Annotated in this window: 128 protein-coding genes, 2 tRNA genes and 1 pseudogene (2 of these 131 cut by a window edge); 67 read left to right on the forward strand and 64 right to left on the reverse strand. The window is 67.5% G+C overall.

Annotated elements, in window-relative coordinates; all coding sequences use genetic code 11:
* A protein-coding gene (locus IEV64_RS06745) for a DUF5781 family protein (RefSeq protein ID WP_188423485.1) crosses the window boundary here: on the reverse strand, positions 1-180 show its beginning. It extends 576 nt beyond the left edge of the window; 180 of the gene's 756 nt are visible here — the first part of the coding sequence; it begins with the start codon at positions 178-180; its stop codon lies beyond the left edge, outside the window.
* A gap of 190 nt (positions 181-370) precedes the next feature.
* Here IEV64_RS06745 and IEV64_RS06750 point away from each other — a divergent pair, with 190 nt between their 5' ends.
* From IEV64_RS06750 to IEV64_RS06790, 8 genes are all read left to right on the forward strand, one after another.
* The gene (locus IEV64_RS06750; RefSeq protein WP_004969064.1) at positions 371-2,554 is read left to right on the forward strand and encodes an elongation factor EF-2; all 2,184 of its coding nucleotides are present in this window, start codon (positions 371-373) and stop codon (positions 2,552-2,554) included.
* A 364-nt stretch (positions 2,555-2,918) separates the two neighbouring features.
* The gene (locus tag IEV64_RS06755) at positions 2,919-3,488 is read left to right on the forward strand and encodes a hypothetical protein (RefSeq protein WP_004969065.1); all 570 of its coding nucleotides are present in this window, start codon (positions 2,919-2,921) and stop codon (positions 3,486-3,488) included.
* Positions 3,485-4,438: a homoserine dehydrogenase gene (locus tag IEV64_RS06760; protein ID WP_188423486.1), complete on the forward strand. Its 954-nt coding sequence runs from the start codon at positions 3,485-3,487 to the stop codon at positions 4,436-4,438. The genes IEV64_RS06755 and IEV64_RS06760 overlap by 4 nt, the downstream gene beginning before the upstream one ends.
* A 191-nt stretch (positions 4,439-4,629) precedes the next feature.
* The gene (tuf, locus tag IEV64_RS06765; RefSeq protein WP_004969067.1) at positions 4,630-5,895 is read left to right on the forward strand and encodes a translation elongation factor EF-1 subunit alpha; all 1,266 of its coding nucleotides are present in this window, start codon (positions 4,630-4,632) and stop codon (positions 5,893-5,895) included.
* Between the two features lie 2 nt (positions 5,896-5,897).
* Positions 5,898-6,206 carry a 30S ribosomal protein S10 gene (gene rpsJ, locus IEV64_RS06770; RefSeq protein WP_004044563.1) on the forward strand — a complete coding sequence of 103 codons (309 nt, stop codon included), beginning with the start codon at positions 5,898-5,900 and terminating at the stop codon, positions 6,204-6,206.
* Between the two features lie 255 nt (positions 6,207-6,461).
* Positions 6,462-6,533, forward strand: a tRNA-Ala gene (locus tag IEV64_RS06775).
* A 277-nt stretch (positions 6,534-6,810) separates the two neighbouring features.
* Positions 6,811-7,266: a hypothetical protein gene (locus IEV64_RS06785; protein WP_188423488.1), complete on the forward strand. Its 456-nt coding sequence runs from the start codon at positions 6,811-6,813 to the stop codon at positions 7,264-7,266.
* 184 nt (positions 7,267-7,450) lie between these two features.
* Positions 7,451-7,900: a helix-turn-helix domain-containing protein gene (locus IEV64_RS06790; protein WP_229722537.1), complete on the forward strand. Its 450-nt coding sequence runs from the start codon at positions 7,451-7,453 to the stop codon at positions 7,898-7,900.
* On the opposite strand, the gene IEV64_RS06795 is transcribed toward IEV64_RS06790, so the two are convergent.
* From IEV64_RS06795 to IEV64_RS06840, 10 genes are all read right to left on the reverse strand, one after another.
* Positions 7,897-8,037, reverse strand: coding sequence for a hypothetical protein (locus IEV64_RS06795; RefSeq protein WP_008612879.1), 141 nt, complete (start codon positions 8,035-8,037; stop codon positions 7,897-7,899). The two genes, IEV64_RS06790 and IEV64_RS06795, sit on opposite strands and share 4 nt — an antisense overlap.
* Positions 8,027-8,281 carry a hypothetical protein gene (locus tag IEV64_RS06800; protein WP_188423489.1) on the reverse strand — a complete coding sequence of 85 codons (255 nt, stop codon included), beginning with the start codon at positions 8,279-8,281 and terminating at the stop codon, positions 8,027-8,029. The genes IEV64_RS06795 and IEV64_RS06800 overlap by 11 nt, the downstream gene beginning before the upstream one ends.
* On the reverse strand, positions 8,274-8,660 hold the full coding sequence (locus IEV64_RS06805) for a hypothetical protein (RefSeq protein WP_188423490.1): 387 nt from the start codon (positions 8,658-8,660) through the stop codon (positions 8,274-8,276). Before IEV64_RS06805 ends, IEV64_RS06800 begins: the two co-directional genes overlap by 8 nt.
* Position 8,661: 1 nt before the next feature.
* Entirely contained in the window at positions 8,662-9,174 is a 513-nt protein-coding gene (locus IEV64_RS06810; protein WP_188423640.1) for a hypothetical protein, read from the reverse strand.
* A complete protein-coding gene (locus tag IEV64_RS06815; RefSeq protein WP_188423491.1) occupies positions 9,171-9,752 on the reverse strand; it encodes a hypothetical protein in 582 nt (193 codons plus the stop codon). The genes IEV64_RS06810 and IEV64_RS06815 overlap by 4 nt, the downstream gene beginning before the upstream one ends.
* A complete protein-coding gene (locus IEV64_RS06820) occupies positions 9,752-9,901 on the reverse strand; it encodes a hypothetical protein (protein WP_188423492.1) in 150 nt (49 codons plus the stop codon). The genes IEV64_RS06815 and IEV64_RS06820 overlap by 1 nt, the downstream gene beginning before the upstream one ends.
* Positions 9,901-10,212: a hypothetical protein gene (locus tag IEV64_RS06825; RefSeq protein WP_188423493.1), complete on the reverse strand. Its 312-nt coding sequence runs from the start codon at positions 10,210-10,212 to the stop codon at positions 9,901-9,903. The genes IEV64_RS06820 and IEV64_RS06825 overlap by 1 nt, the downstream gene beginning before the upstream one ends.
* A gap of 180 nt (positions 10,213-10,392) precedes the next feature.
* Positions 10,393-10,833 carry a hypothetical protein gene (locus IEV64_RS06830; RefSeq protein WP_188423494.1) on the reverse strand — a complete coding sequence of 147 codons (441 nt, stop codon included), beginning with the start codon at positions 10,831-10,833 and terminating at the stop codon, positions 10,393-10,395.
* Positions 10,834-10,843: 10 nt separating this feature from the next.
* Positions 10,844-11,350 carry a hypothetical protein gene (locus IEV64_RS06835; protein WP_188423495.1) on the reverse strand — a complete coding sequence of 169 codons (507 nt, stop codon included), beginning with the start codon at positions 11,348-11,350 and terminating at the stop codon, positions 10,844-10,846.
* 3 nt (positions 11,351-11,353) lie between these two features.
* A complete protein-coding gene (locus IEV64_RS06840) occupies positions 11,354-11,551 on the reverse strand; it encodes a sugar kinase (RefSeq protein ID WP_188423496.1) in 198 nt (65 codons plus the stop codon).
* Positions 11,552-11,680: 129 nt separating this feature from the next.
* Here IEV64_RS06840 and IEV64_RS06845 point away from each other — a divergent pair, with 129 nt between their 5' ends.
* Genes IEV64_RS06845 through IEV64_RS06875 form a run of 7 tightly spaced genes read left to right on the forward strand, consistent with a single transcriptional unit; the run spans position 11,681 to position 14,062 of the window.
* A complete protein-coding gene (locus tag IEV64_RS06845) occupies positions 11,681-11,863 on the forward strand; it encodes a hypothetical protein (protein ID WP_188423497.1) in 183 nt (60 codons plus the stop codon).
* Positions 11,860-12,321 (forward strand): hypothetical protein, encoded by a 462-nt coding sequence (locus IEV64_RS06850; protein WP_229722539.1) that lies wholly within the window; start codon positions 11,860-11,862, stop codon positions 12,319-12,321. Before IEV64_RS06845 ends, IEV64_RS06850 begins: the two co-directional genes overlap by 4 nt.
* Complete coding sequence (locus IEV64_RS06855) at positions 12,314-12,763, forward strand: hypothetical protein (protein ID WP_188423498.1); 450 nt, start codon at positions 12,314-12,316, stop codon at positions 12,761-12,763. The genes IEV64_RS06850 and IEV64_RS06855 overlap by 8 nt, the downstream gene beginning before the upstream one ends.
* A gap of 2 nt (positions 12,764-12,765) precedes the next feature.
* On the forward strand, positions 12,766-13,380 hold the full coding sequence (locus IEV64_RS06860; protein WP_188423499.1) for an ATP-binding protein: 615 nt from the start codon (positions 12,766-12,768) through the stop codon (positions 13,378-13,380).
* Positions 13,377-13,601, forward strand: a complete 225-nt coding sequence (locus IEV64_RS06865) for a hypothetical protein (RefSeq protein WP_188423500.1) — start codon at positions 13,377-13,379, stop codon at positions 13,599-13,601. Before IEV64_RS06860 ends, IEV64_RS06865 begins: the two co-directional genes overlap by 4 nt.
* Positions 13,594-13,926, forward strand: coding sequence for a WDGH domain-containing protein (locus tag IEV64_RS06870; RefSeq protein WP_188423501.1), 333 nt, complete (start codon positions 13,594-13,596; stop codon positions 13,924-13,926). Before IEV64_RS06865 ends, IEV64_RS06870 begins: the two co-directional genes overlap by 8 nt.
* Positions 13,916-14,062: a hypothetical protein gene (locus tag IEV64_RS06875; RefSeq protein WP_188423502.1), complete on the forward strand. Its 147-nt coding sequence runs from the start codon at positions 13,916-13,918 to the stop codon at positions 14,060-14,062. The genes IEV64_RS06870 and IEV64_RS06875 overlap by 11 nt, the downstream gene beginning before the upstream one ends.
* A gap of 333 nt (positions 14,063-14,395) precedes the next feature.
* Here the strand turns inward: IEV64_RS06875 and IEV64_RS06880 are convergent, their stop codons facing one another.
* The 3 genes from IEV64_RS06880 to IEV64_RS06890 all read right to left on the reverse strand — a co-directional run bounded on the left by IEV64_RS06880 (position 14,396) and on the right by IEV64_RS06890 (position 15,869).
* Positions 14,396-15,049: a recombinase family protein gene (locus IEV64_RS06880; RefSeq protein WP_188423503.1), complete on the reverse strand. Its 654-nt coding sequence runs from the start codon at positions 15,047-15,049 to the stop codon at positions 14,396-14,398.
* A gap of 79 nt (positions 15,050-15,128) precedes the next feature.
* Positions 15,129-15,392, reverse strand: coding sequence for a hypothetical protein (locus tag IEV64_RS06885; protein ID WP_008612858.1), 264 nt, complete (start codon positions 15,390-15,392; stop codon positions 15,129-15,131).
* Between the two features lie 216 nt (positions 15,393-15,608).
* Positions 15,609-15,869, reverse strand: coding sequence for a hypothetical protein (locus IEV64_RS06890; protein WP_042666122.1), 261 nt, complete (start codon positions 15,867-15,869; stop codon positions 15,609-15,611).
* A 101-nt stretch (positions 15,870-15,970) separates the two neighbouring features.
* On the opposite strand from IEV64_RS06890, the gene IEV64_RS06895 reads away from it, so the two are divergent.
* From IEV64_RS06895 to IEV64_RS06920, 6 genes are all read left to right on the forward strand, one after another.
* On the forward strand, positions 15,971-16,156 hold the full coding sequence (locus IEV64_RS06895) for a ribbon-helix-helix domain-containing protein (protein WP_042666125.1): 186 nt from the start codon (positions 15,971-15,973) through the stop codon (positions 16,154-16,156).
* Positions 16,157-16,262: 106 nt separating this feature from the next.
* Positions 16,263-16,454 (forward strand): hypothetical protein, encoded by a 192-nt coding sequence (locus tag IEV64_RS06900; RefSeq protein ID WP_115860522.1) that lies wholly within the window; start codon positions 16,263-16,265, stop codon positions 16,452-16,454.
* Positions 16,451-16,684, forward strand: a complete 234-nt coding sequence (locus tag IEV64_RS06905) for a DUF7389 domain-containing protein (protein WP_188423504.1) — start codon at positions 16,451-16,453, stop codon at positions 16,682-16,684. Before IEV64_RS06900 ends, IEV64_RS06905 begins: the two co-directional genes overlap by 4 nt.
* Positions 16,681-17,682 carry a tyrosine-type recombinase/integrase gene (locus IEV64_RS06910; protein WP_188423505.1) on the forward strand — a complete coding sequence of 334 codons (1,002 nt, stop codon included), beginning with the start codon at positions 16,681-16,683 and terminating at the stop codon, positions 17,680-17,682. Before IEV64_RS06905 ends, IEV64_RS06910 begins: the two co-directional genes overlap by 4 nt.
* Positions 17,683-18,496: 814 nt before the next feature.
* Complete coding sequence (locus IEV64_RS06915) at positions 18,497-18,871, forward strand: hypothetical protein (protein ID WP_007274976.1); 375 nt, start codon at positions 18,497-18,499, stop codon at positions 18,869-18,871.
* A 96-nt stretch (positions 18,872-18,967) separates the two neighbouring features.
* Complete coding sequence (locus IEV64_RS06920) at positions 18,968-19,207, forward strand: DUF7385 family protein (protein ID WP_004969070.1); 240 nt, start codon at positions 18,968-18,970, stop codon at positions 19,205-19,207.
* 137 nt (positions 19,208-19,344) lie between these two features.
* Here the strand turns inward: IEV64_RS06920 and IEV64_RS06925 are convergent, their stop codons facing one another.
* A complete protein-coding gene (locus tag IEV64_RS06925) occupies positions 19,345-20,664 on the reverse strand; it encodes an RNB domain-containing ribonuclease (RefSeq protein WP_188423506.1) in 1,320 nt (439 codons plus the stop codon).
* Positions 20,665-20,784: 120 nt separating this feature from the next.
* Positions 20,785-21,087: a DUF7562 family protein gene (locus IEV64_RS06930; protein WP_004969072.1), complete on the reverse strand. Its 303-nt coding sequence runs from the start codon at positions 21,085-21,087 to the stop codon at positions 20,785-20,787.
* Positions 21,088-21,248: 161 nt separating this feature from the next.
* Between IEV64_RS06930 and IEV64_RS06935 the strand changes: the two genes are divergently transcribed.
* A complete protein-coding gene (locus IEV64_RS06935; RefSeq protein ID WP_004969073.1) occupies positions 21,249-21,728 on the forward strand; it encodes an RNA-binding protein in 480 nt (159 codons plus the stop codon).
* Between the two features lie 43 nt (positions 21,729-21,771).
* Here IEV64_RS06935 and IEV64_RS06940 read toward each other — a convergent pair whose 3' ends face one another.
* The gene (locus IEV64_RS06940) at positions 21,772-22,458 is read right to left on the reverse strand and encodes a DUF1028 domain-containing protein (protein WP_007274974.1); all 687 of its coding nucleotides are present in this window, start codon (positions 22,456-22,458) and stop codon (positions 21,772-21,774) included.
* A gap of 219 nt (positions 22,459-22,677) precedes the next feature.
* Here IEV64_RS06940 and IEV64_RS06945 point away from each other — a divergent pair, with 219 nt between their 5' ends.
* From IEV64_RS06945 to IEV64_RS06955, 3 genes are all read left to right on the forward strand, one after another.
* Complete coding sequence (locus IEV64_RS06945; RefSeq protein ID WP_004969075.1) at positions 22,678-23,034, forward strand: cell division protein SepF; 357 nt, start codon at positions 22,678-22,680, stop codon at positions 23,032-23,034.
* A 120-nt stretch (positions 23,035-23,154) separates the two neighbouring features.
* Complete coding sequence (gene uvrA / locus IEV64_RS06950; protein ID WP_188423507.1) at positions 23,155-26,103, forward strand: excinuclease ABC subunit UvrA; 2,949 nt, start codon at positions 23,155-23,157, stop codon at positions 26,101-26,103.
* A gap of 128 nt (positions 26,104-26,231) precedes the next feature.
* Entirely contained in the window at positions 26,232-26,654 is a 423-nt protein-coding gene (locus IEV64_RS06955; RefSeq protein ID WP_007274972.1) for a DUF8059 family membrane protein, read from the forward strand.
* 64 nt (positions 26,655-26,718) lie between these two features.
* On the opposite strand, the gene IEV64_RS06960 is transcribed toward IEV64_RS06955, so the two are convergent.
* A complete protein-coding gene (locus IEV64_RS06960) occupies positions 26,719-28,671 on the reverse strand; it encodes a COG1361 S-layer family protein (protein WP_188423631.1) in 1,953 nt (650 codons plus the stop codon).
* Between the two features lie 132 nt (positions 28,672-28,803).
* Here IEV64_RS06960 and IEV64_RS06965 point away from each other — a divergent pair, with 132 nt between their 5' ends.
* The 4 genes from IEV64_RS06965 to IEV64_RS06980 all read left to right on the forward strand — a co-directional run bounded on the left by IEV64_RS06965 (position 28,804) and on the right by IEV64_RS06980 (position 32,836).
* Positions 28,804-29,808: an ABC transporter ATP-binding protein gene (locus tag IEV64_RS06965; RefSeq protein WP_007274970.1), complete on the forward strand. Its 1,005-nt coding sequence runs from the start codon at positions 28,804-28,806 to the stop codon at positions 29,806-29,808.
* Positions 29,801-30,604, forward strand: a complete 804-nt coding sequence (locus tag IEV64_RS06970) for an ABC transporter permease subunit (protein ID WP_007274969.1) — start codon at positions 29,801-29,803, stop codon at positions 30,602-30,604. Before IEV64_RS06965 ends, IEV64_RS06970 begins: the two co-directional genes overlap by 8 nt.
* A 66-nt stretch (positions 30,605-30,670) precedes the next feature.
* Positions 30,671-31,678, forward strand: a complete 1,008-nt coding sequence (locus IEV64_RS06975; RefSeq protein WP_188423508.1) for a WD40/YVTN/BNR-like repeat-containing protein — start codon at positions 30,671-30,673, stop codon at positions 31,676-31,678.
* A gap of 75 nt (positions 31,679-31,753) precedes the next feature.
* The gene (locus IEV64_RS06980) at positions 31,754-32,836 is read left to right on the forward strand and encodes a geranylgeranyl reductase family protein (RefSeq protein ID WP_188423509.1); all 1,083 of its coding nucleotides are present in this window, start codon (positions 31,754-31,756) and stop codon (positions 32,834-32,836) included.
* Positions 32,837-32,872: 36 nt separating this feature from the next.
* Here IEV64_RS06980 and ygfZ read toward each other — a convergent pair whose 3' ends face one another.
* Both ygfZ and IEV64_RS06990 read right to left on the reverse strand, forming a co-directional pair.
* The gene (ygfZ, locus tag IEV64_RS06985; RefSeq protein ID WP_007274966.1) at positions 32,873-33,970 is read right to left on the reverse strand and encodes a CAF17-like 4Fe-4S cluster assembly/insertion protein YgfZ; all 1,098 of its coding nucleotides are present in this window, start codon (positions 33,968-33,970) and stop codon (positions 32,873-32,875) included.
* Positions 33,971-34,132: 162 nt separating this feature from the next.
* Positions 34,133-34,432, reverse strand: a complete 300-nt coding sequence (locus tag IEV64_RS06990) for a DUF6432 family protein (protein ID WP_004969084.1) — start codon at positions 34,430-34,432, stop codon at positions 34,133-34,135.
* 104 nt (positions 34,433-34,536) lie between these two features.
* On the opposite strand from IEV64_RS06990, the gene IEV64_RS06995 reads away from it, so the two are divergent.
* The 9 genes from IEV64_RS06995 to IEV64_RS07035 all read left to right on the forward strand — a co-directional run bounded on the left by IEV64_RS06995 (position 34,537) and on the right by IEV64_RS07035 (position 42,337).
* Positions 34,537-35,592, forward strand: coding sequence for a DUF7093 family protein (locus IEV64_RS06995; RefSeq protein ID WP_007274964.1), 1,056 nt, complete (start codon positions 34,537-34,539; stop codon positions 35,590-35,592).
* Between the two features lie 70 nt (positions 35,593-35,662).
* Positions 35,663-36,043: a DUF5611 family protein gene (locus tag IEV64_RS07000; protein WP_004973531.1), complete on the forward strand. Its 381-nt coding sequence runs from the start codon at positions 35,663-35,665 to the stop codon at positions 36,041-36,043.
* 192 nt (positions 36,044-36,235) lie between these two features.
* The gene (locus IEV64_RS07005) at positions 36,236-36,694 is read left to right on the forward strand and encodes a universal stress protein (RefSeq protein WP_007274962.1); all 459 of its coding nucleotides are present in this window, start codon (positions 36,236-36,238) and stop codon (positions 36,692-36,694) included.
* 79 nt (positions 36,695-36,773) lie between these two features.
* On the forward strand, positions 36,774-37,451 hold the full coding sequence (locus IEV64_RS07010) for a TIGR00266 family protein (protein WP_004969088.1): 678 nt from the start codon (positions 36,774-36,776) through the stop codon (positions 37,449-37,451).
* A gap of 84 nt (positions 37,452-37,535) precedes the next feature.
* Entirely contained in the window at positions 37,536-38,504 is a 969-nt protein-coding gene (locus IEV64_RS07015; RefSeq protein WP_007274961.1) for an ROK family protein, read from the forward strand.
* A 501-nt stretch (positions 38,505-39,005) separates the two neighbouring features.
* Positions 39,006-40,481, forward strand: coding sequence for an LVIVD repeat-containing protein (locus IEV64_RS07020; protein WP_188423510.1), 1,476 nt, complete (start codon positions 39,006-39,008; stop codon positions 40,479-40,481).
* Between the two features lie 117 nt (positions 40,482-40,598).
* The gene (locus tag IEV64_RS07025) at positions 40,599-40,931 is read left to right on the forward strand and encodes a NifU family protein (protein ID WP_004969091.1); all 333 of its coding nucleotides are present in this window, start codon (positions 40,599-40,601) and stop codon (positions 40,929-40,931) included.
* Between the two features lie 117 nt (positions 40,932-41,048).
* Positions 41,049-41,312, forward strand: a complete 264-nt coding sequence (locus IEV64_RS07030) for a hypothetical protein (protein WP_049920529.1) — start codon at positions 41,049-41,051, stop codon at positions 41,310-41,312.
* A 191-nt stretch (positions 41,313-41,503) separates the two neighbouring features.
* On the forward strand, positions 41,504-42,337 hold the full coding sequence (locus IEV64_RS07035; protein WP_188423511.1) for a S8 family serine peptidase: 834 nt from the start codon (positions 41,504-41,506) through the stop codon (positions 42,335-42,337).
* Between the two features lie 25 nt (positions 42,338-42,362).
* Here IEV64_RS07035 and IEV64_RS07040 read toward each other — a convergent pair whose 3' ends face one another.
* Together IEV64_RS07040 and IEV64_RS07045 are read right to left on the reverse strand one after the other, a co-directional pair.
* Positions 42,363-43,769 (reverse strand): ribonuclease FAU-1 family protein, encoded by a 1,407-nt coding sequence (locus IEV64_RS07040; RefSeq protein WP_188423512.1) that lies wholly within the window; start codon positions 43,767-43,769, stop codon positions 42,363-42,365.
* Positions 43,766-44,140 (reverse strand): DUF7532 family protein, encoded by a 375-nt coding sequence (locus IEV64_RS07045; protein ID WP_188423513.1) that lies wholly within the window; start codon positions 44,138-44,140, stop codon positions 43,766-43,768. The genes IEV64_RS07040 and IEV64_RS07045 overlap by 4 nt, the downstream gene beginning before the upstream one ends.
* Before the next feature lie 211 nt (positions 44,141-44,351).
* On the opposite strand from IEV64_RS07045, the gene IEV64_RS07050 reads away from it, so the two are divergent.
* Positions 44,352-45,389, forward strand: coding sequence for a PrsW family intramembrane metalloprotease (locus IEV64_RS07050; protein ID WP_188423632.1), 1,038 nt, complete (start codon positions 44,352-44,354; stop codon positions 45,387-45,389).
* Positions 45,390-45,442: 53 nt separating this feature from the next.
* Here IEV64_RS07050 and IEV64_RS07055 read toward each other — a convergent pair whose 3' ends face one another.
* The gene (locus tag IEV64_RS07055) at positions 45,443-46,054 is read right to left on the reverse strand and encodes a riboflavin synthase (protein WP_188423514.1); all 612 of its coding nucleotides are present in this window, start codon (positions 46,052-46,054) and stop codon (positions 45,443-45,445) included.
* Positions 46,055-46,382: 328 nt separating this feature from the next.
* Complete coding sequence (locus IEV64_RS07060; protein ID WP_229722541.1) at positions 46,383-46,757, reverse strand: hypothetical protein; 375 nt, start codon at positions 46,755-46,757, stop codon at positions 46,383-46,385.
* A 149-nt stretch (positions 46,758-46,906) separates the two neighbouring features.
* Between IEV64_RS07060 and IEV64_RS07065 the strand changes: the two genes are divergently transcribed.
* Positions 46,907-47,641 (forward strand): DUF502 domain-containing protein, encoded by a 735-nt coding sequence (locus IEV64_RS07065; protein WP_007274952.1) that lies wholly within the window; start codon positions 46,907-46,909, stop codon positions 47,639-47,641.
* Position 47,642: 1 nt separating this feature from the next.
* Here the strand turns inward: IEV64_RS07065 and IEV64_RS07070 are convergent, their stop codons facing one another.
* Positions 47,643-49,469, reverse strand: coding sequence for an SLC13 family permease (locus IEV64_RS07070; protein WP_007274951.1), 1,827 nt, complete (start codon positions 49,467-49,469; stop codon positions 47,643-47,645).
* A 148-nt stretch (positions 49,470-49,617) separates the two neighbouring features.
* Between IEV64_RS07070 and IEV64_RS07075 the strand changes: the two genes are divergently transcribed.
* A complete protein-coding gene (locus IEV64_RS07075; RefSeq protein WP_188423515.1) occupies positions 49,618-49,860 on the forward strand; it encodes a DUF7533 family protein in 243 nt (80 codons plus the stop codon).
* A gap of 20 nt (positions 49,861-49,880) precedes the next feature.
* Here the strand turns inward: IEV64_RS07075 and IEV64_RS07080 are convergent, their stop codons facing one another.
* The 5 genes from IEV64_RS07080 to IEV64_RS07095 form a co-directional block, all read right to left on the reverse strand.
* Positions 49,881-51,059 carry a M24 family metallopeptidase gene (locus IEV64_RS07080; RefSeq protein WP_188423516.1) on the reverse strand — a complete coding sequence of 393 codons (1,179 nt, stop codon included), beginning with the start codon at positions 51,057-51,059 and terminating at the stop codon, positions 49,881-49,883.
* Between the two features lie 6 nt (positions 51,060-51,065).
* Positions 51,066-52,916, reverse strand: coding sequence for a UvrD-helicase domain-containing protein (locus tag IEV64_RS07085; protein ID WP_007274948.1), 1,851 nt, complete (start codon positions 52,914-52,916; stop codon positions 51,066-51,068).
* Positions 52,917-53,072: 156 nt separating this feature from the next.
* Positions 53,073-53,249 carry an HVO_0416 family zinc finger protein gene (locus tag IEV64_RS20045; RefSeq protein ID WP_007274947.1) on the reverse strand — a complete coding sequence of 59 codons (177 nt, stop codon included), beginning with the start codon at positions 53,247-53,249 and terminating at the stop codon, positions 53,073-53,075.
* Between the two features lie 91 nt (positions 53,250-53,340).
* Complete coding sequence (locus IEV64_RS07090; protein WP_188423517.1) at positions 53,341-54,855, reverse strand: carboxypeptidase M32; 1,515 nt, start codon at positions 54,853-54,855, stop codon at positions 53,341-53,343.
* 256 nt (positions 54,856-55,111) lie between these two features.
* Positions 55,112-56,206: a M20 family metallopeptidase gene (locus tag IEV64_RS07095; protein WP_007274945.1), complete on the reverse strand. Its 1,095-nt coding sequence runs from the start codon at positions 56,204-56,206 to the stop codon at positions 55,112-55,114.
* A gap of 163 nt (positions 56,207-56,369) precedes the next feature.
* On the opposite strand from IEV64_RS07095, the gene IEV64_RS07100 reads away from it, so the two are divergent.
* Both IEV64_RS07100 and IEV64_RS07105 read left to right on the forward strand, forming a co-directional pair.
* A complete protein-coding gene (locus IEV64_RS07100) occupies positions 56,370-58,001 on the forward strand; it encodes a methyl-accepting chemotaxis protein (protein WP_188423518.1) in 1,632 nt (543 codons plus the stop codon).
* Between the two features lie 109 nt (positions 58,002-58,110).
* Positions 58,111-59,991: a PINc/VapC family ATPase gene (locus IEV64_RS07105; protein WP_188423519.1), complete on the forward strand. Its 1,881-nt coding sequence runs from the start codon at positions 58,111-58,113 to the stop codon at positions 59,989-59,991.
* Positions 59,992-60,105: 114 nt separating this feature from the next.
* Here IEV64_RS07105 and IEV64_RS07110 read toward each other — a convergent pair whose 3' ends face one another.
* Entirely contained in the window at positions 60,106-60,399 is a 294-nt protein-coding gene (locus IEV64_RS07110) for a MarR family transcriptional regulator (RefSeq protein ID WP_049917911.1), read from the reverse strand.
* A 124-nt stretch (positions 60,400-60,523) separates the two neighbouring features.
* Between IEV64_RS07110 and IEV64_RS07115 the strand changes: the two genes are divergently transcribed.
* The 4 genes from IEV64_RS07115 (at position 60,524) to IEV64_RS07130 (ending at position 64,315) form a co-directional block, all read left to right on the forward strand.
* Positions 60,524-60,838, forward strand: coding sequence for an EMC6-like membrane protein (locus IEV64_RS07115; protein ID WP_004969107.1), 315 nt, complete (start codon positions 60,524-60,526; stop codon positions 60,836-60,838).
* Between the two features lie 2 nt (positions 60,839-60,840).
* Positions 60,841-62,655 carry a ribosome biogenesis/translation initiation ATPase RLI gene (locus IEV64_RS07120; protein WP_007274942.1) on the forward strand — a complete coding sequence of 605 codons (1,815 nt, stop codon included), beginning with the start codon at positions 60,841-60,843 and terminating at the stop codon, positions 62,653-62,655.
* Positions 62,656-62,839: 184 nt separating this feature from the next.
* Positions 62,840-63,778 (forward strand): VOC family protein, encoded by a 939-nt coding sequence (locus IEV64_RS07125; RefSeq protein ID WP_188423520.1) that lies wholly within the window; start codon positions 62,840-62,842, stop codon positions 63,776-63,778.
* Between the two features lie 54 nt (positions 63,779-63,832).
* On the forward strand, positions 63,833-64,315 hold the full coding sequence (locus IEV64_RS07130) for a YbhB/YbcL family Raf kinase inhibitor-like protein (RefSeq protein WP_007274940.1): 483 nt from the start codon (positions 63,833-63,835) through the stop codon (positions 64,313-64,315).
* Between the two features lie 24 nt (positions 64,316-64,339).
* On the opposite strand, the gene rtcA is transcribed toward IEV64_RS07130, so the two are convergent.
* From rtcA to IEV64_RS07145, 3 genes are read right to left on the reverse strand one after another with little or no spacing between them, the layout of a single operon-like run.
* Positions 64,340-65,380 carry an RNA 3'-terminal phosphate cyclase gene (rtcA, locus tag IEV64_RS07135; RefSeq protein ID WP_188423521.1) on the reverse strand — a complete coding sequence of 347 codons (1,041 nt, stop codon included), beginning with the start codon at positions 65,378-65,380 and terminating at the stop codon, positions 64,340-64,342.
* A complete protein-coding gene (locus IEV64_RS07140; RefSeq protein WP_188423522.1) occupies positions 65,381-65,830 on the reverse strand; it encodes a universal stress protein in 450 nt (149 codons plus the stop codon).
* A gap of 58 nt (positions 65,831-65,888) precedes the next feature.
* Complete coding sequence (locus tag IEV64_RS07145; RefSeq protein ID WP_007274937.1) at positions 65,889-66,410, reverse strand: archaemetzincin family Zn-dependent metalloprotease; 522 nt, start codon at positions 66,408-66,410, stop codon at positions 65,889-65,891.
* Positions 66,411-66,449: 39 nt separating this feature from the next.
* Between IEV64_RS07145 and IEV64_RS07150 the strand changes: the two genes are divergently transcribed.
* The 4 genes from IEV64_RS07150 to npdG all read left to right on the forward strand — a co-directional run bounded on the left by IEV64_RS07150 (position 66,450) and on the right by npdG (position 68,797).
* Positions 66,450-66,902: a UPF0146 family protein gene (locus IEV64_RS07150; protein WP_049920528.1), complete on the forward strand. Its 453-nt coding sequence runs from the start codon at positions 66,450-66,452 to the stop codon at positions 66,900-66,902.
* 31 nt (positions 66,903-66,933) lie between these two features.
* Entirely contained in the window at positions 66,934-67,788 is an 855-nt protein-coding gene (locus IEV64_RS07155; protein WP_188423523.1) for a TIGR01548 family HAD-type hydrolase, read from the forward strand.
* Positions 67,789-67,837: 49 nt separating this feature from the next.
* On the forward strand, positions 67,838-68,053 hold the full coding sequence (locus IEV64_RS07160; protein ID WP_007274934.1) for a DUF7534 family protein: 216 nt from the start codon (positions 67,838-67,840) through the stop codon (positions 68,051-68,053).
* A 75-nt stretch (positions 68,054-68,128) separates the two neighbouring features.
* Positions 68,129-68,797: an NADPH-dependent F420 reductase gene (gene npdG, locus IEV64_RS07165; RefSeq protein WP_007274933.1), complete on the forward strand. Its 669-nt coding sequence runs from the start codon at positions 68,129-68,131 to the stop codon at positions 68,795-68,797.
* Positions 68,798-68,827: 30 nt separating this feature from the next.
* Here npdG and IEV64_RS07170 read toward each other — a convergent pair whose 3' ends face one another.
* From IEV64_RS07170 to IEV64_RS07185, 4 genes are all read right to left on the reverse strand, one after another.
* Complete coding sequence (locus IEV64_RS07170) at positions 68,828-70,081, reverse strand: MFS transporter (protein ID WP_188423524.1); 1,254 nt, start codon at positions 70,079-70,081, stop codon at positions 68,828-68,830.
* 166 nt (positions 70,082-70,247) lie between these two features.
* A complete protein-coding gene (gene hisE, locus IEV64_RS07175; protein ID WP_007274931.1) occupies positions 70,248-70,550 on the reverse strand; it encodes a phosphoribosyl-ATP diphosphatase in 303 nt (100 codons plus the stop codon).
* A gap of 78 nt (positions 70,551-70,628) precedes the next feature.
* Entirely contained in the window at positions 70,629-71,237 is a 609-nt protein-coding gene (gene pdxT, locus IEV64_RS07180; protein ID WP_004969120.1) for a pyridoxal 5'-phosphate synthase glutaminase subunit PdxT, read from the reverse strand.
* A gap of 59 nt (positions 71,238-71,296) precedes the next feature.
* Positions 71,297-71,461, reverse strand: coding sequence for a preprotein translocase subunit Sec61beta (locus IEV64_RS07185; RefSeq protein WP_007274930.1), 165 nt, complete (start codon positions 71,459-71,461; stop codon positions 71,297-71,299).
* Positions 71,462-71,701: 240 nt separating this feature from the next.
* On the opposite strand from IEV64_RS07185, the gene trxA reads away from it, so the two are divergent.
* Positions 71,702-71,968, forward strand: a complete 267-nt coding sequence (trxA, locus tag IEV64_RS07190; RefSeq protein WP_049917914.1) for a thioredoxin — start codon at positions 71,702-71,704, stop codon at positions 71,966-71,968.
* 113 nt (positions 71,969-72,081) lie between these two features.
* A complete protein-coding gene (locus tag IEV64_RS07195) occupies positions 72,082-72,228 on the forward strand; it encodes a 50S ribosomal protein L40e (RefSeq protein WP_004044485.1) in 147 nt (48 codons plus the stop codon).
* A gap of 15 nt (positions 72,229-72,243) precedes the next feature.
* Here IEV64_RS07195 and IEV64_RS07200 read toward each other — a convergent pair whose 3' ends face one another.
* Positions 72,244-72,624 carry a hypothetical protein gene (locus IEV64_RS07200; RefSeq protein ID WP_007274929.1) on the reverse strand — a complete coding sequence of 127 codons (381 nt, stop codon included), beginning with the start codon at positions 72,622-72,624 and terminating at the stop codon, positions 72,244-72,246.
* Between the two features lies 1 nt (position 72,625).
* Positions 72,626-73,252: an MBL fold metallo-hydrolase gene (locus IEV64_RS07205; protein ID WP_188423525.1), complete on the reverse strand. Its 627-nt coding sequence runs from the start codon at positions 73,250-73,252 to the stop codon at positions 72,626-72,628.
* A gap of 129 nt (positions 73,253-73,381) precedes the next feature.
* Between IEV64_RS07205 and IEV64_RS07210 the strand changes: the two genes are divergently transcribed.
* The 3 genes from IEV64_RS07210 to IEV64_RS07220 are packed head-to-tail and all read left to right on the forward strand — an operon-like array spanning position 73,382 to position 74,781.
* Positions 73,382-73,552 (forward strand): DUF5786 family protein, encoded by a 171-nt coding sequence (locus IEV64_RS07210; protein WP_004044482.1) that lies wholly within the window; start codon positions 73,382-73,384, stop codon positions 73,550-73,552.
* The gene (locus IEV64_RS07215) at positions 73,549-74,160 is read left to right on the forward strand and encodes an endonuclease dU (RefSeq protein ID WP_188423526.1); all 612 of its coding nucleotides are present in this window, start codon (positions 73,549-73,551) and stop codon (positions 74,158-74,160) included. The genes IEV64_RS07210 and IEV64_RS07215 overlap by 4 nt, the downstream gene beginning before the upstream one ends.
* A gap of 24 nt (positions 74,161-74,184) precedes the next feature.
* The gene (locus IEV64_RS07220) at positions 74,185-74,781 is read left to right on the forward strand and encodes a uracil-DNA glycosylase (protein ID WP_007274927.1); all 597 of its coding nucleotides are present in this window, start codon (positions 74,185-74,187) and stop codon (positions 74,779-74,781) included.
* 27 nt (positions 74,782-74,808) lie between these two features.
* On the opposite strand, the gene IEV64_RS07225 is transcribed toward IEV64_RS07220, so the two are convergent.
* The 5 genes from IEV64_RS07225 to IEV64_RS07245 all read right to left on the reverse strand — a co-directional run bounded on the left by IEV64_RS07225 (position 74,809) and on the right by IEV64_RS07245 (position 79,091).
* A complete protein-coding gene (locus IEV64_RS07225) occupies positions 74,809-75,594 on the reverse strand; it encodes a DUF6498-containing protein (protein ID WP_007274926.1) in 786 nt (261 codons plus the stop codon).
* 155 nt (positions 75,595-75,749) lie between these two features.
* A complete protein-coding gene (locus IEV64_RS07230; protein WP_083874909.1) occupies positions 75,750-76,292 on the reverse strand; it encodes a helix-turn-helix transcriptional regulator in 543 nt (180 codons plus the stop codon).
* 87 nt (positions 76,293-76,379) lie between these two features.
* The gene (gene phnE / locus IEV64_RS07235; protein WP_007274925.1) at positions 76,380-77,345 is read right to left on the reverse strand and encodes a phosphonate ABC transporter, permease protein PhnE; all 966 of its coding nucleotides are present in this window, start codon (positions 77,343-77,345) and stop codon (positions 76,380-76,382) included.
* Positions 77,335-78,138: a phosphonate ABC transporter ATP-binding protein gene (gene phnC, locus IEV64_RS07240; protein ID WP_007274924.1), complete on the reverse strand. Its 804-nt coding sequence runs from the start codon at positions 78,136-78,138 to the stop codon at positions 77,335-77,337. The genes phnE and phnC overlap by 11 nt, the downstream gene beginning before the upstream one ends.
* A gap of 95 nt (positions 78,139-78,233) precedes the next feature.
* Positions 78,234-79,091, reverse strand: a complete 858-nt coding sequence (locus IEV64_RS07245) for a PhnD/SsuA/transferrin family substrate-binding protein (RefSeq protein WP_229722559.1) — start codon at positions 79,089-79,091, stop codon at positions 78,234-78,236.
* Between the two features lie 448 nt (positions 79,092-79,539).
* On the opposite strand from IEV64_RS07245, the gene hisH reads away from it, so the two are divergent.
* The 6 genes from hisH (at position 79,540) to IEV64_RS07275 (ending at position 85,597) form a co-directional block, all read left to right on the forward strand.
* On the forward strand, positions 79,540-80,199 hold the full coding sequence (gene hisH / locus IEV64_RS07250) for an imidazole glycerol phosphate synthase subunit HisH (RefSeq protein WP_007274923.1): 660 nt from the start codon (positions 79,540-79,542) through the stop codon (positions 80,197-80,199).
* Between the two features lie 54 nt (positions 80,200-80,253).
* Positions 80,254-81,060: a prephenate dehydratase gene (gene pheA / locus IEV64_RS07255; protein WP_007274922.1), complete on the forward strand. Its 807-nt coding sequence runs from the start codon at positions 80,254-80,256 to the stop codon at positions 81,058-81,060.
* 124 nt (positions 81,061-81,184) lie between these two features.
* On the forward strand, positions 81,185-81,595 hold the full coding sequence (hsp14, locus tag IEV64_RS07260; RefSeq protein ID WP_007274921.1) for an archaeal heat shock protein Hsp14: 411 nt from the start codon (positions 81,185-81,187) through the stop codon (positions 81,593-81,595).
* A 115-nt stretch (positions 81,596-81,710) separates the two neighbouring features.
* Complete coding sequence (hsp14, locus tag IEV64_RS07265) at positions 81,711-82,154, forward strand: archaeal heat shock protein Hsp14 (RefSeq protein ID WP_188423528.1); 444 nt, start codon at positions 81,711-81,713, stop codon at positions 82,152-82,154.
* A gap of 213 nt (positions 82,155-82,367) precedes the next feature.
* Entirely contained in the window at positions 82,368-85,244 is a 2,877-nt protein-coding gene (gene leuS / locus IEV64_RS07270; RefSeq protein ID WP_188423529.1) for a leucine--tRNA ligase, read from the forward strand.
* A 134-nt stretch (positions 85,245-85,378) separates the two neighbouring features.
* Positions 85,379-85,597, forward strand: coding sequence for a DUF7535 family protein (locus tag IEV64_RS07275; RefSeq protein ID WP_007274919.1), 219 nt, complete (start codon positions 85,379-85,381; stop codon positions 85,595-85,597).
* A gap of 60 nt (positions 85,598-85,657) precedes the next feature.
* Here IEV64_RS07275 and IEV64_RS07280 read toward each other — a convergent pair whose 3' ends face one another.
* The 10 genes from IEV64_RS07280 to IEV64_RS07325 all read right to left on the reverse strand — a co-directional run bounded on the left by IEV64_RS07280 (position 85,658) and on the right by IEV64_RS07325 (position 93,407).
* The gene (locus tag IEV64_RS07280) at positions 85,658-86,653 is read right to left on the reverse strand and encodes an alanine dehydrogenase (protein ID WP_007274918.1); all 996 of its coding nucleotides are present in this window, start codon (positions 86,651-86,653) and stop codon (positions 85,658-85,660) included.
* A gap of 363 nt (positions 86,654-87,016) precedes the next feature.
* Positions 87,017-88,657: a thermosome subunit beta gene (thsB, locus tag IEV64_RS07285; protein ID WP_007274917.1), complete on the reverse strand. Its 1,641-nt coding sequence runs from the start codon at positions 88,655-88,657 to the stop codon at positions 87,017-87,019.
* Between the two features lie 215 nt (positions 88,658-88,872).
* Complete coding sequence (locus IEV64_RS07290; RefSeq protein WP_007274916.1) at positions 88,873-89,265, reverse strand: DUF7383 domain-containing protein; 393 nt, start codon at positions 89,263-89,265, stop codon at positions 88,873-88,875.
* Between the two features lie 63 nt (positions 89,266-89,328).
* Positions 89,329-89,511, reverse strand: a complete 183-nt coding sequence (locus IEV64_RS07295; protein WP_007274915.1) for a hypothetical protein — start codon at positions 89,509-89,511, stop codon at positions 89,329-89,331.
* A gap of 448 nt (positions 89,512-89,959) precedes the next feature.
* Positions 89,960-90,040 (reverse strand) — tRNA-Ser (locus tag IEV64_RS07300).
* A 29-nt stretch (positions 90,041-90,069) separates the two neighbouring features.
* Entirely contained in the window at positions 90,070-90,276 is a 207-nt protein-coding gene (locus tag IEV64_RS07305; RefSeq protein WP_188423530.1) for a DUF7981 family protein, read from the reverse strand.
* Between the two features lies 1 nt (position 90,277).
* Positions 90,278-90,664, reverse strand: coding sequence for a Rid family detoxifying hydrolase (locus IEV64_RS07310; protein WP_148416014.1), 387 nt, complete (start codon positions 90,662-90,664; stop codon positions 90,278-90,280).
* 84 nt (positions 90,665-90,748) lie between these two features.
* Positions 90,749-90,955 carry a hypothetical protein gene (locus tag IEV64_RS07315; protein ID WP_007274912.1) on the reverse strand — a complete coding sequence of 69 codons (207 nt, stop codon included), beginning with the start codon at positions 90,953-90,955 and terminating at the stop codon, positions 90,749-90,751.
* Between the two features lie 36 nt (positions 90,956-90,991).
* Positions 90,992-91,990 (reverse strand): cytochrome d ubiquinol oxidase subunit II, encoded by a 999-nt coding sequence (locus IEV64_RS07320; RefSeq protein WP_007274911.1) that lies wholly within the window; start codon positions 91,988-91,990, stop codon positions 90,992-90,994.
* Complete coding sequence (locus tag IEV64_RS07325; RefSeq protein ID WP_188423531.1) at positions 91,983-93,407, reverse strand: cytochrome ubiquinol oxidase subunit I; 1,425 nt, start codon at positions 93,405-93,407, stop codon at positions 91,983-91,985. The genes IEV64_RS07320 and IEV64_RS07325 overlap by 8 nt, the downstream gene beginning before the upstream one ends.
* A 331-nt stretch (positions 93,408-93,738) precedes the next feature.
* On the opposite strand from IEV64_RS07325, the gene IEV64_RS07330 reads away from it, so the two are divergent.
* Complete coding sequence (locus IEV64_RS07330; RefSeq protein WP_007274909.1) at positions 93,739-93,945, forward strand: hypothetical protein; 207 nt, start codon at positions 93,739-93,741, stop codon at positions 93,943-93,945.
* Positions 93,946-93,993: 48 nt separating this feature from the next.
* On the opposite strand, the gene ilvA is transcribed toward IEV64_RS07330, so the two are convergent.
* Positions 93,994-95,205 carry a threonine ammonia-lyase gene (ilvA, locus tag IEV64_RS07335; protein ID WP_007274908.1) on the reverse strand — a complete coding sequence of 404 codons (1,212 nt, stop codon included), beginning with the start codon at positions 95,203-95,205 and terminating at the stop codon, positions 93,994-93,996.
* 356 nt (positions 95,206-95,561) lie between these two features.
* Between ilvA and IEV64_RS07340 the strand changes: the two are divergent.
* Positions 95,562-96,952, forward strand: a pseudogene (locus IEV64_RS07340) (MATE family efflux transporter).
* A 112-nt stretch (positions 96,953-97,064) separates the two neighbouring features.
* On the opposite strand, the gene citZ reads toward IEV64_RS07340, so the two are convergent.
* Positions 97,065-98,204 carry a citrate synthase gene (gene citZ, locus IEV64_RS07345; protein WP_188423532.1) on the reverse strand — a complete coding sequence of 380 codons (1,140 nt, stop codon included), beginning with the start codon at positions 98,202-98,204 and terminating at the stop codon, positions 97,065-97,067.
* Positions 98,205-98,502: 298 nt separating this feature from the next.
* Between citZ and IEV64_RS07350 the strand changes: the two genes are divergently transcribed.
* Positions 98,503-99,711, forward strand: coding sequence for a potassium channel family protein (locus IEV64_RS07350; protein ID WP_004970493.1), 1,209 nt, complete (start codon positions 98,503-98,505; stop codon positions 99,709-99,711).
* A gap of 61 nt (positions 99,712-99,772) precedes the next feature.
* On the opposite strand, the gene IEV64_RS07355 is transcribed toward IEV64_RS07350, so the two are convergent.
* On the reverse strand, positions 99,773-100,090 hold the full coding sequence (locus IEV64_RS07355) for a DUF7536 family protein (protein WP_188423533.1): 318 nt from the start codon (positions 100,088-100,090) through the stop codon (positions 99,773-99,775).
* Positions 100,091-100,161: 71 nt separating this feature from the next.
* On the opposite strand from IEV64_RS07355, the gene IEV64_RS07360 reads away from it, so the two are divergent.
* Together IEV64_RS07360 and IEV64_RS07365 are read left to right on the forward strand one after the other, a co-directional pair.
* On the forward strand, positions 100,162-101,118 hold the full coding sequence (locus IEV64_RS07360; protein WP_007274904.1) for a succinylglutamate desuccinylase/aspartoacylase family protein: 957 nt from the start codon (positions 100,162-100,164) through the stop codon (positions 101,116-101,118).
* 59 nt (positions 101,119-101,177) lie between these two features.
* Positions 101,178-102,281: a pyridoxal-phosphate dependent enzyme gene (locus IEV64_RS07365; protein ID WP_007274903.1), complete on the forward strand. Its 1,104-nt coding sequence runs from the start codon at positions 101,178-101,180 to the stop codon at positions 102,279-102,281.
* Positions 102,282-102,313: 32 nt separating this feature from the next.
* Here IEV64_RS07365 and IEV64_RS07370 read toward each other — a convergent pair whose 3' ends face one another.
* The 6 genes from IEV64_RS07370 to IEV64_RS07395 all read right to left on the reverse strand — a co-directional run.
* On the reverse strand, positions 102,314-103,642 hold the full coding sequence (locus IEV64_RS07370) for a phage NrS-1 polymerase family protein (RefSeq protein WP_188423534.1): 1,329 nt from the start codon (positions 103,640-103,642) through the stop codon (positions 102,314-102,316).
* A gap of 123 nt (positions 103,643-103,765) precedes the next feature.
* Positions 103,766-104,041 (reverse strand): YgaP family membrane protein, encoded by a 276-nt coding sequence (locus IEV64_RS07375; RefSeq protein ID WP_188423535.1) that lies wholly within the window; start codon positions 104,039-104,041, stop codon positions 103,766-103,768.
* Between the two features lie 117 nt (positions 104,042-104,158).
* Positions 104,159-104,893 (reverse strand): protein-L-isoaspartate O-methyltransferase family protein, encoded by a 735-nt coding sequence (locus tag IEV64_RS07380; RefSeq protein ID WP_188423536.1) that lies wholly within the window; start codon positions 104,891-104,893, stop codon positions 104,159-104,161.
* A gap of 21 nt (positions 104,894-104,914) precedes the next feature.
* Positions 104,915-105,853: a class I SAM-dependent methyltransferase gene (locus IEV64_RS07385; protein ID WP_188423537.1), complete on the reverse strand. Its 939-nt coding sequence runs from the start codon at positions 105,851-105,853 to the stop codon at positions 104,915-104,917.
* 96 nt (positions 105,854-105,949) lie between these two features.
* Positions 105,950-106,606 carry an HVO_0476 family zinc finger protein gene (locus IEV64_RS07390; protein ID WP_007274898.1) on the reverse strand — a complete coding sequence of 219 codons (657 nt, stop codon included), beginning with the start codon at positions 106,604-106,606 and terminating at the stop codon, positions 105,950-105,952.
* A gap of 123 nt (positions 106,607-106,729) precedes the next feature.
* Positions 106,730-106,923, reverse strand: the final stretch of a protein-coding gene (locus IEV64_RS07395) for an aminopeptidase (RefSeq protein ID WP_188423634.1). 766 nt of this gene lie beyond the right edge of the window; 194 of the gene's 960 nt are visible here — the last part of the coding sequence; the start codon falls outside the window, past its right edge — the gene reads right to left on this strand; the stop codon is at positions 106,730-106,732.

Here is a 106,923-nt window from a genome sequence, read left to right on the forward strand (position 1 = left end):
GGCCTGCCGGGAGATGTTGAGGACGTGGCGGTCCTGATAGTGGCCGGCCCACGTGCGGGAATCGGGGTCGTCGCGAACGCGCACGTACACGGGGTACGAGAGCTCGAACTCGGTTTCGAACAGGTCGGCGGCGCTCAAGAACGGGTCTGCCGGTGCGCCCCCGACGACTCGGAGGTCCATTCAACTTGAGAAATGTTATCAACCAACATGACTCTTGCGCCGAGCGCGGCGACGAGATTCGCGTCCGGCGGACAGTCGCGCCTATCGTGACAAAAATGCTCATACCCCGGCGGTAGGACGGCTGAAAATGGGAAATCCGCTCGGCAAAAACACTACTCTTTTGACCCTCCTGCCGGTAGACCCCTGTATAATGGGCCGACGAAAGAAGATCGTCCAGGAATGTGAGAAACTGATGGACAAGCCGGAGCAGATCCGGAACATCGCCATCGCCGCTCACGTCGACCACGGTAAGACGACCCTCTCCGACAACCTCCTCGCGGGTGCGGGCATGATCTCCGACGAGACTGCCGGCCAGCAGCTCGCGATGGACACGAAGGAAGACGAACAGGAACGCGGCATCACCATCGACGCCGCAAACGTCTCGATGACCCACGAATGGGAAGGCGAGAACCACCTCATCAACCTCATCGACACGCCGGGCCACGTCGACTTCGGTGGCGACGTGACGCGCGCGATGCGCGCCGTCGACGGTGCGCTCGTCGTCGTCGACGCCGTCGAGGGTGCCATGCCGCAGACCGAGACGGTCCTGCGTCAGGCGCTCCGCGAGGGCGTCAAGCCGGCGCTTTTCATCAACAAGGTCGACCGCCTCATCAACGAACTGCAGGAAGGTCCCGAGGAGATGCAGAAGCGCCTCGTCGACGTCATCTCCGACGTCAACGAGCTCATCCGCGGGATGACCGAGGAGAAGGACTACGACTGGACGGTCTCCGTCGAAGACGGGACCGTCGCCTTCGGGTCCGCCCTCTACAAGTGGGGCGTCTCCATGCCGTCGATGGAGGAGACCGGCATCTCCTTCGGCGACATCATGGAACTCGAGCGCGGTGGCGACCGCCAGGAACTCCACGAGCGCACGCCGCTTTCGGACGTCGTCCTCGACATGGTCGCGGAGCACTTCCCCGACCCGCTCGACGCCCAGCCCCGTCGTATCCCGACGGTCTGGCGCGGTGACTCCGAGTCCGACCTCGCGCGCCAGATGCGCGAAGTCGACGACGAGGGCGAAGTCGTCTTCATGGCGACCGACATCTCGATGGACCCCCACGCGGGCGAAATCGCCACGGGCCGCCTGTTCTCCGGTACCATCCGCAAGGGTCAGGAGCTCTACGTCTCCGGGACCGCGGGCAAGAACCGCGTCCAGTCCGTCGGTGTCTTCATGGGCGGCGAGCGCGAGGAACTCGACCGCGGCGTCCCCGCGGGGAACATCGCGGCCGTCACGGGTCTCCGTGACGCTATCGCCGGTTCTACCGTCTCCTCCGTCGAGATGACGCCGTTCGAGTCCATCGAGCACATCTCCGAGCCTGTCATCACGAAGTCCGTCGAGGCAGAGCGCATGGACGACCTGCCGAAGCTCATCCAGACGCTCCAGCAGGTCGCGAAGGAAGACCCGACCATCCGCATCGAGATTAACGAGGACACGGGCGAGCACCTCATCTCCGGTCAGGGCGAGCTCCACCTCGAAGTCATCACCCAGCGTATCCGCGACAACCAGGGCATCCCGGTCCGCACCGGTGAGCCGATTGTCGTCTACCGCGAGCAGGTCCAGGGCAAGTCCCACGAGGTCGAGGGCGTCTCCCCGAACCGCCACAACAAGTTCTACATCACGGCGGAACCCCTCTCGCAGGACATCGTCGACTCCATCAAGCTCGGCGAAATCTCGATGGACATGCCCGAACTGGAGCGCCGCGAGGCCCTCCAGGAAGCCGGCATGGACAAGGACACGTCCCAGAACGTCGAACACATCCACGGGACGAACATCCTCATCGACGACACGAAGGGTATCCAGCACCTCAACGAGACGATGGAACTCGTCATCGAGGGCCTCGAAGAGGCGCTCGACGACGGTCCGCTCGCCGCGGAGCCCGTTCAGGGGACGCTCCTGCGCCTCCACGACGCGCGACTCCACGAGGACACCATCCACCGCGGTCCCGCCCAGGTCATCCCTGCGACGCGTGACGCGGTCCACCGCTCGCTCATCGCGGGTCAGGTGAAGCTCCTCGAACCCATCCAGAACGTCCGCATCGACGTCGCCTCCGAATACATGGGCTCGGCCTCCGGCGAGATTCAGGGTCGCCGCGGCCGCGTCGACGACATGTATCAGGAAGGTGACCTCATGGTCATCGAGGGCATCGCGCCCGTCGAAGAGATGATCGGCTTCTCGTCGGACATCCGTTCGGCCACGGAAGGCCGCGCCTCCTGGAACACGGAGAACGCCGGCTTCCGCGTGCTCTCGGACAACCTCCAGCGCGAGAAGATCATGGAGATTCGCGAGCGCAAGGGCATGAAGCTCGAACTCTCGCAGGCTATCGACTACATCTAAGCGCGTCTCTCCGCGCCTTCTTTCGATTTTTCACCCGGACAGCGATAGCCCCGGTTCGTCGGCCCCTCCCCGCGCCGCCGGGTGTCCCTCCGTTTCGCCTCCGCCTCCATTACGGCTCAGTTCGCTTCGGCGGAGCAACCCCGGCGTGCCGCCTCGACTCGCGGGCGTCACCGCCTGTGACATATGCCAGCACGCTCTCGGCGTCGGCAAACCGTGTCGCCTGCGAAGGCTTATACCGCGTGGCCGAATCACGGGTAGATATGCGTAAGGGCACGTCTCTCGACTCCTGGCGCGACGACGCGAAACCACGACAAAGCCGCGCGTCGCGGACAACAGCGTCGGGACGGCCCGCGGGGGTGGGGCGATGAGCGCACAGGACCTCGACGGCGGGAGCGACGCCGAGGCCGACGGGAGCGGCGAGATGCCGAAGCCGCACACGATTCGGCTCGAACTCGCCGACGAGCCCGGACAGTTGCTGGCCGCGCTCGCGCCGATCTCCGACAACGGCGGCAATCTCCTGTCTATCTTCCACGAGCGCGGGAATCTGACCCCGCGCGGACACATCCCCGTGGAGGTCGACCTCGAATGCCCGCCCGACCGCTTCGAGCGAATCGTCGACGCGCTCCGCGACGCCGGCGTCAACGTCATCCGCGCCGGCGCGGAGCACTTCGGCGAGGAGGTGATGGTCATCCTCGTCGGCGACACCGTCGACTCCGACCTCTCGGACACGCTCCATCGCATCGAGTCCTCGGCGGACGCGACGCTTCAGGACCTGTCGCTGTCCGCCCGCGAGGGGACCGACGAGGCGTCGAGCGCCCGGCTCCGACTCGCGGTCCGCTCGGGTCGCGTCGACGAGACGCTCGCGGTCGTTCGCGACCTCGCGGCCGAGAAGGGACTGCACGTCGTCGAGCCGCTCGCGGAGGGCTCCCAATGAGCCTCAGACTCGCCGTGCTCGGCGCGGGCGCGGTCGGCGGCTCCGTCCTCGACCTCGCGGGCGATTACGGCCACGAGGTCGTCGCGTTCGCGGACTCGTCTTCCTCCGCGGTCGACCCCGCCGGACTCGACCCGAGCGCGGTCCACGACCGCAAAGAGCGCGACGGCGTGGTCGGCGACGCGGACCCCGAGTCGGTGTTCGACGCCGACTACGACGTGTTGGTGGAAGCGACGCCGACGACGCTCGGCGACGCCGAACCCGGCTTCTCGCACGTCGAGCGCGCGCTGGCCGACGACCGCCACGTCGTGCTCGCGAACAAGGGTCCGGTCGCGGAACGGTACGCCGACCTGCGCGCGCTCGAAGCCGAAAGCGAGGGGACCGTCCAGTTCGAGGCGGCCGTCGGCGGCGCGATTCCCATCCTCTCGACCATCTCGGACCTCGGCGCGCCGCACGTGACCGCCGCGCGCGGCGTGCTGAACGGGACGGCGAACTTCATCCTCTCGCGGATGGCCGCCGAGGGTCTCGACTACGAGCACGTGCTCGCGGAAGCCCAAGACCTCGGCGTCGCCGAGGCCGACCCGACCTTCGACGTGGACGGCATCGACGCCGCGCTGAAGTTCGTCATCCTCGCCAACGTCCTCTCCGACGGCGAGACGGAGTACGCGCTCGACGACGCCGAGGTCGAGGGCATCCGCAACGTTCCGGGGACGGCGCTCGACCTCGCCGCCGAGGACGGCCGGACGGTCCGCCTCATCGGCGAGGCGACCGCCGACGGCGTCCGCGTGGCTCCGCGGCTGATTCCGCAGGGCTCCGCGCTGTCGGTCACGGGCACGCAGAACATCGTCCAGTTGGAGACCAAACACGCGGGGCAACTGAACATCAGCGGCCGCGGAGCGGGCGGTCCCGAGACGGCGACGGCCGTCCTGTCCGACGTGTCTCGTCTCGAATAGCCACACAGACGGCCCGTACCCCTCGTTTTCTTCGACTGTCGACTTCGACCGAGCGTCCCACTCCCGAGACCGTGGTATGGTTCCGCAAATCGCAGTACGGCGGTTAGACGGCCCGTAGCGCGTATCGAAATCGTTTTAGGGGTTTCAGCAAAAACATTCCCCACAGAGCGCCTTAGCGCGTGAACACACCAATGAGCGACAAACCCCACCAGAACCTGGCCATTATCGGCCACGTCGACCACGGTAAGAGTACGCTCGTCGGCCGACTCCTGTTCGAGACCGGCTCCGTCCCGGAGCACGTCATCGAGCAGCACCGAGAGGAAGCCGAGGAGAAGGGCAAGGGCGGATTCGAATTCGCCTACGTCATGGACAACCTCGCCGAAGAGCGCGAGCGCGGTGTCACCATCGACATCGCCCACCAGGAGTTCGACACGGACGAGTTCTACTTCACCATCGTCGACTGTCCTGGCCACCGCGACTTCGTCAAGAACATGATCACCGGTGCCTCGCAGGCTGACAACGCGGTCCTCGTCGTCGCCGCCGACGACGGTGTCGCACCTCAGACCCGCGAGCACGTCTTCCTCGCCCGCACCCTGGGCATCGGCGAACTCATCATCGCGGTCAACAAGATGGACGTCGTCGACTACAGCGAAGACAAGTACAAGGACGTCAAGGAGCAGGTCAACAAGCTTCTCAAGCAGGTCCGCTTCAACTCCGACGACGCGACCTACGTCCCGATTTCGGCCTTCGAAGGCGACAACATCGCCGAGCGCTCCGACAACACGCCGTGGTACGACGGCGACATTCTCCTCGAAGCGCTCAACAACCTGCCGGCACCGCAGCCGCCGACGGACGCGCCGCTGCGCCTGCCCATCCAGGACGTCTACACCATCTCCGGCATCGGTACGGTCCCGGTCGGCCGTATCGAGACGGGTACCCTCAACCCCGGCGACAACGTGAGCTTCCAGCCCTCTGACGTCGGCGGCGAGGTCAAGACCGTCGAGATGCACCACGAGGAAGTCGACCAGGCCGGACCTGGCGACAACGTTGGTTTCAACGTCCGTGGCGTCGGCAAGGACGACATCCGCCGCGGCGACGTCTGTGGCCCGGCTGACGACCCGCCGAAGGTCGCCGAGACCTTCAAGGCGCAGGTCGTCGTCATGCAGCACCCCTCGGTCATCACCGCTGGCTACACGCCGGTCTTCCACGCCCACACGGCGCAGGTCGCGTGTACCATCGAGTCGATCGACCAGAAGCTCGACCCCGCGTCGGGCGAGGTTGCTGAGGAGAACCCGGACTTCATCAAGTCCGGCGACGCCGCTATCGTGACCGTCCGTCCGCAGAAGCCGCTCAGCATCGAGCCGTCCTCCGAGATTCCGGAGCTCGGCAGCTTCGCTGTCCGTGACATGGGTCAGACCATCGCGGCCGGCAAAGTGCTCGAAGTCAACGAGCGATAACGATGCAACAGGCACGCGTTCGGCTCGCCGGCACGAGTCCGGAAGACCTCGACGATATCTGCGACGACGTCCGCGAGATCGCGAACAAGACGGGCGTCAACCTCAGCGGGCCGATCCCGCTGCCCACGAAGACGCTCGAAGTCCCCGCCCGCAAATCGCCTGACGGCGAGGGGACGGCGACGTGGGAGCACTGGGAGATGCGCGTCCACAAGCGTCTCATCGACCTCGACGCTGACGAACGCGCTCTGCGCCAGCTGATGCGCGTTCAGGTTCCGAACGACGTCAGCATCGAGATCGTCCTCGAAGACTAACGACGGCGCTGTCCGGGCTCTCCCGGACCGCCCGTTCGTGACGGCCCGCCCGTCACACTCGCGGCTGTCGAGGCGCGCGTCCGGAGGACTCTGCCTCCGAGCTGACCTTCAGCGCTAAGGCGCGTGTCATCTCACCTTCCGTTCGACACGCGAGCAGATGCCCGCAGAATCGCCCGACGGAACGGGATGCTATCGCATGCCCGACCGCGGACAAAACATAGGGTATAAGTGTATCCCACGACTCCGTGGGAATGAGGGCTCGTAGATCAGTGGCAGATCGCTTCCTTCGCAAGGAAGAGGCCCGGGGTTCAAATCCCCGCGAGTCCATCAAATTTTAACTCGCTTTCGAAGGTTCTAAAAACCGGAGCGACAGCGTTCGTAGCTCCATTTCTCGCGTTCGGGAAGTCGGAAGAAAGACCCCGCCTATCGAGAGTTCACGAGACTCGGTTAGTCGGGTCTTCGCTGTCTGTCGATGAATCGAGTGATTTCGGGGGTCAGCGATGAGACGGTTCTGCCCGACCTGTGGGTCACGTCTCGCAACGACGACGAGTCGCGGCGGACTCCCTCGTCGTACCTGTCCCGAGTGCAACGGGGGTGGAGCGTAGTGCAGTATCTCGACTTCAAACGCGAGCGTGACGAGGCGACGACCTCGTGGGAGCGAGGCGACCCCGTCGCCGCGCTGGTCGAGCGCACCGGCCCGACGACCTACCTCGTCACCCTGCCGGGCGGCGAGACGCACGCCGTCGAGTACGGCAAAGAGCGCGGTGCTCGCGTCGGCGGGTGCGACTGCAAGGGCTTCGAGTTCCGCGACGACGAGGACTCGCCGTGCGCCCATCTGTGCGTCCTGCGGAAAGCCGAGTGGTCACACAACCACTTCGGAGACGCCGCCGGGCGCGATGTCACCGACGACCCCATCACCGCCCACGACACCGCCGAGCACGTCGCACCGAACGCAACCGAACCCGAGCCCGACCTTGTCGCCGACGGTGGCGACATCGTCGAGGCACCGACCACCGGACACGACGGGCGCGTCTTCGGGCGCTCGGAGGACCAGCTATGACCTGCACCACCTACTCCCGAGCACCAGCACCACGAGCCGGCCAGCCCCGGCGCTCGCGCGGGCGCGCACACCCCCGCGCGAATAGGCCTCCTCGTACGACCACGGGGGGGCGTACTGCCATACTCCGTATCGCCGCCCCGTCTGCGTATTACGACTGTGAAACGGTGCAGTACAGAGGTGCGCTATGAGCCGGATGAAAACCGAGCGGACCGAGAGCACGACGGTGACCGTCCGCGTCGGCGAGGACCTGAAAGAAGACTACACCAGCGCCCTTGATGGGTCGATAAGCGACGACCTGCGGACGCACATGGAAGAGGTCGCGAGAACCGTGCGCGACGAGCCCGACGACGACAACCTCCCAGACGACGAGGCGCTTCGAGACGGCTACATGGCGCTCCGGCGGACCGCCGAGGCGTACGACCCGAGTGGTCGCCGCCTCGACGTTGGGACCGCTATCTCGAAGGTCGCCGAGCGAGCGGGCATCCCGAAAGACGCCGTCCGTCGTCGCGTCCTGAAGCCGCTCGAACAAGAGGGGTACATCGCACCGAAGTGGGGCGACATCATCGTCTACCGGCCTGAGGAAGCAAACGCGAGTGCGAATCGGGGCACCCCGACGAAGAAGAGTACTAGCTAAGAAGAGTCGTCGTCGGTCTTTTTTTGCTGTCCGAACCGCCGCTGTATCTGCGCCTTCAGCACTCCCGAAATCGCCGAGAGTGGGAGCGCCGCGACTGCGAGGAGTTCCATCGGGCTGAGAGTGACACTACCGTCCATCGTCGTCCTCCCCGCCGTCGGTCAAGACCGCACGGACCGCGTCGTCGTCGACGGCGACGTCCAAGTCACGAGCGACTTGGTGCGCGTCGACGCGCGGGACGCCCGAGGCGAGCGCGACGAGGGCGGCGGCGATGCGCCGGTCCCGCCACTCGCGCCGGACGAGCTCGGCGACGACCGCGACGAACGTCGCCACGTCGGTCGCGCTCCCGAGCCAGCCGACGTCGACGAACAGCGCGTCACTCATCGTTGACCACTCCTGCGACGATTTCGAGGAGGGGACGGACGAGATAGAGGACGACGAGCCCGCCGACGAGCAGGACGCCAATCCAGACCGCGTCGGCGAGTCCGGTCCCGCGGGTCGGGTTGCTCGGCTGGCCGTCGACGGGGTCCTCAATCCACGGCGACTGGCCGGGGCCGGCGGTGTTGCCCGCATCATCGTCGAACAGCGAGATGAGGCCACCGACCCCCTCGTCGAAGTTGAGCGCCGCCGCGTCCGCCGCCCCTGCGACCGTGTCGGCCGGGTCGCGGACGGCCTGACCGGGGTCGCTGACGAAGTCGCCGATGCCGCCGAGCCAGTTGTTGCTCCCGTCGCCCCACGTCGAGGTGCCGTTGGTGTCGACCACGTCAGTCACCCCCTCCGAAGACGACCGCGCCGATGGCGACCACCGCGGCCGCCGCGAGCGCGAGCAGGTTGCGACGTGACCCATCGCCGTCGAGGAGCCAGCCGACGAGCGGCGCACTCTCAGCCGCACCCGTCGTCGACGGACTCGACGAGCCGCCCGGCGACTCGGTCGAGGTCGGGGACGACGCGCTTCCGGTCTCGCCCTCTTGGATGACCTCGCCGTTGAGACGGAGAGTCGCCCAGTCGGGCGCATAGATGCCGTCCTCGACGCCATCCTCGATTTCGCCGGTGAACTCGACGGCGTCGCGGTCGCCGCCGATGGAGCCCTGCACGGTGTCGCCGTGGACTTTGTCGTAGCCGCCGCCATCGAGCTCCGCGCCGAGGATGGTCCCGCCGTCGATGCTGAAGTTCCACGGCGACGGTTCGCCGCCGGTGATGTAACTCGGCCCGCCGCCGACGCGCTCGCGCACGGCCTCGGGCGCGCCGATGATTTCGAGGACGTTGGTCGCGCTCACGACTCCTCACCTCCTGCGACGAGTGCGACACCGACGGCGACGACGGCGACGACGCCGGCCGCGCCCATCGCGAGCAGGCCGTCCGACGACCCGTCGCCGTCGTCGACCTGCCCCATGCCTGCCAACTGCTCGCGCAGGTTGCGGACCTGCTCTCCGATGACGGTCGTCTCGTCGACCGACGGCGTCCCGGAGCCGACGACGTTGCGGACCTCGTCGGCCACGTCCTGAACGCTGTCGTAGCCGCCAGAGAGACGGTCGGGGTCGATAGAGACCATTCCGTCGTCTCCGACGGTCACCTCGTCGCCGTCGCTGTTTTCGTTCGGGTCTGGTGAGATGATGTCGACGACCGGGTCACCGCCGCCGGGCATCCCGGATTCGGAGTTCGAGGGGTCCGGCGGGTCCGGAATCGACCCGTAACCCCCCCCGTCGTAGTCGCCGCTGTCGACCACGTTGTCGTCGTCATCATCGTCATCGTCGCTGCTGCTACCGATGCTGTCAGCGAGTTGGTCGGCCGGGTCCTCTCGCGGGTCGACGCGCTCGCCGGCGCTCGGAGAGTCGTCGGGTGCGAAGATAGCCATCAGTTTCCACTCCGTGAGAGTGAGACGATAACTCCCATTTCGTCGTCGACTTGCTTCGATTCGACAGTCACGGTCTGCTCACCGTCGTCAGTCTCTCGGATGTAACTCTTGCCAATCTCTGCATCGAAAGGACCAGGGAACGGGTCCATCAGTAAGTGGCCTCCTCGACCACGAGTTTGATAGACCGGTGGTTGGGCTGTTCGACGTCGAGCAAGTTCTTGTATTCAAACTCCAAGGGAGAGTCCGAGGTCGCAAGCATGGACCGGACAGCTTGCCCCTGCGCGGTCGATTCCGGGGGTTGCCCAACATCCGAGTTAACCCAATAGGAATTCCAGAAGGATAGACGTTCCGTCGAGTGGAACGACGAGCCCTCAAGCGTTGATGCTCTTGAACCGAGTGGGCGGATGATAAGCATATGCTTTCCATCGGATGCATCTGGGGTCTTCGCATCGAACTGCATAGCGCGCACAGTCCAGACTGCTCCGTCTGGAGCGAACACTTGTGTCTCTTCGGTTGCGCCAGAGTCGAGCGTGCTTGTCTGATCGAATTCGACGTTTTTGAGGTTAGGACGGTTCTGAGTGGCAACGGTCTGCCCGCCCCCCTGCGTTCCGGGCTGACTCCACGGTGGTCGACCGGGCATTCAGAACACCCCCCCGATGACGCGACGAAGTCCACCGAGGTAGTCGACGGTCGGCATTGCGCGGAATCGGTAGCTGTAGTCGGTGCTTGCGTTGTCGGCGATGATGACGATTTGGTCTCCTTCTTTCATCTCTGTGTTCACGTGGAACGGTTCACCCGACGGCTCGCCGGTGATGAACTGCTCACCGTCGCCGTAGGTCGGGATGTCGGTGTCTTCGTGCGATTCGGGATTCTCCGGGTCACCACGGAGTCGACGAACGACCGGACGTAGTTTGAGCGCGTCCTCGCTGCCGGGCGTCGACCAGATTCGAAGCTGCTCGACGGTGCAGTCGGCGGGCGCGGTCCATGCCTTCTCGAAGCCGATCGTGTCCGCGGGGACTGGCTTCCCGATATACGGCGTCTCGCGGCGCTCGTCGGTCGTGAGCTTCGATAAAATTCCCATGGTGGGACCTCTACAGCGAACTCCGGTACAGCATCACGTCGGATGCCGCCGGGTCGATTTCCTTGCCGTCACTGTTCGAGTCGGCGTCGACGCGGAACTCGACGTAGCGACCGGGCTTCGCGTACGGCGCGAGGGCGTACATCAGCGGTCGCTCGGTCGGGTTCTGGTCGGCGAACTCTGCGAGGAGCGAGAGGTCTCCGAGCTTGCGGGTGTAGAGGGCGCGACCGTCGGAATCGGTGATGGCCGCGTAGAGCGTGCCGCCGATAACGTCGCCGGCGGTGCCGGTGCCGTTCCCACTCGCGACGAGCTTCGTGTGCATCGGCGAGGCGTCTGCGCTCTCGCGGTTCTTCCCGCCGGCACCGAACCAGAAGTCCTTGTCCTGCGGGACCTTCTCGCGATAGACCGTGACCTCGGCACCCGACTTGAGGGTGTCTTGGTCGATGTCGTCGCTTCGGATGGGTCGCACGTCGCCGTCGAGTTCGGCGAGGTTCTCGTTGTAGCCGAGTGTACCTGGCATCGGTTAGACCCCCGGAATGCTCACGTCGTCGTCGGTGACGCCGGCTTTCTGCCGTATGCTGTTGTACACGTACGCTCCTGCTCCGACGACGCCCATCGTGAGGGCGACGCCAACAACCCCGAGACCGAGGTTCTGTGCGGATTCACCGGGGTCGTCGGTGTCGACCTCGATGCCGAGTAGTTCAAGCGGTACTTTTGCCATTGCGTCTCCGACAACGGGCGATTGTGAAAAAGTTCGAAGTGTAGTGGAATACGCTCAACAATTCAATTATTGAGCGTCGTACAGCACTCGTTATTTTACATTCACGGTCGCCTGACTGTTCGACACAGTATGATTGGCTACCCGACACTAGTTCTCGGCACGCTCGTGGCCTATCTCCGGGCTTCGGACGAGACGAGACCATTCGTGAAAGGAGCGTTCGGAATCGGCATCCTCGGCGAGTGTGGCGCACTCAGCGGTGCAGTACACGTCACTCAGTCGGGCGTCTCGATGCTCGGAGGGCTCATCGCATGAACGGCAGTAAAGAGCCTCAGAACCCCACAGACCAGCAATGCGAGCATTGCGGACTGTACTACGCGGCGCAGGGAATCCACAACCACCAGCCGGGGTGCCCGCTTCGAGACTGGGACACGATGATTCAGCCGCTCGACGGTGCTGGCGAGCCAGCCGGCGAGCGCGGTTCAGCCCCCGATAGTGACCCGGCGAACCCGCCCGAATCGGGGGACATCGAAGTGTCGGACACTCAGAAGGCGATGACCGACGGCGGAAACCCCATCCACGGCGCGCCTGAACCCATCACGGACGGCGGAAAGGACACCGAGGAAGTCGACGGGTGCCCGGACTGCGGGTCCGACGACTACGTCGACGCCGACGCGGTGCTCCGCGCTCGCAACCCGTCCGCGAAGAACACGGCGCTTCTGAGCCAGCACGACCGCGTCTGCATCGAGTGCGGGGAGGCGTACGATGCCTGAGGACGGCGAGACGCCGACCCCGCCGTCGCCGGGTGACACGTTCGTCCGCAACGCCGGCGTCCCGAACGCGGGCGGTGCGGCGAACCACGCGGCCGCTGAGGGCGCGCAGGCCGACGCGGGCGAGAGCGATGGGGACTCCTCGAAAGGAGTCTTCGCGGCGCTCTTCGACGCGGACGCGACGGGTCCGGCGGTCAGCCAGCTCCGGTCGGAGTACCCGGACCTCCCGCGAGGGTCGCACTACCTCCTGCGGATGCTCATCCGCGTGAGTGGTGGCGACGGCACCCCGCCCGTGGTCGACGGAGCCGTCGGAACGACTCTCCTCGGACTCCAGTACCTCCCGTCGGAGACGGCGCAGGACGGTGGCGAGGACGAGAGCGACAGCAGTAGCGACGAGGGCGTCGACGACGACCTCGCGCCGCTCGCGGGTGTGGGAGGTGCGTGACGATGCAGGCGTACCACACGGTCGTCACCGGCGACTCCGGCGGCGGGAAGACGACCCTGCTACGCGAGATGCAAGCCGAGTTCCCCGGCCTGAGCATCTGGGTCAACTTCACCGATACGGACGGCATCTCCGGGCGCGACCTCGACGACGCCGCGACGGTCCGGTCGGTCGGCGAAGCTCGCGCGTCGGACGCGACGCGACTGAACTGGGTGACCGACTCCCCGCTCGAAACGGCGCGGCAGGCGCGGACGGTCGCCCACGAGTACCACGAGGCGACCGGCTTCCCGACGCAGGTCATCATCGACGAGGCGCAGAACGTCCTCCCCGACGGCGAGGTCGAGCCGGACAACCCGGTGAAGCGGATGCTACACGAGGACCGCGACAAGGGGCTGAAGGCCGTCCTCGCTACGCAGGACCCCTCGGACCTCGATTACACGCCCATCAAGCAATGCAAGTTCTGGGTGTGGGTCGGTGAGTGGGCCGTGTTCCACGACGGCTTCCTGCGGTACTTCTCGATTCCGCGCGACGACCTCCCGACCGAGCCGTACCAGTACGTCGTCTTCGACAAGCGGATGAACGTGCTGCACCGCGCGGAGACGCAGGAGGCGTTCGCATGAACACGCACTTCCGATTCGGCGGGACGCGGGTGTATCTCCAGCCCGTCGAGGACGACGAGACCGATGTCGTCGACGCGCTTCGGACGCTCGCCGAGTGGCTATCGGACGACGTCGTCTCGTGGTGGACCTACGACGTGCCGCCAGAGTCGCAGATACAGGACCCCCTGACGACCGACGCGAAGAAGGCACTCGTCATCTCGTGGGGTGAGTCGCGTGAGTAACACTGACTCGGAACCGAAGACCAAGAGCGACGTGTACCGCGACCGGAACCTGCTCGCGCTCGCGTTCATCACGGCCTACACCGAGGTTCGAGCGTGTCCGGAGTTCGGATGGTGGCCTGACACGGACGACGTGAACGGCGAGTCGTGGGCGGTGGTCTGGGTGAACCTCCCGATGGGGCAAGTCGGCTGGCACATCCGTCGCGAGGACGTTCCCGACGCGATGCCGAAGCGGGACCCCGAGTACGACGGCTACACGACCGCGGAGAAGAACGACCGGCTTCAGAGGTACGTCGACGCCGTGATGGAGGTCGTCTATGGCGAGTGACGAACTCATACTCGGATACCCTGAGCCGTCGCCGTCGAGTCGGTTGCTCGCGGTCGTCAGGGAGTTGGCCGGGCTCGCGCTCGCGGTCTACGTCGCGGCGCGCGCGGCTCGTCGAGGATGGAGGGACGGCCGGTGACGCCCTTCGAAATCATCGTGACGGTGGCAATCGCGATGCACTTCTGTGAGAGACTGTTCATCTGGATAGCGGCTCTGCACGCACCATGACGTTTCCCGATGTGACCCGCCGCGAGATGCGGCGAATCGACGAGCGCGCAGGCGACGAGAACGGCGAGTTCGCCGAGCGTCGTCTTCGTCCTGCTCGACGAGAACGGGTCACCGGTCGACCACCGCCGGATGCGGCCGTCAACGGTGTGGTCGTTGGTCCGCGACGAGTTCGGCGGGTGGGACGACTCGGGTCACCAAGAGATGGGGAAGCAACAGAAGGTGCCCGTCGACGCGATTTTCTGAGTCAGAGCCCGTAGAGTTCCGCCCGGTCGAGCGCCCGGCCGATGGTCGAGCGCGCGCAGTCGAGTCGCTGAGCCGCTTTCCGTTTCGAGAGCTCATCCTTCTGCACCATGTCGAGGACTGCGACGACATCGTGGTAGTTGTCCGCCTCGACCAGCTGGCCGTCGTCCTTCGAGAACCCGAGCGGGGCCGGTCCGTGGTGGTAGTCCTCGGACTGCTGTCGGGCGGCGATTCCTTCTCTGACGTTCATCTGCTTCACCCGTGCCTGCCACTCGGCGAACGCACCGAGCATCTGCATCTGTAGGCGGTGCATCGGCTGGTCCTTCCCGTCGCCGAAGGAGAGCCCGTCGCGAACGAAGTGGACTTCCGCGCCGGCGTCGGTCACACGCGAGACGGTGCGCTCCAAGTCCTGAAGCGACCGGGCCATCCGACTGATTTCGTGAACGACGACCGCGTCGACCTCCCCGCTGTCGACGTGGTCCATCAGTCGACGGTAGCCCGACCGGTCCGTGTTGGTCCCGGTCGACTTGTCTCGAAACACTTCGACATCGGCGAGGGTCGCACCGAGGTCGTCCTGCGCGAAGCTCGTCGTCGAGTCAATTTGTCGGTCGAGATTCTGGTCGGCGGTCGACACCCGAACGTAGCAACCTACAGCCATGGTTACGGACATGGGTGGCTACAACTTAAAGAACAGGACTAACGGACAGTCTGTCGAAAGACAATTGTTCTTGGACAGGTCAGCCGATGTTCTCAACCTGCACCGACAGACGCCAAACCGTAATCGAGAGACCGACGACGACGACACCGAGGACGATGACGGTCAGCACGAGGATGACGTAGGACGCCTGCAGTAGCTGAAGTGCCTCGGTGACATCGTACTGAACGAGCCGCAGGTCGTACACTCGCGCGAAGCTCGCGAGCGCGCCGTAGAGCCCGCCCATCGAAATCAGAACAAGAAGCGTCAGTTGCCAGTTCTTCCAGATGTTTCGGATGAAACCCATGCCGAACACGTCAACTGCCCGTGGTTTTAATCCTCGCTCTCGCTATAAACAAACTGACTATGAGCGTTCAAGTACTTCTGACGGTCTCGATGCCGTACGAGAGGATAGAGTGGATTGACGATGCGAAACCCGATGACTGGACTAGAGAGCGGTGGGTGCGTGAAGTGATTCGAGAGAATGCACAACCGAGCCAGCGAAAGTGAGTTTGAAGGCGAGTTAGAGCGGGTCGTTACTCTGGTTGTCGAAGTCGTGCGGGCCGTTCTTTCGGCGGTCGACCTCTTTCTTCACAGCCGCTTCGATTAGCTCCTGTCGCTTGTCGTACTCCCACGGTTCGAACAGTTCGTCCAGCATCTGGTCGACGGCAATCGTCGATTCGGTCGCGTACCGAAACCAGATACTCTTGGACTGGCCGGGGAGTATTCGGCGCTCTATCCGGTCCTCGATGTCGTCCTCGAACCGGAAACTCGCCTGTGCCATGATAATTGAATTATTGAATTACTCTTACTAAGTGGTGACGCTTGCCGGTTGTATACTTGTCCCCAATTGTTAAGTGAATACATGAATACAGACAGGATGTAATGTCCCGGAATGTGACCGTCTCCGTCTCGATGCCAATCGAGATGGTTGACGACATCGAAGAAATAGCGAAAGTGCACAAGATGAGCCGTGCTGGCTACATTCGGCACCTCATCCGTCAGGCACCTGACTCACCGTTTAGAGTTCCAGAGCACAAACTGACCGACGAAGCGCCTGCAGAAGCATGAGGGGACCCGCCAAAGTGCCTGCCAGCAACCCGACGGTCCCCGGTTCGGAGCAGTCGCGCGCGGCACGTAAGTCCAGCGTTGCGTACTGCGTCGAGGTGTTCTGACCGTGACGACTGTTCACTCGACGCCGGTCGCGGTCATCCCTCACGGAGTCGCGTTCTACTTCGAGAGCGGTAGCGACGAGACTGTTCGACACGAGGGCCGAATCGTCCTCTACGACGACTACATCCGTCTCTGCGGCGGTCCACTTCCGTCGTGGGTCCCCTGCGAGAACGTCGAGCAGGTGTTGGAAGGATGAGTGACGATGCGTTCGACGTGAAGCTCGTCGTCACCCGCGGCACCGGGTCGCAGGACAAAGAGAAGATGCAGGTCGAGGTCTCGGCCGACTCGCTCGAAGAACTCGACGAGAAGGTGAACGGTGCCCGCGAGCGACTGCGCGAGTGGGCCGACGACATCCGCACCATCCAGCCCGACGGCCGCCGTCGACACGACGACGCCCAGACGGAACTCGGAGGTGTCAACGCGTGACCGACCTCGAACCGCTCTCCCCCGAGGAGGGCGTCACGCGCTTCCTGCGTCACCGCGAACCGAGCGTCCGCGCGTCGACCCTGCAGAACTCGCGCACCCGACTGAACCACTTCCTCGACTGGTGCGACGAGGTCGGTATCGAGAACCTGAACGACCTGTCCGGCCGCGACCTCGCCGACTTCGTCGCGTGGCGCCGAGGTGACATCGCGCCCATCACGCTCCAGAAGCAACTGAGCACCGTGCGGGCGGCGCTCGGTTTCTGGGCCGACATCGAGGGCGTCGAGGACGGCCTTCGCGAGCGCGTTCACGCGCCGGAGCTTCCCGACGGAGCCGAGTCGCGCGACATCCACCTGTCGGCGGACCGCGCCGAGTCGATTCTCGACTACCTCGACCGCTACCAGTACGCCAGCCGCGAGCACGTCATCATGGCGTTGCTCTGGCGGACCGGAATGCGTCGGGGTGCGCTTCGGGCGCTCGATGTCGGCGACCTGCACGCCGACGACCACGCCGTCGAGTTGGTTCACCGGCCGGAGACCGATACCGCTCTGAAGAACGGCACGAAGGGCGAGCGGTGGGTCTACCTCGGTCCCGAGTGGTTCGAGGTCGTCGACGAGTACGCCGCGACGAATCGGCACGATGTCGTCGACGACCACGGCCGCCGCCCGCTGATAACGTCGAAGTACGGGCGTCCGACCGGCGATACCATCTACAAGTGGGTCGGAAAGCTCACGCGCCCCTGCGAGTACGGCGAGTGTCCGCACGACCGCGAGCGACCGACGTGCGACGCGGTCGGGTCAGACGGCTATCCGAGTCGGTGCCCGTCGTCGCGGTCGCCCCACGCCGTTCGTCGAGGACACATCACGGCCTACCTCAACCGCGAGGTCTCGCCGGAGACGATTTCGGAGCGGTCGGACGTGTCGCTCGACATCCTGTACCAGCACTACGACGCGCGGACCCCGCGCGAGAAGATGAACGTTCGAATCCAGAACCTGCCATGAGTCACAACAGTACCTGCCAGCCGCACAGCCCCGTGCGATTCCCGACCGGGACCTTCCCCGCGAGTCCACTACCATTTTCGCGACGCAACTCAGCGAGTCGTGACTCCGCGAGGAGTCAGACGAGTACCTTCTGCGTCGCGTGATGTAGTGTCTGTTCGAGCGGGGATTTGAATCAGGGAGCGAGAGGTGAGCGAGCGTCGCGAGCGAACGGGAGCGACCGTGGTTCAATATCCCCGCGAGTCCACTACTATTTTGGCGACGCAAGACTATGAGTCGTAACTTTAGGAGTCCGGCGATCACTACTGCGTTGCGGACAGATGCACGTCCAGTTTCTCATTTCTGTCCCATGCCGAGTTGATATGCCACGAAGTACGTACTGAACATTGATATAAGAAGTACGGTGCAGAACGTGCTTAGAAAATAGAAGAGTTCAACGATTGAATTTGGTGAGTTGACACCAAGAAACCGTGATACGACCGCAGAGAATCCAATAGGGGGTAGCGAAACAACCACCAGTACAAATTTACTGGACCATGCGCTGGACCGCCCCAGCATGAAGTCTTTTGGAGGGGTATCCATACTATAATCACACGCAAACAAATGTTTTTAAATCATCAATTTGTCTCACGGCCTGGGCTACTGCTATTTTCGTGACGCCACTCAACGTGGCGACCCCCGAGTTTAGCGCTCGCGGGGGACGCGTCGTCGCCGCGGAGTCGGTTGGCTTGCTGACACGCCTTCACTTCCGCCGAACCCGACACTTTCACTCCGCTCATGGCGGACTCTCTTACCATCTCGCTCCGAGGCCGTCGGTATGGAAACACGACGAGGCGAACCCCCGTCAGATCCGACGGCCCTCTTTCGAGCCATCGTCTCGAAACTCCGCGAGACGCGCGGCGGTGTCCACCAACACCGCATGGCGCAGGCGCTCCTCCAGCGGGACGCCAACGGCTCGCGGCTGGTCGGACTCGACGAAGCCACCGAGCGGGCGGTCTTCTTCAACCCCGCGTCGCGGACGCTCGAACTGATACCGTTCGACCGGGAGGGGACCCACGAGGAGCGCGCGGAGGTGCTGTCGCGTCGGCTGAGCGACCCGTCGTCGTGGGTCGAAGCCAACGCCGCGGGGCTGTCGTGGGTTCACCCGCACTTTCGGTGGGTCTGTGGGTTGGACGACGCCGGGCCACCGTGAGTCGGCAGTCGTGCGCCGACAATCCGTCGTCACGTCCGACCGCGGTCGGTGTCCGACCGTGAAGAATTATACGCACGCCCCGCGCACAACACGTCCATGAACGACGAGGAACTCGACGAACTCCGGTCGTCGCTTACGCCCTACGAGTCCAGCGGGGGCGTCACCACCTACCAGAACACCGTCTCCATCGCCTGTCCGGCGTGCGAGAAACCGTTCGACGACTTGGTCGTCTGCGAGAACGACTACAACAGTCTCGAACTGAGCATGATGCTCGACCTCTGTGTGACCCAGCACGACGGTGACGTGTTGCTGTTCACGCACAAACAGGAGGACTAGGCGGTCGCGGCGGGAGCGCAGTCGGCCGCTTCGCTCTCTCATTCGGTCGACTCCGTAGCTCCGCGGTCGTCTCGCCAGTCGCGGCTGGTGATTTTGTCGGTCGAAAGCGAGTCGGTCGAACGGGAGCGACCGCCCGGTTATTCGCGCGGCGGGAGGCCGTTTTCGTCGATGACCTCGCCGTCGTCGTCGACGGTGACGATGCCGCGGTTGTTGACGGCGTAGGGGTCCAAGCCGACTTCTTGGAGGAACTGCTTGTAGAGTCGCTCGGCCGTCTCGGCGTCCTTCTGGCGGTCGGAGGCGCGGTCACAGAGTTCCACGAGGTCTTCGGGCACGTCGTTTTCGTGGACGATCCAGTGGTTGATGAGGTCCGACAGCCGCCGGATGGGAGAGGTGAAGTGGCCGTAGATGTCGAAGTTGAGCGCGTAGTGGCCGCCGAAGGGGTCGTTCATGTACTTCGCGCGGGGCATGACCTTCAGCACGGCGCGCTGAATCTTGTTGAGCGTGCGGGAGTTCGCGCTCTCCAAGGCGTCGTTGACGGCCTTCCGGGGCTCGTCCCACGACGTGGACTTGATGCTCACGCCGTCGAGTTCGGTGATTTCGCGGAGCGCCTTGTCCCACTGGTCGGGAGTGGGTTGCGGGTGGACGCGGTACATCGCCTCGACGCCGCGGTTCCACATGAGTTCGTGCGTGACGGCCTTGTTCGCCTTCAGCATGCACTCCTCGATGATGGTGTGGGCGCGGTCGCGGCTCGGGTTGAGGACGAGCGAGCCGTCTTCCTTGCGCTGTTCGTGGAGTTGGTCGGCGAGGTCGAAGACCAGCGCGTTCTCCTCGTGGAGGGAGAGGTCGGGGTCTTCCAGCCGGTTTTCACACTGCGTGTAGGTGAGGCGTTCGTCGGAGTGGATGACGGACTTGTAGATGTCGATAGACTCGAACGAGAGCGTGTCCTTCTTGATCTCCATCTCGACGGTGTGGGCGAGGCGGTCTTCCTCGGGGACGAGGGAACACACTGTCTCGGCCAGCGCCGGCGGGAGCATGTGGATAGTGTAGGCGGGGAGGTAGACGGTGTTGCCGCGCTTGACGGCCTCGGCCCACATCTCCGAGCCGGGGTGGACGTAGTGGGTCACGTCGGCGATGTGGACCCACAGCGTGTACGTCTCCTCGTTCTCGCGGATGCTCAGGGCGTCGTCGAAGTCCTGGGCGTCGACGGGGTCGGTCGTCCACGTCGTGAGGTCTCGAAGGTCTTTGCGGTGTTCGAGCTCGTCTTCGATTTCCTCGTGGACGCCGTCGGTGCGCGCACGCGCCTCCGAGAGGACTTCCGGCGGGAACTTGTCTCGAATCTCGAACTCCTCGAACAGGTCCTCGCGCTTGTTCTGGAGGTGTCGCGCGAGTTCGGCGTCTATCTCCACCGGTCCTTGCCCTTCGGCGGTCCCGGCGTACGCCTGCGCGTCGTCTGACATAGCCCCGACTAGACGGGGCAGGGAGAAATGAGTGTCGGGCACGAGCCGCGACGTGCGAGAATCGATATCACTCGTCAGCGCGCGTTTGCGCGGTTCGGTGACGGACTGGTGGAGCCGACCTCAGCGACCGCGCTCGCCGGGCGATTCGTACCGCTCTTTGACCGCGTCGAAGTACCGAAGCAGGAACTCCTCGTTGGAGATGCCGTGTTCTTCGATGTCGACGAGGAGGCCTTCGAGCTCCTCGCGGGGCTGGTGACAGAGTCCCCGGTAACAGGCCTTACAGAGGTGTTCGAACCGCTTGCCGTGTCGTTCCCAGCGGTTCCCCTCTTTGTCGTACTCGCGCGCCGCCGACCGGAGGACTGCGTCACCGCATGCGATGCACACGACACGCTTCCGGTCCCGGTTCGTCCGGGAGCGCCACATATCGTTGGAGTGGACCCAATCGTACTTAGCAGTTTACCCCGATACAGTCTGCCGCGCGTCAGACGCCGGTCGGCCGCCGGTCGTCAGTCGCCGCGGTCGCCACCGTCGACCACTCGACGCGGAGCGGTCGATTTATCGGCCGTGAGCGTCCACGACCCGGTATGAAGGTCAAGTCCCGCCACCACCTCCGAAGCGACGAGATCGACGCGCTGTGCGACTCCATCGAATCGTCTCTCGGCGTCGCCCTCGACGGCGACGCGTTCGAGGCGGTCGAGTTCGCCGACGCCGACTACGAGGTCGTCCTCGTCGACGGCGAGCCGGCGGTCATGTACGTCGACGACCAGCCGTTCCTCACGGTCAAGGGCGCGAACCAGTTCCCGCCGACGACGAACGTCGTCACGGTCGACGCGGGCGCGGTCTCGTTCGTCTCCAGCGGCGCCGACGTGATGCGCCCCGGCATCACCGAGGCCGACGACACCATCGAGGCGGGCGACCTCGTCGTCATCGCCGAAGAGACTCACGGCAAGGTGCTCGCCGTGGGGCGCGCGCTCGAAGACGGGGCCGACCTCGTCGGCGACTCCGGCAAGGTCGTCGAGTCAATCCACCACGTCGGCGACGACCTCTTCGAGTTTTCGGTCTGAGCCCGCGGTCCAAGGCACGGCGCGCGCGGCGCGCTCCGCCCGGCTACTCTTCTGCGTACTTCTCCAGCGCCGCCTCGTACCCCTCCCGCGCCATCGAGAACGTCTCGCGGAGGTCGCGAAGGGGCGTCTCCGTCGCGTCGACGCGGAGGTCGTTGTAGTACGGCTCCGTCTCGCGGTCCTCGGTGGAGGTCACGACGACCGCCGCGCTCTGGATGGCGAGGTCGTCGCGCTTGTCGCCGCCCGCGGCGTGTCCCGCGCCGAGCGCGTCGATGAGCCGTTTCGCGAGCGGTTCGTCGGCGTCGGCGTCGGCGTTCCGCTCGTAGGCGTCGGCGGTGGCCTCGACGACGCCCTCGCCCGCGAGGAGGTTGCCAGCGACGGTGTAGTCGTCGCCCTCGCGGTGGCCCGCCCAGCCGAGGCAGTCGTCGCCGGTGAAGGCGAACGTCGCCTCGGAGCCGACGCCGTGGAGCTGTCGTTCCGCCCGGCCGTCGTCGGCGTTCAACAGCGCCCGCAGGGCGTCGTCGACGGCGAGGCCGTCTTCGAGGTAGTCCATGCCCTTCTCCCCGAGTTCGACGTTCGTCAGCGCCTGTGTCGCCACCGCGCCGTGTTCGCTTGCAAACGGGCAGAGCGCGCCGACGCCCGGCAGGCGGGTCGTCACGGCGACGCCGAAGCGGTGCTGGTCGTCGCCGTCGGCGTCGACGTACGGCTCGCGGACGCAGATGCTGAAGGTCATCGTGTTCGTCTCCCCCCGCGCGCCGCGAGGTAAAAACACCCGGCGAAACGCCGCGGCCGGCGCGCGCGTCGGGTGTCCGCCGGAATCGACGCCTCCCGCGACACCACCCTCGTGTGACGGTACTGCCGCCGATTCGGCGGGCCGCCGGGGGGAGAAATGTCTGAAAACCGATAGTCGTCTGACGTAAGAACTAACCCCGTTGTGGCCTCTCTACGTCCTATGGGTATCATGAGTAAGATTCTCGGTGGTGGTGGTTCCCGAACGACCGAGGACTACGTCGAACTCGACCTCGACGACTTCGACACCGCTCGCGGCGACGCCGGTCTCTCGGTTCACATCGCCGAAATCGGCGGCCAGCAGGACGTTATCGCCATCAAGGACGCCGTCTACGACGGCAATCTGGTCATCGCGGACATCACCCGCCACACGACCTCCGACAACACGATGGAACACATCATCGACGACCTCCGACAGGTCGCGCGCGAGGTCGACGGCGACATCGTCCAGAAGGGCGACGACCAGATCGTCATCACGCCCACGGGCATCTCCATCTCGCGGCAGAAGCTCAACGGCTGACGCCGGCGGACGACACCTCCCTTCCGCTCCGATTTCTCCCCGACTCGCAGACGCGAGCGATGCGGTTCGAACGGCCCGAACCGATGGCTATTCGGTCCTCTCGTTCCTAGAGTCGTCCGAATGAGCAAGGACTACATCGAGGTTCGCGGTGCCGAAGAGCACAACCTCAAGAACCTCGACGTTCGCATCCCCCGCGAGACGTTCACCGTCGTCACCGGCCTGTCGGGGTCAGGCAAGTCCTCCCTCGCGTTCGACACCGTCTACGCGGAGGGCCAGCGGCGGTACATCGAGTCGCTTTCGGCCTACGCGCGGAACTTCCTCGGCCAGATGGACAAGCCGAAAGTCGAGGCCGTCGAGGGCCTCTCGCCCGCCATCTCCATCGACCAGAAGAACGGGGCCAACAACCCCCGGTCGACCGTCGGGACCGTCACCGAACTCCACGACTACCTCCGCCTGTTGTACGCCCGCGTGGGCACCCAGTACGACCCCATCACGGGCGAGGAGGTCGGCGAGCAGTCCGCACAGGACATGGTCGACCAGATTCTCGAACTCCCCGAGGGCACCCGCGCGAAGGTCGTCGCGCCGGTCGTCCGCGACCAGAAAGGCGAGTTCAAAGACCTGTTTTCGGAGCTCGTCTCCGAGGGCTACGCCCGCGTCGAGGTCGACGGCGAGGAGTTCGACCTCTCGTTCGAGACGCCCGAACTCGACAAGAACTACGACCACACCATCGACGTGGTGGTCGACCGCGTGAAGGTCGCCCCAGAGGCGCGCTCGCGCATCGCCGACTCCGTCGAGACCGCCCTCGACGAGGCCGGCGGCGTCCTCAAACTCATCGTCCCCGACCCGCCCGAAGACCTCCCCTTCGCCTCTAACACCCGGTCGACCGGGTCGCTCGCGGGCGAGAGCGACGACCGTCTCGTCGTCGAGTTCTCCGAGGAGCTCGGCAACCCGAACTCGTCGTTCCGCTTTTCGGAAATCGAGACGCGGTCGTTCTCGTTCAACAGCCCCCACGGGGCCTGCCCGGAGTGCGAGGGCCTCGGTAAGGCCAAGGAGGTCGACCCCGACCTCATCGTCACCGAGCCGTCGAAGCCGCTCAAGCACGTCTTCGAGCCGTGGAGCTACAACCGGACGTACTACCGCCGCCAGCTCGACAACGTCGCCGACCACTTCGGCGTCAGCGTGGACACGCCGTTCGAGGAGCTTTCCGACGAGGTGCAGGACGCCTTCCTGTTCGGCACGACCGAGGACGTGGTGTTCGAGTGGACGACGAAGAACGGCACGCGCCACAAGGAACACCCCTTCGAGGGCGTCGTCGGCAACCTCGAACGCCGCCACGTCGAGACCGACTCCGACCGGACGCGCGACCACATCGAGGAGTTCATGGCCGTCACGACCTGTCCCGACTGCGACGGCTCGCGGCTCAAAGAGCAGTCCCGCCACGTCCGCGTCGGCGGCACGACGCTCCCCGAGGTCAACCGCATGACCATCGCGGGCGCGCTCGAACACTTCGAGGGGCTCGAAGCCGACCTCTCGGAGCGCGACCGCACCATCGCACAGGAGATTCTCAAGGAGATTCGCGCCCGCCTCGGCTTCATGACCGAGGTCGGCCTCGAATACCTCACCTTGGACCGCGAGGCCGCAACGCTCTCGGGCGGCGAGTCCCAGCGCATCCGCCTCGCCACGCAGGTCGGCTCCGGCCTCGTGGGCGTCCTCTACGTCCTCGACGAGCCGTCCATCGGCCTCCACCAGCGCGACAACGACAAACTGCTCAACACGCTCGAAGGCCTCCGCGACCTCGGGAACACCCTCATCGTCGTCGAACACGACGAGGAGACGATGCGCCGGGCCGACGAGATTATCGACATGGGCCCCGGCCCGGGCAAGCGCGGCGGCGAGGTCGTCGCGCAGGGCGACTTCGACGACATCGTCGCGGCCGACGACTCCATCACGGCCGACTACCTCTCGGGCCGCAAGGACATCGACGTGCCCGACACGCGGCGCGACGGCGAGGGCGAACTCGTCGTCCGCGGCGCGCGCCAGCACAATCTCGCCGACCTCGACGTGCCGATTCCCCTCGGGACGTTCACGGCCATCACCGGCGTCTCGGGGTCGGGCAAGTCCACCCTGATGCACGAGATTCTCTACAAGGGACTGGCCCGCCGGATGAACGACAACACCTCCGTCGACCCCGGGGAGCACGACGCCATCGAGGGCTACGACGAAATCGAGACGGTGCGGCTCATCGACCAGTCGCCCATCGGCCGCACCCCGCGGTCGAACCCGGCGACGTACACCGGCGTCTTCGACTACGTCCGCGAGCTGTTCGCCGAGACGAAGCTCTCGAAACAGCGCGGCTACGAGAAGGGCCGCTTTTCCTTCAACGTCAAGGGCGGCCGCTGTGAGGCCTGCAAGGGACAGGGCAACGTCAAAATCGAGATGAACTTCCTCTCGGACGTGTACGTCCCCTGCGAGGAGTGTAACGGCGCGCGCTACAACGCCGAGACGCTCGACGTGACGTACAAGGACAAGACCATCGCCGACGTGCTCGACATGGAGGTCGACGAGGCGCTCGACTTCTTCGAGGCGAACTCGCAGATTCGTCGCCGCCTCCAACTGCTCCACGACGTGGGCCTCGGCTACATGCAGCTCGGCCAGCCGTCGACCACCCTCTCCGGCGGCGAGGCCCAGCGCGTCAAACTCGCGGAAGAACTCGGCAAGAAGCAGACCGGTGACACGCTCTACCTGCTCGACGAGCCGACGACGGGTCTCCACAAGGAAGACGAGCGGAAGCTCATCGAGGTGCTCCAGCGCCTCGTCGACAACGGCAACACCGTCCTCGTGGTCGAACACGAACTCGACCTCGTGAAGAACGCCGACCACATCGTCGACCTCGGCCCCGAGGGCGGCGCGGGCGGCGGAACTATCGTCGCCAGCGGCACGCCCGAGGAAGTCGCCGAGAACCCCGACTCCCACACGGGTCGGTACCTCCGCGACTACCTCCCCGACGTGGACGAAGAGGGCCCGCGTTCGGACCGCCGCAAGCCCGCGAAAGTGGCGAACGACGACTGAGACGGCCGCACTGCGGAGTTCTGTTTTTTCGACGCCCGTCTCGCACTAACGGTCGCTCGCAGGCGGCTTGCTTTCGCCAATCAAACTACTCTGGGGAAAGACATTTCTGACCGTTTCACATCAGGACTATGTGTATGTCTCGCATACTCAAAACGTCGGGGTTCCTCGGGCTCGCGACGATGATGGTGGTGGGGCTGTACCAGTACACGCTACTGGAATCGGGAGGCGTGCCGTCGTGGCTGGTGGGCGGCCACGCGCACTTGGGCGTGCTCTCGATTCTCGCGGTCGTGATGGGCTTTGCGGTCGACGCGTTCGCGCTGACGGGGCGACTCCGGGCGGCGGTGAGCGGGCTGTTCGTCGTCGGGCAGTGGCTGTTGCCGCTCACTATCTGGGTCGGCGTCGGCTTCGGACTGCTCTTTTTGATTCCGACGACGTTCCTGTGGGGGCTCTGTCTCATCGTCTCCATGCTCATCATGGCGTGGCAGGCGTGGGTCAGCGAGCCGACGACGCCCGGCGGGATGTCCGGTCCCGCGACGCCGGCCGACGACTGAACGCGCGCTTCGGCTTTTTTCGGCGACGACATCCTCAGCGCCGCCAGAAGCGTCACCGCTGGCCTCAGCGCCTCCGGTACCACCAGTAGCCGACGCCCGCGAGCGCGAGCGCCACGACGAGCGCCGGGAGGACGGGGAACGTCGTCGCCGGTTGGACCACCTCGACGGCGACCTGCTGGGTGCCCGTCGAGAGCCGTCTGCCGGCGTCGTCCTCGTAGCTCACGTTGACGCCGACGACCTGCGTCTTCGGGACGGCGTCGCCGCTCACTTCGAGGTCGAAGACGACGAGCCGCGTCTCGCCGGCGTCGAGCCGGGGGACGAACGCCACGGCGTCCTCGCTCGAAAGCGGCTCCTCGACGACGAGTCTGACCGTCACGTCGGTCTGCGGCGTCGACTCGGTGTTCGTCACCGCGAGGACGAGCCGACCGGTCGAGTCCACCTCGAACGTCGCGTTCCGCGGTTCGACCGCGACGGCGGGGTCGTCGGTGCGCACCGCCGCGAGCACGTCGGTCCGGTCGGCCGCGCGCAGTTCGTCGCCCGGCGGTCGGTACTCGACGACGAACGGGAGTCGGCGCGTCCCCGGCGTCGACCCCTCGGCGATGCCGATGGCGTACTCGAACTCGGCCGACTCGCCGGGCGCGAGCGTGCCGACGGTCACGTCGACGTCCGTCGGCGTCAGCGCCGGGTCCTCGGTTTCGAGGCGGAGCACCACGTCGCGGGCCTCGGTCCCGCCGACGTTCTCGACGGTGCCGACGACCCGACCGACGCCGCCGACTCTGAGCGTGCTCTCGTCGACCGTCACGGCGAACGCCGGGCCGGCACCGGGGTCGAGACCGGCGACGAGCGACTGGGTCTTCCGGTCGCCGCCGGGGTTGCGGAACGAGACGGTCACGTCGAGCGAGTAGGGCCGGGCGAGGGCGTCGTCGGCGACGCGGGTGCGGAAGCTCACGCGCCTCGTCTCGCCGGGTTCCCACGCGCCGACGTAGGCCTCCGCGGCGGGCGCGCCGGCCCCGAAGGTCACCTCGGAGTCGGAAGACGCTACGCCGACGGTCGTCGCCGCGGCGGTCGCGTCGCCGACGTTCACGAGTTCGAGCGTCAGCGTGCCGGTGTCGCCGACGGCGACCGCGGCGTCCACGTCCGCGAGTTCGAAGTCGGCCCCGCGGGTCGGCCGAACCCCGGCGACGAACGCCCGCGAGGTCCGCGTTTGGCCGTCCTCGTCGCGGTAGCTCACGGTCAATTCGACCGAGTAGTCGCGGACGATGGCGTCGTCGGCGACGCGGGTGCGGAACTCGACGCGCTCTGTCGCGCCCGCGTCCCACTCGCCGACGAAGGTCTCCGCGGAGGCGACGCCGCTCCCGAACGTTATCTCCGGGTCCGTCGAGGCGACGGTCACGGTCGCGTCCGCGGCCCCGACGGGGCCGACGTTCTCGATGTCGATTGCGAGGGTCCCGCTGTCGCCGACCGCGAGGGCGGCGTCGACCGTCCGGACCTCGAACGCGGGGCGGCGCTCGACGACGACTTCGAGGTCCCGCGTGACGGTTCGGCTCCGGTGGGTGGCGTCGACGTCGTCGCCGTCCACGAACACCGAGGCGGTGTAGTCGTAGCTGAACGTGACGGGTATGTCGTAGGTTCCGGGGCGAGCGCCCTCGGCGACGCGGAGGCGGAGCGACACCGGCCCGGCGACGCCCTCGGGGACGGTCCCGACGGGAACCTCGCCGCTGAGGACCGTAATCGGCCCGCTCGAATCCGCGCTGATGGTCAGCGCGCGGGCCGTCTGGACGAGCGCCTCGTACTCCTCGGGGCCGTCGTCCGTGACCGTCCCGCTGTTGACGACGAACACCTCGACCGCGGTCTCGGTGCCCGCGACGAGTCGGTTCTCCGGCGCGATAATCGTGAGGTCGGGACTTCCGGCCACCTGACTGACGGCCGCGGCGCTCCCCGTTGCACCGAGGAGGGCGGACAGGACCAGTAGGGTGGCGAGGAGCGCCGCGCTCGCGCGCCGGCCGCGGGGAGTCATGGTGAGGAGACGGGCGGGCGACCCCGCTTCAGTCACCATAGATACGCGGTATGTAATCTTAACAACACGCTCGACTCTCGGCCGGCGGTAACGTCACGCAAGGGATACGTTCGGGGCGCGCCTACGTGTAGTATGTCCGTCCCCGCCATCGACATCGACGGTCTGACGAAGTTCTACGGGGACGTTCGCGGGGTCGAAGAGCTCTCGTTTTCGGTCCCGGAGGGCGAGCTGTTCGGCTTTCTCGGCCCCAACGGCGCGGGGAAGTCCACGACGATTCGTCTGCTTCTCGGCCTGCTCAAACCGACCGACGGCACGGCGCGCATTCTCGGCGTCCCGGTGGACGACCGGGACAGCTTCCTCGACGTGCTCGCGCGCGTCGGCCACATCCCCGGCGACCCGCGGTTTTACGACGACGTGAGCGGCCGCAAGACGCTCGACTACTTCGCCGGGCTCTCCGGCGACGCCCGGCGCGACGAACTCCTCGACCGCTTTCCGGTGCCGCTCGACCGGCCGGTCAGGGCCTACTCGCGCGGGAACCGCCAGAAACTCGCCATCGTGCAGGCGTTCATGCACGACCCGCGGGTGGTCGTGATGGACGAGCCGACCTCGGGGCTGGACCCGCTCGTCCAACAGGAGTTCTACGAGTTCCTCCGCGAGGAGCGCGACCGCGGGGTGACGGTGTTCTTCTCGACGCACATCCTCGGGGAGGTCCGCGAGGTCTGCGACCGGGTCGCCATCATCCGCGGCGGTCGGCTCGTCGCCGTCGAGGACATCGACGACCTGCTCGCCCGAAGCGGGAAGGTCGTCACGGTCCGGTCGCCCGACGCCATCGACCTCGCGGACTTCGAGTTCCCCGAGACCATCGACGCGCGCATCGAACCCGATGGCTCGCTCCGACTCGTCACCTCGGGCAACTACGACGCCCTCGTGGACGCCCTCGACGGCTACCGCGTCGACGACCTCGAAGTCCGCGAGACGGCCATCGAAGACGTGTTCATGCACTTCTACGACGAGAGCGAGGCGGAACGCGAGGACGACGCCGATGCCGACGCCGCCGACGCTGATTCCCGCGACGGCGAGAGCGATGCCGCCGCGGAGCCGTCGCCCGCGGATGCCGAGGAGTCCGCGGATGCGTGAACTCGACATCGCGGCCTTCGAGTTCGCCCGGCGACGGCGCGGCCTCCTCGTCGTCTGCGTGCTCCTCGTGGCGACCGCCGGGCTCACCATCGCCGTCTACCCGTCGTTCGGCGAGTCCGACATCGACTTCGCCGAACTGCTGGAGTCGTATCCCGAGGAGTTGCAGTCGGCGTTCGTCGGGAGCATCACCGACATCTCCTCGCTGGAAGGCTACCTCGTGGTCGAACTCTACCAGCTCGTCTGGCTCCTCATCGTCGGGAGCTACTTCGCCTACGCCGCGGGGTCGCTCGTCGCCGGCGAGGTCGACCGCCAGTCGGTCGAGCTCGTCCTCGTGCGGCCCGTCTCGCGCACCCGGTTCGTCGTCGGCAAGTTCCTCGCGATGCTCCCGGCGGTCGCCGTCGTCGACCTCGCGCTCCTCGCGGCCGTCGTCGTCGGCGCGGGCCTCATCGACGAGGAGATTCACCTCGGCCGCCTCCTCGCGGTCCACGCCGTCGGCGGCCTCTACCTCGTCGCCTGCGTCGCCGTCGGCCTCCTCGCGTCGGCGTTCTTCGGGCGCGTCCGCCGGGCGCAGGGCGCGGCCATCGGCGTCGTCTTCGGGACGTTCCTCCTCGACTCCCTGACGGTCGACACCGACTACGAGTTCCTCGGAGCCCTGTCGCTCACGCGCTATCTCGACCCCGGCGAACTCCTCGTCGCCGGCGACGTGGACTGGGGCGGCGTCGCCGTGCTCGTCGCCGTGACGTGCGCCCTCGTCGTCCTCGCGGCCGAGCTGTTCGAGCGACGCGACCTGTCGTAGTCGTCATCCCGTCGCCCCGGACGCGGCCCGCGCCCGCTTTTTCACCGTGGAACGCCTACGTCCCCCATGCATCTCTACGCCGCCGCCAACGGCGCGGCGCTCGCGGTCTCGGGTTCGCCCGACGACTTCACCGCCCGCCGGCGACTCGACGAGCACCGAATCGAGTGCGTCGCGGCCGACCCGGGCGCGCCGGGCCGGGCGTTCTGCGGAACGTTCGACGCCGGCGTCTTCCGAACGACTGACGGCGGGGCGTCGTGGTCCGCGGTCGGCACCGACGCGCTCCCCGAGTCGGTGACGAGCCTCGCCGTCTCCCCGGCCGACCCCGACGTGGTCTACGCCGGCACCGAGCCCTCGGCGGTCTTCCGCTCGCTCGACGGCGGGGAGACGTGGGCAGAACTCGCGCCGCTTTCGGACCTCGACTCGGCGTCGTCGTGGGCGTTTCCGCCCCGCCCGCACACCCACCACGTCCGCTGGATAGAGCCGGACCCGACCGACCCCGACCGGCTGTTCGTCGCGGTCGAAGCCGGGGCGCTCGTCCGCTCTTTCGACGGCGGCGAGACGTGGCAAGACCGCGTGCCGTCCGGGAAGCGAGACACGCACTCGATGGCGACGCACCCGGACCGACCGGGCCGCGTCTGGGTCGCCGCGGGCGACGGCTACGCCGAGACCGACGACGCGGGCGAGACGTGGACGTCGCCGACCGCGGGGCTCGGACACGGCTACTGCTGGAGCGTCGTCGTCGACCCCGCGGACCCGGAGTCGGTGCTCCTGACGGCCGCCTCCGGCCCGATGCGAGCCCACCGGGTCGAGTCGGCGGAGGCGTATCTCTACCGCCGGGCGTCGCGGGACGGTGGCGGCGATGGTGAGTGGGAACGCCTCGACGAGACCGGCCTGCCGACCGGGCCGGGCGCGACCCGCGCGGTCTTGGCCGCCGGACGAACCGGCGGCGAGTGCTACGCCGCGAACGACCGCGGGCTCTACCGGACGACCGACTTCGGCGACTCGTGGGACCGAATCGTCGTCCCGTGGGACGGGACGCGGCGGACCGCGGCGGGGCTGGCGGTCGTCGCGTAGCCGGGCGGTTTCCGTCGGGGCGGTCCCCTCGTCCGAAGCGAGAAGATTCATTGGTCGGCGCGGCGACGCCCAACCATGTACGATTTCGCCGTCGTCGGCGTCGGTCCCGCCGGCGCGCGGTTCGCCCGCCGCGCGGCCGACGCGGGCTACGACGTGCTCGCGCTGGAGAAAGGCGAGGTCGGGACGCCCCTCGCGTGCTCCGGCCACGTCAGCACCGACATCTGGGAGTACGTCCCCGACGAGGCGCGCGACCGCCTGTTTCAGAACCGCATCTACGGGGCGAACTTCCGCGTCGGCGGGCCGAACTCGAAGGCCTACCCGTTCTACAAGCAAAGCGAGGTCTCGAACGTCATCGACCGCGTCGAACTCGACCGCACCCTCGCCGACTGCGCCCGCGAGGCCGGCGCGGACGTGCGCGAGGGCCACACCGTCACCGCCGTCGAGGAACTCGACGACCGGGTCCGACTGACCGTGAGCGTCGCCGGCGAGGCCGGCACCGTCCAGTTCGAGGCGAAGATGGTCGCCGGCTGTGACGGCCCGACCTCGCGGGTTCGCCGGGCGCTTTCCCTCCCCGAACCGTCGGAGACGCTCCACGGCGTCCTCGCGTTCGACCCCGAGCCGGACGACGGCGACTTCGTGGACGTGCACCTCACGGTCCCGCGGTTCTTCGCGTGGCGCATCCCCCGCGGCGACGCCGGCGTCGAGTACGGTCTCGCGGCCCCGCCGGGCGCGGAGGTCAACGAAATGTTCGACGCGCTCACCGACACCTACGACGTGGAGACGGAGCACTTCTGTTCGGGCGCGATTCCCATCGGCCCGCCGGACCGGACGACGACTCGGCGGGCGTTCCTCGTCGGCGACGCGGCCGCCCAGACCAAGCCGTTCACCGGCGGCGGCATCCTCTACGGGATGACCGCGGCCGACATCGCCGCCGAGACCATCGACCCCGACGACCCCGAGACCTTGTCGGCCTACGAGTCGGCGTGGCGCGACGAGCTCTCCCGGGAGATTCGGTTGGGCCACCTCGTGCGCCGGTGTTACTCCTTTCCCGAGTGGCTCCAGCGGGTCGGCCTCCGGTCGCTGTCGGGCGAAATCGGCGTCCACATGGACAAGCCGAGCTCGTTTTTCTCGCGCGAGCACCTGAAGAAACTGCTCTGAGACGGTCGGGAGCCGCCCAACTCTCCGCTCTCGTTCCTATTCCGCGCCCGGATACGTCGGAATCCGCGCCGAAACCGCGCTCCCCTCGACGAACGGGAGGGACTCGCGGGTCGCGCCGACGCGGTCGCCGTCGACCGCGACTTCGAGGGCGTCGGTATCGAGGCCGTAGTCGACGAGCGCGAAGCCGATGGGCGCGTCGAGCACCGGGCTCTCTACGGCGCGGGTGACGGTGCCGACCGACCCGCCGTCAGCGGAGACCTCGGCACCGGAGTCGGGGAGGGCGTCGGCGCGGAAGCCGACGAGTCGGCGCGAGGGCCGCCCGCGGTTTTCTATCTTCGAGACGAGTTCCTGACCGACGAAACAGCCCTTGTCGAAGTCCAGCGCGTTGCGGACGCCGACGACGTTCGGGACGTTGCCGCGGAGTTCCGACTCGAAAAGCGGCGTACCGGCCTCGGCGGTGAGGCTGTCCCACGTCTGATAGCCGACGGGAACCGAGGGGTTGCCGTAGAACAGGAGCGCGTCGAGCACGTCTTCGGCGTCCTTCGCGCGGCAGATGACGTCGTAGCCCTCCTCGCCGGTCGGGTTGTCGGAGGCGACGACCGTGACGCCGAGTTCGCCGCCGATGGAGCCGCGGACGAACGAGAGTTCCGGTTCCGGCGCGCCCGCTCCCGAGAGGACGCTCGCCACCTTCTCGGTCGACTGCGGGCCGTGGACGCCGAAGACGCCGAACTCGTCGGAGGCGTCGCGTATCTTGACGCGCTGGAGGAACGTCTTCGAGCGCCACTCCTCGACGAGCGGTTCGGCGCGGTCCCGCGGCGTGAAAATCAGCAGTCGCTCGCCCGCGTTGTAGACGTACATCTCCGTCTCGATGCGGCCGTCGGGGTCTAAAAGCAGGGCGTAGACGCCCTCGCCGTCCTCGTCGGGGACGGTGTTGGTCACCGCGTTGTCGACGTAGTCGACTCTGTCTTCGCCCTCGACGACGACCACGCCGTAGCCGTGTTCGATGACGCCGACCCCGTTTCTGACGGCGCGGTGAGTCCGTTCGGGGCGGCCGTAGTGGCTCACGACCTCGATTCCGCCGCGCGTCTCGAACGTCGCACCGTGTGCCTCGTGGATGTCGGCGACGAGTGTCATTGCCCCCCGTTTCGGTTTCAGCGCGTAAAACCCTCCCACTCCCGGACGACTCGCCCGGCTTTTGGTACGGAACCGTTCGGTCTTCGGCGCGGGACCGGCCCGGCGTCTCACGACCCGGCTGACGGGGTAGTCAAAACGAGTCTGTGGTCCGCGTCGCCGCGCTCAGAGTCCGAACCGCTCGCGGAGTCTCTCGAACAGCGACGCGTCTTCTTCGACGGCTTCGCTCGGGTCCGGAACGACGCGCTCGTCGGCGTGGATGAGTACCCGCGTGTCGGCCTCTTCGACCACGATGAGACTCTCGTCTTTGAGCGCTGACAGCGCCTCTTCGATGGTGTCGATGTCGGCGTCCACGGCGGCACGGAGTTCGAACACCGTCATCCCCTCGTCGTGGCGGTCGACGAGCGCGTCGAGCACCGCGACCTCGATGTCGCGGCGGTTCCGAAACTCCCGCCTCGCTCTCATAGCGGGTACATCGTTGGCCTCCTGTTTACTTGTACCGCCCGTCTGACGGGCGTCGGACGGGCAGGGGGTACCTTTTTGTTTCCGAACCCCGGAATCCTCGCGTAATGGGACTTACTTGCCGTCTTCTCGGGCACTCCTACGGAGACCCCGAGACGGAACGGGAGCGCGAGGAACGCGGCGACGAGGTGGTCGTCTCGATTCGGGAGATACAGGTCTGTTCGCGGTGCGGAAACGAACAGGTAATCAGCGAGAACAAGGAGGTCACGGCCATCCGAACGCCCGAAGAGGTCGGGATGACGGAGGGCGAAGTCGAGACCGCGGCCGCGGGCTTCGAACCGGCGAAGCCGCAACCCGGCGTCTCCGAGGCCGAAGACGCCGCCATCGAGACGGCACCGGACGCGGAGACGCGGGCCGACGCCGCCAACGCCGAGGCCAACGCCGCCGCCAGCGACGCTGAGACGGGTGCGGGCGCGGACGCTGACCCCGCGGCGCAACAGCCGAGCGAGGCCGAGACTGCGGACGCGCCCGACGCCCGGCCGGCCGACCAGCCGGACGCGAGCGCCGACGCCGGTGGCGCTGACACCGGGAGCGCCGAACGCGCCGACGCCCCGCCGGTGACCGACGACGGCATCATCCTCGGCGACGACGAATCGCAGTCGGAACCCCGCGACCGGACGCAGTGGCCCGACGAGGTCGACGAGGTGGAGACCGACGACCCGACGCCGCCGGCCGACGGCGACGACGCGGAGTTCATCGACGCGGACGCCGAGGCGGGCGTCGAGGCCGACGCCGAGGCGGAGGCCGAACAGGGCCAGACCCGCGAACGCGGGGCGTGGCCCGACGCGCCGGGCGACGACGAGGGCTGGAACGCCCAGCCGGACGACGGCGAGCCCGTCTCGGTCTCGTTCGGCGGCGGGCTGACGCCGGAGGAGAGCGCACCGCAGAGCCAGCGGTCCAACGGCCAGTACGTCGAGGCGGAAGACGAAGACGAGTTCGTCCGCGCCGACGATTCGAACGTCGGCAACGAGGCCCCCGACGACGCCGTCGAGTACTACTGCCCGAACTGCGGGCACGCCCGCGGCGCGTCCTCGTCGTCGATGCGGGCCGGCGACATCTGCCCCGAGTGTAAAAAGGGCTACATCGCCGAGCGGGAATCCTGACCGCGGCACGCCCTCGCAGGCGTCGCAGAGTCGCGAAACAGGTAAACCATCCCCTGTCGAAAAGGCGTCCATGAAGGAGTACAAGATGCGTCGTGGGGAGACGCTCGAAGAGCGAATTCCGGACATGAAAGCGACGGTCGAAGACTACTTCGGCCCCATCACGGACACCGAGGAGTTCAAGGGAAGCGACCTCTACGTCGTCGGCGAACCCAAGAACCCCGTGTTCACCCGCATCGTCGCCGGCGCGGTCAAGTACAGCGGCAAGAAGGACAAGCTCGCGGTCAACTTCGAGGAGGCCGACCCGGCCGACCTCGCTCCCGAAGACCTCGAAGCCGCGGGCGAGGCCGTCAGCGCGAAAAACGACTTCCTGCTGGAGGCGACGGGCCGCGACGCGAAGTCCCGCCGCGACTCGATGAAGCGCGCGGTCGAAGACGACGCGCCCGACGTCTGAGCCGTCCGTCGCAGTTTGGTTTTCTTGCACACCTCGTCCGCCGAGCGGCCGCGCCACCGGCGAAACGTACATAGTGTTACCGCGTGACACTCTGCCCGTCTGCGACCGCGACACGCCCGAACACGAATTTTTATTTCGGTTGTGAGTAAAAACCCCCGGCACGGTTAAGTGCCGACGGGGTGAACTGACCATATGGCCATCGAGACTATCCTGCTCGCGATCGGCGCGGGCGACGCCGACCGAATCGACAGACTCGCCGAAGAGACCATCGACGTGGCCGGACCGACCGGCGCGACGGTCGTCATCGGGCACGTCTTCACGAGAGACGAGTACGACGACGCGCTCGACAACCTCGATTTCGACATCACGGCCGAGGAGGTTTCGGCGGACGACGTGGCCCGACGACACGCCACCGTCCGCGAACTCACGCGCCGCTTCGACGACGCCGACCTCGACTACGTCGTCCACGGCCGGGTCGGCCACCACGGCGAGAAACTCGTCGAACTCGCGGGCGAGGTCGACGCCGACCGGCTCGTCGTCGGCGGTCGGAAGCGCTCGCCGGCCGGCAAGGCCGTCTTCGGGAGCGTCGCACAGGAGGTCATGCTCGAAGCGCCGTGCCCCGTGACGTTCGTCCGCGCGGACACCAAGTGACGGTTTGCGGGCGGCTCGACCCCCGGTATCCGCGATTTTCGGAGGCAACTACATATCTTAGCGCGCCGTCAACTTCCGCATGGACCACTCCATCGACTACCGCCCGTCGTTCGCTCTCCTCACCGTCTCGCTCGACGAGGGCGAGTCGCTCCGGTCGGAGGCCGGCGCGATGGTCAGCTACTCCGACGGCATCGACATCGAGACGAACGCGAAAGGCGGCCTCTTCGGGTCGCTCAAGCGGAGCGTCCTCGGCGGCGAGTCGTTCTTCCAGAACACGTTCAGCGCGCGACAGGCGGGCGAGATTTCGTTAGCGCCCCCGCTTCCGGGCGACATCGTCCACCACGGTCTCGCCGACGAGACGCTGTACGTCCAGTCCGGGTCGTACCTCGCTTCGGACCCCGCGCTCGACCTCGATACCTCCTTCGGCGGGGCGAAGACGTTCTTCGGAAGCGAGGGGCTGTTCCTGCTCAAACTGACCGGTACCGGCGACAGCTTCCTGTCGAGCTACGGGGCCATCCACGAGGTCGAACTCGACGACGGCGAGCGCTACACGGTCGACACCGGCCACATCGTCGCCTTCGACGAGACGACGGACTTCTCCGTCGAGCGCGTCGGCGGCCTGAAGTCCACCCTGTTCAGCGGCGAGGGACTCGTCTGTACCTTCACCGGACCGGGGACCGTCTGGACGCAGTCGCGTAGCATGGACTCGTTCCTCTCGTGGCTCATCCCCAAACTCCCGACCAACAACTCCGCGTGACCTCGAATCGGGACTTACAGTGCCGCGAGTAAATCTGCCGAAAATCCCGCTTAGTTAAGTGGCGGGCGCATCGCTATGGGAACGATGGCGTACTACGTGGGCGTCGACCTGGGGGCGACGAACGTCCGTTCCGTGGTGGGCGACGACGATGGAACGATCCTCGGAGAGGCCCGTGACAGCACTCCGCGCGGTCCGACCGGAATCGCGGTCACCGAGGCGGTCCTCGGCGTCGTCCGCGAGGCGTGTGCCGAGGCGGGCATCGACCCGAGCGACGCGGTCGCGGCCGGCATCGGCGCTATCGGCCCGCTCGACCTGGCCGAGGGCGCGGTCGAGAACCCGGCGAACCTGCCGGACACCATCGACCGCATCCCGCTGACCGGCCCCCTCTCGGTGCTCTTGGAGACGGACGAGGTGTATCTGCACAACGACACGAACGCCGGCGTCATCGGCGAGCGGTTCCACTCCGACCGCAACCCCGACGACATGGTGTATCTCACCATCTCGTCGGGTATCGGCGCGGGCGTCTGCGTCGACGGGCACGTCCTCGCCGGCTGGGACGGCAACGCCGGTGAGGTCGGCCACCTGACGCTCGACCCGCACGGCTTCATGACGTGCGGGTGCGGCCACAACGGTCACTGGGAGGGCTACTGCTCGGGGAACAACATCCCGAAGTACGCCCGCGAACTCCACGAGGAGGACCCGGTCGACACCGCGCTTCCCGTCTCCGACCCCGACTTCTCCGCGGTCGACGTGTTCGAACACGCCGGCGAGGACGAGTTCGCCGACCACATCATCAGCCAGCTGGGCCACTGGAACGCGATGGGCGTCGCGAACATCGTCCACGCGTACGCGCCGCTCATCATCTACGTCGGCGGCGCGGTCGCGCTCAACAACCCGGACCTCGTGTTAGACCCCATCCGCGAACAGATGAGCGAGATGGTCATGTCGAACATCCCCGAGATTCAACTGACGACGCTCGGCGACGAGGTCGTGGTCGAGGGGGCGTTGGCGAGCGCGATGACCGGTGGAACTGGCGACCGCTCGCGGCTGTGAGGCCGCGAGGATTCGCCAGTTTCAGCGCAGGTGGCACCGGTGACCGGTCTCGGCTGTGAGAGACGACTCGCCGGTGGTAGCGCAGGCGGAACTGGCGACCGCCCGCGATTACAAGACGGCAGTTCGCGCCTCCGTCAGCGAATTATCCCGATTGATACTCGGTGGCGCAGTCTTATAACCCCGGTCGAGAAACGCGATGACGTGCACCCGACGACGCCGAGTCATTCGGCGCACCGGTCGGCGCGTTCCCGTTCTCGTCGAACCGCGCGGTGCACGGGCGTTCCACCGGAAGCCTAGAACGGGACCGGTCGACACCCCCCACCACCATCGTCGACCGACCGACGCCGGCGGGGATATCCCACACCCACCCACCCACCCACCCACCCATCCCCGCCGGCGTCGCTTCAGTTCTCACGCAACCCAGTGCAGACTGAGCGGTCCCCGCTCAGCCCGGTTCCGGTCCTCCGTCCGATTTTTCTCCTCGGCACCCGCAGACTCACCGTGGACCGCCGCCAGTTCCTCCGCACCGTCAGTGCGAGCGCGCTCGCCGCCTCGACCGCCGTCGTCGTCGGCTCCCCGCTCGCCACCGCCCATCCCGGCCCGTTCGAGCCGCTGGGCCGCATCGAAATCGACGGCGCGAAAGAGGCCGTCGTCTCGGCCGACGGCGAGACCGTCTTCGTCGCCGCGACCGATGGCTACGCCGTCGTCGACATCTCCGCGCCCGACCGTCCCGAACTCCTCGCCGAGCGCCGCGACCTGCGTTCCGACCGCGAGGACGGTCCCTTCCGCGGCCTCTACGACGTGAAACTCGACGGGGACACGCTTCTGGTCGTCGGCCCGGCCAACCCGATTCCGGGCGCGCCGGCGGGCGTCCTCGTCGTCGACGTGTCCGACCCCGCGACCCCCGAAGAAATCGCGTTCCACGAGACGGGCTTTCCCATCCACAACTGCTTCGCCGCCGACGGCCGGGCGTATCTGACCGCCAACGACGGCGACCGGAACCCGCTCGTCGTCCTCGACGTCGACTCCGGCGACGAACTCGGCCGCTGGTCGGTCGTCTCTACCGACGACCGGTGGGCCGACGTGCCGCCCTCGATGCGGTCCGTCCACGACGTGTGGGTCCGCGACCGCGTCGCGCACGTCGCGCTCTGGGACGCCGGCACGTGGTTCGTCGACCTTTCTGACCCCGCCTCGCCGTCGGTCCTCGGCGCGGTCTCGCCCGGTGACCCCGAGGAACTCGCCGCGCTGACCCCTCGCGACCGCCACCGCGAGCGACGGACGCCGCCCGGGAACCACCACTACGTCGCAACCGACGACGCCGGCGACCTCCTCGGCGTCGGCGTCGAGTCGTGGGCCGTCGAGGTCGACCGCGACGACGGGACGACCGAACTCGTCGGCGGGCCGAGCGGCGTCGAACTCTGGGACGTGTCGAACCCCGCGAATCCGGCGCGGCTCTCGACCATCGAGCCGCCGGCCGGCCCGGACCCGACGCTCGGCGGCGTCTGGACCACGGCGCACAACTTCGACTTCCGCGACGACAGGCTCTACACCTCGTGGTACCGCGGCGGCGTCAAGCGCCACGACGTGTCGGACCCGACCGACCCCGTCGAACTCGCGTGGTGGCGCGACCCCGAGCGCGCGAGTTTCTGGACCGCGCAGTACGCCTACCCCTTCGCCGACGAGGGCGTCTTCGTCGCGTCGAGCCGCGGCGTCGACGACGCGTCGCCCGCGCTCTACACGTTCCCCGACCACGCCGGCGACCAGCGCGACCCGCCGACGCTCGGTCCGGAGACGACCACCGAATCTCTCGTCAACACGCCGACGACGACGCCGACCGGGGACGGCGCGACTCCGTCCGCGTCCGACACCAGCCCTTCGACTTCTGCGACCGACGCGCCGGGCTTCGGGCTCGGCGTCGGCGCGGCGGCGCTCGGCGTCGCCGGCTGGCTGGCCCGCCGTCGCGGGCGGCGCGACTGAGAGAGCGCCCGGAGCGCACCGAATCTATCACGAACGACCGAGACAGCCTTTCTCTCGTCGCCCGGCGCGGTGGGAGAACCGTTTCATTCTAATCCGTGGGGTTCGAAGCGTCGGGGTATGAGCGACGAGTCGGAGAGCCTCAAAGAGCGCGTCGAGACGTGGATGGTCGGCCAGATGCCCATCATCCAGATGCACGGCGGCAACAGCGTCGTGCGCAAGGCCGATGCGGAATCGGGGGAAGTCGTCGTCGAACTCGGGGGCGCGTGCGCCGGGTGCGGCATCTCGAACATCACCGCCCAGAACATCCAGTCGGACCTCATCATGACGTTCGACGAGGTGACCGACGTGCAGGTCAAGGTCCCCAGTTCGGGCGACCACGGAAGCAGTACCGTCGAAGGCGGCCGCGGCGGCGAACTGCAGTACGGCGACGAGGGACCGGGGCACTTTTAGCGACCGTTCGGTCTCTGTCGGGTGGTCTGGCTAGTACACTTCGTTCAAATCAGAACCGCTCGAAACTCATTTTTCCGGTGGATTGATATATTGCATGCGCCTATTCACGGCTGAGCAATGGCCCAACAGATTCATCCGAAAGTCGAAGCGATGATTGAGGGCTTCGACAGTTCGAAGACCGTGGATCTGGTCTTCGTTTGCGAGGACAATCGGGCCGAAGATGTCTCCAGAGCTATTGAAGAACTCGGCGACGAGGTCTCTTCTGAACTCCCCGGTGACGTCGTCGTGGCTACGGTTACAGTTGAGAACCTCCCTGCGCTCGTTCGTCCCGACTATATCCTGTCGGTCTCTCCCGATCGGGAAGCACGTGCCCTCGCCTAACTGTGTCGGGGTACGATAAGGTTCGGGCATTTCGAGAACGCATCTTTCACGCCGTCTGTGAGAGTGTCGACCACAGCCCGGTCGATTGCTCTGGAGACGGTGTTCACATCGGAATCGTCGATTCGTGCAAATCTCCTCCAGCCGCATTCGCTCGGTCGGCTTACATCGAACATCGAAGAAATTTCTTAGAGGTGGACGACGACGTCACTCACATCCACGGTGTCGCCATCTTTGAACTGCTGAGTGCCGTTGCGCCACAGGCAACCTTCAGCTTCTATCAGGCGATGGACTCCGACAAGCGCCTCCCGACGGATTCGTTCACCCGGGCAATCCATCAGGCCGTTGACGATGGTGTCGATATTCTCAACCTCTCGTGGGGTGCACCAAACGAGATTCCGGTGGAATGCTCTCCACAGTATCCCCCGGTCAAGCACGCCGTCGAAAACGACGTAATCGTCGTTACTGCTGCGGGAAATCGAGAGGTCGATGAGGGCCCGAAACAGTACGTGTTTAGCCCCGCCCTTGCTGAGGAAGCGGTCGCAGTCGGTGGTTTTGAGGCGCTGTGTCCAGTCGTCCCGTCACCGGTTGATAATACGATGGACGAAGGACCGTACTGTTTCGAGGGCGACGCGAGGGAGCGGAGTTTTTGCGGCCATCACGGTTGTGATGATTCGCCCTCGTGCGTACGGAGTAAGACACTGCGCGAGTGGCCAGATAACACACGGCCGCTTGATGGAAAGCCCGATATTCTTGCGCCCGCACACATGCCTAGCCCTCGCGATACGGCTGATATCAGCGACGTTGAACTGTACGAAGGTAGCAGTTACGCGGCACCTGTCGTCGCAGGTGCCCTCGCCGGGGTGTTCAGCAAAGCAGACGTCGACACCGAAACCACGGCTATCAATGTGCACGAACTTGTAACCGCCGGCTCGCGGACCGTCTCAGGTGCACCTGCACCGGCACTCAACTCATTTGGTATGTTCAAACGGCTGGAGTCGCAAGTCGAAACCAACTCTCAACAGTAACTACCATCTCTCTGAGTGCTCCTGATTACCCCGACAGCGCCGACTCCAGACTCGACGCCACCGACCGCGCCTTCTCGGCCAGTTCTTCCGAGATGTGCCCGACCTCGACGGCCTCGTCGAGTTCGTCGTCGTCGACGCGCTCGACCGTCCCGTCGGCGTGTTTCACCACGTCGACGTGGAGGTCCACGTACCGAATCTCGTCGGGGAAGCACTCGACGGGCGTGCAGATGTTGACGTAGGTCCCCTTGACCGCGCCCTCTGAATCGCGGTACACCGTCGGATACCACCAGCGTCCCTCGCGGAACTTCGTGACCGCGACGTCGCCGGACTCGCGGTCGACGCCGAGGGCGTCGTAGGTGCCGCCGCCGGTCATGCTCCGCCGGAGTTCGACGGTTCCCTCGGAGTCGCGTTCCGTCACCTCGCCGGAGCCGAGCGTGATGAGCCGACCGTCAGGTTTCCCGTGGCCGATTTCCACGTCGTCGCCTTCGAGCGGGCCGAACTGCGCGGTCACCACGTCGAAGGGGAACTCGCCGTCGGCGACCGACTCGCAGAGCGCCTCCGCGAGGTCGACGCCGGCGGAGGCCTTCGGCGAGGCGGCCTTCGTCCGGTGGTGGCCGGGCATCGTCGTCTCGACGGCCCGGCGCTGGGCGTCGAGTTCGAAGCGGGTCTCGCGGCCGAACCAGACCCACGTCGTCGCGGTGGGCGCGGCGACCGCCCGCGGGGCGTCGACGGGTTCAGAGAGCGCGTCGTCGAGTTCCGCGGCCACCTCGGCGGCCCGGTCGAGCGCGTCGTTCAGGGCGCTCATGTCGGCGTCGACGGCGTCGCGGTGCCAGCGGATGCCCCAGCCATCGGGCGGGTCGCCGCCGAGGAGGTCCGTCATGCCGGCCAGTTCGCGGGCGGCGGCCTCGTCGCGGGTGTCGACGCGGACGCCCTCCGAGTCGGGGTCGAGCGTCGCCAGCCCCGCGACGGCGCGGACGTCGCCGGTCAGGTCGGCGCGGTGGGAGGCCCACGGCGGGGCCGACTCGGAGACCTGCACGCGGACCTCGTCGCCGACCTCCACGCGGCCGTCGACGTCGCCGTACGAGAGGTAGCCCTCGGTCTCGCCGAGGTCGCAGACCGCGCCGCCGCCGAGGGTGTCGGTCACGCGGGCGTCGAACACCGCGCCGGTCGGCGCGGGGTCGTCCCACGCGAAGGTGTCGATACCGAGGTCGGTGAGGCGCTCGGTGGCCGTTTCGACCGCCTCTGGCGCGCCGGTCGCGCCGACGCCCTGTCGGTTCCGGGTCGTCTCGACCGACACGTCGTGGTCCGACGAGTCGAACTCGGCGTCGAAGCGGTCGCGAATCGGGCCGGACGCCTGCACCACGTCGTGGCCGGCGTCGAGGAAGACGCCCGTGAGCGCGGTGGCGTAGATGCCGCGGACGCGGACCCTCATAGCTCGTCGGCGTCGCGGACGAAGGTGACGCGGGCGTCGACCGTCGGCCCGAGCGTGAGTTCGATTTTCTCGTCTGTGAGCACGCGGCCGCCCTCGATGGGGACGCCCCACGAGTCGAACTTGAGGTAGCCGCGGAGGTCCGCGCCGTGGGTGTAGAGGTCGACGTGGTCGACGGCGTGTTCCTGCACGTCGGTGGCGCTGTGGGCCATCTCCATGTCCGAGTAAACCGTCCCGCCGTCGCCGAAGAACGCGGCGATGGCGTCTGCGTCCGAGTCGACTGCGTCGCTCACGAGGTCCGACGCGGCCCGGAGGTCGTCGGTGTCGAGGCCGACCTCGCGGAGCGCCGCCTGTTCGCGGGGGTCGAAGTGCATACCCGCCCTTCGGAGCGGAGGCATTAACGTCGTACGGTCGGTCGTCGGCCGCTGGGCCGGGCGGCTGGTCGTCAGTCAGTCGGTCGTCGGTCAGTCAGTCGGTCGTCGGTCAGTCAGTCGCTCGCCGGCCATCCGACTGTCAGCCCTTCGGCCGGTCGCGGGATGCCGTGGCCGAAGCTATTACCAGATGCAATACCCTTTGTGCTACGTGATGGACCAGCAGGACCCAGTCGAGCAGGCGTCCGACGGCTCGGACGACCTCTACGACATCGCGACGTGGGAGGAACGAACCTCGGTTGACGGGCTCGCGGTCGCGCTCTACCGGGTGTTGCTCGCGTCGACCCGCGCGCTGGTCGTTCTCGCCGCGCTCCTCATCCTCGTCGGTATCGGCGGCCTGTCGGCGCTCACCGACCCGCAGGTCGGCGCGCTCACCATGCTTTCGGCGCTCCCGGCGCTCGCGCTCGCGGGCTACGTCTACTACTCCGACGTGACCCAAAACGAGCCGCTGTCGATGCTCGTGGTGACGTTCCTCCTCGGCGTCCTCACCGCCACGTTCGCCGCGATTCTCAACTCGCTTCTGAGCAACGTCGGCCAGACCATCGCGGCCGAGTTCCAGTTGGCGCTCGGCTTCCTCGGAAGCGCCGTGTTCTACTTCCTCGTCGTCGGCCCGGTCGAAGAGACCGTCAAGCTCCTCGCGGTCAGGCTGTACGCCTACTCCCACGACAGCTTCAACGCCGTCATCGACGGGGCCGTCTACGGCGCGATGGCCGGCCTCGGCTTCGCCACCATCGAAAACGCCCTGTACATCACCCGCAACCTCACGTCTTCGGGGCTCGACGTCGGCTCCGGCGGCGTCGGCATCATCGCCGCCGGCGGGACGATTACCGCGGTCCGGGCGCTCGCCGGACCGGGCCACGTCATCTACTCGGCCATCGCGGGCTACTACCTCGGCCTCGCCAAGTTCAACAAGGAGAACGCCGGTCCCATCGTCATCAAGGGCCTCGTCCTCGCGGCGCTGGTCCACGCGACGTACAACACGACGGTCGGCCTCGGCTCGACCGTCATCGCGGGGATAACCGGACTCGGCGGTCTCGCGGCCTTCCTCGTCTACGTCATCATCTACGACGGCGTCTTCGGGCTCTACCTCATCGGGAAGCTCCGCCGCTACAGTCAGGCGTACCACCGCGCCCACGCGCCCGGCCCGAGCGCGGCGTCGTTCAGCTCCGAACGGACGGAGTTCGAGGACTGAGGCGGCGACGACGGCAGAACACGACCCGAGACGAACCGCGGCGTCCCCTTTCCCTACTCGGCGACCAACCGCTCGGCGTAGCCGTCGAGCATCGATTCGACGTACTTCGCCACCACGTCGACCTCGACGTGAACCGGGTCGCCGACCGCCTTTTCTGAGAGCGTCGTCAGGTCGTAGGTCGTCGGGATGATGGCCACGGCGAAGGAGTCCCCGTGGCGGTCGGCCACGGTGAGGCTGATGCCGTCGAGACAGACCGAGCCCTTCTGGACGACGTACCGCGCCAGCGACTCGGGGAGGTCGAACTCGAAGAACCAGTCGTCGCCGACGCGCTCGACGTTCGCGACCGTCGTCGTGCCGTCGACGTGGCCCTGGACGATGTGGCCGTCGAAGCGGTCGTCGGCCGCGAGGGCGCGTTCGAGGTTGACGCGGTCGCCCTCGACGACGTCGCCGAGGTAGGTCTTCTCGACGGTCTCGGCCGCGAGGAACACCTCGAACCAGTCGTCGCCGAACGCCTCGACGGTCAGACAGACGCCCGAGACCGCTATCGACTGGCCGTGGTGGAGGTCGTCGAACGCGAGGTCGGTGCGGATGCGGAGGCGGCGACCGCCGTCGGCGTCGGTCACGTCGACGATTTCGCCCGGCCCCTCCACGATTCCCGTGAACATACCCGCGGCTTCGGTCGGCTGAACTTAATGCCTACCGTTTCCGTTTCTCATCACGGTTTCGTGACTGCCGGACTGCCCGCCGGGACGGTCGGTGCTTCCTCCGAGCCGCGTTCGACGAGAGAGCGCGACGGGCTACCCCAAATTGTAGTAAATCTTCTTTCCGCAGTTCTTACACGCCGACTGGTTGTTCCGACCGAGACTGTTGGTGCCGATGCGCATTATGTCGTCGCTTTTCGAATTGACCGTGATATTCGCGATTTCTCCGCAGTTCGGACAGGCGACTTTCGTGACTGGCATCCGTGGTATCCTCGTGATTAGTGACCGGTGTCTACTCCTCGTAGCCGTCGACGTAGTCGTCGACGACGCCTCCCTCGTAGCCATCGACGTACTCCTCGTCCCCGCTCGACGGCTTCCGTCCGGAACTGTCACTGCCGCCGGAACTAGGCATCGAACCGGACGACGGGTCATCGTTGGTGCGACGATTCCGCAACTCGCGCCGCACGGCGTCGACTGCGGGGCTCCCGAGGAGTTCGTTTCGGAGCGCCTCCAACTCGACATCGGTGTACGAGGATAACTCCGCGGTACCGGCCATCGCATCCGCTTCGAGTTCTTCGACGTACTCGTACCCCCCGACCTTGTCCATAACTGGTGCTTCGAGCGGTGTCCGCCCGCCGTGTGGGTCTTCCGGTGGTCCTTGGTTCATGTCGAATTAATGCCGAGACGCGGTATTGAAACTATGGTGTGCGGTAGCACGATACCGACTCGACTCCTCGCGGGCGCTCTGTCGTTTCGACAGCCACCGTGTGCTCATTGATACCATACAATTTTACCGTCGTCGGCCGGAGAGTCGGTATGGACGTTCTGGCCCGACTGCGGAGCAGTTTCGTCACCGGTCTCATTCTCGTCACCCCGCTGGCCGTGACCGTGTTCGTCCTCCAGTTCGCGTTCAACCGCATCACCGCCGCGCTCCGCCCGGTCGTCCGTCAGGTGACGCCCTTCCTCGCCGACGCGCTCAACTACTCCGGCGACATCGTCCTCATCTCGCAGGTGCTGTCGGCGCTCATCATCGCCGTGGCCGTCTCGCTTCTCGGCTACCTCGCGTCGATGAGCCTCGGCCAGCGGCTCTTCGGGAGCTTCGAGCGCGGCGTTCGGCTCCTGCCGCTCGTCCGCACCATCTACTTCGGCGTCCGGCAGGTGTCGGAGTCGCTCACCGAACCGACCGCCGGCTACGACCGCGTGGTGCTGGTCGAATACCCGCGCGAGGGGCTGTTCTCCATCGGCTTCGTCACCAACGAGGCCCCGCCGTCGGTCTCCGAGGTCTCCGACGACGACCTGTTTACCGTGTTCGTCCCGCACAGCCCGAACCCGACCGCCGGCGCGCTCATCATGGTCTCGCCCGACGAGATTCGCGAACTCGACATGCCGGTCCGCCGGGGCCTCCGGCTTCTCGTCACCACGGGCCTGAGCGTCGACGACCCCGAGACGCTCCCGTCGGGGCCGGCGGGCTACGACCCCTCGAACGGCGAGGACGGCGTCCGGGCGGAGACTGACCAGCGTCGCAACGCGGGCGAGAGCCGAGCCGAGTGACCTAGACCCCCCACAAGAGGACGATACCGGCCGTCGTGACGACCGTGAGAAGAAGCTGGAGCGGCGCGCCCACGCGGAGATAGTCGGTGAAGCGGTAGCCGCCCGGCCCGTACACCATCAGGTTCGTCTGGTAGCCGATGGGCGTCATGAATGCCGTGCTCCCGCCGAAGGTGACCGCGAGGGCGAAGCCGAAGGGGTCGGCACCGAGGCCGAACGCGGTGTCGATGGCGACCGGGAGCATGAGGACGACGCTCGCGACCGGCGTGATGACGTTCGCCAACAGCCCCGTGAGCAGGTAGAACGCGGCGAGCACGACGACGACGGGCAGGTAGGTCGCGGCGACGCCGACGAACTCCGAGAGGAGCGCGACGCCGCCGGTCAGCTGGAGCGCCTGCCCGAGCGGAATGACGCCCGCGAGGAGGAAGATGACGTTCCAGCTCACCGCGCCGTAGGCGTCGCTCGCCGAGAGACAGCCGAGCGTGACCATCGCGGCGACGCCGCCGAGCGCGGCGATGGCGATGGGCACGACGCCGAGCGCGGCCAGTCCGATGACCGCCGCGATGACGGCGAACGCGCGGAACGACGTCGGTGACAGTCCGCCGTTGTCCTCGATGAACTCGTCTGCGACCTCGCTGGTCACGACGAAGTCGCCGCTGTCGCGGAGGTATCGCGCCGTCTCGTTCGTCGTCTGGAGGAGCAGTGAGTCGCCGACTTGGAGTTCCACGTCTCTGAAGTGCTCGCGGATGAGGTCGCCGCCGCGCCGACGGACCGCGAGCACCGTCGCGTCGTAGCGCTCGCGGAGTCGCGCGCCGCCGATGGTCTCGCCGACGAGGCCGGACTCGCGGGGGACGACGAGTTCGACGAGCGCCACGCGCTCGGGGCGGTCGAGTTCGGCGTCGGTGACCGACGCGCGCGGGAGGAACCGCAGGTCCGCGAGGTCGCAGAAGCGCCGAATCGTCGCCGGGTCGCCCCGGATGGTCAGGATGTCCCGCGACTCGACCTCGCGGTCGGAGTCGGCCGCGATGAAGTGCTCACCGCCGCGGAGCACGTCGAGGATGTCCACGTTGAGGTCGCGGTAGGTGTCGTCGGAGACCTCGCCCGCCGGGATGCCGACGAGCGGCGACCGCGCGGGGACGAGCACGCGGGCGAGAAACGGCTCGACGCCGTAGTTGCCGGTTCGGTTCCCGGGCTCGATTCGCTCGGGAAGGAGCCGCGGCGCGACCGTCAGGAGGTAGCCCGCGCCGACGACGAACACCACCGCACCGAGGGGCGTGAACGTGAACATCGAAAACGGCGGCAACCCGGTCGCCGCGGCGTAGGCCTCGCTGGCGACGAGGTTCGTCGCCGTCCCGACGAGCGTGAGCGTGCCGCCGAGCATCGAGGCGTACGAGAGGGGAATGAGGAGCTTCGACGGCGAGACGTTCGCCTGGTCGGCGAGGTCCGAGACCATCGGCACGAACACCGCCACGACCGGCGTGTTGTTGACGACGCCCGCGACGGGGCCGGTGAGGCCGACGACCGCGGCGAGCAGTCGGGACTCGCTCCCGTTCGTAAACGAGGCGACCGCGTCGCCGAGGACGCGAATCGCGCCGGTCTGTCGCACCCCCTCGCTGAGGGCGTACATCGAGAGGACGGTGATGGTCGCGGCGCTCGAAAACCCCGACAGCCCCGTCTGGAGGTCCACCCGCGTCCACGGTTCGAGGACGACGAGCGCGACGATGACGCCGATGGCCGTCACGTCCGGCGGGGCCGCCTCCGTCACGAAAAGCGCCATCGTGACGACGACGAGCGCGAAGACGACGAGCATCCCGGAGGTGACGGCGACCATGCTGGCAGTCGATTCGGAGGCGGCTTAATGCTACCCCGCGTGACCGTCGGCCGCGGCGACGGGTCGCCCCGCTCCCACCGCCCGAACGACGCGCTCGTCCGCCCGCCGGTCGCGACGCTTTTACTCGCCCGTGGTGTAGCCTCGGGCGATGCGACTCGGAATCCTGGAGATGGTCGGTCTCGCGGCGACCCTCATCTTCGCCATCCCCGTCGGCGGCTTCGGCCTCACGCTCCTCGCCGACGGGCGGACCGTCTTCGGCGGCGCGATGCTCCTTCTCGCGGTGCTCATGGTCGCGCTCCCGAAGTTCCTCACCATGCCGCAGGACGTCCCCTCGCTCGCGGCCGAGAAAGTCATCGGCGGCGTCGCGAAAGAGCCGGACGACGAGGAATAACTCCCCGCGGGGCGCGCCGGCTACCAGCGACTCGGGTCGAGACCGGTCGGCGCGTCGCCCAGCAGTCGCGGGTCGTCTTCGCCGACGACCAGCACGTCGGTCAGTTCGACCCGGCCGTGGTCCGGGTGCGTGACCGCGGAGCGGACCCGGAGGACGTTGCCGGCGACGAGTTCGCGGTCGCCGTCGAGCGGCGGGTCCTCGCGGGCCGCGAGGCCGATGCCGCCGCCCACGTCTCTCGTCACCTCGTCGGCCATCGAGAAGCCGAACGCGGCGGTCTCCGCGCGGAGTTCGCTCCCGAGGAAGCCGGCGTCGTCGCCGGGGTCCGCCTCGACCAGACTGACCTTTCTGGCGGCGTCGCAGGCGACGTGCGCCCGGCGCTCCCACCCGCCGTCGGGGTCGACGACGAAGGTGCGGGCCAGCGCGCCGCGGTAGCCCGCCGGGCCGCGCGGGCCGACCGAGACGACGGTGGGTTCGCCCGGCCGGAGTTCGACCGGCTCGCCCCCGTCGCCGCGGGTTCCCGCGAGAACCGTCGTCGCGCCCGCGGAGTCGACGCCCTCGGCCGCGAGCGTCGCGTTCACCTGCCGGCGGAGTCGCTCGGTCGAAATCGGCGCGCCGTCCCAGTGGAGGGCGGGCCGTCCGTCGTCACCGTCGCCGTCGCCGCCCTCACGGCCGCTGTCGCCGTCGCCGCTGTCGCCGTCGTCGGCGTCCTCGACCGTCGCCGCCGACAGTATCGCGGCCGCGCGACCGACGCCGCGAGTCGCCGCGCGCTGGGCGGCCTCGATGGCGTCGCGCTCGGCGTCGTCTTTCACCGCGCGGGCGGCTTCCACCGCCGCGGTCGACGCGAGGTCGTAGCCCGCCGATTCGAGGTGGAGCGCGGCGTCGTGCGGAATCGTCCGCGGCGCGAGGACGGTCCCTTCGGGAGCGCCGTGTTCCGCGAGGACGGCCGCGGCGGCCTTCCCCGGCGGCCTGTCGTCGACGCGGACCGAGGCGACCGACAGCGCCGGCGGTTCGACGGTCGAGGGGACCCGGAGATGCGTCTCGCCGTCGACGCGGACGAAGGCGAGGTCGCAGTCGAACTCGCGGCCGGTGAGGTAGCGACTCGTGGGGTCGGAGCCGCCGGAGACGGCGACGAAGCCGACGGCGTCTCGCTCGGAAACGGCGGCGTCGATGGCGTCGCCGCCGCGCGGACCGCTCCGCACGGGACGTTACGCCTCGGGTTCGGGCGCGGGCGGTTCCTGCGCGTCGTCGACGAGTTCCTGCGCGGGAGCCTCGCGAATCTCGTTGTGGAGCAGGACGCTGATGGGAAGCGTCGGCGCGCCGGTGACGAGGTTCTCGAGGACGATGAGGCGCTCGCGGGCGCGGGACATCCCGACGTAGAAGACGCGGCGCTCGTTGTCGGTGATGAGCGGGACGGGGCTCGTCGTCGCGGTGAACTCCTCGATGCCGCGGGCTTCGAGCTCCTCGTCGGAGACGGAGGCGGCCATCTGCTCGACGACCTTCTCGGTCAGGTCGGTCGCCATGAACACGTGGTCGGCCTCGCGACCCTTCGCCGAGTGGATGGTGCCGACGCGGACGCGACTGGGGTCCATCCCCTCGTAGCCGCCGCCGAAGTACGCGTTGACGGACTTGCGCTGGAAGCTCGTCACCTTGCGGACCATGTCGCTGGCGGACGAACTGTCCGGGGCGAAGGGCGCGAAGTTCTTGATTTCCTTCGGCGTGAACTCGATGTTCGTGATGTCGTCGACGCCGGCCTCTTCCTGTCTGTCGTCGATGGCGTCGAAGAGGTCGTCGCGGTCGTTCGTGCCGAACGCGGAGTCCTGGAGCATGTCGGCGAGGCGGCGCGCCTGCAAGCCGTCGACGGGTTCCTCGGCGTCGAGCGCCTCGACCGCGCGGACGTACTGCGTGAGTCGGTCGGTCCACATGCGCTGGTCGGTCAGCGTCGAGAAGGGGATGCCCGACGGGAGGAACTCGTCGATGAACTGGAACATCTGGTAGCGCGCGCGGAACAGCACCATCACGGTGCCCTCGTCTTTCTCGACGGTGTAGCGGACGTTCCGGGCGAGTTCGAGCATCGACGGGCTCTCGACGGCCTCGACCGCGCCGCCTTCCTTGCGGGGTTTGAGGTCCTTCTCCTGTCGCTTGTCGATGTGGCGAATCTCCCGGTTGACGACGTTGAGGACGTTCGACGGGAGCCGGTAGGAGTTCGGGAGAATCTCGTCGTTGTCGCGTTCGGCGTCGAGAAGCAGGTTCGGGTCCGCTCCCTGCCACGCGTAGACGACCTGGTCGTCGTCGCCGGCGATGAGGACGCCCCGCATGTGGGGCTTCCACTCCTCGTACACGTCGTACTGGAGGGTCGTGATGTCCTGGAACTCGTCGATGACGAGGTAGTCGACGTTGGGGACGAGCGCGCGCTGTTTGACGCGTTCGAGCATGTCGGCGAAGCCGACCAGCCCGTGTTCGCCCTTGTAGGCGCGCCACGCGCGGATGGCCTCGGGGATGTCGATGCGGTCGTCGTCGGAGGGCCACGTCGGCGTGTACTTGTTGCCCTCCTGGGCGTTCGGGTCGACCTCCGGCGGGAGGCGGACCTCCTCGACGTTCCACTGGAACGGCACGTCGTACCAGTCGGAGACGTCGCGGCGGGTGCGCTGGAGCCACTGGCTCGTGGCGATGACCTTGTTCCCGATGGTGGTCGAGCGGGCGGTCCGGCGGCCCGCGCCGCCGTACTCGTCTTCGAACTCGATGCCGTAGTCCTCGCAGAACTCCTGTTTGTCGCTCTCGCCGACCACGTCGTTCCGCGAGAGGCTCAAGAGTTCGTACGCCTTCGCGTGCATCGTCGAGACGTTCCCCTTCAGCGACCGCGGGTTGATGTCGAGTCGCTCCGCGAGCCGGTCGCGGACCTCGGCCGCCGCGGCTCGGGTGTAAGAGACAACGAGAATGTCGCGGATGGTGACGCCGTCTTGTTCGAGAATCTCCTCGACCTTGTCGAGCAAGGCCGTGGTCTTCCCGCTTCCCGGGCCGCCGAACAGCCGGGTGACGGTCACGTCGGATTCGCTCATTGTGCACGTTCACGGCCTTATCGGTGATAAGCGACGTGCTTCGGACGAGGGCGAACGCGCCCGGAGTTGCGTACTCGCCGGGCGTTCGCGAACGGCTCACCGAGCGGGTGAAAACCGTCGAGAACAGGTGCTCGTGGCTTGGTCAGTTCGGACGCGTCAGGCCTCCGGCACCCACCCGCAGACGGAGCAGGTCGCCGCGCCCATGTCGTGCAGGGCCCCGCAATCGGGGCACTGCAGTTTGTTATAGGATCGGTCCCAGCGTACCGGTTCTGTCTCGTGACCGCGGTCGGCCAAGAACTGGTCGAACAAGTCGTCACTGGGTGCTGAGGCCATACGTGGTATGATATGGCATACCCCTATTTAGTTCCTGCGCCGACTCCGAGCCGTCGGAAATCGGGGGACTGCGGCGGACTGTCTGTCTCGCCTACAGGTCGTACAGCGCCCCGTACTTCGACTCGACGTAGTCGAGGAAGTCGTCGGCGGCGAAGTCCTCGCCGGTCGCCCGCTTTACGAGGTCGTTAGTCTCGTAGCGCCGGCCGTGGCGGTGGATGTTCTCGCGGAGCCACTCGCGGAGGTCGCCGAACTCGCCGTCGGCCAGCTTCCCGTCGAGGTCGTCGATGTCCGCCTCGGCGGCCGCAAACAGCTGGGCGGCCATGACGGAGCCGAGCGAGTACGTCGGGAAGTAGCCGAAGTTCCCGTACGCCCAGTGGATGTCCTGCAGACAGCCCTCGGAGTCGGTGTCCGGCCGGATGCCGAGGTACTCCTCGTACTTGTCGTTCCACGCCTCCGGCACGTCCTCGACGGCGAGGTCGCCGGCGATGAGGTCGCGTTCGAGTTCGAACCGGATGACGATGTGCAGGTGGTAGGTCAGCTCGTCCGCCTCGACGCGGATGAGGTTGTCGTCGTACACCTGATTAGCCGCCTCGTAGGCCTCCTCAACCGTCGCGTCGACCTCGGGGAACCGCTCTTCGAGCGTGGGCAGGAAGTGCCGCCAGAAGGCCCGCGAGCGCCCGACGTGGTTCTCCCAGAGCCGCGACTGCGACTCGTGGACCGAGAGGTTGCGGTTCTCGCCGAGCGGCGTCGCGTAGTGCTCGTCGGGCAGGCCGAGGGTGTACAGCGCGTGGCCGAACTCGTGGACGGTCGAGAACAGCGACCCGAGCACGTCGGAGTCGTCGTAGCGGGTCGTCACGCGGGCGTCGAACTGCGTCCCCGACGAAAACGGGTGCGGCGCGGTGTCGAGGCGGCCGCGCTCCCACGGGTAGCCGAGCGTCGTGAGCGCGTCGCGGACGAGTTCCTCCTGTTCGTCTTCGGGGAACTCGCCCTCGAAGGCGTCAACCGCGAGGTCCGCGTCGGACTTGCGGATGTCCTCTATCATCGGGACGAGCACCTCGCGCACCTCGGCGAGAATCTCCTCGGCCTGTTCGAGGGGCAGACACGGCTCGTAGTCCTCGAACAGCACCTCGTAGGGGTCGCGGTCGGGGTCGATGTGCTCGGCGTACTCCCGCTTCAGTTCGACGTGCTTCTCCAGATGCGGCGCGAACGTCTCGAAGTCGTCTTCGGCCTTCGCCTGCTTCCACGCCGGGATGGCCTCCGACGACGCCGCGGAAATCTTCTCGACGAGGTCGTTCGGCACGCGGGCCGCCCGCTCGTAGTCGCGGCGGAGTTCGCGCAGCACGTCGGCCTGCTCGTCGGTCGGGTCGTCGGCCTCGGCCGCGTCGAGGAGGTCGCCGAACTCGTCGTCGGTCAGGAGTTCGTGGCTCAACGCGGAGAGCGCGGACATCTGCTGGGAGCGCGCGGGCGTCCCCTCGTCGGGCATCATGACCTGCTGGTCCCACGAGAGGATGCCGCCGGCGTTCTCGACGTTGGCGATTCGCTTGTACTTCGTGAGGAGTCGGTCGTACGCCGATTCCGAGTCGGATTCCGCGGAGGACTGTGCCATGGTACGACGGTGGTCTCGGAGGCGTATTAAATCGCAGGAGGCGGGTATTCGTGGTGGGGTTTTGCTACTCACTTGGTCGCTCCCGACTCCGACGCGACAGCCGATGCCGCCGACGCCGCAATCGACGACGGGACAGCCGCGACCGACGACACCGCGAAAGCCCTCGCTCGCGGCCCCTTTCAGTCCCGCCCGGTGGCTGTTCGGGCGTCGTCGCGTGTGGGTGTTCAGGCGTCGTCGCGGGCGGGGTTGGCGGCTTTCACCAGCCTTCAACGAGCGCACGATACGTCTCGTAACACCGCGCCAGCACGTCGAGCGACACGCTCTCGTCTTTCGTGTGCGCCTCGCCGGGCTCCGAGGGGCCGTAGACGACGCAGGTCGTGCCCGCCTGCGCCAACCACCCGGCGTCGGTCGCGTGGGGCTTCGTCGTCTGTTCCGGCTCCGCGTCGCCGCGGGCCTCGTGGACCGACCGCGCGGCGTCGAGGACGCGCTCGGCGAAGTCGGCGTCGTCGCACGCCATCGGCGGGAGGTCCTGTTCGACGACCCACTCGACCCCCTCGATTGCCTCTGTCCGCGCGAGGTCGGCGAAGCCACCGGGGACGGTCCGCTCGTCGATGGTCACCGCACAGCGGTCGGGGATGACGTTCCACGCGCTCCCGCCGTCGATTTCGGTGACGGCGATGCTCCCGGAGACGGGGTGGCCGAGGACCTCGGCGTCCGGCACCGAGAGCCCGCGGACCACGTCCACGGCGTCGGTCGCGCGGTAGACGGCGTTCTCGCCGCGCTCGGGTTCGCTGGCGTGGCAGGCGGTCCCGGACGCGACGAGGGTGCTCGCCCGGCGGCCGCGGTGGGCGACGGCCACGTCGGTCCGGTTCGGTCCCGAGTAGTTCGTCGACCCCTCGGCGACGACGGCGTAGTCGAGTTCGAGGCCGTCGTCGAGCGCCGCGCGGACGCCCTCCCCGCCGATTTCCTCGCCGACGAACGAGGCGAGGACGACCTCCGAGTCGGCCTCGGCGGCCGCGTCGCGGAAGGCGAGCATCGACGCGGCGACGGCCCCTTTCATGTCCGCCGCCCCGCGGCCGTAGAGGCGGCCGTCGCGGGTCTCGACCACGTAGTCGCCGCCGTCTGTGGTCTGGCGGTCGGCCGGCGGGACCACGTCGTGGTGGCCGACGAGCGCGAGCGATTCGCCGACGCCGGGATTGACGCGGGCGACGACATTCCCCGCGCCGTCTCTGGTCACGTCGGCGTCGGTCTCCCCGCGGAGCCACGATTCGATGCGGTCGCCGGCGGCGGTCTCGTCCTCGTGGCTCGGAACCGACACGAGGGTCGCCGTGAGGTCGCGGAGTTCGTCCATGCCGGCCCGTCGGCGGGTCGCCCCAAAAGCGTGTGGCGTCCGGCAGTCCGCGCGCGCCGGGCCCGCCGCGACTGCGGTCGGTCCCCCTCTCGCGGTCGGACCCCGTTATCAGATTTCGAGAATGCGCGGCCCGGCTTATTGTGCGTTCCCCGCACGTCCGAGTATGGGACTCGTCTCGACGTACGAACGGTTGCTCTGGGGAAGCATGGACGCGCTCGGTATCTCGGATTCGGTCGAGAGAAAGGTCGTCGCCGCCGTTGCAATCCAGTTCGCGGTCTCGCTCGCGCAGGCCGCGCTCCCGTGGATCGCGACCGGCGCGCTCCGACTCGAACTCTCGGCGCTCCTCCTGTTCGGTGCCGGCCTCGCGTTCGTCAACACGATTATCATCACGCGGAAAGACATCGTCTCGCCAATCGAGTCCATCTCGGCGGCGGCCGCGGGCGTCGCGGCGGGCGACCTGTCGACCCGACCACCGGACGTGACCGGGAACGACGAGGTGGCCCGTCTCGCCGACGACTTCGGCGCGATGCACGACCACCTCTGTATCGTCGCCTCGCAGGCGGGCGCGCTCGCCGACCAGCGGTTCGACGACCCGGCGCTCGACGAGGATTTGCCGGGCGAGTTCGGCGCGGCGCTCGACCGGATGCAACGCGACCTCGCCGACTACACGCGCAACCTCCAGCATCTCGTGGAGGCGTTCGCCGAGGCGACATCGCGGGCGCAGGCCGGCGACCTCACCGCCACCATCGACACCGACGACTGGGGCGTCGACGACGAGCGATACGCCGAGGTCGCGGCGACCTACAACGACCTCGTCCGCACCCTCTCGTCGACCATCGGCGAGGTGCAGTCGTTCGCACAGGAGGTGTCGCGGATGAGTTCGACCGCCCGCGAGCACGTCCGCCGGGCCGACGCCGCCAGCGAGGAAGTCGCCGCCTCGGTCACCGAAATCTCCGACGGCGCGGGGGCACAAACCGACCACCTCCAGACCGTCTCCGACGAACTCAACACGCTGTCTGCGACCGTCGAGGAGATAGCCGCCTCCGCCGACGAGGTCGCGACCACTGCCGAAACCGCGTCCGAGCGCGGCGAGGTCGGTCGCGACGCGGCGACCGAGGCGATGGAGGAGTTAGACACGGTGGAGGCCCGCATCGACCGCACCGCCGACGCCGTCGCCGAACTCACCGAGAGCATCGAGGAGATAGACGAAATCGCGGCGTTCATCGAGCACGTGGGCTCGCAGACCGACCTGCTCGCCATCAACGCGGCCATCGAGGCCGCCCACGCGGGCGAGGCCGGCGACGGCTTCGGCGTCGTCGCACAGGAGGTCAAGTCGCTCGCCGAGGAGACCCGCGACTCCGCCGACGAGGTGTCCGGGCTCATCGCCGACATCACCGAACACTCCGAGGAGACGCTCGCCGACGTGCGGGAGATGAACCGGCAGGTCGCCGACAGTCTGGAGACGGTCACCGAGGCCATCGGCGAGTTCGAGACCATCGTGGACATGGTGACGGACATCGACGCCAGCGTGGCCGAGGTGAGCGCCGCGACCGACCAGCAGGCCCAGTCGGCGGCGGACATCGCCGCCCGCGTCGACGACGTGGCGAACATTTCCGAGGAGACCGCCGGCCAGTCGCGGACCGTCGTCGCGACGGCCCGAGAGCAGTCCGAGTCCATCGGCGACCTCGCGGACCAGACCGAGGTGCTGTCGTCGCGGGCGGCCGACCTCGACGGCCTCGTCGAGTCGTTCGACGTACTCGACGGGGAGCGGGTGGCCGCGCCCGGAGACGACTGAGTCGAGGTCGAGGGCGCGGAACGCGGGACGCGGGACCACCCGACGCCCCGCCGACGGTGCCACCGCTTTTATCTACAACCTTATCCGTCACCCGCCCAAACTCACGCGCATGAAAATAGTGCCGGACACGAGCGCGGTCATCGACGGTCGCGTGTCCGAGCGAGTCGACGACGGCACCTACGAGGGCGCCGACGTCCTCGTCCCCGAGGCGGTCGTCAGCGAACTCGAATCGCAGGCCAACGACGGCCGTGACACGGGTTGGGAGGGCCTCTCCGAACTCCAGCGCCTCGCCGAGTTCGCCGACGACGGCGTCATCGACCTCAAGTACGTCGGTCGTCGCCCGAGTTCGGGCGAGACGAAGGGCGCGGGCGAGGGCGACATCGACGCGCTCATCCGCGACATCGCCACGGAGCGGTCGGCGACGCTCCTGACGAGCGACGTGGTGCAGGCCGAAGTGGCGAGAGCGAAGGGCGTCTCGGTCGAGTACGTCGAGGCCGCGGTCCGCGGCTCCGGCGGGCTCATCATCGAGCGCTTCTTCGACGACCAGACGATGTCGGTCCACCTCAAGACCGACACCCGCCCGAAGGCCAAACGCGGCGCGGTCGGCGAGATGCACTACCAGCCCATCGCCGACGAGCCGACCGACGAGGCGACGATGAAGGAGTGGGCCGACGACATCGTCAACTCCGCCCGCGCCGCCACCGACGGCTTCGTCGAACTCTCCGAGCCGGGCATGGACATCGTCCAGTTCCGCGACTACCGAATCGCGGTCGCTCGCCCGCCGTTCGCCGACGGCATCGAAATCACCGCCGTCCGTCCCATCGTCAAGACCGAACTCGACGACTACGAGTTCGCCGACGAACTCCGCGACCGACTCGCCGAGCGCCAGCGCGGCGTCCTCATCGCCGGGTCGCCCGGTGCCGGGAAGTCCACGTTCGCGCAGGCGGTCGCCGAGTTCCTCAACGACAGCGACTACGCGGTCAAGACGATGGAGAAGCCCCGCGACCTGCAGGTCGGCCCCGACATCACCCAGTACACCGCCCTCGGCGGCGACATGGCGAAGACGGCCGACTCCCTGCTCCTCGTGCGCCCGGACTACACCATCTACGACGAGGTCAGAAAGACCGAGGACTTCTCGGTGTTCTCGGACATGCGACTGGCGGGCGTCGGCATGGTCGGCGTCGTCCACGCCACCCGCGCCATCGACGCGCTCCAGCGCCTCGTCGGCCGGGTCGAACTCGGCATGATTCCGCAGGTCGTCGACACCGTCGTCTACATCGAGGACGGCGAGGTCCACACGGTGTACGACGTGCGCACCGAGGTGAAGGTGCCCGAGGGCCTCTTCGCGGAGGACCTCGCCCGCCCGGTCATCCAGATTCGGGACTTCGAGACCGGCACGCCGAAGTACGAGATTTACACGTTCAACCGGCAGGTCGTCACCGTCCCGCTCGGCGAGGACGGCGAGGAGAAGGAAAGCGGCGTCTCCCGGCTTGCGAAACAGGAAATCGAACGCGAGATTCGCTCCATCGCCCGCGGGCACGTCGACGTGGACCTGCAAGGGCAGAACCGCGCGGTCGTCTACGTCGAGGACGACGACATCTCCTACGTCATCGGGAAGGGCGGCGGCCGCATCTCCGATGTGGAAGACCGCCTCGGCATCGACATCGACGTGCGGACCCACGACGAAAAGCCGTCGTCGTCGGGACAGCACGCGGGCGCGAACGCCGGGGGTCAGTCCGGCGCGTCCGGTTCCGGCGGCGGGGCCGACGAGGGCGTCGTCGTGACGCCCGAGGTCACCTCGCGGCACGTCGTCGTCCGGATGGACGGCCACGTCGGCGAGACGGTCGAGGTCCGCGCCGACGGCGAGTACCTGTTCACGGCGACGGTCGGCCGCGGCGGCGACATTCAGGTCTCTCGCGGGAGCGCCATCGCCGAGGAACTGGAGAACGCAATCGATAGAAAACAGCAGATTACGGTCGTTCCGGCCTAACAGAACGGCCGAATCGTCGTTTTCGTCGGTCGGGGTTCGACCGGGTCGACACGTCGCAACTGGTCTCTTACGACACCGACTGCGAAGCGTGCGGTGGTTCCGCGGCGGTTCTCACTACTCGGCGCAACAGGCCTTTTCTTTGCCGCCGTCGGCTTTGGCCTGCGCCTTTTGCGGCGCGAGATCGGTCAACTGATAGAGGTTCTGTCGGGCGTCGGCGAAGTAGACGTCCTCGTCGACGATACCGATTCCCTCCAGTCGTTCGAGCGCGTAGCGAACGGTTCGCGCCGAGAGCATCGACTCTTCGACGATGCCTTTCTGGGTGAGCGGACCGTTGTATTCGAGCACTTTGAAAACAAGCTTCGCACTCGGTGGGAGGTCGTCGAGACTCTCCTCTTCTGTTCCAGCCATCGTTACGAATCGAAACGCGCTACCAGCATAAACCTTGTTGGCCTGCGACCGGCCGACAACGCTTTACCCGCGGGGTGGCGGGAGGAACGAACGCCTTTTGACGCCGGATATCGCACGGGAACACATGGCCACGGAAACGCAGACCGGACTCTCCAGTCACATTCGCGGAGTGACGGTCACGACACTCGCCTGCCTCGCCGGCATCGCCGCCGCGGTGGTCTCGGGTGCTGTGGTGGGGACGAGTCCCGAGGCCGCGACCAATCAGTTGGCCGTGGGTATCCTCGGGGCGCTCGTCCTTATCCAGTTCCCCGTGCTCCGCGTCGTCGGCGTCGACGTCACCGGGTTCGGCGCGAAGGACTACCTCTACGTGGTGTTCATGACCTTCGCGCTCTGGTTCATCACGTTCGCTATCCTGCTGACTTCGGGTGTTCAGCTCTAACGATGGCCGACGATAGTATCGCCGTCGTCGACTTAGACCGGTGTTCTCCCGACCGCTGTAGCTACGAGTGCTCGAACTTCTGTCCGCCGAACCGGACGGGCAAAGAGTGCATCACGCTCCGCGGCGAGGACGCCGAGCAGGGCGGTCCCGACCAGGTGCGCATCTCCGAGGAAATCTGCCTCGGCGAGACCTGCGGCATCTGCGTCGAGAAGTGCCCCTTCGACGCAATCGAAATCATCAACCTCCCCTCGGAGCTCGACGAGGAGCCGACCCACCGCTACGGCGAAAACGCCTTCTCGCTGTACGGGCTTCCGGTCCCCGAATCCGGCGCGGTGACGGGCATCCTAGGCCCGAACGGTATCGGGAAGACGACCGCCGTCCGCGCCCTCGCGGGCGAGATGGTCCCCAACCTCGGCAACTACGACGACGACCCGACGTGGGAGGCCGTCCTCGACCGCTTCCGCGGCACCGAGCTCCAGAACTACGTCGAGCGGGTCCGCGACGGCGAGGTCTCCATCGCGCGCAAGCCGCAGTACGTCGACCAGATTCCCAAGCAGTTCGACGGGACGGCCCGCGACCTCTTGGAGGCGACCGACGAGCGCGGCGCGCTCGACTCCTACATCGACCGCCTCGACATCGGGCCCGTCGTCGACAACGACATCGAGACGCTGTCGGGCGGCGAGCTCCAGCGGGTCGCCCTCGCGGCGACGCTCGCCCGCGACCGCGACTTCTACTTCCTCGACGAGATTTCGCCGTACCTCGACATCGGCCAGCGCGTCACCGCCGCGCGGCTCATCCGCGAACTCGCGGAGGACGAAGACCGCGCGGTGCTCGTGGTGGAACACGACCTCGCCATCCTCGACCTGCTCGCCGACACGCTCCACGTCGCCTACGGTGAGCCCGGCGCGTACGGTGTCATCACCGACCCCAAGTCGGTCAGAAACGGCATCAACGAGTACCTGAAGGGGTATCTCTCGAACGAGAACATGCGCATCCGCCCGGAGGCCATCACCTTCGAGGAACACGCGCCCCGGGAGACGACGAAGGCCGAACCCCTCGTCGAGTACCCCGACCTCGCCAAGTCCTACGGCGACGGCGAGTTCTCGCTCGACGTGGAGTCCGGCACCATCTACAACGGCGAAGTGCTCGGCGTCGTCGGCCCCAACGGTATCGGGAAGTCGACGCTCGCCCAGCTGTTTACGGGCGACCTGACGCCCGATATGGGCGACCTCGACTTCGCGCTCGACATCTCGTACAAGCCGCAGTACATCGAAATCGACCAGCCGATGCGAGTCGACGCGTTCCTCTCGTCTATCACCGACCAGTTCGGCTCGTCGTACTGGAACACGGAAATCGCGAACCCGCTCCAGCTCAACCGCATCATGGAGCGCAACCTCACCGACCTCTCGGGCGGCGAGCGCCAGCGCGTCGCCATCGCGGCGTGTCTCTCGCAGGACGCCGACCTCTACCTGCTCGACGAGCCGTCGGCCCACCTCGACGTCGAACAGCGCGTGCAGGCCACCTCGGCCATCCGCCGCTACGCCGAGAACCACGACGCGACGGTCATGGTCATCGACCACGACATCTACATGATGGACCTGCTCGCGGACCGCCTGATGGTGTTCGACGGCGAGCCGTCCATCGAGGGCCACGCCTCGAAGCCACAGGAGATGCGCGACGGCATGAACGACTTCCTGTCGGACCTCGACATCACGTTCCGCCGCGACGAGCGCACCCAGCGCCCGCGCATCAACAAGCCCGACTCGCAACTCGACCGCGAGCAGAAGCGCGCCGGCGAGTACTACTACGCCGAGTAGCGACCCGGTCGCCCGTTCGCGTTCGCGTTCGCGTTTCCGTCCGCTTCGTTTCCGCTCTCGCTCTCGTTTTTCGTTCCGTCTCAACCGGGCGTTTCCCGCCGACAGCGACCCGGTTACACGCCGCGCCGCGAGTGACTCCGATGTTACTACGGACGTTTTCACGGCCACGCTCGAAGACGTGGGCATGACGAACGATTTCCCATCTGACGGCTCGCTCACGGACGACGCCCACCTCGGCCGGGTCGCGCTCCGCGTCGGCTCGCTCGACCGCGTCGTCCCGTTCTACCGCGACGTGGTCGGCCTCGCGGTCGAGCGCGACCGCGACGGGTCGCGGGCGGTTCTCTCGGCGGGCGAGACCCCCGTCGTCGTCCTCGACGAGGACCCCGACGCCCCCGAGCGCGGTCGCCGGGAGGCCGGGCTGTTCCACCTCGCGGTCCGCGTGCCCGACCGGGGCGCGCTCGGCGACGTGCTCTCCCGCGCCCGAACCCGCGCCAGCGACGCCGACGCGACCCTGTCCGGCGCGTCCGACCACCTCGTCAGCGAGGCGCTGTACTTCCGCGACCCGGAGGGCAACGGCGTCGAGGTCTACCGCGACCGCCCCCGCGAGGAGTGGCCGTGGACCGACGACCGCCGGGTATCGATGGACACGCTCCCGCTGGACCTCGGGTCGCTCGCCGACGACGCCGCCGGCGCGGACCGCGCGCCCGCCGGCACCGACCTCGGACACGTCCACCTCGAAGTCACCGACGTCCCTCGGTCGCGGGACTTCTACGTCGACGCGCTCGGCATGCGCGTCCGCGACGAGGGCTACCCCGGCGCGGCGTTCGTCGCCGCCGGCGAGTACCACCACCACGTCGGCCTGAACAGTTGGAACACCCGGAGCGCTCCGGTCGGCGAGGGCCGCGGAATCGAGTGGTTCGAAGTCGTCGTCCCCGACGCCGCGACGCTCGACGCGGTCCGCGAGTCGCTGACTGGCGGCGGCCACGAGTTCGACGCGGTCGACGAGGACGGGTTCGACGAGGTCGGGTCCGGCGACGACGATGCGGCCGACGCCCCCACGACCGATTCGTTCGTCGTCTCCGACCCCGACGGAATCGGCGTTCGAGTCGTCTACAGCCGCTGACGCGTCGGTTTTCCCGAACGAATCGTTTTGTCGCTGGTCGCCCAACGAGACGGTATGATATCGAGCGATTCGAGCGAGCGCCGTCGCGGGCTCACCCTCCAAAGCCCGGCGTTCGACGACGGAAGCCCGATACCCCGCACCCACGGCTACGCGACCGAAAACGAGAGTCCGCCGCTCCGCATCGGCGGCGTGCCACCCGGAACCGTCTCGCTCGCCCTCGTGATGGACGACCCCGACGCGGTGAAGCCCGCGGGCGAGGTGTGGGACCACTGGCTCGTCTGGAACGTCGACCCCGAGACCGACGCCATCGAGGCGGGCGAGACGCCGCCGGGCGCGGTCGAGGGAACCAACAGCTACGGCGAGCGGGGCTACGGCGGCCCGAACCCACCGGACGGCGAGCACGCCTACCGGTTCCTCCTGTACGCGCTCGACGCACCCCTCGACCTCGACGCGGGCGCGACGAAGGCCGACCTGAAGCGCGCCATCGCGGGACACGTCATCGCCGAGACGCAGTTGAACGGAACCTACGCGCCCTGAATCGGCCGAAAACGGGTCTCCCGGTCAGCGGCCGCCGTCGGACTCGACGACCGCACCTGCGCCGTCTCCGGCCGCCCGAAGCGTCACGTCGTAGCCGAAGGCCCGAATCACGTCGAGGTTCGTCCGCACGTGGTCCGTGACGGCGGGAATCCGCAGGCGACCCCCGGCGAGCGCGACCCAGACGAGCAGTTGGTCGGCCATGTGGCGGTCCACGGGCGCGTCGCCGCGGAGCCAGTCGAGGAACGACGCGCCCGCCCGCGCCCCGACCGTCTCGGCGGGCGTGCCGCGTTCGCCGTAGGCGTCGAAGCCGGCGACGACCGATTCGCCCCCGTCTCCACCCCGCGCGACGACGACCACGACCGAGCCGGGCGAGTCGCTTTCGACCGACGAGACCGCGGCGTGAACCGGGAGGTCGACGCCCGCCTCGGCGAGCGTGTCGCGGACGCCCTCGACCTGCCGGTCGGCCACCGCGGCGTCCGCGAGCGAGTCGCTTTCGACCGAGTAGACCCGGAGTTCGTCGGGGTCCGCGCGACGGTCCAGCGCCAGCGGCGTCGGCTCGGCCGGTTCGATTCGGAGCGAGAGCGTGCCGCCCCCGGCCGGGTAGAAGCCGCGGCGAGGCACCGAGACGCCGAACTCGACGCCGAATCTCGAACACAGCGGGCGCTTCGCGTACCGGAGGTAGTCCGCCGGCGGCGACCACCGAACGTCGGTGCCGCCGGTGACGGTGAGCCGAAGGGGGGAATCGACGGCGACGGCGGCCGGGAGCACCGTCTCGCAGACGAGCGTCGCGCTCCCGGCGGTGCCGACGGCCGCCTCGACCGGGTCGGCTCGCACGTCGCCGGGCGAAAAGCGGAGTGTTGAGGAGCCGACCTCGCCGCCGTCGACGTCGGCGTTCGAGACGGCCGCCGCGACCGAGACGCAGGCGACGTGCTGGGCCTTCAGCCCGGGCGTCGAGCGGTTCCCGCGGACGTTCGTCATCTCGAACGGCTCGCCGGTGACGAGCGAGAGCGCGAGCGCGGTTCGCAGGGGTTGGCCGCCGCCGTCGCGGCCGTCGAGTCGGCGCACTCAGCGGACGACGGTGACGGGGCAGGACGCCCGCTCGACGAGTTCCTTGGCGACGCTCCCGACCAGCCCCTCGTAGCGCTTCGAGAGGCCGCGGTGGCCGACGAAGATACCGTCGGCGTCCGCCTCGTCGGCGTAGGCCGGAATCGCCTCGACGGGGTCGCCGTAGAGGAGTTCCGCGGTCGCTTCGACGCCCGCGTCGGCGGCGCGTTCGGCGGCCGCCTGCAGGACGCGCTCGGCGCGCGATTCCGCGTCTTCGAGGCTCTCGGCGACGATTCGGTCGCCGGTTCTGGCGACGCCCGCGACCGGTTCCTCGCCGCCTTCGACGAGGACTTGCGGTTCGACCGCGTGGACGACTGTGACCGTCGCACCCAGCGGTTCGAGCATCCTGAGCGCGTGGTCGAGCGCTCTGTCGGCGGCCGCAGAGCCGTCTACTGCAACGACGAAGTTCATACCCGTATACGGGTGCCGAGACGAGAAAAAGGGTGAGACGGTGTTCGCGCCCTGAGAACTAGTGGACGAGCCGACTGCACGTGCCGCAGAGGTTCTCTTCTTTCACGTCGACCTCGCGGACCGTCGGCGAGAATGACATGACGCACTTGTTGTTGTCGCAGTGTTCGAGACCGAGGGTGTGGCCGATCTCGTGGACGACCTCCTTGCGCACGCGGTCGGACAGCACCTCGTCGGCGGGCTTGTTCGTGATGCCGCCGTCGGTGGAGGTCTGGAGGCGGTACGTGGAGATGACGGAGCCGTTGCCGTTGAGATACGCGAGGCCGAAGACGTAGTTTCGGCGGCGGTAGTAGAGGTCCTTTTCGGTGATGCCGATGTTCTTCTCGCCGCGACCGATGCGGCTCGCCAGCTCGATGAACTGCTCGGCGCGGTACTGGTTTCGGCTCCGGTCGAACGCGCCCTCGGGTATCGCCTGATTCGATTGCACGGTCACGTCGCAGTCGTAGACGGAGCGAAGTCCGGCGGATGCCTCCCGCTTGACGGCCGCAGAAATATCCCCGATAGGCACGATATCGACGAGCATGCGAGGGATTAAGCGGGGACGCTTCATAAATATCCCGACGTGAAAAAATCGCTTCGCGACGCGCTCGTTGCACGGTTGTCGGGCTACGACCGCGCGGTCGAAGTCGGGGTCGGTCGGGAGCCCTCGGTGGCGGCCGCCCTCGCCGCCCGCGGGGTCGACGTGGTCGCCGTCGACGTTCACGACTTTCCCGTCCCCGAGGGCGTCTCGTTCGTCCGCGACGACGTGTTCGCCCGCGCCGACGCCTCCGACCTCGGCCCCTACGCCGACGCCGACGTCGTCTACGCGCTGAACGTCCCGGTCGAACTCCACCGACCCGCCGCGGAGGTCGCCCGCCGCGCCGACGCCGACTTCCTGTTCACCACGCTCGGCTACGACGAGCCGTCGATTCCGGTCGCCCGCGAGTCGCTTCCGGGCGACACCCTGTACGCCGCCCAACGGGGGCGTCGGGACCAGCGCACCCGGCGGGACTCCCACGGTCGGTCCCAAGGGTAAGGCACTTGCCCGCTCGTCGCGCGGTTCCGGTATGCACGCGGACGCTGTCGTCCTCGATATCGACGGAGTGCTCGTCGACGTCGCCGACTCCTACCGGCGCGCCATCGTCGAATCCGTGGACCGACACTACGGCACGACCATCTCCCGCGACGAGGTCCAACTGTTCAAGGACGCCGGCGGCTTCAACAACGACTGGGAACTCACCTACGCGGCGGCGCTGTACGTCCTCGCCGCCCGCGAGACCGACCTGTCGGTCGCCGAGTTCACCGACGAAATCGAGGCCCGCGGCGGCGGCCTCGACGCCGCCGAGGCGACCGTCGAAGCCCTGTTTTCCGACCCGGGCGCCGTCTTCGACGAGTGGGACCCCGAGGCGCTCCGCGAGACGTTTCAGGCGCTCTACCTCGGGAGCGACCGCTACCGCGACCTCGAAGGCGGCGAGCCGCCGTTCGACGCCCCCGGCTACATCCACGACGAGCCCGTGCTCCTCCGCCCGGAGACGCTCGACGCCCTCGGCGACCGCGAACTCGGCGTCGTCACCGGTCGCCCCAGCGCCGAGGCCGACATCGCGCTCGACCGCGTCGGCCTCGACGTGGCCGACGACCACCGGTTCACGATGGACGACTGGGAGGAGGGCAAGCCCCACCCGGCCGCGCTCGTGACCGTCGCGGAGCGCCTCGGAGCCGACTCGGTCGTCTTCGTCGGCGACACCCTCGACGACGTGAAGACGGCGCTGAACGCCGACGCCGCCGACCCCGACCGCGTCTACTTCGGCGTCGGCGTCCTCTCGGGCGGGCTGACCGGCGACGACGGCCGACAGAAGTTCTCCGAAATCGGCGCGGCCGCCGTCGTCGAGGACGTGAACGACGTGCCGGACCTGCTCGACTGATGACTCAGACGCTGACTCCGACTCCCGTTTCGCCGCCGGAGGGCCGCTGATGGGACACCTTCGCGCCTTCGTCGTCACGCTACTCGCGCTCGACGCGGTCGTGGTCGTCGCCGGGACGTACCTCCTCCCGCCGGACCCCGTCACGCAGTTGTTCCTCGTCGGACCGCCCCTCCTTTTCGCCCCGGTGGTCGCGTGGTGGCTCGTCTACCGCGACGGCTTCGAGCGGGTGCAGGCGCTCGTCGAGTCCGACGGCGACGGTCGGTGACGCCCCGCCCGCGAACACAGGCAGAACCGACCGGTCGCACAACCCTTTAGGTCGGTTCGGTCCGGAGGTGTGAGTATGCGAATCGCACTCCTCGGTGGGACCGGCGACATCGGCGAGGGCCTCGCCCTCCGCTGGGCCTACCACACCGACCACGAGGTCATCGTCGGGTCGCGCGACCCCGACAAGGCCCGCGAGAAGGCCGACGAGTACGAGACCGAACTCTCCAGTCGCGGCCGCGACGTGAAGGTAAACGGCTTCGCGAACGAGATGGCCGCCGACCGCGCCTCCGTGGTCGTCCTCGCCGTGCCGCCGTACCACGTCTCCGACACCGTCGAGGCCGTTTCCGATTCGCTCTCGGAGGGCGACGTGCTCGTCACGCCCGCGGCGGGCATGAAGCGCGACGACGACGGCTTCCACTACCACCCGCCGAAGGCGGGGAGCGTGACGGCGCTCGTCGCCGACGCGGCCCCCGACGACGTGCCGGTCGTCGGCGCGTTCCACAACCTCGCGGCCGGGCGACTGGCCGACCTCGACGCCGACCTTGGCATCGACACGCTCCTCGTCGCCGACGACGAGGACGCCAAGGAGACGGTGCGCCTGCTCGCCGAGGGCATCGACGGCCTCCGCGCGCTCGACGGCGGCGGCCTCGCCAACGCCCCCGAAATCGAGGGCATCACCCCGCTTCTCATCAACGTCGCGCGGAACAACGACGGCCTGAACGACCTCGGCATCCAGTTCAAGTAGCGCCGTCCGACCCGCGCCCGAACCCCGTTTTCACGACAGTTCCGACCGCGGCACCGTCGCCGCCTCTCCGTAGAGCGTCCGCGCGACGAGCAGTCCGACGACGACGACGAGCGCGACGCAGGCGAGGTACTCGACGCGGAAGCCGACCACCTCGGCCATCGGGACGGCCACGAGCGGGCCGAGCGTCGACCCCGAGTCGCCGAAGACGTTGTAGACGCCGCCGAGTTTGCCCACGTCGTCGGCCGGGCTGAGGTCGCCGAGATAGGCCAAAAGCGGCGGGTTCGACCCGCCGACGCCGACGCCGATGAGCGCCACGCCCGCGAGCGTCGAGGGGAGCGTCGGCACGAGCGCCAACAGCGCGAACCCGGCCGCGAGGACGCCCAGCGCGGGGAGCGTCAGCGCCGCGCGGTTCGACAGGCGGTCGGAGTACCGCCCGACGGCGAGCGTCGTGACGCTGGAGGCGACGACGCCGACGGCCATCACGACGCCGCTGACGCCGGCCCCCGACAGCCCGCCGAGCGAGATGTCGTTCGCCGTCGCGTACAGCACGGCCGTCGAGAGGAGGACGCCCGAAAACAGGAATCGGACGGCGAAGTTGACGGTGCCGACGGTGAAGATGCGGATGTCGGCGCTGACCAGCCGCGGCACGTCGCGGAGCGAACTCGCCGCCGTCACGTCGGTTTTCACGTCCGGGAGGACGGAGATGGCGACGAGGGCGGCGAACAGGCCCGCGCACCCCGCGACGGCGAACGCGGTGGCGTAGCCGAACGCGTCGGTGACGAGGCCGCCGACGACGAGACCCGCGGGGAAACCGAGGCTCTGCCCGCCGCGCATGTAGCCGACCCACTTCCCGCGGTTTTCGCCCGAGGTGACGTGGGTGATGGTGCTGAACGCGCCGACGAAGACGAACGCCGAGCCGACGCCCCAGCAGGCCCGCGACAGGAGGAAGACGGTCGCGCTGTCGAGCGGAATCGGACCCGGATTCAGCCCGAGGACGTAGCCGAACGGCGACAGCCCCTGCACGACGAAGCCGGCTATCATCGGCCGGCGCGTCCCCATCCGGTCGAGTATCTGCCCGGCGGGCGTGTTCACGACCAGTCGGGTGAACCGGTTCGCCGAGAGGATGAGGCCGACCACGAACGGCGTGATGCCGATGATGGGGCCGAGCGTCGGCAGGGTCGGGAAGGCGACGCCCGCGCCGACGCCGCCGAAGAAGACGCCGGCGATGAGGCTCCCGGCGACGAACTCGACCGACGGCTCGTCGCCGCCGAACAGCCGGCTCACGCGGCCGACCCTCGGGAGGGGAGCGCGGCGCGGTGGAGCGTGGGGTGTGCGGGAACGGACTGGCGGTCGCGGGTTCGGGGGGCGTGCATCGAGAGAGTGCGCTATCGTAAACGCACGCTCTTGGTGTTTTGCAATCGGGCCGTCTCGTCCGGGAACTGCGGGCGGCTCAGAACCGCGTTTTCAGCTCGTCGCGCAGGTCGTCGAGCGAGGCGTCGTTCATCGACAGCACGACGAGCAGGTGGTAGACGAGGTCGGCGCTCTCGTAGAGCAGTTCCTCGCGGTCGTCGTCCTTGGCCGCGAGGATGGTCTCTGTGGTCTCCTCGCCGAGCTTTTCGAGGACGTAGTTCTCGCCTTTCTCGTGGGTGAAAAGCGTCGTCGTGTAGGAGTCTTCCGGGAGGTCCGCCTTGCGCGACTCGATGGTCGCAAAGAGCTCGTCTAAGACCTCGTCGGTCGGGGTGTCGGCGTCCATGGTCGCACGACGGGCGGGCGCGGAAAAAGACCCTCTGGTTCCGGCGGGCGGCCGTCACTCCGTCAGTTAGCCGGCCGCTCAGGCGTCGGCTTCGACCGCGAGTTCGTCGAAGAACGCGAGGTCGTGGATGCGGCTGTCGGGCGTCAGTTCGGGGTGAAAGGAGGTGCCGACGACGGGGCCGTCGCGGACGGCCACGGGGTTGCCGTCCCACTCGGCGAGCACCTCCACGCCCTCGCCGACCTCGTCGATGAGGGGCGCGCGGATGAACACCGCGGGGAACGGCGAGTCGAGGCCGGCCACGTCCAGCGGGGCCTCGAAGCTGTCGACCTGCCGGCCGAAGGCGTTGCGGTCCACCGTCACGTCGAGGAGGTCGAGCGTGGTCACGCGGTCGTCCTTGGCGTCGCGGGAGGCGACGATGAGGCCGGCGCAAGTGGCGAGGACGGGCTTTCCGGCGTCGACGTGGGCGCGAATCTCGTCGGCGATGCCCTCGCGTTCGAGGAGCCGGGAGATGGTCGTGGACTCCCCGCCCGGCATGAGCAACACGTCGCAGTCGGGGACGAGGCCGTCGCTTCGGATTTCGACGATGTCGGCGTCGACGCCGTGGGCGTCGGCGGCCCGCTCGACGGCGTCGGCGTGTTCGGTCACGTCGCCCTGCACGGCGACGACGCCGGCGCGTAGCGTAGTCATGGACGGGTCTCGGGAAGCCGCAGACAAAAAGCGTCCGTTCGACGGTCGGTGGTCGGCAGTCAGAACGCGAGCGAGTTCAGCACCAGCACACCGATGCCGAACAGCGCTCCCGCGGCGAAGACGGTTTTGGGGTCGATTCGAATCGCGTTACGGTCCTCCGCGTCGAAGTAGCGGACGAGGCCCGCGCTCGACATCAGACCGCCGCTGTTCTGGCCCTTGCTCATGTTCCACCGTCCGTGCGTCCGCCGCCTAAACGTTTCGGCTCGCTTCGGAGCCGCGTGGCGCGCAGTCGGGACGCCCGTCCGAGTCGCCGACGACCGCGTTCCGCTCTCGCCCCGGTTCGCGGGCGTCTCGGCGCTCAACGACGCCGAACTCGCCCGCAACGGCCGCGGCGCACAACCGGAGAGACGCGGGCCCATGAGTAATCCTTATGCGCGGGGGCGGGCAAGATGCGTCGGGATACGATGACTGTTCGACTCTTGGACTTCTACGCGGACTGGTGCGGCCCTTGTAAGACGCAGGACCCGATTCTCGACGAACTCGAAGGCGACTACGAGAGCGTCGAGTTCGTCAAGGTCGACGTCGACGAGGAACAGGACGTGGCCAACCAGTATCAGGTTCGCTCGCTCCCGACGCTCATCGTCGAGAACGACGACGGCATCGTCGACCGATTCGTCGGTGTCACCCAGCGCGACGACATCGAATCGGCGCTGAGCCAGGCCGGCGCGTAAACCCGCCGCGAACCGCCGCGTTTTCCGACCCATCCGGACGACCGCCGAGCGGCCCGCGAGCGCCGGCGGTGTGTCTCGCAAGCGTTATACGACCGGCGGCGGGACTCGTATGCATGGCTAGTGACGCTGCGACGAAGCGGACGCTCGAGAAGCAGATCTGCATGCGGTGCAACGCGCGGAACCCCCAGAAGGCCAAGCAGTGCCGCAAGTGCGGCTACAAGCACCTTCGACCCAAGTCGAAGGAACGCCGCGCCGCGTAAGCCCGCACGCTTCTCTCAGGCTTCTCGCCGATACAGCTCGAACAGGACCGCGAGCAGTGCGAGCTGGACGAGTTTGTCCGCGACGCCGCCGATGCCGAAGATAGCCGGCCAGTTGAGCGCGACGTAGAGGACGACCTGTCCGGCGGTGAAGGGGATGCCGAGCAACACCACCCACGAGCGGAGGCGCTCGTCGCCGCGGAGGACGCCGACGATGCCCGCGGCGAACCCCGCGGCGGCCCCGATAAAGGCGATTCCGAGCGGGTCGGCGAGGTCCGCGGCCAGCGCGCCCGCGCCGAAGACGAGGTGAATCACGCCGGTCACGGCCGCGAGGCCGACGCCGACGTAGTGCAGTCGCGTCAGGTCGCCGCCCGCGTCCCCGGCCGCGTCGGTCGCCATCTCAGTCCTCCGGGTACTTCGGCTCGCGGCGTTCCGCGCGTTCGATGGCGCGTTCGAGCGCGTCGCGGACGGTGTCGCCGCCGGCCTCGTTCTCGAAGGGGTCGCCGTGGCCGGCGTACAGCGCCTCGACCGTCGAGGGCAGGCGGTCGAGGAGCGTGTGCAGGCTACTGATGAGGCGCTCGCGGGACTGCCCCGGCATGTCGGTGCGGCCGAAACTGCCGTCGTCGAACGCGCCGTCGTTGTAGACGAACACGTCGCCCGAGAACAGCGACCGGCCGCTCACGAGCGAGACGTGGTCGTCGGCGTGGCCGGGCGTGTAGACGACCTCGAACGACTCGTCGCCCATCTCGACGCGGTCGCCGTCTCCGAGTTCGTGGGTCCGAAGCGGGTGGTCGGCGTAGGCGTACACGTCGGGGTCGAACCGCTCGACGACGGCGTCGAGCTCGCCGACGTGGTCGGAGTGCTGATGGGTGACGACCACGGCGTCGAGGTCGTCGGTATGCTCGGCGACGACCGCCTCGACGTCCGGCATCGTCCCGGCGTCGACGAGGACGGTTCGCTCGCCGAGGACGAGGTAGGCGTTGCAGGTGAACGTCTCGGCGTCGGCGGTGACTGGGATGACTTCCATACCTGCCCGTACGCGCCCGACCGGAAAAAGTCGGGCGGACGAGGCGTTCTCCCGTCGCGCGAATCGCCCTCGAACCTCGAACTCGCGCGACAAATCCTTTTTGGGGCTCGGTCGTGTACGTATGACTGTATGGGATTTGGGAGCTACGACGAGTCCGAACAAGGAGACCAGAACGTCGACTTCGACGAGGAAGACGGCGTCACGACGAGTGAGGAGAAACACGAGGGCGAGGTCGATTTCGAAATCGGCGCGTCCAACGACGAACTCCTCGACCGGCTCCAGGAGATCAAAGACGAGTGAAGCCGGGGTCTCGCGCCCTCGGGGTCGCGGAATCCTACTCCGGGGCGGCGCGCGCACCCACAGACGACGCTGACGACGCTTATTCTTCCACAGACCCGTCTCCGGAGAGCGTCCTCTGCGGCGCGGTCGTCCGCGCCGACCGGGTCGTCGACGGCCTCGCCTTCGAGACGTGCGCCGTCGGCGGCGACGACGCGACCGACGCCATCGCCTCGCTTTCCGCCTCCCTCGGCCGCGAGGACGTGCGCTACCTGCTCGTCTCCGGCATCGCCCCGGCGTGGTTCAACCTCGTCGATATCGACCGCCTCGCCGCGACCCTCGACCGCCCGGTGTTGTCGGTCTCCTTCGAGGAGAGCGAGGGGCTCGAACCCGCCCTCTCCGAGCAGTTCTCGGGTGCGGCGTTCGACCGGCGGCTCGCTATCTACCGCGCGGCTCCGCCCCGCCGACCCGTCGAAGTGAACGGCGAGACGGTGTTCGTCCGGGCCGCCGGCTGTGACGACGACGAGGCCGTGCGGGTCGTCCGCGGGTTCACGCCATCCGGCGGCCGGCCCGAGCCGATTCGCGTGGCCCGGTTGGCGGCCCGCGCCGCGCGGCGCTTCGCCGGGGATTAAGCCGTCCCCGCCCTCGAACTGCGTATGGAACACATGGAGGGCCTCTGCGTGACGGGCTGTGAGCGATGCCCCGAACTCGTCGATTCGCGGAGTCGCATCGTCAACGGGGTCGGTCCCGACGACGCCGACCTGCTCTTCCTCGGCGAAGCGCCGGGCGCGAAGGAAGACGAGGGCGGCGAGCCGTTCGTGGGTCGCTCCGGCTCCGTGCTGGACGACGCGCTCCGCGAGGCCGGCCTCGCCCGCGCCGACGTCCGCATCACCAACTGCGTGCGGTGCCGCCCGCCGGACAACCGCGACCCGACGAGCGACGAACTGTCGAACTGCCGGGGCTACCTCGCCCGCGAACTCGAACTCGTCGACCCGGAGCTAATCGTCACGCTCGGGAAGGTCCCCTCGCAACACCTCCTCGACCGCGGCGTCGCCATCACGAACGAATCGGGGTCGGTCGTCGACGCCCGCGTCGGCGACGCCTCCTATCGCGTGCTCCTCTCCGTGCACCCCGCGGCGACGCTGTACGACCGGAGCCAGCGCGAGGGCTTTTTCGACACTATCGCGCGCGCCGCCGACCTCTCGGGGCTCGCCGACGCCTCGGACGGACAGGCCAGCCTCGGCGACTTCTGAGCGCGGCGCGGGAGCGTTCTCCCGACTTCAGGCCGACGCGTCGCTGACCTCGATTCGCTCGCCGGCCGACCCGCCGTCGCGGTCGCGGTCGGCCCGTTTTTCGGCGCGGACGTGTTCCCTGAGGTGCGCGCCCGCGTCGAGCGCGGTCTTGACGACGACCATGACGACGAGCGCCGCGGCGGGCGCGCCCGAGGCGGCGACGAGGAACGCGCCGAGGACGATAGTCAGGTGGAGGACGATGACCCGGCGGTACGGTTCGGACATCTGTTTGCCGGGCGAGACGCTCCGGTACTCCTCGCGGCCGACGAAGTTGACGGCGAACGACCCGCCGTGGCTGAGGACCGTCGCGCCCGCCGCGAGGAACACCGCTCCCAGCGGGACGCCGCCGACGCCGCCGACCGCGAAGGCGTCGAACGACCAGACGAACACGCCGTGGACGACCCAGAAAATCCCGTAGTGCATGGCGAAAAACCCCGCGATGGGGACGTTCGAGGGGTAGAGGTGAAAGCCGTCGCGGGGGTCGTCGGGCGGCGAGAGGTCCACCTGTCGGCCGTTGACGGTGGCGTTGATGCTCGACCCGCCGTCGCCGCGGCCGCTGGCGGCGAGAATCTTGGGGACGTTCAGGAGGCCGACGACGCCGCTTTCGAGCCAGTAGGCGACGAGAAGCGCCTTCAGGCTCCAGTCGAACCAGACGACGCCGACGAGCGGCACGAGGTTTGCGACCACGAGCGCGGCGAGGGCGACGGGCGAGGTGGCGCGACGCGACCCCGAGGCGGCGGACGGCGGCGACGAGGCGGAGCGCGGCGACGACATGGGCTACGCTGTGAGACGCGGGGGAGCGATAAAAACCGTACCGCGGGAGTAGTCCAGGGCGCGGTCGTTCCAGTTAGGACTCTCGTCTGAGTTATCTAGTCTTCAGGAGTACTACCGCAATGCGAAACAAGCATTTCCTTTGGATTTCTATCGCACTACTTTTCTTGTAGTTCAATAGAACACTCCCCGGCAACGATTGAGAGACTGGTTAATTCCCATCGGACTGGCTTATCTTTGTGATTCCCGTCGGCGTAGACTTGCCACAGCTTGCCTTGGTCCGGGTCCGCTACTAGTCTCATCTCGCCACCTTGGGGTCCATCCACCTCGACACATGTTTCTGTTCCGCTGGCGGTTGATGTCTGTTTGACATCCACGACTGTAAATGGCCGTTTCATTGATTTACGACCCGTTGATGTGAACAAGACTTGATCATCAACCTGAAGACGCTCTATTAACTCTCTGAGGCTGTGATTAGATGACGAGAAGTCGCTTACTGCTCTCACCGTGTTCTCAGACTGCTCTCGTTTGTTTCTGATTCTCTTTGCGTACTCGTCTACTGTGGATTTCTTGATATCCAGTTCACCGGCAATCTCTGCATGCGAAGCAGTACCTGCTTGCTTTAAAACCAGTACCTCAGCTTCCCGCTTAGAGAGACTAGTTTCCTCCTTGATTTGCCCTATCTCTTTTGAGAGATCCATAACTACGTATTGTGTAGTGTGTGTGTGAAAAATATATGGTTGTGTGCTTCATGACCGGTTTGCGACCGAAACGACGGTTTCGGACGCTTACTCCCAGATGGAGCGGGCCATCCGCTGTGGGAACTCGACGATGAGCTTGAGGACGCTCGTCCCCTCCTCGTTGCCGCGGATGTACGACCGGACCCGCTGGCTCACGAACTCGACGGAGACGACGAGCATGAAGATGACGAGAATCGTCGCCATCATGTTCGTGTACCGGAACAGGCCGCGTTGGGTCTGGAGCACCTGTCCGAGCCCGCCGCCGCCGATGAGCCCCATCGTGACGCCGATGCGGACGTTGATCTCGAGGATGTACATCGTCCACGCGATGAAGGGCGTAAAGACCTGCGAGAGCATCCCGAAGACGACCTTCTGGGGGCTGTTCGCGCCGGTCGACTCGATGGCCTCTATCGGTCCGTCCTCGACTTCTTCGAGGGCGTCCGTGAACAGGCGACCGAGGTTCCCCATCGTGTCGGTCCCGATGGCGAGCGTCGCCGTGAACGGCGAGACGCCGCCGAGGGGGATGTAGATGAGCGCCCACACCAGCGCCGGGATGGCGCGGATGACGCTCATCGTCCCGCGGAAGATGAAGTTAAACGGGTACGGCGTCACGCGCTCGGAGCCGAGGACGCCGAGGATGAGCGCGCCGGGGATGCCGAGGACGGTCCCGGCGAACCCCATCGCGAACGTGACGAACACCGCGCCGAGGACGGGGTTGCCGTCTTGGAACTGGAGGAGGAGATTCCGCTCTTGGATGAACGCCCAGTACTGGCTGACGTCGACGAAGGGGACGACGCCGAACAGCGTCCCCGGCGGGAAGAAGTCGCCCAGCGCGTCGGTGAACTCCGGCCAGTACTCGACGATTTCGCCGACGGAAAAGCCCACCTCGCTCAGCGCGTTCGTGAAGAACCACGCGAAGAGGACGAGAACGACGACCGAAAACAGCAGTCTGACTCGCTTTGCTATCTGGATGTTCCGCAGCGCCTCTTCGATTCGGTCGGTATCAGTACTCATGTGACCTCGCTCCGCTCGTGGCGACCGCGTCGTTCGCGGGCGGGCCGTCGGCCCGTTCTTCGCGGATGGCCTCCGTCTCGATGTCGCCGTAGATGCGGTCGATGACGTCGACGTTGAAGTCCTCGCGGTAGCCGTCGAAGACGACCTGTCCGTCTTTCATCCCGAGGAACCGCTCGCCGAACTCGCGGGCGATGTTGACTTGATGGAGGCTCGCGATGGTCGTCAGGTCGCGCTCGTCGGCCGCGTCGCGGATGTATCGCATCACCGTCTCCGCGCTCGCGGGGTCCAGACTCGCCACGGGTTCGTCGGCGAGCAGGAGGTTCGGGTTCTGGACCAGCGCGCGGGCGATGCCGACGCGCTGTTGCTGGCCGCCGCTCATCTTCCCGGCGCGCTGGTTGGCCTCGTCGAGTAACCCGACGGTTTCGAGCGCGCGGAGCGCCTCCTTCTTATCGTCGCCGTCGTACAGGCCGAGCAGACTGCCGAGAAACGAGGTCCGGCCGAGCGCGCCGGTGAGCGCGTTGCTGTACGCGCTCATCTGTCCGAGTATGTAGTGTTGCTGAAATATCATTGCCACGTCGTTTCGAGGCCCCACCACGTTCGCGTCGTCGATGGTTATCGACCCGCTCGTCGGGCGAGTGATTCCGTTGAGACAGCGGAGGAGGGTCGACTTCCCCGCCCCCGATTGCCCGAGGACGACGACGAACTCGCCGTCCGGGATGGTGAACGAGACGTCGTCGAGGGCCGTGACATCTCCGTAGGATTTGCTGAGGTTCGTTACTTCGATCGTACTCATTATCGTGTCTGTCGCGTCGCGTAGTTCGCGTGCGGTCGAACCGTTCGTCGGGTATCGACCGCACGGTAGGGAAACAAAACCGCGGGGTCTCGCTCTTACTGACCGAGCGTGACGCCGAGTTCGTCGAGGACTTCCTGCACGGGTTCGTAGTCGTCGACGGACCCCTCGTCAACCCCGGTGAACCAGAGCTGTTGGTCGTCTTCGAGGTCCTCGTTGATGAGGTCCTCCTCGGTCACGTTGAGAAGCGCCTCCTCGATGTCGGCGTACAGGTCCTGGTCCATGTCGGTGCGGCCGAGAATCGGCGCGCGCGGGATGGGGTCGGAACACGCCAGCAACTGTAGCTCGGGCGACTCAGTTCCGAGGTCGCCGTCGTTTTCGGCGGACATCTCCAGGAACTGCTCGGAGAACTGGTCTTCCGGGACGTGCGGGGCCGTCGAGAACGCGCCCGTGCCGGCGGCGACGACGTCGTCGCGGTTGACGAGCGTCTCGCGGGCCGTCGAGTGGTCGGAGAACTGCGCCTCGAAGTCAGCGGGGTTGCCGTCGGGAGCGCCGCCCGTGTCGAGTCCGGCCTTGCTCATCATGTACAGCGGGAACAGCGACCCGCTCGTCGAGAGGCGGTCGGCGAACGCGACCGTCTCGCCTTCGAGGTCGGTCAGCTCTTCGATGCCGCTGTCGGGCGTCGTCGTGATGAGAGAGAAGTACCGCGAGGCCCCGTAGGCGATGCGGATACCGATGACCTCGGTGATGTCCTCGTTACCGCCCTGAATGGCGATTGCGGGCGCGGCGTCGGCGATGTCCGCCTGTCCGCTGTCGAGCGCCTGGAGCACCGCCGCGTAGTCGGCCGCCACGGTGGATTCGACCGTGACGCCGACCTCGGACTCGATGTAGTTGAAAAGCGGTTGATACTGCGCTTCCACGTCCACGTCAGACTCCGCGGGCGTCAGCGCGAACATGATGGACTCCGGTGACGACTCGGTCGTGGTCGACGTCGCCTCGGTCTCCGAGGACTCCCCCGACTCCGATGTGGTCGTCGCCGCCTCCGAGTCGTCACCGCCACCCGTACATCCACTGAGCGCCGTCAGCCCCGCGACGCCAGTGATTCCTGCCGTTCTGATGAATTCTCGTCTACTCGCCATTGAACTCATTTTATGATTCCGACACTTGTTGTTAAGATTTACTATTTTTTCTCCATATTTGTATTGAATACAAGTTGTTCACCCCGCACGACGGCTCTCTCGCCCCCGCGAGCGTCCGCGGAATCTTCGGGGTCGGACTTCGGGCTCTTCTCACGGGACGGGTCGAGAGCGAGGGGCAGAACCGTGCGGCCGAGTCGCGCGACCGTCCAACGGAGAACTCACCCCGAGGGAAAATCACTTTGCTCCCCTCTGCGGACCATTCGGTATGAGCACGACACAGCCGCCCGAGGAGACCCTCGCCGACGTGGTGATGGTCGACTACGGGCTCGGAAACCTCCGGAGCGCCATGCGCGGGCTCGAACGCGCGGGGGCGAACGTCGTCATCTCGGACGACCCCGCCGACTTCGACGGCGCCGACGGCATCGTCCTCCCGGGCGTCGGCGCGTTCTCCGAGGGGATGGAAAACGCCGGCCCGTTCCGCGAACCGCTCGCCGAGGCCGCCGCCGACGGGACGCCCGTCTTCGGCATCTGCCTCGGGATGCAGATGTTACTCACCTCCTCGGAGGAGGCCGACCACGCCGGCGAGGGCGAGGTCGAGGGACTCGACTTCATCCCCGGCCGCAACGTCCGGTTCGACGAGGGCCAGAAGGTCCCGCACATGGGCTGGAACGAACTCAACGTCCGGCGCGACCACCCGCTCGTCGAGGGCGTCGACGGCGAGTACGCCTACTTCGTCCACTCGTACTACGCCGACCCCGACGACGAGCACGCGGTCGTCGCCTCGACCGACTACGGCGTGGAGTTCCCCGCGGTCGTCGCCAACGAGGCGGGCACCGTCTTCGGCACGCAGTTCCATCCCGAGAAGTCCGGCGAGACCGGGCTGACCATCCTCCGCAACTTCGTCGAGTTCTGCGCGGAGCGATAGGCCGAATCTGCCTTCCCCGACGGTCTTTTGTCGCCGCTTCGTGAAGGGGTGTCCATGCAGGCAGTCACGCTCGGTCCGGCGGGCACGTACTCCCATCGCGCCGCCCGCGCGGTCGCCGACGACGTCGCCTTCCGAGAATCGGTCACCTCTATCGTCCAAGCGGTCGCCGACGGGACGTTCGAGCGCGGCGTCGTCCCCATCGAGAACAGCATCGAAGGGAGCGTCACCGAGAGCCTCGACGCCGTGGCGAACTCGGAGGTGAGCGTCGTCCAGGAAATCGTCACGCCCATCCGCCACGCGCTGTTGGCCCAGAGCGCGAACTTCGACGTCGTCGCCAGCCACTCCCAGGCGCTCGCGCAGTGTCGGTCGTACCTCGAAGAGAACTACCCCGACGCGAAGCTCGAAGCCGTCGCCAGCACGGCCCGCGGCGTCGAGCGCGCCCGCGCCGACCCGTCGGTCGCGGGTATCGGCCATCCGGACAACGCGGGTGACGACCTCGAAATCATCGCCGAGGACATCCAAGACCAGTCGTCGAACGCCACTCGGTTCCTCGTCATCGGTCCCGAGTCCGCGCGCTCGGACGCCGGCGGCAAGAGCTCGCTCGTCGTCTACCCCAACGCGAACTACCCCGGCCTCCTCTTGGAACTGCTCGAGGCGTTCGCCGAACGCGACATCAACCTCTCGCGCATCGAGTCGCGACCGAGCGGCAACCGCCTCGGCGACTACCTGTTCCACATCGACGCCGACGCCGGTCTCTACGAAGAGCGGATGCAAGGGGCGCTCGAAGCGGTCGAGGCAATCGCTAAAAACGGCTGGGTTCGCGTCCTCGGGTCGTACGACACGCGACACGTCCTGTACTGACGCCGAGTCGGCCGCGACGCGCTCGGATGCGTCCGGATGCACCCGAACGCGCCCCGTCCGGTCGCTCTCAAAATGTGAGTACGGGCACATCTTTCTTTGTCGTCGGCGACGTATTCAGACGCGTATGCAGAGAAATCCATTCGACGAGATAGAAGACCTGTTCGACCGGATGGGCCGGTCGTTCGAGGAGTCCGGTATCGCCCGCTTCCAAGACGTCTCTCTCGACGTCGTCGACGACGAGGAGACCATCGAGGTCGTCGCCGACCTCCCCGGCTTCGAGAAGGACGACCTCGACGTGAGCGTCAGCGGACGGCGACTCACCATCGCGGCCGACCGCGAGGAGTCGACCGAGGTCGACGACGACCAGTACGTCCGCCGCGAGCGGAGCCAGCGCTCCGTCTCTCGGACGATTACGCTCCCCACCGAAGTCGCGCGCGACGAGGTGTCCGCATCGTACAAAAACGGCGTTCTGACCGTGACGCTCCCGAAGGCCGAACCCGCGGGCGACGACTCGACGCAGATAGACATCGAGTGACGCGGCTCATCTTTTGAATACCGGCGCTCTGGCTTCCGCTCCGTGCGAATTGCTATCCACGTTCCGGCAACGATTATCTCCTCAGCCGGCGTCCGTATGCCTCGGTGAAAAACACATGATGAGACGTACCAACCCCTTCGACGACTTCGAGGAACTGTTCGAGCGAATGTCCCGCCAGTTCGACGAGATGGGACGACAGTTCGACCGCTCGGGCATGATGGCGCAGGTCCGCCACGAGATGGCAATCGACGTCACCGACCACGACGGCGAAATCGTCGTCACCGTCGACCTCCCGGGCTACGAGAAGGAGGACATCGCTCTCTCGGTCGCCAACCGCACGCTGACCGTCGAGGCGACGCGCGAACTCGACGAGGAACGCTCCGAGGGCGAGTATCTCCGCCGCGAGCGCCGCCACGAGTCCGCCCGCCGCACGATTCGCCTCCCCGAGACGGTCGACGAGGACGGCGCGTCAGCCAGCTACCACAACGGCGTCCTGACGGTCACCCTCCCTAAGCGCGACGCCGAACCCGACGACTCCCGCCGCATCGACATCGACTGAGCGGCCGCCGTCGCTCGCACGCGTCTCTGACACGTCGCCCGCGGTGGTCCCCCCGGTGGTGGGCAAGCTACTCTGTTCGGTTCTCCGTCTCCGCTTTTCGTCCCGACGTCCCCGTTTGTCCCGTGCCATTGAGTGGCAATTTCTGCCGCAATCAGACAGCCGCGCAAGTCGAGTATAGGAGTTATTTTAGGCCGGGGTACCACTACCACGGATATGGACTACGACCCGCAGGAACTCGAAGCGCGTTGGCGGGAGCGCTGGTCCGAGTCCGGCCGATACGAGGCCGACCCGGACGCAGACGCCGACGACGCGACGTTCGTGACGGTGCCCTATCCGTACCCCAGCGGCGGGATGCACATCGGGCACGCGCGGACGTACACCGTTCCCGACGTGTACGCCCGCTACCGACGACAGCAGGGCGACAACGTGTTGTTCCCCATCGCGTGGCACGTCACCGGCACGCCCATCATCGGCGCGGTCGAGCGCCTGAAAAACCGCGAGGAGAAACAGCTCTCGGTGCTGACCGACACCTACAACGTCCCCGAGGACACGCTTTCGGACCTCGAATCGCCCATGGGCTGGGCGCGGTACTTCATCGAGGAGCACTACAAGAAGGGGATGCAGTCGCTCGGCCTGTCGGTGGACTGGCGGCGCGAGTTCACCACGAACAACGAGCGCTACTCGAAGTTCGTCGAGTGGCAGTACCGGACGCTCCGCGAGCGCGGCCGACTGGAGAAGGGCCTCCACCCCGTCAAGTTCTGTACGAACGAAGAACAGCCGGTCACGACCCACGACCTGCTGGAAGGCGAGAACGCTGAGTTCCAGGAGTACACGCTGGTCCGCTTCGGCTGGGAGCGAAACGGCGGCGACGTGGTCGTCCCGATGGCGACCCTGCGCCCCGAGACGGTCCACGGCGTGACGAACGCCTACATCGACCCCGAGGCGACCTACGTCGTCGCCGAAGTCGACGGCGAGACGTGGTTCGTCTCCGACTACGCGGCCGACAAACTGGAGTATCAGGCCCGCGACGTGGAGATTCTCGAAACCGTCGAAGGGGCCGAACTCGTCGGCCAGACGGTCGAAAACCCCGTCACCGGCGACGACGTGCTCGTTCTGCCGGCCGACTTCGTCGACGCCGACAACGCGACGGGCGTCGTCATGTCGGTCCCGGCCCACAGCCCCGACGACTACGTCGCCCTGCAGGAGGCCAAGGCTGACGCCGACTACCTCGAATCGTTCGGCATCGACCCCGCCGACGTGGCCGCCATCGAGCCGATTCCGATTCTCGACATCGACTCCGACGACGACGCGTACGGCGAGATTCCCGCGAAGTCGGCCGTCGAGAACCGCGGCATCGAGTCCTCCGACGACCCCGCCCTCGAAAAGGCGACGAAGGACCTCTACAACAAGGAGTTCCACGCGGGTCGGCTCAAGGAGTTCTACGGCGACTACGCCGGCGGCCTCGTCGAGGAGGTCCGCGACGACTTCAAGGCCGACGGCATCGAGGCCGGCCAGTTCGACGTGATGCAGGAGTTCTCCGAGGAGGTCGTCTGCCGCTGTGGCGGCGATGTCGTCGTCGCCGAACAGGACACGTGGTTCCTCTCGTACGACGACGAGGACTGGAAGGAACTCGCCCACGACGTGGCCGACGGGCTGGACGCCATCCCCGAGAACACCCGCGACGAGTACCACCACACCATCGACTGGCTCAACGGGTGGCCGTGTATCCGCAACTACGGCCTCGGCACTCGCCTGCCGTGGGACGACCAGTTCGTCATCGAGCCCCTCTCGGACTCGACTATCTACATGGCGTACTACACCATCGCCCACCGCCTGCAGGAGATTCCGACCGAGGAACTCACCCAGGAGTTCTTCGACGCGCTGTTCTACGGCCCCGAGGCCGTCGACGACGCGCCGGAGAAGGCGCTCGAACTGCGCGAGGAGTGGGACTACTGGTACCCCGTCGACTACCGGTTCTCCGGCAACGACCTCATCACGAACCACCTGACGTTCTACCAGTTCCACCACGGCGAGCTGTTCGACGAGCCGCAGTGGCCCCAGGGTATCGTCATCATGGGCATGGGCCTGCTGGAAGGCCAGAAGATGTCGTCGTCGAAGGGCCACGTCGTCCTCCCCGGCGAGGCCATCGGCGAGTACGGCGCGGACACCGTCCGCTTTTTCCTGCTCAACTCCGCCGAGCCGTGGCAGGACTACGACTGGCGCGACGACCTCGTCGGCTCGGTCCACGACCAACTGGAACGCTTCTGGAACCGCGCACAGGAGATTATCGCCGACCCCGGTCCGGACGACCAGCCCGACTTGGAGACGGTCGACCGCTGGCTCCTGTCGAAACTGCAGGACACCGTCCGCGACGTGACGACCGCGATGGACGAGTCCGAGACGCGGTCGGCCAGTCAGGCGGCGTTCTACAACTTCGAGGAGTCGCTTCGGTGGTACCGCCGCCGGACCGACCTCGACCGCCCCGCGGCGAAGTGGACGCTCCGGACGGTCCTCGAAACCCGTCTGCGCCTGCTCGCGCCCTTCATCCCGTTCATGACGAACGAACTGCACGAGCAGTTGACCGGCACGCCCGCCGAGGACGCGCCGTGGCCCGAGCCGGACGCGGCCTTCGAGGACGAGTCGGTCGAACTCGAAGAGCGACAGGTCGAGCGGCTGACCGAGGACGTGCGCGACATCATCGGCGTGACCGATTCGGACCCCGACACCATCCGCGTCTACGTCGCCGCCGACTGGAAGCGCGACGTGTTCGAGACGGTCGTCGACAACGGCGACAACGTCGGCGCAATCATGGGGCAGGTCATGCAGGACCCCGACCTGCGCGAGCGGGGCAACGACGTCAACGACCTCGTGCAGGACCTCGTCGACCAGACCCGCGGCCGCGGCGAATCGACGCTCCGCGCCCAACTCGAACTGGACGAGGCCGACACCTACGAGCGCGCCGCCGACTTCCTCGGCCGCGAGTTCGACGCCGAGGTCGAGGTGTTCGCCGAGGACGACCCCGACATCGTCGACCCCGCCGACCGCGCCTCGAAGGCGATTCCGTTCCGCCCCGCGGTCCACCTCGAATAGCCGGGGGCGACGAACCCGCTCCGCGACCGAAACGCCGCGTCTCGCCCGAACGCGGCGCGACGCCGGCACGACTCCCGGCGCGGACTGCCCCCTCCGGCGCTCGATTTATCCTCTCGCCGAACTAACAGTATCGCATGAGCGAAGACGACTCGCCGAGCCTCGCACGGAAGGCCTACCACACCGTCACGCCGGGGTCGCACATGCGCCCCGACAGCGAGATGGACTCCATCGGGTGGACGATGTTTCTCATCCTCGTCGTCCTGTTGGTCCCGTTTCTGCCCTTCATCGCCATCGTCTACGTCCTCTCGAAGGCGTTCGGCTACCTCAACGCACAGCGCGGACCGAGCCCGTAGCTCGCAGAATCGGACCGCAAAAGAAAACGGTGAATGCCAGCGGCGTCGCGTCGGGCGACCTCACTCGGCGAGACCGAGGAGGTCGAACGCGTAGCCGTTGTCGTTTTCGAACGCGTGTTCGTAGGCGACGTGGGCCGCCGCGACGTCCTGAATCGCCAGTCCGGTCGAGTCGAAGACGCTGATACCGTCGGCGTCGGTGCGGCCGTCGAGGTTGCCGAGGACGATGTCGCCGATTGCGCCGTAGATGTCGTCGTCGGTGAGGACTCCCTCGTGGTACGGGACGTTGATTTCGCCGGAGTGGGTGGTCTGGGCGTGGTCGTCGATGACGAGCTTGGCGTCGAGGAGCACCTCGTCGGCGAGTTCGTGTTTCCCCTCGGCGTCGGCACCCATCGCGTTGATGTGGGTGTGGTCGCCGACCGCCTCGCGCGGGACGATGGGCGACTCGACGGGCGTCACCGTCGACAGCACGTCACAGCCGGCGGCCTCCTCGATGGAGCCGGGGCGGATGTCGAACTCGTCTTCGAAGGCGTCGATGAAGTCGGCGACGCGTTCTTCGTCGAGGTCGGAGATGACGACTTCCTCGATGTCGCGGACCTCGCTGATGGCACGGAGTTGCGTGTACGACTGGACGCCGGCACCGATGATGCCCATCGAGGAGGCGTCCTCGACGGCGAGATGGTCGGTGGCGACGGCCGCGGCCGCGCCGGTGCGGAGCATCGTGAGCTCCGTCCCGTCGAGGAGCGCCAGCGGGAAGGCGTTCTCGGGGTCGGAGTAAATCATCGTGCCCATGACGGTGGGCAGGTCGTACTTGTCGCCGTTGTCGGGGTGGACGTTGACCCACTTGATGCCCGCGGCGTCCCAGTCGCCCGCGTCGAGGTAGGCGGGCATCGACCGGAAGTCGCCGTTGTACTGCGGCAGGTCGATGTAGGACTTCGGCGGCATCTGGGCGTCGCCGGACTCGTAGGCGGCGAACGCGTCCTCGATGGCCGAGATGAGCTCCGGCATCTGGACGTTCTCGTGAACGTCGTCCTTGTTCAACAGCAGCGTCTTGCGCATGGGGACACGTTGCCGTACCTGCTACTTAGTTCGTTCTATTTCTGAACACAACTGCAAGTGTGTCTGAGAAAGTGAGAGAATTATCCAACTTCTAAGCGGCCGGTGACTCGGAACGGTCGGCTCCCGTCCGACTGTCGGGAAGCCGGAGCCGACGCGAGTCGGGGTACGGAACCGCCGCGTGCTGTCGACGGCGTCGCGAAGCCGCGGCTCTCCGGCGCTGTGGGGGTCGTTCTCGATAAAATAACGTGGTCTGTCGCGCGGTGCAGGCGTCGGGGGATGGGTGAGTGAAGGCGTTAGCCTATCTTCACATCGCGTTGCCGGGCTCCGCCCGGCGGCTCATGTGGAAATCAGTTTTCCCGATTTTCACATCGCGCCGCCCATGCCGCCCATGCCGCCCATGCCACCCATGCCGCCGGGTGCGCCGCCTTCGTCGTCGTCGCCGCCGGTGGAGAGGTCACCGGCCGCGATGATGTCGTCAATCTTGAGGACGAGGTTCGCGGCTTCGGAGGCGGAGGCGATGGCCTGCTCTTTCGCGTGGGCCGTCTCGACGACGCCAGCCTCGAACGCGTCTTCGACCTCGCCGGTGAAGACGTTCAGTCCGGCGCGGACCTGCCCGTCTTCGTGGGCCGCGCGGAGGTCGACGAGCGTGTCGATGGAGTCGAGACCGGCGTTCTCGGCGAGCACGCGCGGGACGAGTTCGAGCGCGTCGGCGAACGCCTCGACGGCGAGCTGTTCGCGTCCGGAGACGGAGTCGGCGTAGTTGCGGAGGCGCGAGGCGAGTTCGACCTCGATGGCACCGCCGCCGGCGAGCACGCGGCCGTCGGCGACCGTCGAGGCGACGACGTCGAGAGCGTCCTGAACGCCGCGTTCGAGCTCGTCGACGACGTGGTCGGTGGAGCCGCGGAGCAGGAGCGTGACGCCGTGGACGTCGTCGCCGATGCCCTCGACGTAGAACAGCTCGTCGGCCTCGTCGCGGCGGACGGAGGCGCGACCGAGGTCGGCGGCCTCGATGGAGTCGAGGTCGGAGACGACGGCCGCACCGGTGATGTTCTTGAGGAAGCGGATGTCGGACTTCTTCGTCCGGCGGACCGCGAGGATGCCCTGCTTTGCGAGGTAGTGCTGGGCGAGGTCGTCGATGCCCTTCTGGCAGAAGACCACGTCAGCGCCGGAGTCGACGATCTGGTCGACCTTCGCCTTCAGCTGGGCCTCCTCCTGGTCGAGGAACTTCTGGAGCTGGTCGGGGCTCTCGATGGAGACGTTCGTGTCGATGTCGGTCTCCTCGACCTCGACGGGCTCGTTGAGAAGCAGTACGTCGGCCTCGTCGAACTCGACCGGCATGTCGTCGTGGACGGGGTCCTTGTCGATGACGGCGCCGGTGAGGAGCTCGGACTCCGAGGCGGAGCGGCCGGTCTGGGTCTCGATGGAGATGTTTTCGAGGTCGACGACGTGGGAGCCGTCGTGGGCCTCGACGGTGACCTGCCGGACGGCGCGGACGATGAGGTCCGCGAGAAGCTCCTTGTTGAGCTCGGAGCTCTTGCCCGTCATGGAGGTCTCGGCGACCTTCTTCAGGAGTTCCTCGTCGTCGGGGTCGACGCGCTCTGCGATGTCGTCGATCTCCTCGCGCGCCTTCTCGGAGGCGAGGTTGAAGCCGCGGATGATGGCCGTCGGGTGGATGTCCTGTTCGAGGAGGTCCTCGGCGTTCTTGAGGAGTTCACCCGCGATGGCGACCGCCGTCGTCGTTCCGTCGCCGGCTTCGTCCTCCTGCGTCTCGGCGACCTCGACGATCATCTCGGCCGTCGGGTTGTCGATGTCCATCTCCTTGAGGATGGTGACGCCGTCGTTCGTGATGGTGACGTCGCCCATCGAGTCGACGAGCATCTTGTCCATCCCTTTCGGGCCGAGTGTGGAACGTACCGCCTCGGCGACTGCTCGTGCGGCGCGGATGTTGTACGCCTGCGCGTCGCGGTCCTTGACGCGCTGTGCATCCTCGCCCATGATGATCATCGGCTGACCCTGCTGCATTCGCTGGCTCATAGACAGGCCTTGATTGTTTGTGATTCTATAAAAAAGCTTCGCCGACGGATCGGAGGCCGGAATCCGAGCGTCCGGCGCGTACTCCCGGTAACCGCGCGACTGAGGTCCCCTTCGAGGTGTTCGGGGGAAAATCATGGTACGTCATTTCACACCACAATTTTCCCCCGGCCGAACCGCTTTATACGCTACTCCTCGACCGGCTCTTTCCAGTGGACCGTCACCGTCCCGACGGCGAACGCGTCGTCCCCCTCGTCGTCGCGGACGACTTGGATGGTGTTCGTCCCTTCGACGAGGTGCGCCCCGGTCACGGTGTCGACCCAGTACTGCCAGCCGTCGCCCGGCGGGATGTCGAACCCCGAAAGCGGGTCGCCGTTGATTCGAATCTCGTGGCCGTACTCGCCCACGTCGAACGCCTGGATGCCGAGGTACGGCTCTCTGGGGTCGTCGGTCGGGACGTCGAACTCGAACGTCGCCGTCTCGTTGCCGGCGTCGTCCGCCCAGTCGAGGTCAAGCGTCTCGCCGTCGGGGTGGAGATGCGACCCGATGAACACGGTCGCGTAGTTCGCGCGGTGGTGCACGCTCTCACGTTCTGGTGCGCCGGATAAAAATTCGCGTGGTCGGAGGCTGAGTCGGCCGCGCCGTCAGTCGTCCTCGGGGAGTTCGTCCGCGAGGAACTCGCCTTCGGCGTCGTCGTTCGCGGCCTCGAGCGGGGGCTCGTCGTCGTCTCCGTCTAACACCGATAACTCGCGTTCGTACAGCCGCTCGGTGAGTTGGGTCCGCTTGTTGAGGCCCTTCTTCTCGCGGCCGGTCTTGGTGTCAGGCATTGTCAATCGTGGTATCGCGTCCCATGGGGATGAATGTTTTGTCCGAACAGTTCGTACGGTCGGGTCTCTGGTTGTGCCTTCGATTGGGTGTGTGGTGGTAGTGCCTCGGGTCGCGTCGAACTGGGGGTGCCCTGCCAGTCACGACGTAAGTAGTCCTTGGCGGGTGGTGCGATAGACTCCGCCGACGGTTCCCGCCGTCCGGCGATTAAGCGAGAGGCTATGTGCCTCGGGCGCGAGAGGCGGGGTTCGAGTCGGTGTACTCGGTGCGGGTCTGGGTCACAGATATGGGTTTTCGGAGACGTGTCGGGAGCGGGATTTGAACCTCGGTCGCTCCGCTCACTCTGTTCGCTTCGCTCCCTGGTTCAAATCCCTCTCAGAAACGCTTCACGAAAACAGCCGTCCGCGACGCGCCGAGACGCGTCGCTCGGAGGTGTAGTTTTCAGAGAAGCGCCAGGAGAGGGATTTGAACCCCCGATCCCAGAGGGAACACGCTTTCCAGGCGTGCGCCTTACCGCTCGGCCATCCTGGCTTACAACGCAACGTTCCCGCCTGGATAATTTAAGCCCTTCCTTTCCGTTCGAGTCGCGGTTCGATGGCGTATGTCACGGACACGACCGCGACGCCGGCGACGACCGCCACCGCGGCGACCGCCCCGAACGACGCGTCGATACCGAGTCCGAGGAGAACCGCGCCCTGCGCGAGGACGCCCACGAGCAGGAGGCTCGCCGTGCCCCACGCGAGCGCGGACCGGACGCGGCGGGCCACGTTACGCCTCGTCGACGACGGCGACGGCCTCGATTTCGACGCCGACGCCCTTCGGCAGGTTGCCGACCTCGACCGCCGAGCGGGCCGGCGGCTCCTCGTCGAAGTAGGTCGCGTACGTCTCGTTCATCTCGTCGAAGTCGTCGATGTCGGCGAGGAACACCGTCGTTTTCAGGACGTCGGTCGCGTCAGCGCCGGCCTCCGCGAGGATGGCCATCACGTTGTCGAGCGATTGCGTCGTCTGCGTCGCGATGTCCTCGTCGTCGAGGAGGTCGCCGTCCGGCGTCAGCGGAATCTGTCCCGCCGTGTAGAGGAGCGAGCCGTTGGTCGTCGCCTGACTGTACGCACCGACCGCGGCCGGCGCTTCGTCGGTCTCGATGACGCGCTTCATACGCGGTGGATTTCGCCACGACGGCATAAAATAGGGTGGAACGACCGGGTCCGCGGCGGAGCGTCCCCGCCGCAGTCAGCCGGGTTACACCGATTTCCCGGAGAGGCTGATACCGGTCGTGAGGACGCCCGAGGCGAACAACAGCCCCATCCCGAGCGCGGTGACCACGTCGCCGTCTCGGAGGGCGACCCCCGCGACGGCGACGCTGACGACGACCAGTCCGAGGCCGAGGAGGGTCAGCGGTTTGGTGAGCGATTCGACGGTGGGTTCGGTGTTGGGGAGCGTAGCCATGATTAGATGGTTGGTGTGGGTGTCGGGTGCGGTCGGTCAGGAGTACGATTCGCCGGTCTCGACGGGGCCGCTGAACGTCGAGTAGAGGATGCCGAAGTAGGTGAACACGAGCGGCAACAGAAGCGCCGACGCGACGCTCATGATGTTCAGCGGGAGCACCGACACGATGGCGTCCGCGACGGTCAGCCCGGTCGCGGGGTCGGCCACGGGGAACATGAGCGTCGCCACGAGCGCGACGAACGCGAACACGAGGACCGGGACGGTCCCGAACGCGAGCGTGTAGCGCCCCTCGCGGAGCGCGAGCAGGTAGCCCGCGGCGGCGGCGAGGCTGACGGCGACGAGCGCCAGCGGCACCGGCGCGAGGACGCCGAGGTCGGGGCGGACGGCGACGAGGTAGCCGAGCGTGACGACGACGAGCGCGAGGTAGGCCGCCATCGCCCGGGGGCCGTAGTCGGCCACGTCGCGCTGGAGGCTCCCGCGGGTCTTCATCGCGAGGAAGCCGACGCCGGCGACGACGGTGAGCGCGACGACGGCGAGGCCGACGACGACGCCGGGGAGCGACAGGAGCGACTCGACGCCGAGGAGCCAGTGGGCGGCGAACACGCCGAGGAAGAAGGGCGCGCTCACGCTCCCGACGACGAACGCCCGCCCCCACCACGTCTGCCACGCCTCGTCGTGGCGCTGTTCGTACATCTCGGGGGCGAGCCCGCGGAGGATGAGCGCCCCGAGGATGGCGAACATGAGCAGGTAGTGGCGGCTAAAGAGGTTCGCGTACACCGCCGGGAACGCGGCGAACAGCGCGCCGCCGAAGACGACGAGCCACACCTCGTTGCCGTCCCAGAAGGGGCCGATTGCGGCCAGAAGCGTCTCGCGTTCCTCGTCGTCGTCGCGGGTCGCAAACAGCGCCCCGACGCCGAAGTCGAAGCCGTCGAGGAACAGGAACATCCCGAGGATGAAGAAGACGAGCCCGAACCACAGCTCCTGCAGTGGGAGGCCGAAAAGCGGGTCGGTGGCGAACGCGCCGTAGTCAGTCATCGCCGGTCACCCCCGAGGGCGAGGCGGCCTCCGAACCCCCCGCCGTCTCGTCGACGCTCGGCGGTCCCTCGCGGATGATGCGGCGAATCACGTAGGTGTAGAGCGCGAGCAGGCCGGTGTACACGACGGCGAAGCCGACGAGCGTGAGCGTCGCCTCGAAGCCGGTGAGTCCCGGCGACACCCCCTCGCTCGTCCTGAGGACGCCTTGGATGACCCACGGCTGTCGGCCCACCTCGGTGACAATCCAGCCGACCTCGACGGCGAAGATGCCGAGGAGCGACGACCCGACGAACGCCTTGTGCAACAGGTCGTCGTCGTACAGCTCGTCGGTCCACCAGCGATAGGCCGCCCAGAACGCCAACAGGATGAACCAGAACCCTGCGGCGACCATGAGCCGGAACGACCAGAAGACGACGGCGACCGGCGGGGCCTCCGTGTCGAACTCGTTGAGGCCGGTGATTTCGGCTTGGGGGTCACCCCCGCTTGCTAACCACGACGCCCCGCCGGGGATGCCGATGCCGAACAGCTCTTTCGCGCGCGGGTCGGTGATGCCGTCGAGGCTCGTCGGGATGGCGAAGATGTACTCGGGGACGTAGCTGTCGGTCTCCCAGACGGCCTCCATGGCGGCGAACTTCTGCGGCTGGGTCTCGTAGACGTGGCGGCCGTAGGCGTCGCCGTGAATCGCCTGAAACGGCGCGGTCACGAGCAGGACGACGAGCGCGACCTTGAGCGTCTTTCGCCAGAAGCGCGCGCCCTCGCGGTCGTCGTCGGCGCTGATGCCGCGTTGCCAGACGTGGTACGCCGCGACGCCGGCCATGAACAGCGCGACCGACAGCACCGCGGCGTTCTGCATGTGGACGAACATCCACGGGAACCGCGGGTTGGCGTACGCCGCGATGGGGTCAACGAGCGAGACGACGAGCTGGCCGCTCTCGCGCGCGAGTTCGTACCCCCGCGGCGTCTGCATCCACGAGTTGGCGACGAGAATCCACACCGCCGAGAGCCACGTGCCGAGGCCGACCGCGACGGCCGACACCATATAGAGTGCGTCGGAGACCTTCTCGCGGCCGAAGACGAACACCCCGAGGAACGTCGCTTCGAGCATGAACGCCATCATCCCCTCGGTCGCCAGCGGGCCGCCGAACAGCTCGCCGGCCGCCGTCGAGAACGCCGCGAAGTTCGTCCCGAACTCGAATTCGAGGACGATGCCGGTCACCGTGCCGACGACGAACGAGACGGCGAAAATCTTCGTCCAGAACCGCCTGAGCTGTTCGTACACCGGGTCGTCGGTGCGGATGTCCTTCCACGTGAAGTAGATGAGGAAGGGCGCGAGGCCCATGCTCATCACGGGGAAGATGATGTGGACGATAGTCGTGAGCGCGAACTGCAACCGGCTGGCGATGACTGGGTCGAGCATGGTTGGGGTGCGGGGTCGCTGACGACGAGGCGAACCGGGGGCCGGGGGCGGTGGACCGGAGACTCCCTCTTAAAGACCTTCGTATTGGGGGAGAGTCAATCCCCGCATGCTTCCCACGAACTGAAAATCATCGTAGCCGGGGTCTACCGCCCGAATTCGACATAATCGACCGGGTAAAATGGGGGCGTCCGTCGGGGGCCGGGCACGCGCTCACACGCCCGAAACGCGCCCGTCTCTGGCGGACTCCGGTCGCCGACGCGTCGACCGACCGCCTCGACTGCCCGACCGTCCCGACCGACAAGCATACGCCGGAACAGTTCGGATTTAGCACATGAACCTCCTGTGGCAGGTCGGCTCCGTCGGGGTCGTGGCGCTCGGCGTCGCGTACCTCGCGTTCCCGGCGCGAATCCACGCGTTCGGGTTCGAGTTCCTCCGCCGCCCGTCCCCGGACGGCTCCGAGAAGTCCGCCCCGCCCGTCTGGCTCTACCGGGGCATCGGCGCGCTCCTCGTGTTCATGGGCCTCACGCGGCTCGCCTGAGCGGTCGGCTTCGAACGAGGGTTCCGGCCGACCGCGCCGGCGACGCGGTCAGTCGAGGACTTCCACGTCGTAGCCCGCCTCGCGGAGTTCGCCGAGGAGCGACTCGACGTGGTCGGGCCCGCGCATTTCGAGGTCGATTTCGACCTCGGTCGCGTTCAGCGCGATTTTCCGCGAGGTGCGGTCGTGCCTGACGGCGTAGATGTTCGCCTTCTCCGCGGCGATAATTCCGATGAGCTGTTCGAGCGAGCCGGGGCGGTCTTTCAGTTCGGTCCGAATCTTGAGGTACCGGCCCGTCTCGACGAGGCCGCGCATCACCACGGTCGTCAGCGTGTTCATGTCGATGTTGCCGCCGCACAGCGCGGGGACGACGACCTCGCCCTCCTCGTAGTCGAACTTCTGGAAGAGGAGCGCCGCGAGCGCGACGGCCCCCGCGCCCTCGACGAGCGTCTTCGCGCGTTCGAGCAGGTAGGTGAGCGCCACGGCGATTTCCTCGTCGGAGACGGTGACCACCTCGTCCACGCGCTCGCGGATGACCTCGAACGGCTTGTCGCCGATTCTGCGGACGGCGATGCCGTCGGCGATAGTGTCCACTTCGTCGATGGTCTGAATCGACCCCTTGTTCAGCGAATCGGCGGCGCTGGAGGCCTGTTCCGCCTGCACGCCGATGACGCGGGCGTCGGGGAACTGCTCTTTGATGGCCGTCGAGATGCCGGAGATGAGGCCGCCGCCGCCGATGGGGACGACCACGGTGTCGAGGTCGGGGCAGTCCTCCGCGATTTCGAGGCCGATGGTTCCCTGCCCGGCCATGACGTACTCGTCGTCGAACGCGTGGACGTAGGTCCGGCCCTCCGCCGCCTCGATTTCGTGGGCCTTCGCCTGCGCCTCGTCGTAGTCGTTGCCGTAGAGCACCACGTCGCCGCCGTAGCGCTCGGTCGCTTTCACCTTCGAAATCGGCGCGTACTCCGGCATGACGATCTTCGAGTTCACGCCCGCCCGCGACGCCGCGAGCGCGACGCCCTGCGCGTGGTTGCCGGCGCTCGCGGTCACGACGCCCGCGTCCTGCTCCTCGTCGGAGAGCGTCACGATGCGGTTGGTCGCGCCGCGAATCTTGAACGACCCCGTGCGCTGGGTGTTTTCGAGCTTCAGGTACACCTCGGCACCCGTCATCTCCGAGAACGTGTGGGAGTACTCCAGCGGTGTCCGCCGGGCGACCGCTTCGACGCGCTCGCGGGCGGCGCGTACGTCGGCAAGCGTGAGCATGGTCGGAAATCGCCCGTGTCTGTGTTTAATCGTTCGGGACCAGTCCGCATCAGGGGCGTGATGTCAACCCTCACGGTCGTCGGTTGAGAACTCGGTCTCGCCCCCGGCAACGCGCGCCGTCGCCGTCGCTCGCCGGTCGGTGAAAGGGGAAAGGGGGAATGCACGCGTGTGACGTGCAACTGTCTTTCTGGTCCCCGTGCATATAAACGTCCCCCACCCGGAGTGAAAGTGAAATCGAACGACTGCGGCGACCAAGCGCTCGCGTCTGACGTTCGTCATTCGCGCGTCGTATCGAACACGACCGACGGGACCGCCGCTTCCGGTAGCGTCAACTGCGCGAGCTCCGTGGCCTCGGCATGAACCTCGGTCGCCTCCGGCGGGTCTGGAAGCGTATCTTCTCGCTCGCGTGGCCGGTGATGGCCGAGCAGACCGCTCAGACGGCGATGCGGACCGTCGACGTGGCCGTCACCGCGGCGCTCTCCCCGGCCGCCGTCGTCGCTATCGGCCTCGCCGATCTCTACGCCCGGTTTCCGCTCCGCATCGGCCTCGGCCTCGGCGGCGGCGCAATCGCGCTCTCCAGTCAGGACACGGGGAGCGGCGCGGACGCCAACCGGAGCGAGGCCATCTCGACGGCGCTCGTCCTCGCGTTCCTCGCGGGAATCCCGTTTCTGATTTTCGGCTTCACGCTGGGCGACGCGGCCATCGGCGCGTTCCCCGCGAGCGACCGAGCCGTCGAACTGGGAACGACGTATCTCGCGGTCATCTTCGCCACCTCGCCCGCGCGGCTGGTCTCGCTCGTCGGCTCGCGGTCGTTGCAGGGCGTCGGCGACACCCGGACTCCGATGCTGGTCAACGTCCTCGCCAACGTCGTCAACATCGGGCTGTCGGTCGGCCTCGGCTTCGGCCTCGCCGGTCTGCCGCGCTCGGCGTGCTCGGCGTGGGGCTCGCCACCTCCACCGCCAACGTCCTCTCGGCGGGCCTGCTCCTCGTCGCGCTCGCCCGCCCCGCGTCGCCGACCTCGCTGGTCCGCCCCCGCGACCGGACGGTCGCCGGCCAACTCGTTCGCATCGCCACCCCGCGAGTCGGCGAGGGCATCGCGGCCGAACTCGCGGAGTTCCCGTTCAACGCGCTCCTCCTCGGCTTCGGCGACGCCGTCAACGCCGGCTTCCAAATCGGCCGCCGGGTCTACCAGCAGGTCGCCAGCCCGCTGGCGCGCGGCTACAACGTCGCCGCCAGCGTCCTCGTCGGACAGGCCCTCGGGGCGGGCGACAGCGAGGCCGCCCGGTATCAGGGAGAGGCGGTGGCGCTCCTGTCCGTCGTTTCGGTCGGCGGTATCGGCCTCCTGCTCGCGGCGTTCACCGAACCCGTCGTCGGCCTCCTCGGCTCCGGCGGCGGCGCGGACATCGAGTGGGCCGTGAAGTTCGCCGTCGCCTACGGCCTCGCCGCGCCGGGGCTGGCGCTGTTCGTCGGCCTCTCCGGGTCGCTACAGGGCGCGGGCGCGACGCGAATCCCCTTCGTCGCCCGGCTGACCGGGGTGTTCGGCTTCTTCGTCGGGCTGTCGTACCTGCTCGTCGAGGTGTTCGACTACGGCCCGCTCGGCGCGCGAATCGGCATCGTCCTGTCGTTCACGTGGATGGGACTGTTCGCGCTCGTCGCGTTCTACTACGCCGACTGGGCGGGCCACGCCGACTCGCTCATGGTCGAACGCGGGAGCGTCGGCGTCGAGGACGCCGGCGAAGACGACTGAGCGAGGCGCGCTCGGACGACGGACGGCGGAGACGGAAGCGGGAGCGCCCCCGGCGGGCGACGCGTCGCTCCGGGTGACGGGGAACGGGAAAAAGTCGCGTGCGACGCGTCGCCTATCGCTCGTCGACCGACGGGAAGTCGAGGTCCTTCTCGCCGGTGTAGCGGGCGCGGGGGCGGATGAGACGGTTGTCCTCGTACTGTTCGAGGACGTGCGCAATCCAGCCGCCGGCGCGCGAGACGGCGAAGATGGGGGTGTAGAGGTCGATGGGGATGCCCATCTGGTAGTACGTCGACGCGGAGTAGAAGTCCACGTTCGGCGCGAGACCCTTCTCCTCGCCGATGTACTCCTCGATGGCGACCGACATCTCGTACCACTTCATGTCGCCGGCGGCCTCGCCGAGCGCCTCGGATTTCGCGCCGAGAATCTTCGCGCGGGGGTCCTTGACGTTGTAGACGCGGTGGCCGAACCCGGCGACGCGCTCGCCGCGGTCGAGAGCGTTTTCGACCCACTCGGTGGGGTCCATATCGCTGTCGTCGACGTCCTTCAGCATCCGCATGACGTTCGCGTTCGCGCCGCCGTGGAGCGACCCCGAGAGCGTTCCGATGGCCGACGTGACCGCGCTGTAGAGGTCGGAAAGCGTCGAGGACGTGACCATCGCGGAGAACGTCGAGGCGTTCAGGCCGTGGTCGGCGTGGAGCACGAGCGCCATGTCGAACGTCTCGGCGAGCACCTCGTTCGGCTCCTCGCCGTTGAGCATGTAGAGGAAGTTCGCCGCGTGGTTCAGGCTCTCTTCGGGCTCGACGTAGTCGTCGCCGCGACGGAAGCGGGCGTAGGCCGCCAGCACCGACGGCATCTTCGCCGTGATGCGCTTTGCCTTTTCGAGGTTGACCTCGCGGTCGGTCACGTCCTCGAAGTCGGCGTTTTCGTCGTACGCCGACATCGCGGAGACGAGCGTTCGGAGCGCCGCCATCGGCGACTCGTCCTGCTCGGCGAGTTCGCGCGCCACGTCGAGGACGCCGTCGTCGAGGCCGCGGTGGGCCGCGAGCTCGTCGGAGAACGCGTCGAGTTCCTCGCGCGTCGGAAGCTCCCCGTGCCACAGGAGATAGAGCACTTCCTCGTAGCTTGCGTCCCGTGCGAGGTCTTCGATATCGTACCCGCAGTAAACGAGTTGTCCCGCGTCGCCGTCGATGAAACTGAGCTTCGATTCGGTGACCAGCACACCTTCCAGCCCCCGCTTCAGTTCGCCTGACATACCCAGAACGTTGCCTACCATATCAAAAAAGCGTTATCGTTTTCACTCATATGTTATCGACCGCCATACACATACGAAGGCAGTTCCGTCTGTCGATTTCGGCGACTGTTGCTGTCTAACATAGTGTTCGACGATTGTCGTTGTTTTCGGGCCATTTATACGGTGTTCCCGAGCCGCGCCGCGCGCGCCGCTCGGGCGACCCTCGCAGTCATATACGTCGGCGGCGTAGTTCGTTCGAACCACGGTGGCACCACTATTCCTGGCAAGCCTTTTGCCGTCCCGTCGTGAAGGCGGGCGCATGAATCCGGAGGACATCGAGTACGAGCCTGTCAGCGTCAAGGCCGTCCTCGCCGAGATGAAAGACACCGCGGAGTTACTCATCGACCTCTCGTACTCCGCCGTCCTCCACGCCAACGACGACCTCGCGGCCGAGGTCCTCGACCTCGAAGAGCGGATGGACATCCTCCAGCTACAGGCGCGTATGAGCCTGATGATGGCCGCTCGTAGCCCCGAGGACGCCGAGGAACTCGCGCCCGTCCTCGGCGTCGTCGGCGCGGCCGAGAAGATTTCGGACGCCGCGGGCGACATCGCCAAGGTCGTCATCGAGGACATCGGCCTCCCGGACGCCATCCGAGCGGCGCTCCCCGAGGCCGTCGAGACGACGATTCGGTGCGAACTCACCGACGAGTCGCCGTACGCGGGCCGCGACCTCGGCGACATCAACATGGAGACCGAGACGGGCGTCCGCGTCGTCGCCATCCACCGCGCCGGCGAGTGGGTGACCAACCCCGACCACGAGACGACGCTCCGCGCCGGCGACGTGCTCCTCCTCCGCGGCCGCGACGACGGTCTCCAGACCGTCCACGAGGCCGCCACCGGCCTCCGGTACGACCCGCCGGACGTGCCCGAGCCGACCATCGAGGACCTCGAACGCGCCGTCGACTCCATCGTCCTGATGAAGGACATGAGCGAGCTCGCGGTCGACCTCGCCTACGGCGCGGTGCTGTTCGACAGCGAGGGCGTCGCCGAGGAGGTCGAGGAACTCGAAGCCGAGGTTGACGCGCTCAAGTCCCGGTTCGAGGCGTGGACGCTCCGCGCGGCGAGCCGGGTCGAAGACCCCGTGTCGCTCCGTGGACTCGTCCAACTGGCGAGCGCGACCGAGATGATTTCCGACGCCGCGCTCGAAATCGCCGAGGGCGTCCTCCGCGGCATCGACGCCCACCCCGTCGTCGCCGCCGCGGTCAAGGAGTCCGACGAGGTCATCATCCGCCTGCGGGTCGCCCCGTCGAGCGACCTCGCGGAGGCGACCCTCGGCGACCGGCGCGTCAAGACGGAGACGGGGATGCGCGTCATCGCGGTCCGCCGGGCCGGCGGCCGCGAGTGGGTCGTCTCCCCGGGGTCGGAAACGCGGCTCCACGGCGGCGACCTCATCATCGCCAAGGGGACCCGCGCCGGGGCGGAGCGACTGGGCGAACTCGTCGGCGACGAGCGCGAGTTCGACGAGTAGGCCGGCCCCGCCCCGCCCTGACCGAGTCCGAGCCCGAGGCCGAACCGCCGGAGTCGACGACTCAGAGCGTCTTACTCAGCCGATACGCGGAGACGAGCGTCAGCACCGTCGCGACGAGCAGTGCCGTCGCGGACGCGAGGACGAACGCGAGGAGGAGGAACCAGCCCTCGGGGCCGAGTATCGGGTACTCGCGGGTGCCGGCGAAGGGGCCGAACAGTTCGAGCACCCGAAAGAGATAGGCGACGACGGCCAAGGCGAGACCGACGGCCGCCCCGATAGCGGCGTTTCGCGGCACGTCCAGCGCCTGCACCAGTCCCCCCGTCGGCGGCCGTTCGGGAACGTCGTCTGTCACGCTCGCCGGTTGCGGCCGCGAGACCATAGCGGCAACGCTTTCCTCGGGGGCTTCAACGGACCGAACCCCTAAAGGGAGACGGGTCCGAGGTTGGCGGTATGATTACCTTGGGAACGGCGAGTGCGGCCCCCGGGGAGATGGACGTGGGCCGCCTCGAAGTCGGCGAGTCCCGCGACGGCGGGAGCGTCGGCCTGCCCGTCGCCGTCATCAACGGCGCGTCGTCGGGCAAGACGCTCTACATGCAGGCGGCCTCGGACGGAGACGAACTCAACGGCGTCGGCGTCATCCAGCGGGTCGTCCCGCAACTCGACCCCGCGGAGATATCCGGGGCGATTCTCGTCGTCGGCATCGTCAACTACCACGCCTTTCAGGTCGCACAGCACCGCAATCCGATAGACGACACGAAGATGAACCGGGCGTACCCCGGCGACGAGCGCGGCACCTCCTCGGAGCGCATCGCGGCCGCGACGTTCGCCGCCGCCCGCGACGCCGACCTCATCGTCGACCTCCATCAGGGCTCGACGAGCCGGATGATAGACGAGGTCCGCGTCCGCTGTGGCCGCCACCACCGGATGCACGCCAAGTGCCTCCGGCTCGCCAAGACGTTCGGGTGCGGCTACGTCCTCGACCAGAAAGGTCCCGACGGCCAGCTCGCCCGCGCCGCCCCCGACGCCGGCATCCCGACTATCGACCCCGAACTCGGCGGCTGTGTCGGGTGGGACGAAGAGAGCATCGAGAAGGGCGTCCGCGGCGTCTACAACGTCCTCCGCGGCTACGACTTCCTCGACGGCGACGTGGAGCTGAAAGCCCAGACCCGCGCCCGCGGCTTCGACCAGTACGGCTCGCCGGTCGGCGGCCTCGTCCGGTTCAAACGCGACCTCGGCGAGCGCGTCTCCGCCGGCGACGTCGTCTTCGAGGTGACCGACGTGTTCGGCAAGCTCAAAGCCCGCGTCACCGCCGACCACGACGGCGTCTTCTGGCGCGCGCGCCGCCTCCCGCAGGTCGCCTCCGGCGAGTACGTCTGTTCCGTCGGCATCGACCTCGACACGTACTGACCCCCGACTCCACGCTACCGACACCCCGACTCCACGCTAGACACCACCCACTTACGTTCATGACGACATCACCCGAACTCCCGACCCGGCTCCGACTCGCGTGCGACGCCTGCGGCGAGACCTACGACGCGTGGCGCTGGCGCTGTGCCTGCGGCGAGCCGCTCGACTTCGCGGCCGACCCGACGCCGTCGGCGGCCGACCCGACCGACGCCGACCTCGACTACCGCGACGGTCTCTGGGCGTTCGACGACTTCCTCCCGACGGAGCCGCACGCCAGCCTCGGCGAGGGGATGACGCCCCTCGTCGACGCCGCGGAGTGGGAGGCCTCGTTCAAACTGGAGTACGTCTTTCCCTCCGGTTCGTTCAAGGACCGCGGCGCGACGACGATGCTGTCTCTCGCGTCCGAACTCGGCGTCGAGCGCGTCGTCGAGGACTCCTCGGGCAACGCGGGGGCCGCCGTCGCCACCTACGCCGCCCGCGCCGGCATCGACGCCGAAATCTACGTCCCCGCGTCGGTCAAGCCCTCGAAGGTCCGCGCCATCGAGCGCGCCGGGGCGAAGCCCGTCCGAATCGAGGGCTCCAGACAGGCCGTGACCGACGCCTGCGTCGAGGCCGTCGAGGCCGACGACGCGTGGTACGCGAGCCACGCGTGGAACCCCGCGTTCTTCGCGGGCACGGCCACCGTCGCCTACGAAATCGCCGCCCAGCGCGACTGGTCGGTCCCCGACGCGGTCGTCACGCCGCTGGGCCACGGGACGCTCTTCCTCGGCGCGTACCGCGGCTTCCGCGCGCTCTACGAGGCGGGGTGGACCGACCGGATGCCCGAACTGTACGGCGCGCAGGCCGCCGGCTACTCGCCCATCGCCGACGCCCGCCACCACACGGCCGACGAGACGAACGACGTCGCCGACGGCATCCAGATTCTCGACCCCGTCCGCGAGGCCGAGATTCACGAGGCGCTCGACGACACCGGCGGCGACGCCATCGCCCTGTCGGCCGACGCGGTCGAAGACGAGCTCGACCGGCTCCACCGCCACGGCTTCTACACGGAGCCGACCTGCGCCGTCGCGCCCGCGGCGCTCCGCGAACTGCGGCTCTCGGGCGTCCTCGACCGCGACGCCGACGTGGTCGTACCGCTCACCGGAAGCGGACTCAAATCGTGAACTCGCCCAGTACACAGCCGAGATAGCGGCGGTCACGGCCGGAACCAGCCGAACAACGACCAGCCGCGCTCCGCCCGTTCGTCTCGCTCTCCGCCCCCGTCGCCGCCTTCGTCTCCGCCGTCGCTCACCCGCGCTTCGAGGTCGCGCCGTCGCTCCCGCTCCGCGTCGAGTTCGCCGCGGAGCCGCTCGTTTTCGTCGACGACGTCGTCGAGCCACGCCCGGAGTTCGTCGAACCGCTCGAACGCCCCGCGGTCGTCAATCGGCGGCGCGTCGGTCGGGGTCGGCGGCCGTCCTCTCGGGTCGCTCGTCGCGTCGTCGTCGCGGCCGTCCCGCCTCCGGTTGTCCTCCGACGGCGTGGACGACCGCCGGACCGCGCTCGACCAGCCGGAGGGGTCGTAGTACTCGCTCGTCTCCCGAATCGCTCGCAGGACCGTCTTCGCGCCGTAGGTCGACCCGTCGGCGTACGCGACCTCGTCCCACGCCGGCCGGAAGAGCCCGGAGTCTCGAAACAGGCGACACATCTGTCGCGCGTCGCCGGCCGTCCAGAACGCGAGAATCGAACACAGCGCCGCGTCCGCCTCGTCGCGGTCGTCGTAGCCGCTCGCGTCGCCCCGCCACAGGCGGGTGAACGTCACGCCGTTGACGGCGTTCGAAGCGCGGCGGACGACCTCGTCGTCGGCGAGGTCGTTGCCCGGCCCGCTCAGTTCGTTGAGGCGCGCGTCGGCGGGCGCTCGGTCCGATTCCGGTGTGGCTGGGTCCGAGTGGACTGGGTCGGCCGCCGGAGCGTCCGGGCCGATTGTCGGAGTCCGCGACGGCTCGGGGCCGGCTTCGACGTACGCGCCGTGAACCCCCGCGAGCGCGTCGCTTCGCTCGGCGACCGCCGCGGGCGCGCCGTCGACGCGGTCGCCCGTCACGGGACAGAACCGCGCGCCGGCCGAGAGTTCGAGGGCGTCGGCTCGGGTGCGTCCCGGCGGGAGCGTCCCGCGGACAATCACGCGGTAGCCCGTCCCCGAGGGACTGACTTCCGTGTAGGAGTCGAGCCGGTCGACGAGCGTCTGCGCCCACGCCTCGGTCGCGCCGGTCTCGGTGTCGCGGCAGTTGTCGAGTTCGATACTGACGAACGGGTCGTCGTCGGTGAAGACGTAGCCCACGCCGTCGGCGGGGCCGCCTCGGACGCGCGCGAGCGCTTCCTCGAACGTCGTCCGCGCCGACGCGTCTGTCACCGACGCGGGGTCGCCGGTCGCGTCGCACGGGACCGGCCGCTCCTCGCCGTCGCACGTCCGTGTTCGCCACCCGACCCAGTTGGCCCGTTCGATCAGGTCGTCCGGGAGCTGTTCCCGCGTCGGGAGTGGTGGCGTCATCGCTACGTCCGGTCTCTGGAGCGACGCAAAAGCTGTTTCCCGCTAGTTATTCAATCTGATAACAGTCGGGTCAGCATCACCGCTCTCGTCGGTCGCGGCCGAGTTCGAGTGTCGAAGAAAAGCTCACTGCGCGCGGGGCTTGCCCGCGGATTCGGTCTCGGTCGTCGTCGCGCCCTCGTAGGTGTTGAAGCCCAGCAGTTCGTTGAGCGGGCACTTCTGGGTGACCGCCGTGGTCGCGAGGACCGCTCCGACGAGGAGCGCCGCGACCGCGACGACGAGTCCGAGCGTCCCCGCCGCGATGGTCAGGAAGCCCGCGAGACTCGCCGCCCCGACGATAATCAGTACCGGTCCGAGGACGGCGCGCGCGATGCGGTCGTAGCCGCCGACGTTCTTCTCCATGGTTGATTCACCACTGGTAGCTACGCGCTCGGCGGCTAAATCGTGCGCCGGCGGTTCTCGCCCCCGGAGAACCGTGACTGTCACGCCGGCGGACGCGTCGGCCCCCTGTTCGTTCGTCTACCCGCGACCGCTCCAGTCGATCCACTCTTGCTCCCAGCCGTGGCCGGCGTGCCAGCCTCGGCCCTCGTACTCGGGGTCCTCGCGGCGCGTCCGGTTTCTGACGATGCTCCCCGTCTGCTCGCCGTCCACGAGGAGCGGTTTGAACGACAACGGGCCGAACGACTCGGCCACCTCGCCGTCCTCGACGGCGACGAGCGTCTGCTCGCCGACGCCTTTCGGCATGACGAGTCGGCCGCCGTCGGCGAGCTGTGCGAGGAGCCGCGCGGGCGGGCGGACCGCCGAGGCCTCGACGAGGATGCGGTCGAACGGCGCGTAGTCGGCCAGCCCCTCCGCGCCGTCGCGGCAGTCGACGAGGACGCCGCCGTAGCCGGCGCGCTGGAGGTTCTCGCGCGCCTCGTAGACGAGCGAGCGCGTGATATCGACCGCGTGGACGCGGGCGTCGCCGACGATTTCGGCGATGACCGCGGCGGTGTAGCCGACGCCCGCGCCGACGACGAGCACCTCGTCGTCCGTCCGGGGGTCGAGCGCGGAAAGCAGGCGCGCGACCGTCGTCGGCGCGAGGATGGTCGTGTTCGTGTCGCGGTGCTCCGTCGGGCGGTTCTGATACGGCGAGTCGGTGACGAACTCGTGTCGCGGGACGCCGCGCATGGCGATGGCGACGGCTTCCGGGAGCGACTCCAGGGAGTGCTCCAGGCCGTCGACCATGTCGTCGCGCAGCACCGAGTTGTCCATAGTCGACCTCGGAGGTCGGTCCTAATCAACCGCACGCTCGCCGACGACCGCCTGCAGGTCGGTCCCCGGCACGTCTCGGACCGTACAGCCGTCGAATCCGGCCGATTCGACCCACGAGCGAACCGTCGACTCGTCGTAGAGGTCGCCGCGGCCGGTCGCGAGTGCGTCCACCGCTCGCCCCGCAGTCGCGTCGGTCGAACACCGGCCGTGTAGGCTGTCGACGAACGCCGCCGACCCGCCGGGTTCGAGGGCGTCGTGCGCGCCCGCGACGAGTGCTCGCGCCCCCTCGGGCTCGCGCCCGGCGAAGGCGTCGCCGGCGAAGACGAGGCCGAACCCCGACGCCGGCGGGTCGGTCGGGTCGCCGGCGACGAGGTCCACGCCGGCGCGCGAGAGGAGCGGTCGGACGACTTCCACGGTGTCCGCGTCGTCGACGAGGGTCACGTCGCGGCCGCGAGCGCGGAACTCGCGGGCGAAGACGCCCGACGCGCCGCCGAGGTCGAGGACGCGCGTCGCGTCGGGGGCCTCGCGGACCGCGGCGGTGACGCAGGCCCGGACGACCGATTCGTCGGTGGCGTCGTGCGCGCCGAGTCGGTTCCGAAACCAGTCGTCCGGAAATGCGGGTGACTCGCCGGTCACCATCGTCTCTGGGAGGTCGGCGTAGAGCGAAAAGCGGTCGAGCGCGTGCGGGAGGCGGCCGATGGAGCGCACGTCGCGCTTGGCGAGGAAGCCGAGCGCGCGGTTGGTTATCTCGTACTCGTCGCCGACGCGCTTGATGAAACCCATCGCGGCCAGCGCCTCGACGGTGATGCGGGCGGCTCGGGAGTCGATGCCGGCGGTTTCGGCCACGGCCTCGGCGGTGCCGGCGCTCGTCGTGAGCGCGTCGATGACGCCGCTCTCGCGGGCGGCCCACAGGAGCGCGAGCGATTCGACCGACGACTGCGACCGGTCGCGGGTAGGCATGGTCGCACCGACGGGTCGGGAAACAAAAGGTCGTGCGTTGGGCCGGCGGGACGGGCCGTCGGCGGCGGGCCGGAGTGGTTCGGCGTCGGCTCCGCCTTACCAGGCCGACCACGCGGTCGAGGTCTGGTCGCGGGCGTAGACGCGTTTCGCGTCCTTCGCGTACACCATGTCGCCGGGGTGGTCGAGCTTGCCGTGGCGGTACTCGGGGGCGTCCGAGCGGACGACGAGGCCTTCGATTTCGACCTCCTCGTCGCCGAACGCCTCCGTCTCGCCGACGACGAACTCGTAGTCGCCGGGGACGTTGACGGTGACGCTCCGGGTGTCCTCGCGCTTGCCGTCCTTCGGGTGGATGGTGACGTTGACCGCGACGTTGTCGACGACGCGGGTCCAGACGGTCTTCACGTCCGCGACTTCGGCCTCGTCGGCGCGCTGTTCGGGGCCGACTTCGATGCCCGTGATGCGCACGAGCTGAATCGCCTCCGGCGTGTCGACGATGAACTCGTCGCCGACCTCGATGGTCGTGCCGACCGGCACGGGCACCTCGGTCGAGACGGAGTCGCCGTCCTGCGAGACGACGACGTTCATCTCGGTCTCGTCGGGAATCTCGACTTTCTCCTTGTGGACGTGGCCGCATTCGGTACACCGGACGGTCGAGTGACCGCCGGGCTTCAGCACCTCGTGAACGGTGGGTTCGTCAGGCGAACACGTCGGACAGGAGAGGGGGACGCGCTCGCCGGCGTCGGGTGGGCTCATACGGGTCGCTAGCCCATCAGGCCGTAAAAAGCCGCCTTTCTCCGTTTCGGCGTGGGAGTCGGTGGCAGGACGCTCGTTCGGCGACCCGCTGGCCGCGCGGCCGCGGTCGCGGCGTGCGCCCGCTCAGGGTTGCGGCAGGTCGACTTCCTCGCCGTCGGCGTACACCGTCGGCTCGCGGATGATGCCGTCGAGGTGGAGCGGTGCGTCGGTGTCGCCGCCGATGCCGGCGTCGTCGCCGATGGCGATGTGGACCGTGCCCGCGGCCTTCTCGTCGAGCAGGACGGAGCCGACGAGGTCGGTCACGCCGACGTTGGTGC

Origin of the sequence: Haloferax sulfurifontis (genome assembly GCF_014635105.1) — an archaeon.
Lineage (GTDB): Archaea > Halobacteriota > Halobacteria > Halobacteriales > Haloferacaceae > Haloferax > Haloferax denitrificans.

Excerpts from the sequence above, each read along its gene's own strand:
- IEV64_RS06750 (WP_004969064.1), top strand. The coding sequence starts at position 371 with ATGGGCCGACGAAAGAAGATCGTCCAGGAATGTGAGAAACTGATGGAC.
- IEV64_RS06755 (WP_004969065.1), top strand. The coding sequence starts at position 2,919 with ATGAGCGCACAGGACCTCGACGGCGGGAGCGACGCCGAGGCCGACGGG.
- IEV64_RS06760 (WP_188423486.1), top strand. The coding sequence starts at position 3,485 with ATGAGCCTCAGACTCGCCGTGCTCGGCGCGGGCGCGGTCGGCGGCTCC.
- tuf (WP_004969067.1), top strand. The coding sequence starts at position 4,630 with ATGAGCGACAAACCCCACCAGAACCTGGCCATTATCGGCCACGTCGAC.
- rpsJ (WP_004044563.1), top strand. The coding sequence starts at position 5,898 with ATGCAACAGGCACGCGTTCGGCTCGCCGGCACGAGTCCGGAAGACCTC.
- IEV64_RS06790 (WP_229722537.1), top strand. The coding sequence starts at position 7,451 with ATGAGCCGGATGAAAACCGAGCGGACCGAGAGCACGACGGTGACCGTC.
- IEV64_RS06795 (WP_008612879.1), bottom strand. The coding sequence starts at position 8,037 with ATGGACGGTAGTGTCACTCTCAGCCCGATGGAACTCCTCGCAGTCGCG.
- IEV64_RS06800 (WP_188423489.1), bottom strand. The coding sequence starts at position 8,281 with ATGAGTGACGCGCTGTTCGTCGACGTCGGCTGGCTCGGGAGCGCGACC.
- IEV64_RS06815 (WP_188423491.1), bottom strand. The coding sequence starts at position 9,752 with ATGGCTATCTTCGCACCCGACGACTCTCCGAGCGCCGGCGAGCGCGTC.
- IEV64_RS06820 (WP_188423492.1), bottom strand. The coding sequence starts at position 9,901 with ATGGACCCGTTCCCTGGTCCTTTCGATGCAGAGATTGGCAAGAGTTAC.
- IEV64_RS06825 (WP_188423493.1), bottom strand. The coding sequence starts at position 10,212 with ATGCAGTTCGATGCGAAGACCCCAGATGCATCCGATGGAAAGCATATG.
- IEV64_RS06830 (WP_188423494.1), bottom strand. The coding sequence starts at position 10,833 with ATGGGAATTTTATCGAAGCTCACGACCGACGAGCGCCGCGAGACGCCG.
- IEV64_RS06835 (WP_188423495.1), bottom strand. The coding sequence starts at position 11,350 with ATGCCAGGTACACTCGGCTACAACGAGAACCTCGCCGAACTCGACGGC.
- IEV64_RS06840 (WP_188423496.1), bottom strand. The coding sequence starts at position 11,551 with ATGGCAAAAGTACCGCTTGAACTACTCGGCATCGAGGTCGACACCGAC.
- IEV64_RS06845 (WP_188423497.1), top strand. The coding sequence starts at position 11,681 with ATGATTGGCTACCCGACACTAGTTCTCGGCACGCTCGTGGCCTATCTC.
- IEV64_RS06850 (WP_229722539.1), top strand. The coding sequence starts at position 11,860 with ATGAACGGCAGTAAAGAGCCTCAGAACCCCACAGACCAGCAATGCGAG.
- IEV64_RS06855 (WP_188423498.1), top strand. The coding sequence starts at position 12,314 with ATGCCTGAGGACGGCGAGACGCCGACCCCGCCGTCGCCGGGTGACACG.
- IEV64_RS06860 (WP_188423499.1), top strand. The coding sequence starts at position 12,766 with ATGCAGGCGTACCACACGGTCGTCACCGGCGACTCCGGCGGCGGGAAG.
- IEV64_RS06865 (WP_188423500.1), top strand. The coding sequence starts at position 13,377 with ATGAACACGCACTTCCGATTCGGCGGGACGCGGGTGTATCTCCAGCCC.
- IEV64_RS06875 (WP_188423502.1), top strand. The coding sequence starts at position 13,916 with ATGGCGAGTGACGAACTCATACTCGGATACCCTGAGCCGTCGCCGTCG.
- IEV64_RS06880 (WP_188423503.1), bottom strand. The coding sequence starts at position 15,049 with ATGGCTGTAGGTTGCTACGTTCGGGTGTCGACCGCCGACCAGAATCTC.
- IEV64_RS06885 (WP_008612858.1), bottom strand. The coding sequence starts at position 15,392 with ATGGGTTTCATCCGAAACATCTGGAAGAACTGGCAACTGACGCTTCTT.
- IEV64_RS06890 (WP_042666122.1), bottom strand. The coding sequence starts at position 15,869 with ATGGCACAGGCGAGTTTCCGGTTCGAGGACGACATCGAGGACCGGATA.
- IEV64_RS06895 (WP_042666125.1), top strand. The coding sequence starts at position 15,971 with ATGTCCCGGAATGTGACCGTCTCCGTCTCGATGCCAATCGAGATGGTT.
- IEV64_RS06905 (WP_188423504.1), top strand. The coding sequence starts at position 16,451 with ATGAGTGACGATGCGTTCGACGTGAAGCTCGTCGTCACCCGCGGCACC.
- IEV64_RS06915 (WP_007274976.1), top strand. The coding sequence starts at position 18,497 with ATGGAAACACGACGAGGCGAACCCCCGTCAGATCCGACGGCCCTCTTT.
- IEV64_RS06920 (WP_004969070.1), top strand. The coding sequence starts at position 18,968 with ATGAACGACGAGGAACTCGACGAACTCCGGTCGTCGCTTACGCCCTAC.
- IEV64_RS06925 (WP_188423506.1), bottom strand. The coding sequence starts at position 20,664 with ATGTCAGACGACGCGCAGGCGTACGCCGGGACCGCCGAAGGGCAAGGA.
- IEV64_RS06930 (WP_004969072.1), bottom strand. The coding sequence starts at position 21,087 with ATGTGGCGCTCCCGGACGAACCGGGACCGGAAGCGTGTCGTGTGCATC.
- IEV64_RS06935 (WP_004969073.1), top strand. The coding sequence starts at position 21,249 with ATGAAGGTCAAGTCCCGCCACCACCTCCGAAGCGACGAGATCGACGCG.
- IEV64_RS06940 (WP_007274974.1), bottom strand. The coding sequence starts at position 22,458 with ATGACCTTCAGCATCTGCGTCCGCGAGCCGTACGTCGACGCCGACGGC.
- IEV64_RS06945 (WP_004969075.1), top strand. The coding sequence starts at position 22,678 with ATGGGTATCATGAGTAAGATTCTCGGTGGTGGTGGTTCCCGAACGACC.
- uvrA (WP_188423507.1), top strand. The coding sequence starts at position 23,155 with ATGAGCAAGGACTACATCGAGGTTCGCGGTGCCGAAGAGCACAACCTC.
- IEV64_RS06955 (WP_007274972.1), top strand. The coding sequence starts at position 26,232 with ATGTGTATGTCTCGCATACTCAAAACGTCGGGGTTCCTCGGGCTCGCG.
- IEV64_RS06960 (WP_188423631.1), bottom strand. The coding sequence starts at position 28,671 with ATGACTCCCCGCGGCCGGCGCGCGAGCGCGGCGCTCCTCGCCACCCTA.
- IEV64_RS06965 (WP_007274970.1), top strand. The coding sequence starts at position 28,804 with ATGTCCGTCCCCGCCATCGACATCGACGGTCTGACGAAGTTCTACGGG.
- IEV64_RS06970 (WP_007274969.1), top strand. The coding sequence starts at position 29,801 with ATGCGTGAACTCGACATCGCGGCCTTCGAGTTCGCCCGGCGACGGCGC.
- IEV64_RS06975 (WP_188423508.1), top strand. The coding sequence starts at position 30,671 with ATGCATCTCTACGCCGCCGCCAACGGCGCGGCGCTCGCGGTCTCGGGT.
- IEV64_RS06980 (WP_188423509.1), top strand. The coding sequence starts at position 31,754 with ATGTACGATTTCGCCGTCGTCGGCGTCGGTCCCGCCGGCGCGCGGTTC.
- ygfZ (WP_007274966.1), bottom strand. The coding sequence starts at position 33,970 with ATGACACTCGTCGCCGACATCCACGAGGCACACGGTGCGACGTTCGAG.
- IEV64_RS06990 (WP_004969084.1), bottom strand. The coding sequence starts at position 34,432 with ATGAGAGCGAGGCGGGAGTTTCGGAACCGCCGCGACATCGAGGTCGCG.
- IEV64_RS06995 (WP_007274964.1), top strand. The coding sequence starts at position 34,537 with ATGGGACTTACTTGCCGTCTTCTCGGGCACTCCTACGGAGACCCCGAG.
- IEV64_RS07000 (WP_004973531.1), top strand. The coding sequence starts at position 35,663 with ATGAAGGAGTACAAGATGCGTCGTGGGGAGACGCTCGAAGAGCGAATT.
- IEV64_RS07005 (WP_007274962.1), top strand. The coding sequence starts at position 36,236 with ATGGCCATCGAGACTATCCTGCTCGCGATCGGCGCGGGCGACGCCGAC.
- IEV64_RS07010 (WP_004969088.1), top strand. The coding sequence starts at position 36,774 with ATGGACCACTCCATCGACTACCGCCCGTCGTTCGCTCTCCTCACCGTC.
- IEV64_RS07015 (WP_007274961.1), top strand. The coding sequence starts at position 37,536 with ATGGCGTACTACGTGGGCGTCGACCTGGGGGCGACGAACGTCCGTTCC.
- IEV64_RS07025 (WP_004969091.1), top strand. The coding sequence starts at position 40,599 with ATGAGCGACGAGTCGGAGAGCCTCAAAGAGCGCGTCGAGACGTGGATG.
- IEV64_RS07030 (WP_049920529.1), top strand. The coding sequence starts at position 41,049 with ATGGCCCAACAGATTCATCCGAAAGTCGAAGCGATGATTGAGGGCTTC.
- IEV64_RS07040 (WP_188423512.1), bottom strand. The coding sequence starts at position 43,769 with ATGAGGGTCCGCGTCCGCGGCATCTACGCCACCGCGCTCACGGGCGTC.
- IEV64_RS07045 (WP_188423513.1), bottom strand. The coding sequence starts at position 44,140 with ATGCACTTCGACCCCCGCGAACAGGCGGCGCTCCGCGAGGTCGGCCTC.
- IEV64_RS07050 (WP_188423632.1), top strand. The coding sequence starts at position 44,352 with ATGGACCAGCAGGACCCAGTCGAGCAGGCGTCCGACGGCTCGGACGAC.
- IEV64_RS07055 (WP_188423514.1), bottom strand. The coding sequence starts at position 46,054 with ATGTTCACGGGAATCGTGGAGGGGCCGGGCGAAATCGTCGACGTGACC.
- IEV64_RS07060 (WP_229722541.1), bottom strand. The coding sequence starts at position 46,757 with ATGAACCAAGGACCACCGGAAGACCCACACGGCGGGCGGACACCGCTC.
- IEV64_RS07065 (WP_007274952.1), top strand. The coding sequence starts at position 46,907 with ATGGACGTTCTGGCCCGACTGCGGAGCAGTTTCGTCACCGGTCTCATT.
- IEV64_RS07070 (WP_007274951.1), bottom strand. The coding sequence starts at position 49,469 with ATGGTCGCCGTCACCTCCGGGATGCTCGTCGTCTTCGCGCTCGTCGTC.
- IEV64_RS07075 (WP_188423515.1), top strand. The coding sequence starts at position 49,618 with ATGCGACTCGGAATCCTGGAGATGGTCGGTCTCGCGGCGACCCTCATC.
- IEV64_RS07085 (WP_007274948.1), bottom strand. The coding sequence starts at position 52,916 with ATGAGCGAATCCGACGTGACCGTCACCCGGCTGTTCGGCGGCCCGGGA.
- IEV64_RS20045 (WP_007274947.1), bottom strand. The coding sequence starts at position 53,249 with ATGGCCTCAGCACCCAGTGACGACTTGTTCGACCAGTTCTTGGCCGAC.
- IEV64_RS07090 (WP_188423517.1), bottom strand. The coding sequence starts at position 54,855 with ATGGCACAGTCCTCCGCGGAATCCGACTCGGAATCGGCGTACGACCGA.
- IEV64_RS07095 (WP_007274945.1), bottom strand. The coding sequence starts at position 56,206 with ATGGACGAACTCCGCGACCTCACGGCGACCCTCGTGTCGGTTCCGAGC.
- IEV64_RS07100 (WP_188423518.1), top strand. The coding sequence starts at position 56,370 with ATGGGACTCGTCTCGACGTACGAACGGTTGCTCTGGGGAAGCATGGAC.
- IEV64_RS07105 (WP_188423519.1), top strand. The coding sequence starts at position 58,111 with ATGAAAATAGTGCCGGACACGAGCGCGGTCATCGACGGTCGCGTGTCC.
- IEV64_RS07110 (WP_049917911.1), bottom strand. The coding sequence starts at position 60,399 with ATGGCTGGAACAGAAGAGGAGAGTCTCGACGACCTCCCACCGAGTGCG.
- IEV64_RS07115 (WP_004969107.1), top strand. The coding sequence starts at position 60,524 with ATGGCCACGGAAACGCAGACCGGACTCTCCAGTCACATTCGCGGAGTG.
- IEV64_RS07120 (WP_007274942.1), top strand. The coding sequence starts at position 60,841 with ATGGCCGACGATAGTATCGCCGTCGTCGACTTAGACCGGTGTTCTCCC.
- IEV64_RS07125 (WP_188423520.1), top strand. The coding sequence starts at position 62,840 with ATGACGAACGATTTCCCATCTGACGGCTCGCTCACGGACGACGCCCAC.
- IEV64_RS07130 (WP_007274940.1), top strand. The coding sequence starts at position 63,833 with ATGATATCGAGCGATTCGAGCGAGCGCCGTCGCGGGCTCACCCTCCAA.
- IEV64_RS07140 (WP_188423522.1), bottom strand. The coding sequence starts at position 65,830 with ATGAACTTCGTCGTTGCAGTAGACGGCTCTGCGGCCGCCGACAGAGCG.
- IEV64_RS07145 (WP_007274937.1), bottom strand. The coding sequence starts at position 66,410 with ATGCTCGTCGATATCGTGCCTATCGGGGATATTTCTGCGGCCGTCAAG.
- IEV64_RS07155 (WP_188423523.1), top strand. The coding sequence starts at position 66,934 with ATGCACGCGGACGCTGTCGTCCTCGATATCGACGGAGTGCTCGTCGAC.
- IEV64_RS07160 (WP_007274934.1), top strand. The coding sequence starts at position 67,838 with ATGGGACACCTTCGCGCCTTCGTCGTCACGCTACTCGCGCTCGACGCG.
- npdG (WP_007274933.1), top strand. The coding sequence starts at position 68,129 with ATGCGAATCGCACTCCTCGGTGGGACCGGCGACATCGGCGAGGGCCTC.
- hisE (WP_007274931.1), bottom strand. The coding sequence starts at position 70,550 with ATGGACGCCGACACCCCGACCGACGAGGTCTTAGACGAGCTCTTTGCG.
- pdxT (WP_004969120.1), bottom strand. The coding sequence starts at position 71,237 with ATGACTACGCTACGCGCCGGCGTCGTCGCCGTGCAGGGCGACGTGACC.
- IEV64_RS07185 (WP_007274930.1), bottom strand. The coding sequence starts at position 71,461 with ATGAGCAAGGGCCAGAACAGCGGCGGTCTGATGTCGAGCGCGGGCCTC.
- trxA (WP_049917914.1), top strand. The coding sequence starts at position 71,702 with ATGACTGTTCGACTCTTGGACTTCTACGCGGACTGGTGCGGCCCTTGT.
- IEV64_RS07195 (WP_004044485.1), top strand. The coding sequence starts at position 72,082 with ATGGCTAGTGACGCTGCGACGAAGCGGACGCTCGAGAAGCAGATCTGC.
- IEV64_RS07200 (WP_007274929.1), bottom strand. The coding sequence starts at position 72,624 with ATGGCGACCGACGCGGCCGGGGACGCGGGCGGCGACCTGACGCGACTG.
- IEV64_RS07205 (WP_188423525.1), bottom strand. The coding sequence starts at position 73,252 with ATGGAAGTCATCCCAGTCACCGCCGACGCCGAGACGTTCACCTGCAAC.
- IEV64_RS07210 (WP_004044482.1), top strand. The coding sequence starts at position 73,382 with ATGGGATTTGGGAGCTACGACGAGTCCGAACAAGGAGACCAGAACGTC.
- IEV64_RS07220 (WP_007274927.1), top strand. The coding sequence starts at position 74,185 with ATGGAACACATGGAGGGCCTCTGCGTGACGGGCTGTGAGCGATGCCCC.
- IEV64_RS07225 (WP_007274926.1), bottom strand. The coding sequence starts at position 75,594 with ATGTCGTCGCCGCGCTCCGCCTCGTCGCCGCCGTCCGCCGCCTCGGGG.
- IEV64_RS07230 (WP_083874909.1), bottom strand. The coding sequence starts at position 76,292 with ATGGATCTCTCAAAAGAGATAGGGCAAATCAAGGAGGAAACTAGTCTC.
- phnE (WP_007274925.1), bottom strand. The coding sequence starts at position 77,345 with ATGAGTACTGATACCGACCGAATCGAAGAGGCGCTGCGGAACATCCAG.
- phnC (WP_007274924.1), bottom strand. The coding sequence starts at position 78,138 with ATGAGTACGATCGAAGTAACGAACCTCAGCAAATCCTACGGAGATGTC.
- IEV64_RS07245 (WP_229722559.1), bottom strand. The coding sequence starts at position 79,091 with ATGTTCGCGCTGACGCCCGCGGAGTCTGACGTGGACGTGGAAGCGCAG.
- hisH (WP_007274923.1), top strand. The coding sequence starts at position 79,540 with ATGAGCACGACACAGCCGCCCGAGGAGACCCTCGCCGACGTGGTGATG.
- pheA (WP_007274922.1), top strand. The coding sequence starts at position 80,254 with ATGCAGGCAGTCACGCTCGGTCCGGCGGGCACGTACTCCCATCGCGCC.
- hsp14 (WP_007274921.1), top strand. The coding sequence starts at position 81,185 with ATGCAGAGAAATCCATTCGACGAGATAGAAGACCTGTTCGACCGGATG.
- hsp14 (WP_188423528.1), top strand. The coding sequence starts at position 81,711 with ATGATGAGACGTACCAACCCCTTCGACGACTTCGAGGAACTGTTCGAG.
- leuS (WP_188423529.1), top strand. The coding sequence starts at position 82,368 with ATGGACTACGACCCGCAGGAACTCGAAGCGCGTTGGCGGGAGCGCTGG.
- IEV64_RS07275 (WP_007274919.1), top strand. The coding sequence starts at position 85,379 with ATGAGCGAAGACGACTCGCCGAGCCTCGCACGGAAGGCCTACCACACC.
- IEV64_RS07280 (WP_007274918.1), bottom strand. The coding sequence starts at position 86,653 with ATGCGCAAGACGCTGCTGTTGAACAAGGACGACGTTCACGAGAACGTC.
- thsB (WP_007274917.1), bottom strand. The coding sequence starts at position 88,657 with ATGATCATCATGGGCGAGGATGCACAGCGCGTCAAGGACCGCGACGCG.
- IEV64_RS07295 (WP_007274915.1), bottom strand. The coding sequence starts at position 89,511 with ATGCCTGACACCAAGACCGGCCGCGAGAAGAAGGGCCTCAACAAGCGG.
- IEV64_RS07310 (WP_148416014.1), bottom strand. The coding sequence starts at position 90,664 with ATGAAGCGCGTCATCGAGACCGACGAAGCGCCGGCCGCGGTCGGTGCG.
- IEV64_RS07315 (WP_007274912.1), bottom strand. The coding sequence starts at position 90,955 with ATGGCTACGCTCCCCAACACCGAACCCACCGTCGAATCGCTCACCAAA.
- IEV64_RS07320 (WP_007274911.1), bottom strand. The coding sequence starts at position 91,990 with ATGACTGACTACGGCGCGTTCGCCACCGACCCGCTTTTCGGCCTCCCA.
- IEV64_RS07325 (WP_188423531.1), bottom strand. The coding sequence starts at position 93,407 with ATGCTCGACCCAGTCATCGCCAGCCGGTTGCAGTTCGCGCTCACGACT.
- IEV64_RS07330 (WP_007274909.1), top strand. The coding sequence starts at position 93,739 with ATGAACCTCCTGTGGCAGGTCGGCTCCGTCGGGGTCGTGGCGCTCGGC.
- ilvA (WP_007274908.1), bottom strand. The coding sequence starts at position 95,205 with ATGCTCACGCTTGCCGACGTACGCGCCGCCCGCGAGCGCGTCGAAGCG.
- citZ (WP_188423532.1), bottom strand. The coding sequence starts at position 98,204 with ATGTCAGGCGAACTGAAGCGGGGGCTGGAAGGTGTGCTGGTCACCGAA.
- IEV64_RS07350 (WP_004970493.1), top strand. The coding sequence starts at position 98,503 with ATGAATCCGGAGGACATCGAGTACGAGCCTGTCAGCGTCAAGGCCGTC.
- IEV64_RS07355 (WP_188423533.1), bottom strand. The coding sequence starts at position 100,090 with ATGGTCTCGCGGCCGCAACCGGCGAGCGTGACAGACGACGTTCCCGAA.
- IEV64_RS07360 (WP_007274904.1), top strand. The coding sequence starts at position 100,162 with ATGATTACCTTGGGAACGGCGAGTGCGGCCCCCGGGGAGATGGACGTG.
- IEV64_RS07365 (WP_007274903.1), top strand. The coding sequence starts at position 101,178 with ATGACGACATCACCCGAACTCCCGACCCGGCTCCGACTCGCGTGCGAC.
- IEV64_RS07370 (WP_188423534.1), bottom strand. The coding sequence starts at position 103,642 with ATGACGCCACCACTCCCGACGCGGGAACAGCTCCCGGACGACCTGATC.
- IEV64_RS07375 (WP_188423535.1), bottom strand. The coding sequence starts at position 104,041 with ATGGAGAAGAACGTCGGCGGCTACGACCGCATCGCGCGCGCCGTCCTC.
- IEV64_RS07380 (WP_188423536.1), bottom strand. The coding sequence starts at position 104,893 with ATGGACAACTCGGTGCTGCGCGACGACATGGTCGACGGCCTGGAGCAC.
- IEV64_RS07385 (WP_188423537.1), bottom strand. The coding sequence starts at position 105,853 with ATGCCTACCCGCGACCGGTCGCAGTCGTCGGTCGAATCGCTCGCGCTC.
- IEV64_RS07390 (WP_007274898.1), bottom strand. The coding sequence starts at position 106,606 with ATGAGCCCACCCGACGCCGGCGAGCGCGTCCCCCTCTCCTGTCCGACG.